Source organism: Kribbella sp. NPDC056861 (genome assembly GCF_040687575.1).
In the GTDB taxonomy this organism is placed as follows: Bacteria; Actinomycetota; Actinomycetes; order Propionibacteriales; family Kribbellaceae; genus Kribbella.
The window spans coordinates 111,801-227,143 of sequence record NZ_JBFBNQ010000001.1; the positions used below are offsets into that span (position 1 = coordinate 111,801).

Here is a 115,343-nt window from a genome sequence, read left to right on the forward strand (position 1 = left end):
CGGACCCGGCGGCGTACAGCTCACCGGTGACGCCGATCGGTACCGGCCGGAGGCGCTCGTCGAGGACGTACACCTTCTTGTTGGCGACCGGGTTCCCGATCGGGATCGCCGTCACGCCGTTCTCGTCCCGGCTGATCTGGTGGGCGGTGGTCAGGCCCATGCTCTCGGCCGGGCCGTAGCCGTTGAGGACGCGCAGGTTCGGGTGGTCGGCCAAGGCCCGCTGGACGTGGCTGGGTGAGGCCGCCTCGCCTGCTGTCATGGCCCGGCGCAGTCCCTCGAAGACCTTCGGGTGGTCGTCCAGCATCACGTTGAAGAGGCTGGCCGACATCTGCAGCATGGTGACCCCGTGCTCGGCGGCCAGCTCGGCGATCGCGTGCGGCTCCGGGTTCTGCCCCGGCTGCAACACGCAGGTGCCGCCGTTCAGCAGCGAGCCGAACAGCTCCAGGACGAACGCGTCCCACGACACGGGAGCGCACTGGAGGAACACCTCGTCCGGGCCGAAGTCGACGTACTCCTGGCCGCAGACGGTGGCCACGACGGCCCGGTGCGGTGCCAGTACGCCCTTCGGTCGTCCGGTCGAGCCGGACGTGAACATCACGCAGGCAAGGTCGTCCGGCGCGATCGGCAGCCCGAGGTCGGAGATGTCGTGCTCCTCAGTGGCCGGCAAGATCACTCGCTCCGGCGGCAGCCCGACGGTGGCCGCGTGGCTGTCAGTCGTGACCACGGCGACAGTGCCTTCGGCAGCGCGCCGCAGCCGCTCGGCCGGGAACGCAGGGTCCAGCAGCGTGTAGCCGGCGCCGGTCTTGAGTACTGCGAGCAGTGCGGTGACCAGGTCGGTGCCGCGGTCCAGCAGTACGCCGACCAGGCCGCCCGGCTGGATGCCGTGGTTTCGCAGGTGCCGGGCCAGCTGGTTCGCCGAGGCGTTGAGTTCGGCGTACCGGATCCGGCGGTCGCCGTCGACCAGTGCGATCGCGTCCGGCGTCTCGCGGGCCCGCTGCTCGAACACCTCATGGGCCGGCAGTTCGGGGACGTCGACGGCGGTGTCGTTCCATCCGCGCAGGACCTGGTCCCGCTCGGTCTCGGACATCACCGGGATGCTCGCGATCGGCGTCTTCGGGTCGGCCGCGACAGCGGTCAGGACCGCGGTGAGCCGGCCGGCCAGCTGCTCGATCGTCGCCACGTCGAACAGATCCTCGGCGTACTCGAGCCAGACGTTGATCCCGCCCGGCTTGCCGTCGGCCGTCTGCTCCTCCTCCAGAGTGACGGTGAGGTCGAACTTCGCCACGTTGAGGTCGACCGGCTCGTCGGTGACCTGCAGCCGGGGGAGCTCCATGCTCGCCGCGGCGTTGTTCTGCAGCACGAGCATGACCTGGAACAACGGCTGGCGGGACGACGAGCGGACCGGGTTCAGGATCTCGACCAGTCGCTCGAACGGCATGTCCTGGTGCGCGTACGCCGCCAGGTCGCTGTCCCGGACCCGGAGCAGCAGCTCGGTGAAGGTCGGGTCACCGGAGGTGTCGGTACGCAGTACGAGGGTGTTGACGAAGAAGCCGACCAGATCGTCGAGTGCCTCGTCGGTGCGGCCTGCGACCGGAGTACCGAGTGGGATGTCGTTGCCGACGCCGGAGCGGTTCAGCATCACCGCGAGAGCGGCCTGGGCGACCATGAACAGCGTGGCCCGGTTGTGCCGAGCGATACCGGCCAGGTCGGCATGCACGGTCGCCGGGACCCGCGCCTCGACCAGACCGCCGCGGTAGCTCGATACCGACGGACGCGGCCGGTCGTAGGGCAGCCGGAGCTCTTCGGGTACTCCGGCCAGCGCCTCCTTCCAGTACGTCAGTTGGCCGGCAGCGAGGCTGTTCGGGTCGGTCTCGTCGCTGAGCAGCTCGTGCTGCCAGGCGGCGTAGTCGGCGTACTGGACCGGCAGCGGTTCCCAGTCCGGCCCGTTGCCACCAAGCCTCGCCCGGTACGCCGTGGACAGGTCGCGCATCAACGGTCCAAGCGACCAGCCGTCGCTGACGATGTGGTGCAGGACCAGCGCGAACACGTGCTCGGTCGGGCTGATCCGCAGCAGCGTGATCCGGACCGGCAGCTCGCCGGTCAGGCTGAACCGGTAGCGAGCCGCCTCGGCCAGTGCCGCCGGCACCTCGTCGGCCGAGCAGTCCTGCAGCCGGAAGTCCACCTCGGCGTCAGCCGCGTCGACGATGTGCTGGTACGGCACGCCGTCGACCGACGGGAACATGGTGCGCAGCGCCTCGTGCCGGGTGACGACGTCGGCGACAGCGGTCCGCAGCGCGGTGTGGTCCAGGTCGCCGTTCAGCCGCAGGACGAGCGGTGCGTTGTAGGTGTAGGTGGCCCCTTCGAGCTGGTCCAGGAACCACAGGCGTTGTTGGGCGTACGAGAGCGGAATCATCGGATCTCCTCCGGAGCGGAGCGGGGACGCAGGGCCGGGCGCGCCTGCTGCGCGTCGGCCAGTTGTCGGGTCAGATCGGCCACCGTGGGGGCCTCGAACAAGGTGGCCATGTCGATCTCGACGCCCAGCGCCGAGCGGACCTGGCTGATCAGCCGGGTGGCGAGCAGTGAGTGCCCGCCGAGGTCGAAGAAACTGTCGTTGTCGCCGACCGTGGTCACCCCCAGCACGTTGGCGAAGATCCGGCGGAGGACCTTCTGCTGGCGGCTGGTGCCGGACGACCGGTTCTGCCACGGGGCGGAACCGCCGACCGCGAACGGATGCGCGGTGGTCGGCTGTGGCCGGAGCGCGTCGAGCCGGATGCTTGGATCGGCGACGATGGTGCTGAGCACCTTCGCGAACTGGTCGGCCAGCCGCCGCGCGGTGGCGGCGTCGTACCGGTCAGCGGCGTACTCGAGCCAGCCGGTGAGTCCGCCGGGTACACCGGCCGGGTCGAGCGTTTCGGTGAGGTCGACCGTCAGGTCGAACTGCGCGGTGTCGATGTGCAAGCGCTCGACCGACGCGTCTTGACCGGCGTGCACAGCGAGCATCACCTGGAACAGTGGGTGGCGGCCGGCCCGGCGCTCCGGGTTGAGAGCGGCTACCACCCGGTCGAACGGCACTGTCTGGTGGTCGAAAGCCGCCAAGTCGGCGGCCCGGGCACGAGTCAGGAGTTCGTCGAAGGTCGGGTCACCCGAGGTATCCAGGCGGAGTACGACGGTGTTGACGAAGAACCCGATCACCTCGTCCAGTGCCTCGTCCGGCCGGTTGGCGACCGGCGTACCGAGGGCTAGGTCTGTCGTGGTCCCCGACAGCAGTGCGGCGAGAGCAGCGTGCAACACCATGAAGACCGTGCTGTCCGCCTTGCGCGCCAGGTCGGCCAGTCCCCGGTACAGGTCGGCGTCGACAGTCAGCGGCACGATCCCGCCGGTGGGCGAGCGTCGAGCCGGGTAGGGACGAGCCCCGGGCAGCTCTGTCTCGCCGGGTAGGCCGGCCAGGGCCTCGGTCCAGTACTGAAGGCCGTCCTGGTCCGAGAGTTGCTCGCGCCAGAGCGTGTAGTCCGCGTACTGCACGGCAAGCGGCGGCAGATCTGCCGGGCGCCCGTTCCGGCGCGCGGCGTACGCGGTCGAGAGGTCGTGCAGCAACGGTGTCATCGACCAGCCGTCGAAGGCGATGTGGTGCAGTACGAGGACCAGCACGGCCTCGCCCGCGGACGGGACCAGCAGCTTGGCGTACAGCGGCGGCTCGACAGTCAGGTCGATGGTCCACCGGGCCGCCTCCGCCACCGCCCGGTCCAGCTCATCTGGCTGTACGGCGACGACAGGCAGCGGTACCTGCACCGAGTCGAGCACCTGCTGGATCGGCTCGTCGTCCGCCCCGGCAGGGAACACCGTACGGAGGATCTCGTGCCGGGCGACCACGTCGCCCATTGCCGCCTGCAGTGCCTGCTGGTCCAGCTCACCAGGCAGCCGGACCGCCAGCGCCACGTGGTACGCCGGTCCGCCGCCGGTGGTCCGATCCAGGAACCACAGCCGTTGCTGGCCTGCGGACAACGGGAGCGGGTCCGGTCGGTCGGTCACTCGTCGCAGCGCGGGAGTGGCGGCCGGCGCCGCGTCGATCCGCTCGTCGAGCCGGCGAACGGTTCGGGCGTCGAGCAGCGTGGCCAGATCCACCTCGCGACCGAGGGTGGTGCGGATCCGGTTGGCCAACCGCGCGGCCAGCAAGGAGTGTCCGCCGAGTGCGAGGAACTCGTCGTCCAGGCGGATCCGGTCGGTGCTGGTGCCGAGGACTTCGGCGAAGAGTCCGCGGAGCAGCTCCTGCCGGGGCGTTCCGGTGCCGTCGGCAACTACTTCGGCCGGGGCCGGGGCGGGGAGCGCAGTACGGTCGAGTTTGCCGTGGTCGTTGAGTGGCAGCTCGGTCAGCAGTACGACGGCCGCCGGGATCGCGTGCCGGGGGAGTACCTCCTCCGCGTGCTGCCGGACGGTTGCCACATCGAGGTGACTGCCAGCAGCCGGTACGACGTAGGCCACCAGCCCCTTGCCGCCAGGCGCGTCGTCGCGGAGCACCACGATGGCGTGGGCGATCGCGGGATGACGCTCCAGTGCGAACTGGAGCTCGCCGGGCTCGAGCCGGAAGCCGCGAACCTTGACCTGGTGGTCTGCGCGGCCGCCGTACTCCAGCAGGCCGTCCGGCCGCCACCGGCCGAGGTCGCCGGTGCGGTACATGCGATCGCCGGGCGGCCCGTACGGGTTGGCGACGAACCGGCCGGCGGTGGTGCCCGGCTGGTTCAGGTAGCCGTGGGCCAGGCCGATGCCGGCGATGTAGATCTCGCCGGTCGCTCCCGGCGCTACTGGCTGCAGGGTGGCGTCGAGGACATGCACCTGCTTGCCCTCGATCGGTGCGCCGATCGGCACCACCGGCTCGGCGGTGTCCTGGGTGGTCAGGATCTGTGCGGTGGCGACGATCATCGTCTCGACCGGGCCGTAGCCGTGCACGATGCGCAGCGACGGGTGTCGCCGCTGCAGCTCGGCCAGGTGAGTCGAGGACGCGGTCTCGCCGCCGGTCAGGATCTGCTGGAGACCGGTGAAGGTCTCCGGGTGCTCGTCGATGAGGTGGTCGAGTAGCCGGGCGGAGGCGAACAGTGCGGTGACCCGGTGCGTTGTGACCAGCCTGGCGATCGCTGCCGGCTCCGGGGAGGAGCCGGGCTGGAGGACCGCCGTACCTCCGAGCAGGAGGGCGCCGAGGAGCTCCAGGACGAAGCCGTCCCAGGAGACGGGTGCTGACTGCAGCACGACCTCGCCTGGTCCGAAGCCGCCGAACTGCTGTCCTAGCAGGGATCCGATGATCGCCCGGTGGGAGGCGAGTACTCCTTTGGGTCGGCCGGTCGAGCCGGAGGTGAACATCACGCACGCGATGTCATCGGTCCCGCCGGGAGCTTGCGCTTGGCGCAGTGCGCCAGCCGCCGGCTGTGCGGCGCTGGGCAGCTCCGGCCGGGAGGCCAGCGGCGCCCCCGGGCGGAGTGCGGCTGCAGGAACAGTTGGGCTCTGGAGGTTGAGGGTGGGCCAGTTGCCTACCGCTGGGACGGTGGCGACCACCAGGGCCGGCCGGACCTCGGCCAGCTCGGCATCCCGGCGGGCGGCCGGGTAGGCCGGGTCGAGTACGAAGTACCCGGCGCCGGTCTTCAGGACCCCGAGGAGCGCGGCCACCAGCTCGACCGAGCGCTCCAGGTGCAGTCCGACCAGCTGACCCGGCTGGACCCCGCTGTCCCGCAGCCGACCGGCGATCCGGTCGGCCTGGGCGTCGAGGTCGGCGTAGCTGAGCCGCCGGTCACCGGCGACCACCGCCGGTGACTCGGGCTGCTCGGCGACCCGGAGCTCGAACAACTCGTGCACGCTCAGCGAGGCGAGGTCCGGCCGGGTCGTCGTGGCTTCGACGGTCATCCCGCACCGCCGGTCGCGTCCCGGCTCGCCAGGGCGGGCCGCAGGTCGGTCCAGTTCGCCTCGACGTGGTCCAGGCAGCTCTGCCGGGACGCCGGGCCGTGTGCCGCCGACCAGCCGGCCGGTACGGCGATCGACGACGGCCACAGGCTGTGCTGGCCGAGCTCGTTCACCACCACCAGGTAGGTCGCGTCGGTGTCCTCGAAGGGGTTCGTGACTTGGTCGCTCATCGGTCGGCTCCATCGGTCTTGGTGATGGTGTCGGACTTCGCCTCGAGCTCTGCCGTGGCGGCGGAGTCGGAGTCGGCGACGGAATCAGAGGTGGCGTCGGCCTCGGGCGTGGCCGGGTAGTCGGGGTGCTCGGTGGGCAGGTCGCGGGTGCTCTTGAGCGGGCCGATCAGCAGGATCAGCTTGCCGACGCAGCCGAGCAGCAAGACGATGAACAGGGCCTCGCGGACCCCGATCGCCTGGCCGAGGAAACCGCCGCCCAGCGCGCCGAGCGGGATCAGGCTGAAGCTGACGAAGCTGCCGCTGGTGGCGACCCGGCCGAGCATGTCCGGCGGGCAGTAGGCCTGGCGGAACGAGCCGCCGATGACGTTGTTGGCGACGATGCCGATCGACGGGATCAGCAGGCCGAGGGCGAACAGGGCCACGCCGGGACCCTCGGTGGCCAGCGGGATGAGCAGGCCGAACGGGGTGGTGACCAGGGACCAGGTCAGCAGCGCCCTCGCAGTACCGATCTTCTTGGACAGCTTGTTGGCGACCGTCGCGCCGAGCACACCGCCGAGGCAGTCGAAGGCCATCAGGATGCCGACCACGGTCGGGTGCAGGTCCAGGGTGCGGACCAGGAAGACGACCAGCAGCGCGTGACCGGCGGCCAGCAGCAGGTTGTCGACCGCGGCGCCACCGGTGAGGACGCGGAGGTACGGGTCACGCACGACGAACTTGAATCCCTGGGCGATCTCCTGCCGCAGCGTCGTGGTGCGCGGCTCCGGCTTGGTGGTCTCGCGCGGCTCGCGCTTCTTGATCCCCAGCAGGCAGACGAAGGACACCACGAAGGTGGCGGCGTCGAGAACCATTCCGATGATCGGCCCGAAGACCTGGATCAGCCCACCACCGGCGCTGCTGCCGGCCACCACAGCGGCCTGCGAGCTGCCCTGCAGTTTGGCGTTGCCCTCGGGCAGGTCCTCCTTCTTGAGCAGCGACGGCAGGTACGCGCCGTACGCCGGGGCGAAGAACACGCTGACCACGCCGCCGAGCAGGCAGACCACGATCAGCTGGGTGAGCGTGAGCACCCCGAGCCAGGCGGCCAGCGGCACACTCGCGACCAGTACGAAGAAGGCGATGTCGCAAGCGAGCAAGGTGCGGCGGCGCGGCAGCCGGTCGATCCAGGCGCCGGCCGGCAGGCCGACCAGCAGCCAGGGCAGCCAGGACGCGGCGTTGATCAGTCCGACCGAGGCCGAACTGGCGCCGAGCACCGTCAGCGCGATCACCGGGACCGCGATCCCGCTCATGGCGTTTCCGAAGGTGCTGGTGGTCTCCCCGAGCCACAGCCGGCGGAAGTCGCCGTCCTTGAGCAGTCCCCAGCGGGACTTCGGCGCCGGGTCGGACGACTGGCCGGTCGGCGGCTCGGACGGTGGCTCGGTCGGCGGGGGAGTGTCGGTGAGTACTTCGTTCAGCGGAGCGGTGTCGGTGCGCTCCGATGCGATTTCTGCGGTCATGCCGATGTCGCCTTCCGTGTGGTTCCAGTGGTGAGGTGCTGTTGGGCCGGTGCGACCGGCATGGTGAAGTCGGTGGGCGCCCAGACGTCGTCGCGGTCCAGGGCGGCCGGGTGGTAGCGGCCGAGCGCGCTGATCAACAGCTCCAGCTCGGCGGTCAGGCAGGCGACCAGTCGAAGCAGGCCGTGGTCACGGTCCTCGTCGACTGCGAGCAGTGCGGCCCGGCCGAGACCGGCGGCCGTCGCGCCGAGGGCGAGGCACTTGACCACTCGGGTGCCTTCCCAGATCCGTCCGGTGGCGAGCAGACAACCGTCGGGCCGGCCATACGCCTGGTCTGCGTCAGCGTGGTACTGCCCGATCCGGTCCAGGCACTCGCCCAGCGGCAGGCCGACCTGCTGAAGCAGGGGGAGCGGCGCCCAGCCGGTACCGCCCTCGGCGCCGTCGACGGTCACCGCATCGGCGCCGGCGGCCCAGGCGACAGCAGCCGCGTGCGCGACGTCGCGACCCGGGTGCAGCTTCACCCAGACCCTGGCCCGCGGGTAGTTGTTCCGCATCAGCCGGATCTGCTGCCGCAGGATCTCGTCGGTGAACGTGCCCGGGCTGGCGCTGCGCAGCCGGTGATCGGGATCGCCCATCACGTCGGAGATGTTGAACCGGTCGGCCAGTGCCTCGGCCGCGGCGGTCGCCAGCACCGTCATCCCGCCGACACCGGGCTTGGCGCCCTGCCCGACCTTGAGCTCGAAGGCGAGGCGCCCCGAGTCGAGCAGTGGCTGCGCGGCCAGGTCGCTGTAGGCGAGGTTCCAGACCTCGGCGTCGGCGTCCTCGGTGCTCTGCTGGACGGCGACCCCACCGAGACCGTCAGGGACGTGTTCGGCGTACGCCGAGATCCGGGACAGCAAGGAACGCTGGGCAGGAGTGGCCGAGTCGCGGCCGTAGCCACTGACCGGTACGACGTTCTCGCCGATCACCATCGGCAGACCGAGCCGGCCGGCCTGCCGGCTGAGCGCGGCACCGAGTTCGCCGCCGGTGTCGGTCGAGCCGAGCGCCGAGCAGAACACGGGGACCGGCGAGCGGAAGCCGCCGATCGTGGTGGCGAGCTCGACGTCACCGGGCATCGGCTCGCGGCCGAGGTCGATCAGCTTCTCGAGTCGCTCGGGCATGAACACCGGCTGCGCGATCCGCATCCGGTCCAGCGGATCGGCGCTGTCGCCGCGCGTCGGGTCGGCGCCGAAGACGGCCCGGCCGTACGACGCGACGGGCGGGAACAGTTCCGCAGTACCGGTGCGGGCGCGGGCTCGGACCGCTTCCGCGGGGAACCCGTCGGCAGTCAGTTTCTCGGCATCGCCGGTCATGCTGAGAACACCCCTGGCAGCTTGGGGAAGGCACTGGCCTGCCAGACGCTGTCCAGGCCGGCGATGTACCGGGTGAGGCGCTGCAACCCGAGGCCGAAGCCGGCGCTCGGCGGGATGCCGTCCTTGGCCATCTGCAGGTACCACTCGTACTTCGCCGGGTTCTCGCCGGTCTCGCGGATCCGGGACACGATCCGCCGGTAGTCGTGTTCGCGCTCGCTGCCGCTGGCCAGTTCGCCGTACCCGTTGGGGGCGAGCAGGTCGAAGTTCCGCAGCGTGCCGGGGGTGGTCCGGCTCTCCCTGTCGTAGAAGCCGCGCGATCCCTTCGGGTAGTTGGTCACGAAGAACGGGCGGTCGGTGGCGCTCGACAGGACCTTCTCGGCCTCCCAGTCGATCTCCGCGTCCGGGCTCTGCGTGTGTCCGGCGACAGCAAGTCGCTCGACGGCGTCGGCGTGGCTCATCTGGTCGAACGGACCGTCGAGCAGCGCGTCGAACGCGGCCGGGTCGCGCTCGAGCGTGGCCAGGTCGGCCGGCAGGTCGGTGAGCACCCGGCGGACGGCTGCCTTCACGACGCTCTGCAGGACCTCCATCGCGTCCTCGCGGGTGGAGTTGGCCAGCTCGATGTCGAGCTGGTGGAACTCGGCCAGGTGCCGGCCGGTCCAGCGGGTCTCCGGCGGCTCGAGGCGGACGTTCGGCGCGACGCAGAAGATCTTGTCGAACGCGGTCACCGCTGCCTGCTTGTAGAGGATCGCGCTCGTCATCAGCTTGTAGCGGTGGCCGTAGTAGTCGATGTCGACCTGCTTCGAGCCGCGGCCGCCCGGGTCGGTGACCGGCCCGATCATCGGCGGCAGCAGCTCGACGAAGCCCAGCTCGCGCAGCTGCTGCCGGGCGGCGTCGAGGATCCGGTCCTGGATCCGGATGGCGGCCTGGGTGGCCGGGGCGGCGAGGTGGACGGGCAACGCGGGTGGCAACGCATCGGCGGTCTGCGATGGGGCCGGCATGGTCTGGGTCATCGGTGCTCCTGGTGGTCGGCGACCTTGGCGAGCTGCGGGCGGTCGTAGGTGCGACGGACGTAGGTGAGTGAGTCGAGGAGGTCGGGCGCAGTGGTCCGGCGCTGGGCCGGGCCAGTGGTCTTGATCGGCATCGAGCCGGCGCGCGTCCAGCGCAACCGCCCGTCGCTGTCCACTTGGCCGGTGGACCGGCCGGCGTTGTCGGGGTGCAGGCAGTACGGCACGTCCAGATAGCCGCGCTGGAACGCGCTGATCAGGGCGGTGCCGAGGTCGTCGTCGAGGTCGAGTACCGCGTCGACCAGCGCCCGCGCTTCGGCGTACGTCTCCGAGTCGACCAGCGGGTCCGGCGTCAGGACAGGTCCTGCCGCGGCCGCCGCGGTCTCCAGGGCGATCACGTTCTCGGCGATGGTCGGGATCCGGAAGGCCTCGGCGGTGGTCTTGACGATCAGCCGGGCAGCGCCGGTCCGGGCGGTCAACCGGGCTGACTCCTGCAGCAGCCTGGTCGCGCCGTCATCGGTCAGCGGGTAGACGCCCATGTAGCTGTAGACCACGACATGCGACTCGACCTCGGGCAGCAGCTCCGCGATCAGCCGGCGCATCGCCAGGACGGCCTCGGTGTCCTGGTCGGCGTCCGTCTGCTGGGCGTAGCTGAGCGAGATCGACCGCAGTCCGTGCTGCCGGAAGAACAGCGCCTCCAGGGTGCTGATGGCGACCAGCAGACTGGGCGGACAGAGCTGGCCCATCATGCAGCCGCCGAACGTTTCCAGGTGCGCCTCCTGCCCGTTCTCCCGGCAGAGCTCGACCAGCAGCTCGGAGCTGCGTGCCCACTCGTGCACGGAGTCCCGGACCGGGACGCGCCCGTAGGGGAGGCAGTACGAGATCGGACCGCCCTCGGTGGCGTGCAGCCCGGCCGCGGTGAGCGCCCGGATGATGTGCTCCGGCCGGGCCGATCCGTGCCGGACCTGCACCGGTACTCCGACCGCGACGGTCTCCGCAACCAGGTCACGGGTGGTGCCGGCGGGGTAGGTGGCGATCGGGTAGCCGTTCAGGGCGACTCCGGCGGCCAGCGCCTTGTCTGCTGCCGGGAGGTCGTTGACTCGGGTGTAGCTGTCGACCGTGATCGTTGCGATGGTGGTCGCGTCGGCCTGCCGGACAGCGGTCAGCCCCGCGTGCATGGTCTGCGGATCGGAGAAACCCATCCGCGGCTGCACCACGATCTGCCCCGCCGCCCGTGCCTGCGCGACGACCTCACCGAACGACCCCGGAGGCCGGGTGGTCACCCCACGACCGCGAGGGCGCGTGACGCGTCCTCGGCGGCCTCGGCTGCGCGCTTCTGCTCGACGGACTCGACGTACCGCAGGAACCGGTCCAGGTCGGAGTCGTCGTCGAACACGGCGTCGAACCCAGCGGCCAGCAGGTCGTCCGCGGCGGCGGTGGAGTTCCCGGCGATACCGAGCTTGCCCCCGATGACGATCGGCGTGCCGGCCAGCTCCGGCTGCTCGCGCAGCAGCCTGACTACGCGGGCGCCGTCCTGGGCGCCGTGCCCGTTGACGGTGCTGATCACGACGAGGTCCGGCCGGTCGGTGCGGCAGCGGTCCACGAGCAGCTGGTCGGGCACGCACGCGCCGAGATTGCCGACCTGGTGCCCGTGGTCCTCGAGCAGGAGTTGCAGGTACACCAGGTTCCAGGTGTGCGCGTCGGACGAGACGGTGCTCAGCAGGACGTTCAGGCCGGACGAGGCGGCGTTGAACACAAGTATCCCCCCAAATTGTCAGTGACAATGGCAGCGTTCAGCCATTGCGTCCGGGCATGCCAAAGTTGCCCGAGATGGGATGGCTGAATGCGGTGCTTGATGCCGTAATGTGCTCTGGACAAACAATCCGAAATTCAATGGAAAGTAATCCCGAGTGACCCTGTCGGTGTGTCTTAATGCGGCTAGGGCTGACGGCCGAGAAACAGTAAACCCCCGGCTGAGCTGCGAAGTCAACGACTGACCGCGATCAATTTGTTACCGGAACCAATTACCTATAATTACAATGATGGTCACCCATGTTTGTGTTCGGGGTTACCTATGTTCCAATCCCGTAGGCATTGTTCGGGGCCTGGGAAAGCGGTTGAGAAATGTCCGAACAACTGTCGGATTGATTCAAGCGCTCTATCGCGGCGGGGCGGAACGGCAAAGGCGGCGGCCCCCGGAGTGGGGGCCGCCGCCTTTTTTCGTTGCGGTAGGGGTGGGCGCGAGCCGGCTACCAGCCGCGGGCGCGCCATTCGGCGAGGTGGGGGCGCTCGGCGCCGAGGGTGGTGTCGCCGCCGTGGCCGGGGTAGACCCAGGTCTCGTCGGGGAGGCGGGCGAAGAGCTTGGTCTCGACGTCGTTGATCAGCGACTCGAAGTTCGCCTTGTCGCCCCAGGTGTTGCCGACGCCGCCGGGGAAGAGGGAGTCACCGGTGAACAGGTGCGGCGGGCCGGTCGGGTCGTCGTACAGGAGGGCGATCGAACCGGGGGTGTGACCGACCAGTTGGATCACCTCGAGGCTGAGACCGCCGAACTCGACCCTGTCGCCGTCGCCGACGAGCTCGTCGATCGGTACTGGGATGCCGTCGGCGTCGTCGCGGCCGGCGACCGTCACCGCGTTCGTCCGGGCGACCACCTCGGCCAGTGCCTGCCAGTGGTCGCCGTGCTGGTGGGTGGTGATGACGCGGCTGATGCCGCCCTCGCCGATCACCTTGAGCAGGGTGGCGGCTTCGTTGGCCGCGTCGATCAGCACCTGCTCGTCGGTGCTCCTGCTGCGCAGCAGATAGGCGTTGTTGTTGCCCGGCCCCACGGCGACCTTGGTGATCATCAGTTTGGCCAGCTCGTGCGTCTGCGCCGGCCCACCGACGTGGACGTTGCCGTGGTACTCCGTCATGCGTGCTCCCTTGATCCTGTGGTCATCCCCACGGCGGCGCCTGGGGCAGGTCGTCGCCCAGTTCGGCTCCGTCGGTCCTGCCGAGCACCCAGCCCAGCAGCGTGGCACTGTCGCCAGTGACGATCCTCGCACCGGCGGGCCGGGCAGGCGACGTCCAGGTGGTGTCCGAGCTCTGCAGTACTACGGGAAACTCGCTGGGCCACCTGCTGGTCGTGTAGGAGAGCAGAACACCCCTGGAAGCAGCCGGTACGTCGGTGAGCGCGTACCCCAGGCCCAGATCGACGTGGTGCACCTCCAGTTCCAGCAGCCGGGCTGTCACCACGTTGGTCGCAGTACGGACTGCGCCGTTCGGCCAGCTGACCTCTGCGTCCCAGGCAGTTGCCGGGAGGTCCTCGAAACGCTCCAGCAGCCGCGCCTCGGCGGCGGCGATGTCCCGGACCTGCTCGTCGACCGGGCGGGCGGCACCCTCGGCGATGTCGGCCTCGCGGGCCTCCATCGACACGTACATCGGCTTGCGGACGCCGGTGAGAGCCCAGTCACACAGGTTGACCAGGGCGTCGGCGTTGCGGGCGACGTGGCTGAGCACGTGGCCCAGGCTCCAGCCGGGCAGCAGCGACGGGCGCAGTACTGCGATGTCCGGTAGGTGGGTAACGGTGTCGAGCAGACGCCGGTTCGCGGACGGTAACTCCGCGATCAGGCGGCTCGTTGGCTCCGGTGCGACCATCTGTCGATGCTATCGAATATGCTTTCGAAAGCGACCGTGGAACCGGTCGCCGACCGACCTGGAAGTTTTTGTCGGTGGGCCTGGTTAGCATCCGCAGTGCCCCTGAAATCCCTCGAGAACGGCTGAGAGTGCGCTTGTGTCTGACCGTCTGATCGTGCGTGGAGCGCGTGAGCACAACCTGAAGGACGTCTCGCTCGACCTGCCGCGCGACGCCATGATCGTCTTCACCGGGCTGTCCGGGTCCGGCAAGTCCAGCCTGGCCTTCGACACGATCTTCGCCGAGGGCCAGCGGCGTTACGTCGAGTCGCTGTCCGCCTACGCGCGGCAGTTCCTCGGCCAGATGGACAAACCCGACGTCGACTTCATCGAGGGGCTGTCGCCGGCCGTCTCGATCGATCAGAAGTCCACCTCGAAGAACCCGCGCTCGACCGTCGGCACCATCACCGAGGTCTACGACTACCTGCGGCTGCTGTTCGCCCGCGCCGGCCGACCTCACTGCCCCGAGTGCGGCGAGCCGATCGCGAAGCAGACCCCGCAGCAGATCGTCGACCGGGTGCTGGAGCTCGACGAGGGCACCCGGTTCCAGGTGCTCGCGCCGGTGATCCGCGGCCGCAAGGGCGAGTACCTCGACCTGTTCCGCCAGCTCACCGGCCAGGGCTTCTCCCGGGCCAGGGTGGACGGCGAGACGATCCAGCTGACCGAGCCGCCGAAGCTGGACAAGCAGAAGAAGCACACCATCGACGTGGTGGTCGACCGGCTGGCGGTGAAGGGCAGCGCGAAGCAGCGGCTGACCGACTCGGTCGAGACCGCGCTCGGGCTGTCCGGCGGGATCGTCACGCTGGACTTCGTCGACCTGCCGGAGAAGGACCCGGGCCGGGAGCGCCGGTTCTCCGAGAAGCTCGCCTGCCCGAACGACCACCCGCTGGCGATCGACGAGCTGGAGCCGCGCTCGTTCTCGTTCAACTCGCCGTACGGCGCCTGCCCGGTCTGCTCCGGGCTCGGCACCCGGATGGAGGTGGACCCCGAGCTGCTCGTCCCGGACCCGTCGAAGTCGCTCGACGAGGGCGCCATCCAGCCCTGGGCCGGGGCGAACGTCACGCAGTACTTCGAGCGGTTGCTGGGCGCGCTGGCCAAGGACCTCGGGATCAAGACCAGCACACCGTTCGCCGAGTTGCCGGCGAAGGCGAAGAAGTCGCTGCTGACCGGTCACGAGACCCAGGTGCACGTCTCGTACAAGAACCGCTACGGCCGCGAGAGGTCGTACAACACCACCTTCGAAGGCGTCATCCCGTACGTCGAGCGCCGGCACGCGGAGGCGTCCAGCGACACCAGCCGGGACCGGTTCGAGGGCTACATGCGCGAGGTGCCCTGTCTGGCCTGCAACGGCGCCCGGCTGAAGCCGATCTCGCTCGCGGTCACGATGGGCGGCAAGAACATCGCCGAGATCGGCGCGATGGCGATCGACGAGGTGCACGAGTTCCTGGCCGGCATGGTGCTGTCGCCGCGGGAGATGCAGATCGCCGAGCGGGTGGTGAAGGAGATCGGCGAGCGGCTGCAGTTCCTGCTCGACGTCGGCCTGGACTACCTGGCGCTGAACCGGCCGGCCGGCTCGCTGTCCGGCGGCGAGGCGCAACGGATCCGGCTCGCCACCCAGATCGGCTCCGGCCTGGTCGGCGTGCTCTACGTGCTGGACGAGCCGTCCATCGGCCTGCACCAGCGCGACAACCGGCGGCTGATCGACACCCTGGTCCGGCTGAAGAACCTCGGCAACACGCTGATCGTCGTCGAGCACGACGAGGACACCATCGACCACGCCGACTGGGTGGTCGACATCGGCCCGGGCGCGGGGGAGCACGGTGGCCAGGTCGTCGTGTCCGGCACGGTGGAGGAGCTGCGCAACCACCCGGACTCGATCACCGGCGCCTACCTGTCGGGTCGCCGCGAGATCCCGATCCCGGCCGTCCGGCGGCCGCTGACCGAGGGTCGCGAGCTGAAGGTCTTCGGCGCCCGCGAGCACAACCTGAAGGACATCGACGTCGCGATCCCGCTCGGGGTCTTCGTCGCGGTCACCGGGGTGTCCGGCTCGGGCAAGTCGACGCTGGTCAACGACATCCTCTACACGTCGCTGGCGCGGCAGATCTACGGCGCCAAGACGATCCCCGGCCGGCACACCAAGATCTCCGGGCTCGAGCTGGTCGACAAGGTGATCCACGTCGACCAGTCGCCGATCGGCCGCACGCCGCGCTCCAACCCGGCGACGTACACCGGGGTGTGGGACCACGTCCGCAAGCTGTTCGCGGAGACGCCGGAGGCGAAGGTCCGCGGCTACCAGCAGGGCCGGTTCTCGTTCAACGTCAAGGGCGGCCGCTGTGAAGCCTGCTCGGGTGACGGCACGTTGAAGATCGAGATGAACTTCCTGCCCGACGTCTACGTGCCGTGCGAGGTCTGCCACGGCGCGCGGTACAACCGCGAGACGCTCGAGGTGCACTACAAGAACAAGACGGTCGCCGACATCCTGGACATGCCGATCGAGGAGGCCGCGGAGTTCTTCGCCGCGATCCCGGCGATCGCCCGGCACCTCACCACGCTGAACGAGGTGGGTCTCGGGTATGTCCGGCTCGGGCAGCCCGCGCCGACGCTGTCCGGTGGTGAGGCGCAGCGGGTGAAGCTGGCCTCCGAGCTGCAGAAGCGTTCCACCGGGCGCACGGTCTACGTGCTGGACGAGCCGACCACGGGTCTGCACTTCGAGGACATCCGCAAGCTGCTCGGCGTGCTCGGCAGCTTGGTCGACAAGGGCAACTCGGTGCTGGTGATCGAGCACAACCTCGACGTGATCAAGACCGCCGACTGGATCGTCGACCTCGGTCCGGACGGCGGCCGCCGCGGCGGCACGCTGGTGGCCGAGGGGACTCCGGAGGAGGTCGCGGCCAACCCGGGCTCGTACACCGGGGAGTTCCTGGCCGAGATCCTCGCGGGTCGCGCGGCCAAGCCGAGCGCGAGGAAGGCGGCCGAGTCGGCGCCGAAGACCGCTCAGCTGGCCAGGAAGTCGGTAGCCAAGAAGGCCGCCGCCAAGAAGGCCGTGGCGGCCGCGCCGGTCGCCAAGCAGACCGCGGTGAAGAAGACGGCGGTGAAGAGCACGGCGGCGAAGAAGAGCGCAGCGAAGAAGGCGCCGGCCAAGAAGGTGACCGCAGGCAAGCGCGCCGGCTGACAACCGCTCCGGCTGGCCCGAATACCCTCAGAAACCCCTGCCATGGTTGATGTGGCAGGGGTTCTGTCGGGCTGGACAAACTTTGGAGCCCAGCCGGCAGCGCTCCCTCCTGGTCCAGGGAGCTCTGCGACCGGCGAGTCGCCGGACGCGGCCGGAGTCGGCTGCCAGGGTGGTCGAGCGCGCCATCGGAAGAATCTTGCCGCCGATTGAACCGGGTGTGCGTTCGATCCGTGTAAGGAAGGTGCTGACCGGTCGCGTGATTTGGACCGGTCGGCTAGAACAGACGAACAAGCAAAGCGTTCAACTACTTTTGCCAGCTAGCTCTGGAGGTCCAGATTCATGAGCGACGAAAAAACGGCAGAACTCGCCCGGGCGATCGACACGTTGCGTGACCGACGGGCGGTGCTCCGCGGCGCGGCAGTGGCCGGTCTCGCGGGTGTCAGCGTGCCGTTGCTCGCCGCGTGCGGTGGCAGCGACAGCGCGGGTGACACCCCGTCCAGCGGTGGCACCACCTCCGCTCCCAGTTCGGCGCCGACGTCCGCCCCGAGCTCGGCGCCGTCCTCGGCCGGTACGCCGTCCAGCGGTGGCGGGGGAGCAGTGCTCGGCCCGGTCAGCGACATCCCGGTGGGTGGCGGCAAGATCTTCGACCAGAAGATCGTGGTCACCCAGCCGACGGCCGGCGTCTACAAGGGCTTCACGGCGATCTGCACGCACGCGGGCTGCCCGGTGCGGACCGTCGAGAACGACGCCATCAACTGCCTGTGCCACGGCAGCAAGTTCAGCATCACCGACGGCAGCGTCAAGGGCGGTCCGGCGTCGTCGGCGCTCGCGCCGATCGCGGTGACCGTCCAGGGCGGCAACATCGTCGGCCCGGCCTGACGCCAGCGGGTAGACAGAGTAGGTAGACACAGCAGAAGGGCCCGGCCGCAGCGGCCGGGCCCTTCTACATCAGCTGGCTACCTCTGGCTGTATCAACTGGCTACTTCTGGGCCGGGTCAACCTTGCCGACGAACAGCAGCTTGTTCGGCGAGCCGGTGCCCGGGTCGCTCACCTTGTCCGGCGTGCTCGCACCGAGCAGCGCGGTCGTCACCTCGGCCGGCGTGGCCTCCGGGTGCTCGCTCAGGTAGAGCGCGATGCCACCGGCGACGTGCGGGGTCGCCATCGAGGTACCACTCATCTTGGCGGTCGAGTCCGGTGCGGTGATGCCGACCGACTCGATGTCGACGCCCGGCCCGAACAGGTCGACGCAGGTGCCCCAGTTGGAGAAGCTCGCCTTCACGTCCTTGTCGTCGGTCGCGCCGACGGTGATCGCCGACGGCTCCTTGGCCGGCGAGTTGTTGCAGGCGTCCGCGGAATCGTTGCCTGCAGCAACGGCGTAGGTGACCCCGGAGGCGACCGAGGCCTTCAGTGCCGCGTCCAGCGCCTCGTCGGCGCCGCCGCCGAGACTCATGTTGGCCACCGCGGGCTTCTTGGCGTTCGCCGTCACCCATTCGATCCCGGCCACGACGCTCTCGGTCGAGCCCGAGCCGCTGCAGTCGAGCACCCGGACGCCGAAGATCTTCGCGCCCTTGGCCAGCCCGAAGTTCGTGCCGGCGATGGTGCCGGCCACGTGGCTGCCGTGACCCATGCAATCGACGCCGTTCTGCCCGTCGCCGATGGTGTCGGTGCCGACCGAGGCCCGGCCGCCGAAGTCCTTGTGGGTGGCGTAGATCCCGGTGTCGATCACGTAGACGTTCACGTTCTCGGCCGTTGCCGACGGCTCGTACTTCTTGTCCAGCGGCAGGTCGCGCTGGTCGGTCCGGTCCAGGCCCCACGGCGGGTTGTCCTGGCTGGCGGTGAACTTCTGGTTCTGCTGCACGAACGCGACCCGCGCGTCACCGGCCATCTTCTGCGCCTGCTCGGCTGACATGGTCGCCGAGAAACCCTTGATCGACGCGCTGAACTGCTTGCGCACGTCCGCGTCGTACGCCGACGCCAGGCTCTGCGTCGTCGCCCTGGTCTGCGCGGCCGACCGCTGGCCCTGGAGTACGACGACGTAGCTACCGGCGATCGCGCCGGGGCTGCCGGCCCCGCGGATCGAGACCGTCGACGACTCCGGCGCGGCCTCACTCGCGCTGCTGGTGGGTGCGGTGGCGGCCAGACCGGCGACCGCGATCGCGGCTGCGGCCGTCGTACCGACGACAGTCCTCAACCGGCGGGATGGTGTCACTGGGGACATGGGCGGAACTCCCTCGAGTTTGCGCGGGCCCGGTTGCCTCACGCTTCGGATCTCGCAGGACAACCCTGGGTGACAAGTTACGGAGCTGGCTCATCCCAGTTGGGGATCAAACGGGCAGTATGGGACAAGCCGCAACACGATCTCCGCCCGATCGTTAGGTGCGTCATTTCCTGTCGGTGGCGCGAACTAGGCTGGGTCGGTGGCTGATCCCTCCTCCTACCGTCCCGCCCCCGGGTCGATCCCCGACTCACCTGGTGTGTACCGCTTCAGCGACGCCGCCGGGCGGGTGATCTACGTCGGCAAGGCGAAGAACCTGCGGTCCCGGCTGTCGTCGTACTTCCAGGACCTGGTGAACCTGCATCCGCGGACCCAGACGATGGTGACCACCGCGGCGAAGGTCGACTGGACCGTGGTGGCCAACGAGGTCGAGTCGCTGCAACTGGAGTACTCCTGGATCAAGGAGTACGACCCGCGCTTCAACGTGAAGTACCGCGACGACAAGTCGTACCCGTGGCTCGCGATCACCCTGAACGAGGAATACCCGCGGGTGATGGTCGGCCGCGGCCCGAAGAAGAAGGGCGTCCGCTACTTCGGTCCGTACAGCCACGCCTGGGCGATCCGCGAGACGGTCGACCTGCTGCTGCGGGTCTTCCCGATGCGGTCCTGCAGCAAGGGCGTCTTCAACCGGCACCGCCAGATGGGCCGGCCCTGCCTGCTCGGCTACATCGGCAAGTGCGCGGCGCCCTGCACCGGTCAGGTGACGCAGGAGGAGCACCGCAAGATCGTCGACGACTTCTCGGCGTTCCTGTCCGGCCAGACCGCGACGTACGTGCGCCGGCTGGAGAAGGAGATGAAGGCGGCGGCGGCCGAGCTGGAGTACGAGCGGGCCGCGAAGATCCGCGACGACCTGAGCGCGCTCGACAAGGCGCTGGCCAAGAACGCGGTGGTGCTCGGCGACGGCACCGACACCGACGTGATTGCGTTGTCGGAGGACCCGCTGGAGGTCGCGGTGCAGATCTTCTACGTGCGGGGCGGCCGGATCCGCGGTCAACGTGGCTGGATCGCCGACAAGGCCGACGGCGATGCGTCCACCGCCGACCTGGTCGAGCGGTTCATCCAGCAGACGTACGCCGGGGAAGGCCCGGATGCGATCCCGCGCGAGATCCTGGTGCCGACCCTGCCGTCCGGGGAGGACGCGCTGGTCGAGTGGCTGTCCGAGTTCCGCGGCTCGCGGGTCGCGATCCGGGTGCCGCAGCGCGGTGACAAGAAGGACCTGATGGCCACCGTCGAACGCAACGCGCTGCAGACGCTGACCATGCACAAGACCAAGCGGGCCAGCGATCTGACCACCCGGAACCTTGCCCTGGAAGAGATCCAGGTCGCTCTCGACCTGCCCGAGGTGCCGCTGCGGATGGAGTGCTACGACGTCTCCAACCTGCAGGGCACCGAGGTGGTCGCCTCGATGGTGGTGTTCGAGGACGGGCTGCCGCGCAAGAGCGAGTACCGGCGGTTCGTGATCAAGGGCGTCGAGGGCCAGAACGACGTCGCCTCGATCGCCGAGGTGCTGACCCGGCGGTTCAAGCGGATGATCGAGGACCGGGCCGGGATCCCCGACGGGGAGGACCCGACGGCGTACCTGGTCGATCCGGAGACCGGCCGGGCGAAGAAGTTCGCCTACACGCCGAGCCTGGTCGTGGTCGACGGTGGTCCGCCGCAGGTGGCGGCGGCCCGGCAGGCGATGGACGAGCTGGGTCTCGGCGACATCCCGGTCTGCGGTCTGGCCAAGCGGCTGGAAGAGGTCTGGCTGCCCGACGACGAGGACCCGGTGATCTTCTCCCGTACGTCGGAAGGCCTGTACCTGCTGCAGCGGCTGCGCGACGAGGCGCACCGGTTCGCGATCACCCACCACCGCAACCGGCGGTCGAAGTCGATGGTCGAGAGCGTGCTCGACGAGGTCTCCGGGCTGGGGGAGGTGCGCCGCAAGACGCTGCTGAAGCACTTCGGCTCGCTGAAGAAGCTGCGCCAGGCCAGTGTCGACGAGGTCGCCGAGCTGCCCGGCTTCGGCCGGCGGACGGCGGAGTCGGTGGTCCTGGCGGTGAACTCGGCGGCAACGTCGGCCGACACGTCCCGCGCACCGTCGGTCAACACCGCGACGGGCGAGATACTGGACGACGACGGACCGGAGCTCTCCGGTGCGGCTGACGGGGACCGAACGGGGAGAACAGAGAACTGATGGACGATTCGAGCGCCAACCTCATCATCGTGTCCGGAATGTCCGGCGCGGGACGGAGTTCGGTCGCGGACGTGCTGGAGGACCTCGGCTGGTTCGTGGTCGACAACCTGCCGCCGATGTTCCTGACCACGATCGTCGAGCAGGTGGTCGGCACCGGCGCCTCGCCGCGGCTGGCGATCGTGGTGGACGTCCGGACCGGGATGTTCTTCGACGAGCTGGGCGCCGCGATCCAGGACCTGAAGACCAAGGGCTACCGGCCGGTGACGCTGTTCCTGGAGGCCTCCGACGACGTGATCGTGCGCCGGCAGGAGAGCGTCCGGCGGCCGCACCCGCTGCAGGGCGAGGGCCGGCTGCTGACCGGGATCCAGCGCGAGCGCGAGCTGCTCGGCGACATCCGGGCCGGCGCCGACATGGTGATCGACACCTCGAACCTGAACATCCACCAGCTGGCCGCGAAGATCGTGAACGGCTTCGGTGACGAGGAGAACGCCGAGCTGCGGGCCACCGTGGTGTCGTTCGGCTTCAAGTACGGCATCCCGGTCGACGCCGACGTGGTGGCCGACATGCGGTTCGTGCCGAACCCGTACTGGCAGCCCGACCTGCGCCCGATGACGGGCCAGGACAAGCCTGTGTCAGACTTCGTGCTCGGTCATCCGCTGGCCCAGCAGTTCCTGCAGAACTATGTGGACGTGCTGGACACGCTGCGGACCGGCTATCTGAACGAGGGCAAACGATTCGTCACGGTCGCGATCGGCTGCACCGGTGGGAAACACCGGAGCGTCGCGATGGCCGAGGAGATCGGCCGGCGGCTGCGCGAGAAGGGTTCACCGACCTTGGTGGTTCACAGGGATCTGGGGCGGGAGTGACACGAGCTCCACGCGTCGTCGCACTGGGTGGCGGGCACGGGCTCGCCGCTTCGCTGTCCGCGCTGCGGCAGGTCACCGACCAGCTGACCGCCGTCGTGACGGTCGCCGACAACGGCGGCTCGTCGGGCCGGCTGCGCAAGGAGCTCGGCGTCCTGCCGCCGGGCGATCTGCGGATGGCGCTGGCCGCGTTGTGCCGTGACGACGAGTGGGGCCGGACCTGGGCCGACGTCCTGCAGCACCGGTTCCGCAGTGACGGCGAGCTGCACGACCACGCGGTCGGCAACCTGCTGATCGTTGCGCTGTGGGAGCTGCTGGGCGAGGCCGTCGACGGCCTGGACTGGGTGGCTCGCCTGCTCGGCGCGCAGGGCCGGGTGTTGCCGATGTCCGCAGTACCGCTCGATATCACCGCGCGGGTGCTGGGGCTCGATCCCCTGCACCCGGAGGCGATCACCGAGATCCGCGGCCAGGCCGAGGTCGCCACCACCGAGGGCCAAGTGGTGGACGTCTCCCTCGACCCGGCCGACCCGCCGGCCTGCCCCGAAGCGCTGGTCGCGATCGCGGAGGCCGACTGGGTAGTCGTCGGGCCGGGCTCGTGGTTCACCTCTGTGATCCCGAACCTGCTGGTGCCGGCGTTGTCGCGTGGTCTCCAGGAGACCACCGCCCGGCGGTTGCTCACCCTCAACCTCGGTGAGCAGAAGGGCGAGACCGACGGGTTCTCGCCGGAGACGCACCTCGAAGTACTGGCTGCGCATGCTCCGAACCTGCGGATCGACGTGGTGCTGGCCGACGAGGGTCATGTCCCGGACCCTGCCTCGCTGGCCAGGACGGCGGAGTCTCTCGGTGCGACCCTGGTCGTCGCCGACATCGCCGACGACGACCGTCACCTCCATCACGCCCCGGACAAACTCGCCAAGGTGTACCGCGAGATCTTCGGCTAGCGCCCGCTGGGATCGGCGTCGACGGCGTGCTTGGCGTCGTACACCTTCTTGCCCTTGGCGTCGTAGCCGCGGACCCGGACGTTCTCGAGGTCGGAGTTGCCGCCGGTCAGGCCCCAGATGAAGTAGCCGTTGGAGATCAGCGCCTTGACGGGGCCGGTCTCCGGCAGATCCACGATGATCTGCGCGACCTCGGCCGGGACCTGTCCCCACTCCGCACCGACGCCGAACTTCCCGGTGGCCGGGACGCCGACGCGGCTGTAGTCGTAGTGGTCGGCCTTGTCGTACATGTGGCACCAGACGACGACGTTGTCGCCGGGGGAGACGAGCAACGAGCTGAAGTCGATGCCGGTCCCGGTCTTCAGCACCACCTTCCAGCCGGGGGTCAGCTTCCCTGCTGCGACCGTCCGGGGATCGCTGGCCTGGCCGTTGGCCGTGCTCGCGAGGTAGGCGTCGTCGGGCTTCTTGCACCTGGTCCGGATCCGGTCGTCGCTCTCCGGGCTGACCGGCGGGGTCGCCGCCAGCGCCTTCCCGGTCTCCGGGTCCTTGGTCAGCACGACCGTGGGGGTGATCGGCGTCTGGAGCTTGATCTTCACGTTCGACGGGATCGGGTTGGGCGGCGACTTCGGCGGGTCGGCCTTCTGGTACTTCCAGTCGTACACCTGCCGGCCGGCGGCGTCGTACGCCCGGACCCGCTGGACGGTCGGCTGCCACTGGGTCGGGGGAGTGTTCGGGGCCGGAATGGAGTATTCCTGCCAGGTCGGATAGCCGAGGGTGAAGAAGCCGTCGGGACCGAGCAGGGCCAGTCGCGGCGCGGGCTCGCCGGCCAGGTTCACCAGTACCTTGGCGGCGTCGGAGACGGGGACCCGGACGTTCGCCCGCACTGCCTGTGGCCGCGGGTCCTGAGGACCACCCTCGCCGCCGTTGAGGCTCTCAGTGGTGCTGAAACGCCCGTTGGTCTTCGGCCGGTTCGCCTTATCCATCGTGCAGGTGGCGACGATCGACTTGTCGGGTGCGAGGAAGAGCGCTTGCAGGCGGTTCTGGTCACCGCTCTTGACCAGCACCTTCCACCGGGCGTTGATCACCCCGGCCTTGTCGAAGGCGTTGACGCCGTTCTCCTTGTTGAACTGGACGCTCTCGCCGTCGTACTGCTTGCAGCGGTTGAGCACCTCGGCGTCGGACAACGGGCTGGCCGGTGGCGGTGGTTTGGCCGTCGTGCCGGACTCGTTGTCGACGACGCGGCCGTTGTCGGCGTCGACGGTGATGGTCTGGTTGTTCGGCGTACCGGCCGGGCCGTCGCTCTGGTTCAGAGTGTTCGACCAGACGGTGAGGCCGCCGATGACGGCGACCGTGGTGAGGGTGGCGGTCGAGGCGGCGGCGATCCGGCGGTGCCGGACCGAGCGGCGGCCCCGGCGGACGATGTCGTCGACGGATCCGGTCAACGGCCGGCCACTGTCGTCCGCGGCGGTGGTCAGCAGGTCTTCGATTTCGCGGCTCATGAGGGTGTCCTTTCGCCGAGTAGCGCGCGGAGTTGGAGCAGGCCACGGGAGGTCTGGCTCTTGACCGTGCCGGTCGAGATGCCGAGCACCTGGGCGGTCTCCTCGATGCTCAGGTCGGCGTAGTGCCGGAGTACCACGCAGGCTCGCTGGCCGGCCGGAATGCCTTCCAGGGCAGCGATCACCAGGTGCCGGTCGTCGATGATTCCGATCGCGTCCGGGCGTGGCAGTTCCCCTGGCTCGGCGGTCGACTGCTCCCGCCGCCAGGGTCGTTTGGCCTGGTCGAGCACGACCGTCACGACGGCCTTGTGCGCATAGGTATTGAGGCCTTGGGTCCGGTTGAGCTTGTCCCAGCGCCGGTAGATCCGGACCAGGGCATCCTGGGCTGCGTCCTCGGCCCGGTGCCAGTCGCCGCACATCAGGTACGCCGTTCTTCGCAGCCTGCCGATGGCGGCGGTGGCGAACTCGGTGAAGTCCGCTTCGTCGCGTCTTCGCATCAACGCGCTCCTCTCGTTCGGGTCAGTAACGAGGCGAAAGACGCGAAAGGTTGCCGGATCGCGTAACACCAGCCACTTCTGGCAGTTGGACACCAAGGAACGCGAGGGTCTTTGACAGTGGTGGGAGGATTCCTTTTATGGCGATGACAGCACAGGTGAAGTCCGAACTGACCAGCATCCAGGTCACGAAACCCTGTTGCCGCAAGGCCGAGGTGTCCTCCGTCCTGCGGTTCGCCGGCGGTCTGCACATCGTGTCCGGCCGGATCGTGGTGGAGGCGGAGCTCGACAGCGGCGCGGCCGCGCGGCGACTGCGCAAGGACATCGCGGAGATCTTCGGGCACCCCTCGGACGTCGTGGTGATCTCACCCTCCGGCATCCGCAAGCAGACGAAGTACGTCGTGCGCGTGGTTCGCGACGGCGACGCGCTGGCGCGGCAGACTGGCCTGGTGGACAACCGCGGCCGTCCGGTCCGGGGTCTGCCCCCTGCAGTGGTCTCCGGGGCGTCCTGTGACGCCGTGGCGGCCTGGCGGGGCGCCTTCCTGGCACACGGCTCACTGACCGAGCCCGGACGCTCCTCGTCGCTCGAGGTGACCTGCCCCGGTCCGGAGGCCGCGCTCGCCCTGGTGGGCGCAGCCCGCCGGCTCGGGATCGGCTCGAAGGCCCGTGAGGTCCGCAACGTGGACCGCGTGGTGATCCGCGACGGCGACGCGATCGGCGCCCTGCTGACCCGGCTCGGCGCGCACGAGTCGGTGCTGGCCTGGGAGGAGCGGCGGATGCGGCGCGAGGTGCGCGCTACCGCGAACAGGCTGGCCAACTTCGACGACGCGAATCTGCGCCGTTCCGCGCGGGCCGCGGTGGCCGCCGGAGCGCGGGTCGAGCGGGCGCTGGAGATCCTCGGCGACGACGTGCCGGACCACCTGCAGGTGGCGGGCAAGCTGCGGCTGGAGCACAAGCAGGCCAGCCTCGAGGAGCTCGGCCAGTTGCACGAGCCGGCCCTGACCAAGGACGCGGTCGCGGGCCGGATCCGCCGGTTGCTGGCGATGGCCGACAAGCGCGCCTCCGACCTCGGCATCCCGAACACCGAGGCCAACCTCACCCCGGACATGCTCGACCCGGCCTGACCCGCCGTAACACCTGATCTTCGGCGGCTCGCTTGCATCGAAGGACGCTGAAAACCCTTACCTGCTGATGGCCTCCGGGGAAACTCCCGGGGGCCATCACGTGTTCTCAGTGGTCTGCTGAGTGGGCTACCGGCGGGTCACGGTGGTCTGATGTGGACGGTACCAGTGAGTCAAGTGGGCTGTTGGGCTAGTGTTTCGGGCATAGCGGCAGTGCTCAAAAGCTAGTTCTGAGGAGACGTAGTCCCGTGACCGTACGCGTAGGTATCAACGGCTTCGGCCGCATCGGCCGTAACTTCTTCCGCGCCGTGCAGGCGTCCGGTGCCGACATCGAGGTCGTCGCCGTCAACGACTTGACCGACAACCAGACCCTGGCCCACCTGCTGAAGTACGACTCGATCCTGGGCCGCTTCCCCGGTGACGTGTCCGCCACCGACACCGACATCTCGGTCGGCGACCACAGCTTCAAGGCGTTCGCCGAGCGCGACCCCGCGAACCTGAAGTGGTCTGATGTGGGCGCCGACGTCGTGATCGAGTCGACCGGCTTCTTCACCGACGCCACCAAGGCCAAGACGCACGCCGACAACGGCGCCAAGAAGGTCATCATCTCCGCCCCGGCGAAGAACGAGGACCTGACCGTCGTGATGGGTGTGAACCACGAGCTGTACGACGCGGACCAGCACACCGTCATCTCGAACGCGTCCTGCACCACGAACTGCCTCGCCCCGATGGCCAAGGCCATCCACGACGAGTTCGTCATCCAGCAGGGCCTGATGACCACGATCCACGCCTACACCCAGGACCAGAACCTGCAGGACGGTCCGCACTCCGACCTGCGTCGCGCCCGCGCCGCGGCGATCAACATCGTGCCGACCTCGACCGGCGCCGCCAAGGCGATCGGCCTGGTCCTGCCGGAGCTCAAGGGCAAGCTGGACGGCTACGCGCTGCGCGTCCCGGTCCCCACAGGCTCCGCCACGGACCTGACCATCACGGTCGGTCGCGAGACCTCCGTCGAAGAGGTCAACGCCGCCGTCAAGGCCGCTGCCGAGGGTGCGCTCAAGGGCTACCTGCGGTACACCGAGGACCCGATCGTGTCGAGCGACATCGTCACCGACCCGGCCTCCTGCATCTTCGACGCCGGCCTGACCAAGGTGCTCGGCAACCAGGTCAAGGTCGTCGGCTGGTACGACAACGAGTGGGGCTACTCCAACCGCCTCGTCGACCTGGTCAACTACGTCGGCGCCTCGCTCTGACGTTCCTTTCCACAGCTTGCGTCCGAAGGTGACCCTGGTGTCGCTTCGGGCGCAAGCCTGTTTCCAGACAGGACAGCTAGAACGATGAAGACCATCGAAGACCTCGGGGACGTCACCGGCCTGCGGGTGCTGGTGCGCTCCGACCTGAACGTGCCGATCAAGGGCGACGAGATCGGCGACGACGGCCGGATCCGGGCCAGCGTGCCGACCCTGCTGAAGCTGGCCAAGGCCGGCGCCAAGGTGATCGTGACCGCCCACCTCGGCCGCCCCAAGGGCAAGCCGAACCCCGAGTTCACGCTGGCCCCGGTGGCCAAGCGGCTCGGCGAGCTGCTGGAGCCCGAGGGCGTCAAGGTGCACTTCGCCACCGACGTCACCGGTGAGAGCGCCCAGGCCGCCGTCCAGGAGCTCGACGAGGGCGAGGTGCTGCTGCTCGAGAACGTCCGGTACGACGCCCGCGAGGAGAGCAAGGACGAGGCCGAGCGCGGCGCGCTGGCCGAGGAGCTCGCCGGTCTCGCCGACGTGTTCGTCAGCGACGGGTTCGGGGTCGTGCACCGCAAGCAGGCCAGCGTGTACGACGTGGCCGGCAAGCTGCCGCACGCGGCCGGCGGCCTGGTGCTGGCCGAGGTCGAGGTGCTGAAGAAGCTGACCGAGGAGCCGGCCCGCCCGTACGTCGTCGTACTGGGTGGCGCGAAGGTCTCCGACAAGCTCGCCGTGATCGACAACCTGCTGGCCAAGGCCGACAAGCTGCTGATCGGCGGCGGGATGGTCTTCACCTTCCTGAAGGCGCAGGGCCACGAGGTCGGCAAGAGCCTGCTCGAGGACGACCAGCTGGACGTCGTCAAGGGCTACCTGGAGACCGCCAAGGCCAAGGGCGTCGAGATCGTGCTGCCGACCGACATCGTGGTCGCGCCCGAGTTCAAGGCAGACAGCCCGGCGACAGTCGTCGCCGCGGACGCGATCCCGGCCGACCAGCTCGGCCTGGACATCGGTCCGGACTCCGGCAAGGCGTTCGCTGCCGAGATCGCCGCGGCCAGGACGGTGTTCTGGAACGGCCCGATGGGCGTCTTCGAGATGGAGGCGTTCGCCGGTGGAACCAAGGCCGTGGCGCAGGCGTTGACCGAGGTGGATGGGCTGAGTGTGGTCGGTGGCGGTGACTCGGCGGCCGCGGTACGGCAGCTGGGCTTCGCCGACGACCAGTTCGGTCACATCTCGACCGGTGGCGGTGCGTCGCTGGAATACCTGGAGGGCAAAGAGCTCCCGGGTCTCGCTGTGCTGGAAGAGGAGTAACAAGGAATGGCTGGCTCTGAGGTTTCGGCTGCCCGTACGCCTTTGATGGCGGGCAACTGGAAGATGAACGTCAACCACGTCGAGGCCGTGCACCTGCTGCAGAAGCTGAGCTGGACGCTGCAGGACAAGAAGCACGACTTCGAGCGGGTCGAGGTGGCCGTGCTGCCGCCGTTCACCGACATCCGCAGCGTGCAGACGCTCGTCGACGGTGACCGGATGAAGATCGTCTACGGCGCCCAGGACATCTCGGTGCACGACGACGGCGCGTACACCGGCGAGATCTCGGCGGCGATGCTGACCAAGCTCGGCGTCACCTACGTGCTCGCGGGTCACTCCGAGCGCCGCCAGTACCACGCCGAGGACGACGCGGTGGTCAACGCGAAGGCCACCAAGGCGCTGGCGGCCGGGATCACCCCGATCGTCTGCGTCGGCGAGGGTCTCGAGGTCCGCAAGGCCGGCGAGCAGGTCGAGTACACGCTGGCCCAACTGGACGGCGCGCTGGCCGGGCTGAAGCCGGACGACGTCCGCAAGGTCGTCATCGCCTACGAGCCGGTCTGGGCGATCGGCACCGGCGAGGTCGCCACCCCCGAGGACGCGCAGGAAGTGTGCGCGGCGATCCGGGGCCGGCTGGAGGAGATTTCACCGGCAGTGGCCGACTCGGTACGGATTCTTTACGGGGGATCGGTGAAGATGGCCAGCGCAGGTGGCATCATGGCCCAGCCGGATGTCGACGGCTGCCTGGTGGGCGGTGCAAGCCTCAAGGTGGACGAGTTCGCCGGTATCTGCCGTTACCTGGACCTTCAGTTAGGCTACTCCTCGTGATTCTCGCTTTCTCGATCGTCGTCATCCTCTGCAGCCTGATCCTCACGGGCCTGGTGCTGCTGCACAAAGGCCGCGGTGGCGGCCTTTCCGACCTCTTCGGCGGCGGTGTCTCGTCCAACCTGGGCGGGTCGTCGGTGGCCGAGCGCAACCTGGACCGGATCACGATCGGCGTCGGCCTGATCTGGTTCGCCGCCATCGTCGGGCTCGGCCTGCTGTACAAGCTCGGCTGAGAGGGGAGTAGCTCCCGTGGCTGGTGGTGGCAGTGCTATTCGTGGCAGCCGGGTAGGCGCCGGACCGATGGGCGAGGCGGAGCGCGGCGACACCGCGCCCCGTCAACGCGTCGTCTTCTTCTGTGGCAACGGCCACGAGACCGCGACGGTGTTCGCGGTGGAGGCGGCGGTACCGGAGGCCTGGGATTGTCCGAGGTGCGGTCTGCCGACCAGCACCGACGTCAACAACCCCCCGCCACCCACCAAGATCGAGCCGTACAAGACGCACCTGGCCTACGTGAAGGAGCGCCGCAGCGAGCAAGAGGCCGCGGAGATCCTGGACGAGGCCCTGCAGAAGCTCCGCGCCCGCCGCGCCCGCGGCGACGTCATCTTCTGATCCAGCTGTGGTCAGCGCCCGGCCGGTCCTCTCGGGGACCGACCGGGCGCTGCTGGCTGTCCGCTAGCGTCGTACCGCGGCGAAGAGCTCGTTCAGCTCGCCTTGCGGTATCTGGTTGTCCGCGAAGCTGATGGTGCCGTGCTGCTGAAGCTCGGCCGCGGCGGCACGGACGAACCCCAGGGCTGCTCGCGCGATGCTGCCACCGAGGCTGATGCGCTGCACGCCAGCATCCAGTAGCTGGTGAGTGGTGAGGCTGCTCGTGCCGAGACCGAGTACGACGTTGAGCGGCCCGTCGATCTCCTTGACCAGCGTCGTGATCGCGCTCAGCTCGGTCACGCCCGGGACGTACAGGCAGTCGGCGCCTGCTTCGCGGTACAGATTGGCGCGGTGGATCGAATCGCCCAGCGAGGTTGGCGTTGTGAGGAGCTGGCCATCGGTGCGCGCGGTCAGCACGAAGTCGGAGCCGGCTGCCTCGCGAGCGGCGACGATGCGCTCGACGGACAGCGTTTCGGCGTACAGGGTGTGGCCGTCGTAGTCCTCGATGTTGCCACCCGCGAGACCTGCTGCGCGGGCGAGTTCGATGGTGGAGGCCACCTGAGAGGGGCTTTCGCCGTACCCGTCCTCGAGATCCCCGTTCACCGGTACGCCGACCGCCTCGGCGATCTGCTGCATCCGCTCGAACATCTGCTCCCGCGACACCGCGGGCGCTCCGTCAGGCAGCGTGTGATCGCCCTTGCCGAGCGAGAAGGCGATCCCCGCGCTGGTGGTCGCGATCGCAGGAAAGCCGGCCTCGGCCAGCAGCACCGCGCTGCCCGCGTCCCAGGCGTTCGGCATCACGAATCCGGTGCTCGCGTCGTGCAGCTCTTGGAAGGTCGTCATGCTCGCCATCGTGCCACCCGGACAGTTCGGCGTCCGGGTGGCACCAGGCGATGAATCAGCTCCGCGGGAGCTTCGAAGCCGCAGCCTCGTCGAGCAGCCAGAGCGTGCGCTCGGTGCCCTTGGGGATCGAGGCTGGGAGGTCGCTGGTGCCGGACAGGGCGTCGGCGACCGCGTCGGCCTTGTCGTCACCGGAGACCACGAACCACGTCTCCTTGGCATCCGCGAGTGCCGGGAACGTCAATGACACCCGGGTCGGCGGCGGCTTGGGGGAGTCGTGCACGGCAACGGTCGACGAGTCCACCACGATCCGCGCCGGGTTCTCCGGGAAGAGCGACGCGACATGCCCGTCCGGCCCGACCCCCAGCATCAACACATCGAACGCCGGTACGCCGTCACCGTCGTCCGGACCTGCCGTCGCCGCCAACGTCTCGGCGTACGCCGCGGCCGCAGCCTCGGCGCCTTGACCGGTGTCGGCCGGCATCGCGTGCACCAGCGCAGGGTCGACGTCCACGTGGGACAGCAGCGCGTCCCATGCCTGCGTGTCGTTGCGCTCGGCGTCGCCCTCGGCCAGGAACCGCTCGTCGCCCCACCAGAACTCGACCCGGCGCCAGTCGATCGCGCTCCGGGCCGGGGACTCCGCCACGGCCCGGTAGACGACCGCAGCGACGCGGCCGCCGGTCAGCACGACCTGCGCGACCCCGCCACTGCTCTGGACGTCGACCAGCTTGGTGATGAGCCTGGCCGCGACGGCGTGGGCCAGGCCCTCGGCGTCGCGGTTGATCAGGACCAACGGCTCAGTCATGAGCGGCCAGCCACCCTCTTGCTGGTGCTCTTCTTGGCCGTCTTCTTGGCAACAGCCCTGGTGGCCGCCGCCTTCTTGGCCGGAGCGGCTGACGACTCTGCCTTCTTGACGGCGACCGCCTTGCGCGCCGACTTCGCCGCCGCGCTCGCCTTCTTCGCGCCCGACGGCTTCGTCGCAGCCTTCTTGGCTGCTGCACCCTTCCGGCCGGTGCCCGCTGCCTTGGCCTCGAGCGAAGGCGATGCAGCCTTGCCCGGGACTCGCGCAGTACGGTGGGCCGCCTTCTCCGCGGCGGTCTGCGCGGAACGCCGGTCCACCTCGCTGACGACCTTTTCCGCCTCCGGCATGGCGTCCCGCTTGACCATGCACGCCAGCGTCTGCGCGTACACGTCATCCGGGTCGAGTCGCCGCAGCTCCTCGCTCAGCAGTTCCGACGTGTTCCGCCGCTTCAGCGCCACCGGCCGGTCAGGCTGACCAGGGATGCTGAACGTCGCCACTGACCCATCCGGCCGCGTCAACGCGATCGGACCAGCCGGCGTGAACATCCGTACTGCGGTGATGCCCGGCCCCCGCGAGTTCCGCTGCTCCACCGGTACGCCGAGCCGGCACTGCAGCCAAGCGGCCATCAGATCCGCACTCGCATTGCCCTTCGCGGACACCACCTCGGCACCGCTGACATTCGTCGGGTACTGGTCGAGCGCAGCGGCCATCAAGGCCCGCCACGGCGTCAACCGTGCCCATGCGAAGTCCGTGTCGCCCGGCGCATAACCGGCAGCACGCGCAGGGAAGTCGACAGCGGCGCGACGAGTCGCAGCCGCGTCAGTCACCCGGCGACGGCCCAGTGCACCCAGCGGGTCCTCGTGCGGCACCTTCGGCCCGCCACCCGGCCACCAGACAATGACGGGGGAGTCGGGCAGCAGCAGGGGAGTGATGACGGATTCGGGCACCTTGGCGAGATCGCCGTGCAGCCGCAGCAGCACCGCCTCGCCCGGGATCCCTTCACCAACACGTACTTCGGCGTCCAGACCGCCTGTACCCCGGCCGGGACGCAGGATGGCCACGAGCACCCGGGAGGGGTGTTCGCGTCCGGCCTCGTTGGCCGCCTTCATCGCGTCGTGGTGGGACGACTCGTCGACGACCACCACGATGGTGCCGACCATGCCCATCGCCGGCGAACCGGCGTTGCGGCGGGCCCGCAGCAACGCGGAGGCGATCTCGCTGGACGTCGTACCGGTGAGGTCGATGATCATGGCCGCCTCCAGGCGCGTCCGTCACGGGCGAGCATCTCGTGCGCGGAGTCCGGGCCCCAGGCGCCGGAGTCGTACTGCTCCGGGGTGCCGTGCTCGGCCCAGTAGTTGATCACCGGGTCGAGGATCTTCCAGCCCAGCTCCACCTCGGTGTGCTGCGGGAACAGCGGCGGATCGCCGAGCAGCACGTCCAGGATCAGCCGCTCGTAGGCCTCCGGCGACGACTCGGTGAACGAGCCGCCGTAGGCGAAGTCCATGTTGACGTCGCGGATCTCCATCATGGTGCCGGGCACCTTGGCGCCGAACCGCATCGTGATGCCCTCGTCGGGCTGGATCCGCATCACCAGGGCGTTCTGGCCCAGCTCCTCGGTCTCCGTCGCGGTGAACGGCAAGTGCGGCGCGCGCTTGAACATCACGGCCACCTCGGTGACCCGGCGGCCGAGGCGCTTGCCGGTCCGCAGGTAGAACGGGACACCGGCCCAGCGGCGGGTGTCGACGTCCACGCGCAGCGCGGCGAAGGTCTCCGTCGACGAGTCGGCAGGGATGCCGTCCTCCTGCAGGTAGCCCTTGACCTTGGTGCCACCGGCCCAGCCGGCCGCGTACTGACCGCGGGCGGTGTGCAGGCTGAGGTCCTCGGGCAGCCGGACGGCCGCGAGCACCTTCTTCTTCTCCTGCCGCAGCGACCACGCGTCGAAGCTGACCGGCTCCTCCATCGCGATCAGGGCGAGGAGTTGCAGCAGGTGGTTCTGGATCACGTCACGGGCGGCGCCGATGCCGTCGTAGTACCCGGCGCGGCCGCCGATGCCGATGTCCTCGGCCATCGTGATCTGCACGTGGTCGACGTAGTGGCTGTTCCAGACCGGCTCGAACATGGCGTTGGCGAACCGCAGCGCCAGCATGTTCTGGACGGTCTCCTTGCCCAGGTAGTGGTCGATCCGGAAGACCGCCTCGGGCGGGAAGACCGACTCGACCACGCGGTTCAGTTCGCGCGCGCTCTGCAGGTTGTGCCCGAACGGCTTCTCGATCACCACCCGGCGCCACGATCCCGGCGCCTCCTTGGTCAGGCCGTGCTCGTTCAGCTGCTGCACGACCTGCGGGAACAGGCCCGGCGGGATGGACAGGTAGAACGCGTGGTTGCCACCCGTGCCGCGGTTGACGTCGAGCTCGTCGACCGTCTCCTTGAGCCGCTTGAACGCCTCGTCGTCGGTCAGGTCGCCGGGGACGAACCGGAAGCCCTCGGCGAGCTGCTGCCAGACCTCCTCGCGGAACGGCGTCCGGGCGTGCTCCTTGACCGAGTCGTGCACGATCTGGGCGAAGTCCTGGTTGCTGAAGTCACGCCGGGCGAAGCCGACCAGGGCGAAACCGGGCGGCAACAGGCCCCGGTTGGCCAGGTCGTACACCGCCGGCATCAGCTTCTTGCGGGCCAGGTCACCGGTGACGCCGAAGATCACCAGGCTGCACGGCCCGGCGATCCTCGGGAGCCGACGGTCCTGGGGATCCCGCAGCGGGTTCACCGGACCGGTCGAGTCCTCGTCGAACTCTGAGGTCATGCGCCGCCGTCCTCCGATTTGTCAGTTGCGTTGAGAAGCGAGATCAGCTGCTCGACACCGGTGGCGGGGTCGGTGAGGTGCAGCCGCAGTACGGGCCGGCCACGCTCGGCCAGTACGCCGGCGTCGCCCGCGGCCTGGGCCGAGATGAGCGTGCCGAAGGTGAACGGGCGGTCCGGGATCTCGACGTCGGCCGACTCGGATCCGGTGATCTGCAGGAAGACGCCCTGCGGGTGGCCGCCCTTGTGGTACTGACCGGTCGAGTGCAGGAAACGCGGTCCCCAGCCGAAGGTGACCGGGCGCTGCGTGCGGCTGGCCAGCGCGGGCCGGATCGCGACCAGGTTCTCGTCGCGCTCGGAGTCCAGGTAGGCCATCACGGCGACGTAGCCGTCCTCGCCCAGCTGGCCGAGCAGGGAGTTGAGCGCGCCCTCGACGGTGTCGACACCGTCGAGCAGGCCGTCGGTCCCACGGACCTCGATCGCGCCGTCGGTGAAGGCCGCGGCCTCCGGCTCGGGCTGCTTGTCCAGCAGACCGCGAGCCGCGTTCTTGGCGCTCTCGACGTCCGGCTGGTCGAACGGGTTGATCCCGAGCAGGTAGCCGGCCACCGCGGTCGCCGTCTCCCAGAGCAGGAACTGCGCGCCGAGCGAACCCGACGTGAGCGCGGTCGGTACGCCGCTGGTCGCCTTGTCGGCGAGCAGGGTGTGGACGATGTCGGCCCAGTCGCTGTTCAGCTCGGGAGCGTGGACGCCCTTCACGGCGACCGGCAGCACGCCCTTGCCGTTCTTGCCCGTGCTCTCGGCGATCAGCTGCTCGGCCCAGTCCGGGAAGCCGACGATGTCGGATCCGTTCGCGGCCACGATCGCCTTGTCCCGGCCCGCGCTGGCAGCCAGTACTGCGCCAAGCACGAGCGCAGGGTTGTCGGCGGAGTCGGCCTGGAGCGCAGGAGCCGCGGCAGCGGCCTGGTCCAGCAGCTCGGCGATGTCGGCCCCGGCAAGTGCCGAGGGGACGAGACCGAAGGCGGTCAGCGCGCTGTAGCGGCCGCCCACCTTCGGGTCGGCGAAGAAGGTCTTGCGGTACCCCTCGTCGGCCGACAGCTTCTCGAACGGCGATCCCGGGTCGGTCACGACGACCACCCGCGAGGAGGCGTCGATGCCGGCGTCGGTGAACGCCTTGACGAAGACGCGCCGCTGGCTGTCGGTCTCGACGGTGCCGCCGGACTTGCTCGACACCACGATCACGGTGCGCTGCAGGTCGCCGGCCAGGGCCCGGGCGATCACGCTCGGGTTGGTCGAGTCGAGGACCACGAGGTCGACTCCCGCGGTACGAGTGATCACCTCGGGGGCCAGTGACGATCCACCCATGCCCGCGAGCACGATCCGGTCCAGGCCCTCGGACCGCAGATCGGCCTGCAGGGCCTCGATCTCGGCCAGCAGCGGCCGCGAGGTGTCGTGCAGGTCGACCCAGTTCAGCCGGATCGCCGACTCGGACTCGGCCTCCGGACCCCAGATGGTGGCGTCCTTGGCGGCGATCCGTGACGCGATCTTCTCCGACACCAGCCGGTCGATCGTCTCGGCCCACTCGCCGTTGGCAGTGGCGACAGCGGGTTCGGTCACTTCGCGGCCGCCTTCAGCGCCGCCGTGACGGTGTCCTGCAGCTCGGTCCAGGAGACGTCGAACTTGCTCAGGCCCTCGTCCTCCAGGATCTGGACGACCTCGTCGTAGGAGATGCCGAGCTGCTCCAGGTCGGCGATCACCTTCCGGTCCGCGTCGTAGTCGCCGCGGACGGTGTCGCCGCGCACCTCGCCGCTCTCGGCGACCGCCTCGATGGTTGCCGCAGGCATCGTGTTGACGACGCCGGCGGTGATCAGCTCGTCGACGTACAAGGTCTTCTTGTACGCCGGGTCCTTGACCCCGGTGGACGCCCACAGCGGGCGCTGCGGCTTGGCGCCGGCGGTCTCGATCTCGCGCCAGCGGTCGGAGGAGAAGATCTCCTCGTACGCCTCGAAGGCGAGCCGCGCGTTGGCGATCGCGGCCTTGCCCTTCAGGGTCTTCGCCTCGTCGGTGCCGATGGCATCGAGCCGCTTGTCGATCTCGGAGTCGACCCGGCTGACGAAGAACGACGCCACGCTGCCGAGCTTGGTCACGTCGTGACCGTTCTCGATCGCCTTCTCCAGGCCGGTTAGGAACGCGTCCGCGACCGCCTTGTAGCGGTCCAGCGAGAAGATCAGCGTCACGTTCACGCTGATCCCGGCGGCCAGCGTCTCGGCGATCGCCGGGATGCCTTCCTTGGTGGCCGGGATCTTGATGTAGACGTTCTCCCGGCCGACGATCTCCCACAGCTCCTTGGCCTGGGCGATGGTCTTCTCGGTCTCCCGGGCCAGGCCCGGCTCGACCTCGATCGAGACCCGGCCGTCGACACCCTCGGTGTCGTCGTACACGGGCTTGAACAGGTCGGCGGCGTTGCGCACGTCGTCCGTGGTGATCACCCGGATCGCCTCGTCGGTGGAGACGCCCTCGGCGGCCAGCCGCTCGACCTGCTCGGCGTAGGCGCCGGCGTCCGAGATCGCCTTGGCGAAGATCGTCGGGTTGGTGGTCACCCCGCTGACGTGCTGGTCGTGGATCAGGGTCGCCAGGCTGCCGCTGGTCAGCCGCTGCCGGGACAGGTCGTCGAGCCAGATGGAAACGCCGGCGTCGGCGAGGTCTTTCAAACGATCGGTCATGTCCGAAGCCCTCCGAAAGGTGCTGTGGTTGTTCAGTGGTTGGCGGCGGCTGTGTCGGCCGGTCCGACCGGCCCTGCTGCGGCGCGTCCTGCTGGTACCCCGCTGCCACCGAGCTCAGCGGCCGCGGCGATGCTGTCCTTCGCGGCCTGCACGACGGCCTCGGCGGTGATGCCGAACTCCGTGTAGAGCTTCTTGTAGTCGGCCGAAGCGCCGTAGTGCTCCAGGCTCACGCTGCGCCCGGCGTCACCGATCAGCTCACGCCAGCCGAGCTTGATGCCGGCCTCGACCGACACCCGGGCCCGCACGCCGACGGGGATGACCGAGTTGCGGTAGTCGTCGTCCTGCTCGTCGAACCACTCGCGCGACACCAGCGAGACGACCCGGGCCTTGATGCCCTCGGCGGCCAGCGTCTTGCTCGCCTCGACCGCCAGCTGCAGCTCGGAGCCGGTGGCGATCAGCACCACGTCCGGAGTGCCGTCGGTGTCGAGCAGCGTGTAGCCGCCCTTGTGCACGTTTTCCGTGGTCGCGTAGCCGTCGGTACCGCGCGGGTAGGTCGGCACGTTCTGCCGGGTCAGGATCAGGCCGGCCGGGCGGTCGGTGTGCTCGAGGATCGTCGCCCACGCGGCGGCGGTCTCGTTGGCGTCGGCCGGGCGGACCACGTCGAGGCCCGGAATCGCGCGCAGGGCCGCGATGTGCTCGACCGGCTGGTGCGTCGGACCGTCCTCGCCGAGGCCGATCGAGTCGTGCGTCCAGACGTAGGTGACCGGCAGCTTCATCAACGCGGCCAGCCGGACCGACGGGCGCATGTAGTCGCTGAAGGTGAGGAACGTTCCGCCGTACGGCCGGGTGCCGCCGTGCAGGGCGATTCCGTTCAGGATCGCGCCCATGGCGTGCTCGCGGATGCCGAAGTGCAGGACGCGGCCGTACTCGTTGCCTTGGAACTCCTTGGTGGCGTGCTCGGCCGGGATGAACGACGGCTGGCCCTTGGGGGTGGTGTTGTTCGAGCCGGCCAGGTCGGCCGAGCCGCCCCAGAGCTCGGGCAGCGCGGGCGCGATCTTGGTCAGCACCTCGCCGGAGGCCGCCCGGGTGGCGACACCCTTCTCGTCGGCGTCCCAGCTCGGCAGCGCGTCCTTCCAGCCCGGCGACAGCTCGTGCTTGTCCAGCCGGTCGAACAGCGCGGCCTGGTCGGGGGAGGCCTGCCGCCACGCGTCGTACTGCGTGGTCCACTCGGCCTGCAGTGCCTTGCCGCGGTCGACCGCCTCGCGGGTGTGCGCGATCACGTCGTCGGTGACCTCGAAGCTCTGCTCCGGGTCGAAGCCCAGCACGGTCTTGGTCGCGGCCACCTCGGCGGCGCCCGCCGCGGAACCGTGGATCTTGCCGGTGTTCTGCGCGTTCGGGGCCGGCCAACCGATGATCGTGTGCAGCCGGATGAAGGTCGGCTTGTCGGTGACGGCGCGACCGGCCTCGATTGCGTCGTACAGGGCCTGGACGTTCTCCTCGTACCCGGTGCCGCCATTGGTCCAGTCGACGTCGTGCACGTCCCAGCCGTACGCCGCGTAGCGGGCCGCGACGTCCTCGGAGAACGCGATGTCGGTGTCGTCCTCGATCGAGATCTTGTTGGCGTCGTAGATCACCGTCAGGTTGCCGAGCTTCTGGTGCCCGGCCAGCGACGACGCCTCCGCGGAGACGCCCTCCTCCAGGTCGCCGTCCGAGGCGATCACGTAGATGTCGTGGTCGAACAGGCTCTCGCCCTTGGCCGTGTCCGGGTCCAGCAGGCCACGCTCGCGACGAGCGGCCATCGCCATCCCGACCGCGTTGCCGACACCCTGACCCAGCGGACCGGTGGTGGTCTCGACGCCGGGGGTGTGGCTGTACTCCGGGTGGCCCGGGGTCGCGCTGCCCCAGGTGCGCAGCGCCTTCAGGTCGTCGAGCTCGAGACCGAAGCCGGCCAGGTAGAGCTGGATGTAGAGCGTCAGGCTGGAGTGCCCGGCCGACAGGACGAAACGGTCGCGCCCGGCCCAGTGCGGGTCGGCGGGGTTGTGCCGCATCACCTTCTGGAACAGCAGGTACGCGGCCGGGGCGAGGCTCATCGCAGTACCGGGGTGGCCGTTGCCGACCTTCTCCACGGCGTCCAGCGCGAGGACCCGCACGGTGTCGACCGCGCGCTTGTCGAGCTCGGTCCAGTCAAGCTTGGGGCTGGTCTTCTCCGTCACGCCGGCGGCGCTCCTCTCGATGGCTGCGAACACTGCGGTAAAGGGCGCTGGGAGAGCCCGGCCGGACGCGTGCGTCCACAGGCCGAAGCGCCCCGTGCGTCACCGTGAGCGAGCCTACTCGCCCAGCCGCCCAGTGCCCTTCATACCTCCGCAACTGGAACCGGCCTGTCGTTGTTCCCGGCCTGCCCCAGGCGTCTCACAGATCACATCCGGCGCCCCATCCGACACCCCGGCACGGGTGGGTGCAAAGGACTCCTACGGGCCGTCGTAGACTGTCGAACCGTCAGCGCCGGTCCCCGGCGTCAACCATGAGTTTTCGAGGTGTTCGTGACGGCCGTCGACCCGCGTCCAGCCGCGACGACGTCGTACCCGGCGCCGCTTCCGATGGACCCATCCCTGGAGATGACCCGTCCGTCGGTGCGCGACGTGATCAAGGCGTACGTCGGTCTGACCAAGCCGCGCATCATCGAGTTGCTGCTGATCACCACGGTGCCGGTGATGTTCCTGGCCGCCGGGGGAGTCCCCGGCCTGGGCATCGTCGCCGCCACCCTGCTCGGCGGCATCCTGGCCGCCGGCTCGGCGAACACGATCAACTGCGTGCTCGACCGCGACATCGACGAGCAGATGCGCCGCACCCGCCGCCGCCCGCTGCCCCGGCACGCGGTCAGCCCTCGCTCGGCGATGGTCTTCGGCATCGTGCTCGGCGTCCTCGCGACCATCGAGCTCGGCCTGCTGGTCAACTGGCTGTCGTCAGTACTGGCCCTGGCCGCGAACGCGTTCTACGTCTTCGGCTACACCATGTGGCTCAAGCGACGCACGGTCCAGAACATCGTCTGGGGCGGCATCGCCGGCTGCTTCCCGACCCTGATCGGCTGGACCTCGGTCACCGGCGAGCTCGCCTGGACGCCGCTGGTCCTGTTCGGTGTCGTCTTCTTCTGGACGCCCCCGCACACCTGGGCGCTCGCGATGCGCTACCGCGAGGACTACGCGTCGGTCGATGTCCCGATGCTCCCGGTGGTCGCCACGCCGGTCGCGGTGGCCCGCCAGATCCTCGCGTACTCGATCGTCATGGTGATCACCTCGATCGCCCTGTGGCCGGTCGGCGACACAGGCTGGGTCTACCCGCTCGCTGCCGTCGTCCTCGGTGTCGTCTTCCTCCGCGAGGCCTTCGCCCTGCTCGCCCGCGCCAACACCGGCGCCGAGGGTCCGGCACTGCGTCCGATGCGGCTGTTCCACTTCTCGAACATCTATCTGGCACTCCTCTTCATCGCCGCCGCCATCGACCCGCTCCTGAGGTAGCAGCGCCAGGCTTGTCATTGGTTGGCAAGTCGGCTGCTCAGCGGGCGATCGGCGCCGATAGTCGGCTCACGCGCCGATCGAAGGAGCCCGCCCGTGCTGATCAGACGCATGACGTCTGCGTTGACCGTTGCCTGTGCCGTCGCCGTGCTGATGCCGACGAGCGCGCCGGCTGTTCCGCAGCGCGCCGTGGTGGTGAGTGAACGGCTGACCACCGGAAACGACTTCTTCGTGTACGTGCCGAAGGGCGACACGGGCTATCGGGCGGCGTCCACCCCGATCCTGCTGGTGCTCGGTGATAGGACGTTCACCTCGGACAGCGCACGACGTACTGCGGAGTCGTCCGGTCTGGCCAGGATCGCTGCCGACCAGCAGGGCGTGGTCGCGTTCGTGAACCCGGCCGGCCCACGCTGGCAGGCAGGCGACACCGCGGGAGTGGCCGCGGCACTGGCTCGCTTCGGCGACTCGACCGGTACGCCGTACGACCACGAGGGCAAGCTGTGTTCAACCGGCGCCGACGGTCAACTCCGCTGCCTCTATCCGGGGACCAAGGCCAGGGTGTACCTGTTCGCCGACGGCGCGGGTGCCGACTTCGTCAGCCGCCGGGTGGTGCCAGGTATCGACATCCCGGCCGCATTTCCCCGGTACGACGGCACGCCGGTGGTCCAGTCCTGGACACCGACCGCCGTCACCCTGTTCAACCCGCACGACGCCGCGACGCGTCCGGTCCAGGGCGCCGAGGTGCCGGCGTACGTGGTCAATGGATCGAGGCGGGTCGACGACTCCTACCGACGCCTGAACAACCGGCACGGGTTGTTCGGCGAGCAGGATCGCGCGGCGCGGCACGGGTTCGACAGCGCCGCGTTGCGCCGTGGCTACGAGCGGGTGGTCCGCTACGCGATCCACCGCACAGCAGAGACCAACACAGCACTGCAGGTGTACCGGATCCCCGACTACGCCGACGAGGGCATCTCGGTCCGCCGAGCCGTCGCGCAGATCAACGGCCGGGCACAGGAGTACACGACCTACGTGCCCCGCTCGGCATCGCATCGGCGAGTGCCGCTGGTGCTCACCTTCCACGGTGGCGGCAGCGATGCGGACTACCACACCATCGCCACCGGGTGGCCGCTGCTGGCCAAGCAGCACGGGTTCATGGTGGTGTCGGTGAACCGCCACGTCGAACGCACCGGCGCCGACATCGTCGCCTTGCTCGACCGGCTGCAACGCGAGTACCCGGCGATCGACAGCACCCGCGTGTACGCCACCGGGTTCTCGATGGGCTCGGTGAAGACCTGGGAGCTCGGGACCCAGTTCGCCGGTCGCTTCGCCGCCATCGCGCCGTCCAACGGTTCCTTCGGACCGGTCGCCGCCATCCCGCCACTGGTGATGCCGACGATCTACTTCGCCGGCGAGAACTCCCCGCTGCCTGAGTCCCCGCACCAGCGGTTCCAGTTCTTCCAGCCCAACGACAAGGCGAACGACATCGACGCCAGGCTGGCCGCGCTGTTCGCCCAGAACCACGTCACGCCGAACTACGTGTACAACGCCGCGGCCGACCTGCAGTGGGGGATCGCGGCGCGACGCACCTCCACGGTCCACGACCGCGAGTTCGCCGACGTGACGGTCACCATCAAGGAGTACCCAAGCGTCGACGGCAGACGCCTGACTGCCTTGGCCAGCATCGGCAACGCCAGCCACGAGCCGCTCCCATCGGCCGCCACCGCGGCGTGGACGTTCATGTCCAGCTTCGCCAGACTGCCGAACGGCTCGGTGGTCACGACCGGGCTGTAGTCCGCGATTGCTTGCCATAAGCACCTATGTGCCCTCGGTGAACGCTCGGTGGCGGGGAGTTTTCCCGTTGACCTGAAGAGATCGGGGTGTTGCCATGAAGGGTCCGTGGAGGGCGGCTCCACCTGGGGGGACGGAGACCTAGGGGGCGGTAGTGGGGGTCAGGAAAGCACGTATAGCGGCGGTTTCGGCGGTGGCGTTGGTCGGCACGATGCTGGTCGCGGCGCCGGCGGATGCCACTGGTGGTGGGCAGGGGCTCAAGCCGGTGGTCAGCGGGCTCAACGGTCCGCGGGGTGTGGCGACGCACGGGGCCAAGGTCGTCTACAGCTTGGGTGACGGGTCGGTCTACGAGGCGTGGGCCTACGGCACCAACAAGGGGATCAAGAAGCTCGGCACGTTGCCGGGTGGGTTCGCGCCGGCGATCGACACCGACCGGTGGGGTACGACGTACGCGCTCACCGGTGCGGGTGGTGAGCCGGGTCAGCCGCTCCCGCCAGGAGGCGCGACCTTGTTCAAGTTGCGGCCGGGCAAGGCGCCGGTGGCGATCGCGGACATCGGCAAGTACCAGCTGAAGGACCCGGATCCGTTCAACCTGGAGGGTCCGGCGACCGAGTCGAATCCGTTCGGGGTGGCGGCGCTCAGGGACGGCACGATCCTGGTCGCCGATGCGGCGGGCAACGATCTGCTGAGGGTCTGGCCGAACGGCAGGATCAAGACGGTCGCGAGGCTCAAGCCCCGGGTCGTCAAGGCGCCGCCTGAGTTCGGTGGGCAGTTGGCGCCGGCCGAAGCGGTCGCGACCTCGGTGACGGTCGGGTCCGACGGGTACTACTACGTGGGCGAGCTGCGCGGCTTCCCTGGTACTGCGGGGACCTCGCAGGTCTGGCGGATCAAGCCGGGCTCGGTCGGCGCGGTGTGTGACCCGGTGAAGCCTGCCAAGGGCAACTGTCAGCGGTACGCCGACGGCTACACGTCGATCGTCGACCTGGCCGGCGGACCGCGGGGCACGATCGCGGTCGTCGAGTTCGCCAAGGCCACCTGGCTGGCGGCCGAGGACCCGACCGCGCCGCCGCCGATCGGCTCACTGTTCCTGCAGTACCCCGGCAAGCACCACAAGGCCGGCGTCAAGAAGGAACTTGCCAAGGGCAAGCTGGTGCTCCCGTCGGGAGCGGCCATCAACCAGTACGGCGATGTGTTCGTCTCATCGCCGCTGTTCGGTCCAGGCGCCGTCTACCGGATCAAGTAGCAGGCGTACCGCGTTCGCCGTACACCGCTGTGACCAGAGCGATCAGCAGTGCGGCGAAGAACATGTGAATCAGCACCAGCACCCACGGCAAGCCCGTGAAGTACTGCGTGAAGCCGACCGTGCCCTGCAACAGCTCGGCCGCCAGCAACCAGGCGGCGAGCTTGCGCAGGGTGCGGGAGGTTGCGGTGACCCGGGTGGCGATCACCAGCGCCACAGTGACGCCCAGCAAGCCGAACACGACGTCGGCGTGCAGTTGGCTGATCACCGTCTCGTCCAGGCCGTTGCGACCGGTGTCGGGATCGCCCGAGTGCGGTCCCGCGCCGGTGACAACGGTGCCCAGGGCAACAGCCAGCCAGACCGTCACCACCGAAGCGGTGGCCAGCGCGCGGACCACTGGGGGAGTGTGCGGATAGGGGCTGGTGCGAGAGCGTCTCATCATGGCGACGGTCAACGCGATGATCAGGCACGAGACCAGGAAGTGCAGGGACACGATCCAGGGGTTCAACCCGGTCAGGACGCTGACGCCGCCGATGCCGGCCTGCAGCGGTACGCCGAGGGCGGCGCCGGTCGCCAGTCGCCGCAGGTCGGTGCGGCGCGGCCGGTAACGCATCACGACCAGCCAGGTACAGATCGCCACCACGGCCACCACGAACCCGAGCATCCGGTTGCCGAACTCGATCGCGCCGTGGATCCCCAACGCGCTGTGCGGCACGTAGGACTCGTCGGTGCACTGCGGCCAGGTGGGGCAGCCGAGCCCCGACCCGGTGAGCCGTACCAGCCCGCCGGTCACCACGATGCCGATGTTGACGACGACAGAGGCCCAGCCCCAGCGTCGTACGACGTCCAGGCTGGGCTCTGGCACCAGTCGCCAGAAGCCGGTCACGGGCTCGGTCGGGTGGGTGGGCGCGTCCGTGGTCACCGGCACACTCTAGAGAAGGCTCTTGCTAGTCCCATCGGAAGGTCCGGGACACCAGGTAACCCAGCACTGCCGCCCACAACGCCAGAGACAGCGCTGCTGCCCACGGCACGACGCCTTCCAGAGTGGAGTTCGCCAGCCCGTTTGCCAGGGCAGCACTGGGCAGTAGCCGTACTACGCCCTGCATCCCCTCGGGGTACTCCTCGACCGGAGTCATGATCGCGCCGCCGACCAGCAGCAGCAGGTACAGCAGGTTCGCGGCGGCCAGAGTCGCCTCGGCACGCAGTACGCCGGCCATCAGCAGCCCGAGCGACGCGAAGGCCGCAGTACCGGTCAGGACCATCAGAAGGACGCCGAACACGGCAGCTACTCCACCAACCGGCTTCCAGCCCAACGCGAAGCCAGTGGCCACCAGCACGACAAGCTGGATCACCTGGATCGCCAGCACCGCGCCGATCTTCCCGGCCAGCAGACCGGTCCGGGACAGGGGAGAGGCGCCCAGCCGCTTGATAACGCCGTACCGGCGCTCGAAGCCGGTCGCGATCGCCAGCGAGGTGAAGGCGGTCGACAGCACGGCCAACGCGAGCACCCGCGGTACTGCGAGGTCGACAGCAGGCCCGTCGCCTAGCGGGAGCCGGTCACCCAGCCCGGTGCCGCCCAGGAGCAGCAGCAGGCCCAGCGGGATCACCAGGGCCAGCAGCAACTGCTCCCCGTTGCGCAGCAGCAGCCGGAACTCCATCACTGCGTGCGAGTAGACCTTGCGGGGCCAGGGAGCTGAGCCAGGGCGCGGTACGTAGGTAGTAGTCACTTGATCCGTACTCACTTGCTCTCCCGAGCCGTCAGCGCCAGGTAGACATCTTCGAGCGACTTGGCGCCGTGCTCGGTCAGTACGTCGGGACTGCCGGAGGCGATCACCTTGCCGGCCGACACCACGTGCACCTGGTCGGACAGCTGCTCTGCCTCGTCCATCGCATGGGTGGTCAGCACGACCGTCACACCGTCGTCGCGCAGGTCCCGGATCAGCTGCCAGATCTCCCGGCGGCCGTGCGGGTCGAGCCCGGTGGTCGGTTCGTCCAGGAAGACGATCTCCGGCCGCCCGACGATCGCCATCGCCAGTGACAGCCGCTGCTTCTGGCCGCCCGACAGCCGCCGGTACGGCGTACGCCCGCACGTCCCGAGGTCGAGCCGGTCGACCAGCCCGGGCAGGTCCAGCGGATGGCTGTGCAGCGAGGCGACGTACCGGAGCATCTCCAGCGCGCGGACGCCGGACCAGGCGCCACCCTCCTGCAGCATCACGCCGATCCGCGGCATCAGGGCGTCGTGGTCGGCGATCGGGTCCAGCCCGAGCACCCGGACCGTCCCCGAGTCGGGGCGGCGGAAGCCTTCACAGCTCTCCACCGTGGTCGTCTTGCCGGCGCCGTTGGGGCCGAGCACGGACGTCACTGTTGCGCCGGTTACGGTGAGACTGAGCCCGTCCACAGCAGCCTTCTCGCCGTACCGGACGACGAGGTTGTCGATCTCCACCGCGACTGGCACAAGTGCAGGGTAGTCAACGCCCCGACGTGACCCTGCTCACGGTCACCCTCCGAGCCCAGCGGGGAGCCGTGAACCGGTTAGGGCAGCCTTATTTGAAGGGCTCCCCGAATTAGGTGACACTGATGTTGTGAAAACTCCCGCACAGACCAGCACCGTGCCCTCGGGCACCGCTGTGGCGCGGGACGAGTCGACCCGGGACCGGGTCGCCCGGTCGATCCTGACCAACGGGCCGTCCAGCGCCGCGGTGCTGGCCGAGCGACTCCAGCTGACCCCGGCGGCGGTCCGCCGGCACCTCGACCACCTGCTCGAAGCGGGCCTGGTCGAGAGCCGTGAGGAGCGTGTCTACGGCCCCCGTGGCCGTGGCCGTCCCGCCAAGGTCTTCGTGCTGACCGACACCGGCCGGCACGACTTCCACCAGGCCTACGACGACCTGGCCGCGACCGCCCTCCGCTTCATCGCGGAGTCCGGTGGCGACGAGGCCGTCGTGGCGTTCGCCCGCCGCCGGGTGGTCGAGGTGGAAGAGCGGTACCGGGAGCTGCTGGCAGCGGTTCCCGAGAGCGAGAAGGCGCAGACCCTGGCCAAGGCGCTCTCCGCGGACGGCTACGCCGCGTCCGCCCAGCAAGCCGGTGCCGGCGAGCAGTTGTGCCAGCACCACTGCCCGGTCGCCCATGTGGCCGAGCAGTTCCCCCAGCTGTGCGAGGCCGAGACCGAGGTGTTCTCGAGACTCCTCGGCAGGCACGTCCAGCGCCTGGCCACCATCGCCCACGGCGACGGTGTCTGCACAACACACATTCCCGGTGCCCCGGCATCGGTATCTCCTGTATCCGACAGCGAATCTGCGAGGACTGCAAGATGACGCAAACCGCTCACCCCGAGCTCGATGGGCTCGGCACGTACAAGTTCGGCTGGTCCGACAGTGACGCTGCCGGCTCCATCGCCAAGCGTGGCATCAGCGCCGACGTGGTGCGGGGCATCTCCACGCTGAAGAACGAGCCGGAGTGGATGCTGGACCTGCGGATGAAGGGCCTGAAGCTCTTCGACCGCAAGCCGATGCCGTCCTGGGGTGCCGACCTGTCCGGCATCGACTTCGACAACATCAAGTACTTCGTCCGCTCGACGGAGAAGCAGGCCACCAGCTGGGAAGAGCTGCCCGAGGACATCAAGAACACCTACGACAAGCTCGGCATCCCGGAGGCGGAGAAGCAGCGCCTGGTCGCCGGCGTCGCCGCGCAGTACGAGTCCGAGGTCGTCTACCACCAGATCCGTGAGGACCTGGAGGAGCAGGGCGTCATCTTCGTCGACACCGACACCGGCCTGCGGGACTACCCGGAGCTGTTCCAGGAGTACTTCGGCTCCGTCATCCCGGTCGGCGACAACAAGTTCGCCGCGCTGAACACGGCCGTCTGGTCCGGCGGCTCGTTCATCTACGTGCCCAAGGGCGTCAAGGTGGACATCCCGCTGCAGGCCTACTTCCGGATCAACACCGAGAACATGGGCCAGTTCGAGCGGACCCTGATCATCGTCGACGAGGACGCCTACGTGCACTACGTCGAGGGCTGCACGGCGCCGATCTACAAGTCGGACTCGCTGCACTCCGCCGTGGTCGAGATCATCGTGAAGAAGGGCGCCCGCTGCCGCTACACGACGATCCAGAACTGGTCGAACAACGTCTACAACCTGGTCACCAAGCGCGCCACCTGCGAGGCCGGCGCGACGATGGAGTGGATCGACGGCAACATCGGCTCCAAGGTGACGATGAAGTACCCGGCCGTCTACCTGATGGGCGAGCACGCCAAGGGCGAGACCCTGTCGGTCGCGTTCGCGGGCGAGGGCCAGCACCAGGACGCCGGCTCCAAGATGGTGCACAACGCGCCGTACACGTCCAGCTCGATCGTCTCGAAGTCGGTGGCCCGCGGTGGCGGCCGGACGTCGTACCGCGGTCTGGTCGAGGTCGCGCCGGGCGCGCACCACAGCAAGTCCACGGTGCGCTGTGACGCGCTGCTGGTCGACACCATCAGCCGCTCCGACACCTACCCGTACGTCGACGTCCGCGAGGACGACGTCGCGATGGGGCACGAGGCGACCGTCTCCAAGGTCAGTGACGACCAGCTCTTCTACCTGATGAGCCGCGGGATGGCCGAGGACGAGGCGATGGCGATGATCGTCCGCGGCTTCATCGAGCCGATCGCCCGCGAGCTCCCGATGGAGTACGCGCTGGAACTGAACCGACTGATCGAGCTGCAGATGGAAGGGGCCGTCGGCTGATGTCAGCCACCGAAACCCTGGTCGCCACCGGCAACCAGGCGCACTCCCACGGACCGGGTTCCCCGGTGCCGTTGCAGGCCCGGAGCGAGCGGACCACGTCGTACGACGTGGCCGACTTCCCGGTGCCGAACGGCCGTGAAGAGGAGTGGCGCTTCACCCCGATCAAGGCCCTGAAGGCACTGTTCGCCGACGAGGCCGGCACCGAGACCGTCAAGGTCGACGCGCACGGTCCCGACGGTGTCGTGATCGAGACCGTCGCCGCGGACGCCGTCAAGGCGCTCACCCCGCAGGACCGGATCGCCGCCGTCGCCTGGAGCCAGGCCGGCGACGCGCTCGCCGTCCGGATCCCGAACGACGCCGAGCTGTCCGAGCCGGTGCACGTGAACATCGCCGGGCTGGGCGGCCGGAGCTTCGGCCACCTGGTGATCGAGGCCGGCCGGCACAGCCGCGCGACCGTGATCATCGACCACACCGGCAGCGGCGAGTACGGCGCCAACGTCGAGATCGCCGTCGGCGACGGCGCCGAGCTGCGGGTCGTCTCGATCCAGCAGGGCGACAGCGAGTCGATCCACGTCGGTCAGCACGACGCCGTGGTCGGCCGCGACGCCAAGCTCAACCACGTCGCGGTCACCCTGGGCGGCAAGATCGTCCGGCTCTCCACCAACATCCGGTACGCCGGTCCCGGCGGCGACGCCGAGCTGCTCGGCGTGTACTTCGCCGAGTCGGGCCAGCACCACGAGAACCGGCTGTTCGTCGACCACGAGGCGATCAACTGCAAGAGCAACGTGCTCTACAAGGGCGCGCTGGCCGGCGCCGACGCCCGCTCGGTCTGGATCGGCGACGTGCTGATCCGGGCGGCGGCCGAAGGCACCAACACCTACGAGCTGAACCGCAACCTGGTGCTCACCGACGGCGCCCGCGCCGACTCGGTGCCGAACCTGGAGATCGAGACCGGCGAGATCGAGGGGGCCGGCCACGCGTCGGCGACCGGCCGGTTCGACGACGAGCAGCTGTTCTACCTGCAGGCCCGCGGCATCCCCGAGGACGTGGCCCGGCGACTGGTGGTGTCCGGCTTCTTCAACGACATCATCGGCCGGATCGGCGTCACCGAGGTGGTCGAGCACCTGCACGAGGTGATCGAGCAGAAGCTGGCCCGGACGGCCGAGCTGACCGCGGCGGCCAAGGCCTGAGTATGAGTGACTCGTTCGAACGCGCCTGCGCCGTCGCCGACCTCCCCGACGAGGGAGTGCTGGCGACGGAGGTGGGTGGCGTCGAGGTGGCGGTCGTGAAGAGCGAAGGCCGGTACTTCGCCATCCGCGACGAGTGCTCGCACGCGCAGATCCAGCTGTCCGAAGGCGACGTCGGGAACTGCGAGATCGAGTGCTGGCTGCACGGCTCGCGTTTCAGCCTGACTACCGGCGAGCCGCTCAGCCTGCCGGCGTACGACCCGGTGCCGGTCTACCCGGTCCGCGTCGACGGCGACGATCTGCTGGTCGACGTCAAAAACCCCTTGAACCAGGCTTCCTAGTAAAGACGGAGATAGAAATTCTGATGGCGACACTCGAGATCCGCGACCTGCACGTGTCGGTCGACACCGAGAACGGCCCGAAGGAGATCCTGCGCGGCGTCGACCTGACCATCGCCGGTGGCCAGACGCACGCGATCATGGGCCCGAACGGTTCCGGCAAGTCCACGCTGGCGTACTCGATCGCCGGCCACCCGAAGTACAACGTCACCAGCGGCACCGTGACGCTGGACGGCGAGGACGTCCTCGACATGGCCGTCGACGAGCGCGCCCGGGCCGGCCTGTTCCTGGCCATGCAGTACCCGGTCGAGGTCCCCGGCGTGTCGGTGTCGAACTTCCTCCGCACCGCCAAGACCGCGATCGACGGCGAGGCGCCGAAGCTGCGCACCTGGGTCAAGGACGTCAACAAGGCGCTGGCCGACCTGGACATGGACGCCGACTTCGGCACCCGGAACGTGAACGAGGGCTTCTCCGGCGGTGAGAAGAAGCGGCACGAGATCGTCCAGCTGGAGCTGCTCGACCCGAAGATCGCGATCCTCGACGAGACCGACTCCGGCCTCGACATCGACGCGCTGAAGATCGTCTCCACCGGCGTCAACCGGTTCGCGGAGAAGGGTGACAAGGGCGTGCTGCTGATCACCCACTACACCCGGATCCTGCGCTACATCAAGCCGGACTTCGTGCACGTGTTCGTCGACGGCAAGGTCGCCGAAGAGGGTGGCCCGGAGCTCGCCGACGAGCTCGAGGCCAACGGCTACGAGCGGTTCCTGAAGACAGGCGCCAAGGCATGACCGACGCCCGGACCTTCAGCAGTCCGCTTGACCTGCAAACGGTCCGGGCGGACTTCCCGATCCTCGCGCGGGAGCTGGCCAATGGCTTCCCGCTGACCTACCTGGACTCGGCGAACTCGTCGCAGAAGCCGGTCCAGGTGGTCAAGGCGATCGAGGAGCACTACCTGCAGCACAACGCGAACGTCGCCCGTGCCATGCACCAGCTCGGCGCGGAGGCGACCGCGGCGTACGAGGGCGGCCGGGACAAGGTGGCGGCCTTCATCGGCGCGACCAACCGCGACGAGATCGTCTTCACCAAGAACGCCTCCGAGGCGCTCAACCTGGCCGCGCACACCCTCGGCGCCGCGCTCGAGCCGGGGGACGAGGTGCTCATCACCGAGATGGAGCACCACAGCAACATCGTCCCGTGGCAGATGGCGTGCGAGCGGACCGGCGCGACGCTGAAGTGGTTCGGCGTCACCGACGAGGGCCGCCTCGACCTGAGCACCATCGACGAGCTGATCAACGAGCGCACCAAGGTGGTCTCGCTGACCTGGGTGTCGAACGCGCTCGGCACGATCAACCCGATCACCGAGATCGCCGCCAAGGCCCACGCGGTCGGCGCGACGGTCGTGGTCGACGCCTCCCAGGCGGTGCCGCAGTTCCCGGTCGACGTCAGCACGCTCGGCGCCGACCTGCTCGCCTTCACCGGTCACAAGGCCGTTGGCCCGACCGGTATCGGGGTGCTCTGGGGGCGCTACGAGCTGCTCGCTCAGCTGCCGCCGTTCCTGGGTGGTGGCGAGATGATCGAGGTCGTCCGGATGACGGGTTCGACCTACGCCCCGCCGCCGGCCCGGTTCGAGGCCGGTACGCCGCCGATCGCGCAGGCGGTCGGTCTCGGTGCGGCGCTGGACTACCTGAGCGGCATCGGGATGGACAAGGTCGCCGCGCACGAGCAGGCCATCACGGCGTACGCGCTGGAAGGGCTGCAGACCGTGCCGGGGCTGAAGATCCTCGGGCCGACCGACATCGCCGACCGCGGCGGAGCGATCAGCTTCGAGCTGGCCGGGGTGCACCCGCACGACGTGTCGACGGTGCTGGACACCCGGGGCATCGCGGTTCGCGCCGGGCACCACTGCGCGCGGCCGGTGCACGAGCGGTTCGGAATGCAATCGTCGACCAGAGCGTCTTTCTACCTGTACACGACACCCGAGGAGATCGACGCGCTGGTCGAGGGCCTCGGATTCGTCCGGTCATTCTTCAAGGTGGACTGAACATGCAGCTCGACAGCCTGTACCAAGAGATCATCCTGGATCACTACCGCACCCCGCACCACGCGGGACTGGCGGACCCGTACGACGTGGAGGTGCACCACGTGAACCCGTCCTGCGGGGACGAGGTCACGTTGCGCGTCGAGCTCGACGGGGACAAGGTGACGAGCGTGACGCACCACAGCGTCGGCTGCTCGATCAGCCAGGCCGCCACCTCGGTGATGAGCGACCTGGTGATCGGCAAGCCGGTCGCCGAGGGGATGGCGACGTACGAGAAGTTCCTGGAGCTGATGCAGGGTCGCGGCAACGTCGAACCCGACGAAGAAGTTCTGGAAGACGGCGTCGCCTTCGCGGGTGTCGCGCAGTTCCCGGCAAGAGTGAAGTGCGCGCTGCTGGGCTGGTCGGCCTGGCGCGACGCCACCGCCCAGGCGCTGGCCAAGGCCGAGGCGAACACAGGAGGAGTCACCAATGTCTGACCAGACCGACGAGAAGATCGAGCTGCCCGAGGTGGATCTCGACGCGGCGAACAAGCCGGCCGGTGCTGGTACCACCCCGGTCGCCGTCGAGGACGTCACCGAGGCGCTCAAGGACGTCGTCGACCCCGAACTCGGGATCAACGTCGTCGACCTCGGCCTGATCTACGGCGTCACCGTCGACGACTCGAACACGGCGATCATCGACATGACGCTGACGTCCGCGGCCTGCCCGCTGACCGACGTGATCGAGGACCAGACCCGGATGTCGCTGGAGGGCCTGGTCAACGACTTCCGGATCAACTGGGTCTGGATGCCGCCGTGGGGCCCGGAGAAGATCACCGACGACGGTCGCGAGCAGCTGCGCGCCCTCGGCTTCAACGTCTGAGGCCGGTCGAGCTGTGGAAGCCCGGGTCAGGTGGCCCGGGCTTTCGCATGTCCGGATGCGCTAGCGTCCGCACGTGACCCGAATCGTCTCCATCGGCCCCGAGCGGCTCGAACGCTGGCTGGCGGGCTTCACGGAGCGCCACGGCGACACGTCGTACGCCGTGACGCCGGACCAGGTGACCGCCACGGCCGACGACGGCTCGCGTGCCGAGATCGAGGTGCCGTTCGGGCCGCTGGCCGACCTGACCCCTGGGGGGCTGGTCGCGCATGTGCTCGCCGATCGCCGGATCGGGCTGCTGCTGGTACGCCGCGGCGGCTACGGCGCGGGTGTCTTCGAGGGCGGCAAGCTGGTGGACTCCAAGGTCGGCTCGCGGCACGTCCAGGGCACCACCAAGGCGGGTGGCTGGTCGCAGCAGCGGTTCGCCCGGCGGCGGGACAATCAGGCCCGAGAGGCGTTCAACGCGGCGACCGAGGTCGCAGTACGGATTCTCGGGTCGGCCAAGCTCGACGTGCTGGTGTGCGGGGGAGACCGCAAGGCGATCGACACCGTGCTGGAAGACCCACGACTGAAGGCGATCCGGCCGCTGGTCCGGCCGCCGTTCCTGGGCGTGGCCGATCCGCGGCAGAAGGTCCTGGAGCAGGCCGGTGTGGACGCTCGTGCGATCCGGATCGAGCTCACCGACCCGCCGGGCTCAGACTGAAGGACCGTACAGCGCGCGGAAGTCCTCGAGCGTGCCGCGGTAATACTCCAGATCGTCGACCAGCTTCGCCCGCGTCACCATCGCCGGGTTCTGCTCGAGCGCCTTCACTCCGAGCTCGGACCAGACGCCGGCCGCCGGCACCTGGTCGGCACCCTCCGGCACGAACTTCAATGCCTCGCCGACCGCGTCGGCGGCGAACTCCCAATTGAGCTCGACACTGGTCCGGTCCTGATCCGGTTCGCCGGTGTAGGCCATGTCGGCCGCCAGCGCCCGGCGTGCGAACGTCTCGGCCAGCAACACCCACTGCGCGGCGTCGACCAGCGGAGACACACCCAGGCCGAAGCGGGCGCCGGCCTTCCGGGCCGCGTCCTCCGACGCGTACGGCACTGCGATCTCGCCGGCCGTTGTGGTCAACGTCCACGCATCCGGGCCCTCGGCCACGTTCGGGCCGGGCTCGATCGGCGCGGGCGCGGTGGCCGGCGCGGTCTCGTCGGCCGCGATCAGCAGGCTCACGTAGGTCTGCGCCTCGGTCAGCGTCCTTGCGGTCAGCATCGGTTAGCTAGCTCCTGTTTCTCGGCTGAGTTCGTCGTACGTGTCACGCGTCACCAGCAGGCGGTCCAGCCGGAACCTACCCGGTTCGGCGGCTCTGACACGGCTGCCTTCCGGCGTCCAGAACTCATCATCCGGTACGGCGTCCTGCCCCGGCGGGATGAACTTGATGACCTCGTCGACCGCAGCCCGGGCCACCGCCAGCACCCGCCCGGCCTCCGCAGGATCAGCCGGTACTGCGCCCGCCGCGCGATCAGCGACGTCGAGCCACTGACCCGCGTCGAGCAGCTCGGACGGCTCCGGCCCACCGAAGGTCGGCCAGGACCCCGCTCTGGTCTCCTTGGCCGGCATCCCGAACAGGTACTCGCGTTCCGCGCCACACCCAGGGCAGACCCCGGCATAGCTGATCGCCAGCTCGCCATCCACCTCGGCGATGCCGTGCTCCCAGGGCGCGTCGATCGAACCGCAGTCCTGGCAGGGGTTCAGCTCCAGGTAGAGGTGAGCCTCATCCCTGGTGCGAGCCACCGCGAACGCCATACCGTCCCTCTCGTCGTCTACGACCATCATGCCGGGCATGGCGCTCAGGACCCCGCTATCGAAGGCCCGTGTTCGCTAGCAGTGATCGTCCTGGCAGCAGCAACGTGTCGGCCGCCCTGCCCGGCTGTCGGCGCCAACTGCCGCGCAGTGGTGCTGTAGTCGAGCCCCTTGAGCATGCTCGCCGGTACGCCGCTCTGCACCAGCGCATCGGCCACCTTGCTGCTGAACTCGCCCTGCTGCGCACCGGTGTTGTACAGCTCGCGCAGGTCGACCCGCCCCTCGGCCATCAGCGCCATGGTCGGGTGCAGGGTCGCGAACGCCGAGCCGTAGCCGCCGTCGTTCACACCGGCCATCGTCCCGTTGGGGAACGCCTGGTAGAGCCGCTCATGCCCGTCAGCCTCGCGCACCGACAACACCACCGGCTCCTTGGAGCTCTTGGCCTTGGCCAGCGCGTCCAGCAGCGGCCGGTAGGGCTGGTGCACCTGCTGGCCCGACTTGTCCTGCCCGTACTCCGTCGCGCGGATGTCGGGCGAGCCCAGACGCTCCGGCACGGCCTGGAGACGTGCACCGGCGACCACTGCGTCCACCGAGGCGCCGGACTCCAGTTGCCGGAGGCCGTCGAGGTACTCGTGCTTGAGCATCGCCACGTAGTACTCGGCTCTCGCGACGTTCGGCAGGTGCTCCGGCCGCTTGGCCGCGGGGGTGCCGCGGCCCTTGTCCGTCGACTTGGTGACAGTCACGTCATAGGCCACTGGGATCCGGACGACGACCAGCTCGCCTTCCTCGAACTTGCTGGTCTCCAGCCGGGTCCCGTGCGCGTCGGACTGTTGCTGCTTGACCTGCTCGCCGACCGAGCCGCCGACCGAGACGATGCCGCCACTGGCGCCGCCTGACCCGGCGACTGGCAGCAGGCGGTTGCCGGCGGTCGTAGTACGAGTGGTCAGCTGGTGTCGGCGTACCTTGCCGGTCTGGCCTTCGGGCTGCACGTCGCCTTCAAGCTCCCAGCCGAGCGGACGGGCTTTGACCACTACCGAGATGGTTGTCCGGCCGTTGCCCGGCGTCGCCATCGGTACCAGTGCGAGGCCGTCGGCGCTGGTCAGCTGCTCGAACTTCGCCTTCATCGCGGTCGGCGCGAGCTGCGACTCGACTGCTGCCTGGTATTCCAGCAGACCGCCGTCATTCAGCATGTCCGAGCGGCCCAGCCTTGCGCTGACCTCGTCGTACAGCTGATCGGTGACGTCACCGCCGCGCGGGTACGGGACCATCGTCTGCACGATCGCGCTCTCCGGCAGGTGGAACTCGCGATGCTCGGGCAGCCGCTCGTCGGGCGCGGCCTGGGCCGCGGTGAGCGGCGCGGTGATCAACCGACGGGGGACCAGCGCGGTCAGCTGGGCGCGCAGCTCCGCGGGTGTCGAGACCGTGATCCGCTCGGCGGGGTTCACCTGGTTGAGCCGCCAGCGCAGGCTGGCCATCGTCGCGGCGCCCGCGTTGTGCACGCGGGTCACCTCGGTGGTGAACAGGACGGTCCGCTGGACCTTGGCCAGCTCCGGCGACAGTGCCCGGTCGATCGTGGTGTTCTCGCTGCCGGACTCGGCCGACACCGAACGAGTCCGGTCGGTGCCCACGCCGACGTTCAGCGCGGTCCCGTCAGCGTCGGCGTCCTTGCCACCGACGCTGGCCGAGTACGTCGTCGAGTGGCCGACCGACTTGCTCTGCCGGTTGTAGTCGTAGGCCTGGATGATGCCGATCAGGTCTTCCTTGCTGATCTCCGGGTTGCCGTCGACCGTGATGTCGCCCTCGTACCTGGCCTTCACCCGGACCAGCAGCAGATCAGGACTCTCCCGGCCCTCGACCGGTACTTCGATCGGCGCGACGTACCCGCGCGGACCGAACATGTTCTCCAACGCTCCCTGATAGCTGTCCTCGCCCAGGTCGACCTTCAGCGCCGCGCCGAGCAACGCGCTCTCGGCCTGCAGACCGGGTGCGACCTCCTCGATCTGTGGCCGGACCAACGGCAGCAGATCAACCTTCTTGTCCGGTTGGCCTTCCACAGTGATCGACTCGAGCTGGCTCGACCCCAGGCTGGCCAGGTACTGCGGAGGCAAGCCGACCGCCCTGGGCTGGTTGGCCTGTAGCTCGGTGTCCTCCACGGCGGCGTCCAGGCGCTCCGCGGCCGTCGGGGCGTTCGACTGCTGGACCCCGCTCTTCTCCAGGACCTTCTGGGTCAGTCGCTCGTCGGTGTGGGACTCGGCAAGCCCGGTGGCGCCGGCCTTCTCCAGCCGGTAGCGCCGGACGAACCCGGCCGCAGTACGGGGGGACAGGTCGAGCTTGCCGTTCAGGTAGCGCTCGGCGGCGTCGGTGACCATCGGCAGTGGCAGGTCGAGCTTGCCGGTGCCGTAGAGCTCCAGCGCGCGGCGTTCGGCCATTGCCTTCTGGGCGATCGCGTCCTCCAGCGGGACGCTCTGTACGACGCGGTCGCCGTCCATCACGTCGGCCACCATCCGGTACCGCTCGATCAGCTCGTAGTGGGTGCCGACGTTGACCAGCAACCGCTCCTCGCCGGTCGTCTGGCTGCTGCTGGTCGACTGGGAGCTACCGGCATTCCGGCCGGCACCGAGGCTGCCGGACAGCGAGGAGCCGTCAGCGCCGTTCTGGCCGCCGCCGCCGTCGACGCCGACGCCGCCCGAGGTCGACGTACCGGAGCCGGCGCCGACGGTGTTCATGGTGAAGTTGATGTCACCGGTGTTCTGCGCGCTGGTCGCGACGACTGTCTGCGCGATCGCCTCGCCACGGATGACGATCCGGTGCTGCTGTGGCAGCAGGCCGCGTTGCTGTACTGCCTGGACCGGGTTGGCCGGCGCCGGCGTGATGACGAGCGGCAACTCGTACTTGCCGTTCATCCACTCCGGGTGGGCGATCAGGCTGTCGGGAGAGAGCGCGGTGTGGAGCTGCAGGTAGGCGCTGGAGTCGGCACGGATGGCCGGCACCGCCGTCACCAGGCGATCGGCGGGGTTGCCTGCGTCGACCGCCACCGGGATGCCGCGCTGGACGGCAGCTGGGTGCGGTTGCTTCGGCTGGGCCTCGAACGCAGGCTGCTCGGCCCGGGTGAGCGCGCTGTCGATCGCCAGCGTCATGGTGCCCCGGACGTCGGCCAGCGGCTTCGAGCCGCCCTGGTCGGTCATCTCGGTGAAGGTGATCCGGATGTCCTGCTTGAGCTTGTCGAGGGGCGCGGTGCTCTCGTTGAGCGTCACCCGGTTGACTCGCCGGTTCACCGACCAGTTGAAGCTGCGGCCGACCGCGTTGCGGCTCAGCTTGGCGCCCAGTCGGCCCGCCAGGCCACGGACTCCATCGGTCGGGCCGTTGCTGACACCGACCCCGGCGGACAGCGGCAGCGACTTGCTGCGGCCGGAACTCCGTCCGGTGGCGTCAGAGCCGATCCCGAGCCGGACCACGTTCTCCGTGTTCGTCGTACCGCGACCCTCGACCGCGGTGAAGTCCTGCTCGACGGCCAGCCGGAACTGGCGGAAGTGCGGGGCACGGCCGAGCCGGTGCTCGACCAGGACGACCGGTAGTCCGCCCTGGCAGGCCTGGTTGATCCCGGCCTCCATGCGCGGCGCGGTGATCTGCTGGACGACCCGGTCGTAGTTCATCAACTGGGCGGCGCGCTGCCGTTCGTCCGATGGCAGCGCGTCCAGGCGGGGCCGGAAGTCGGCGTCCAGCGGCGGTACCAGCTTCATTTGGCTGAGGCTGGTCAGGGCCTGCCGCTGGGCCTCGTCGGCGCCTTGCAGCGACTGGGTGAGTGCCTTGCCCGGGCCGCGCAACTGGTTCTCGCCTGTGCCGTACCAAGGTGGCAGCGTCTGCGGGCCGGTCGGCGGCTCGGGGTCGCCGTGCAGGAGCGCGTGACCGTCCTGGTCCTGGCGGATCGTCGTACCGTCGGGCTCGGTCTGGATGGCTCGCTTGTCGGCCCGTCCGCCGGCCCGGAGCAAGTCGTTGTCCGGCAGCCGGACCAGGGCCTCGCAGGTCTTGGTGACGACCACCGGCTGGGCCTTGCGATCGGAGATCTTCGTCAGCGTGGCGGTCAACTTCCAGTCGACCACGACGGCCTGGGTCGGCCCCTGGTTGCGGTGCACCGCTGGGGTGATGGAGGTCGCGCTGACGTCCTGACCGCCCTGCCGGGACACGTTGCGCCCGACGCCGATGCTGGGGGAGAGATCCGCGCTCGTACTGCCAAGGTTCTGCAGGGTGGTCGGGCCGACCGAGACCGAGCCCGACAGCGACCGGTTGAAGGTCTGACTCGCGTTGATCCCGGCGAAGTCGACCACCACCTCTTCCTGCCACACCTCGCGACTGGACTCGCCGACCAGCCGCGCAGTACTCCAGACCGGGGTCGCCGTGAGGTTGAGCTCGTACTCCGGTTCGCCGCCGTTCGGGACCGGGCGGCTCACCCCTCCGGGTTTCGATGCCTCGCGCAACAATCTCTGCGCGTCCTGGGTGATCAGCCCGCTGATGTGGTCGTAGCCGTTGCGGTCGATCCGGCCGTGCTGGTCCCTGGCCTTCGCCACCAGTTCGTCGTTGAGGCCTTGCAGACCGGTGACCCGGTTGACCGTGTAGCGCGGAAACTCGGTACTGAGCTCGTTCGCGCGGCCAACCTCTTCGAGGCTGACGGTTTCGGCCGGCGCCTGCACCGTGTAGGCGCTGGACATCCAGGTCAGCTGCCGGCCGGCCTCGACGGTCTCGACCGGCGACCAGGGCTTGGTGACCGAGTTCCTGACCTCGATCTCCCAGTCTCCGGTCCACTCGTACAGCAGCGACTCACCGCGGTTGTCGTCGACCATCGAGTGCTGGTACGCCGCCTGCGCGCCGCTGGCCTCCTCCAGACTCCGGCCGGAAGACCCGTCGATCCGCGGCGCCACCACATGGGAGGCGGCCCGGACAGCAGTCCCGTCAGGCGCCAACGCCATGAACGGCTGCAGATCCACACCCGCGTTGACGCTCGCCGAGTGAGCCGCGATGGTGGCGATGCTCTGGCCGCCGTCACCCATCGTGCCGGTCATCTGCTCGGCCAAGTCGTAGTCGCGACCGATCACCTCGGTCAGGTCCCGGGCCTTCATCCGCAGCCGGACCTGGGTCAGCTTCGTGACGTCGTCGTCGGCACTGCCACCCACGGTGAAGACCATGCCGTCGGGGGACAGCAACCGCCGGTACTCCGCCCCAGGCACCGGAATCGGCGCACCGGGAGCGATCTGCTCCTTGCTGCCCTGACTGGCCAACACCTGGTTGATCTCGTCGACCGGCATGGCCAGCGGCTGCCCGGTCGGCACACCGGTGCCCAGCAGATCCTTGACCGGCATCGCCTGATCAACGCTTGCCTGGTAGGCATCTGCCCGCTCTGCCGCCTGCCGTGCCAACTCAGGGATCTGGTCCTGCGACCTGTTGGTATCAGCAACGGCCGCGTCCAGTTCGCCAAGCAGAGCCTGGTACCCATCCAGCGTCTTGGCGGCTTCGCCCGCCGCGTGCTGATAGGCGGCCGCGATCTCCGTGTGCCGCCGCGCCTTGGCGGTCGACGCATCAGCCGCGACCTCCAGTTGGCGGGCACGCTCGGGGGCGCCGTTGTCCTTCAGCAGCTTCTCGGCCTCGGCGTCGGCCTTGCTCTTGCCGGCTGCCTCAGTGGCGGCGGTGGCAGTGGTGACCTTGTCCGCAGCCCGTACCTCGAGGTCGAAGACCGCAGATTGCAGCGTCGTCATCTCGGCCAGCACCCGCTCACGCAACAGGCCAGGACTGTTGGGCGCAGGCCGGGCCGCGACCGCGTCCCGCTCGGCGGCAGCAGCGGCGACACCTGCGATCGATGCGCCCGGTGCGTAGATGGACCCCTCGGCCCACGGAAGCGTGGGAGTTGCTCCGCCACGCTTGCCGATCGAGGTGGCCAGGCCTTCGAGGTCGCGCTCCAGGTCAGCCACACTCCGCGGCCCACTGGGACGGCCGTAGGCGGCAGTCTCGGCTCGCGCTTCGTGCCAGTCGTTCGCCAGGAGTTGATAGCTGGCGTAGTCGGCGTTCAGCCTGCGGTCACGCTTCTCGTGGCTGAACACCGCGCGGACCCGGGCGAGGATTCCCTTCGGCCTGCCTGCCTTGGCCGCTTCGAGTTCCTGGGTCAGTTGGCTGAGCTGGTGCACCCAGACCTGGCGCAGTTGCGCGTCGGCCAGGCGCGGCGAGATCCGTAGTACGTGGGGGTCGTTCTGGGTGCCGGAACGGAGTCGGCCTTCGGCTGCCAGGCCGCGGCCCGGCTGGAGGATCTCGACCCGGAAGTGTTGTGGCGCTTCGCTGGCGGTGGTGTCGAGTACGGCGAGACGCGGCCGACCGAGCACGGTCGGCTGGCTCGTGACAGAAGAGCCGAGATCGGCCTCGCCGAGCCGCTGCAGCGCTGCGAGTGCGGAGTCCTCCTGCAGGTCGGGGTCGAGAGCAGGACGGCCGCCGATCCCGGAGACCAGGGAAGTACCGCGTACTTCGGGGGTCTGCGTGCGGGCCTCCGCACGGCGATGACTGCCACCCACTTGGGCGCGGTGACGCCCGGAGACGCGGGGCTGGCCAGGCGGCGGTAACGCAGTACCGGGGTTGCTCTGGAGGGTGCGGGCCTCGCGGCTGATCTGGTGGGCGGCCGAGACGATCTCGGACGTCACCGGTGGCCTCGGCTCGGTCGGCATGGTCGTCAGCCGTACTGCGGCCGCCTCGGACTCCGGCGCTGCGCTCTGCAGCGCGACCCGGAGCATCGCCTGGGCCTCATCGCGGCGGGGTTGGTCCAAGCCGGGCACGTGGAGCAGACGGTCGAGTGCGGCAGTCGCGCCCTCGGCGGGAGAGTTGCCTCGGGTGCGGGCGATTTCGGCGCCGAGCATGGCTACTGCCTCTGCCAGCAGGCGCTGGTCGCTGACGTGGTCGGCGGCCCGGCGGCTGAGTTGCGAGTCGGCCGCCTCGACGATCGCGGCCGGCAGGTAGTCGCGGGAACCGGTCAGCCGCACCCTGCCGTCGCGCAGCGGAACGGCGGTGGGGGAGACGATGCCCAATGCCGCGCCGATCGCCTGCCGGGCCCGCTGCTGCGCGGTCACGGTCTGGCCGGAGGGCGGCTGACTGACCGTCGTCGTCATCGACCGGCTCCCTTCGAGTTGTGCCGGCGCAGCCTGGGAAGCAAGCTGCCGAGAACTTCGTCCGCAAGGTAACTTCTTGACCAGCGAGCGGCAACCATCGAAAGATCACGATCGGTGCTGCACCCACTGTGACCCGGAACAGGGTCTTTACACCTATCTAGACCAGTTCCCGGAGTCCGGTCGAACAACCTTTGCGCAATTCGCTCAGCGCGCACCGAAGAGGTAACGGCGTGTGTATTCGGTCCAAATGGTCCCTGCCGACCATTACGGTAGGCGCGTGAGTTTCTCGTCCCCCACGCGTCCCTCGCCCGCCGGTGCCCGCGGTTCCAAGGCTCCGGTCGGCGGCTCGAACCGACTTCCCTCCAGCCGCGAACGCCGCCCAGCGCTCGCCGCTCTGGCGGTGATCCTGATTCTGCTCGGCGCCGCCGGGTCGGCCCTGATCGCCTTGCGCAGCGGCGATCGGCAGGACTACGTAGCGGTCGGCAAGCAGATCGCCCCCGGCCAGAAGATCACCAAGGACCTGCTGGCCAGAGGAGACCTGGCCGGTAAGACCGCCGGCCTGGTCAAGTGGTCCGATCTGAAGACGCTGGAAGGCAAGTACTCGACCGGCTATCTGTACCCGGGTCAGTACCTCCACAAGGACAGCGGCACGACTGACCGCATCCCGGCCGGTGGCGCCCTGGTCGGCGTCACCCTCGAAGGCGGTCGCGCGCCGGCCTCGGGCGTCGGCAGGGGCGACATCGTGCAGGTGATCCAGGTACCGGCCGCCAACCAGCCCGGCGGGGTGTCCTCCACGCTGGTCACCGCGGCCAAGGTGATCGAGGTGTCTGGCGGGATCTCCGACAAGACGACGAACGCGAACACGACGCTGAACGTCACCATCGAGGTGCCCACCGCGAAGTCGGTCGCGGTCGCCTCGGCCGCTGCGGCCAAGACGCTGGTGCTGGTGCAACTGTCGGCCGATACGCCGTCCGAAGTACCGGCTGACGGAGCCCGCTGATGGCACTGGTCGCATTGGCGAACGCCAAGGGTTCGCCCGGGGTGACGACGGCCAGCCTGGTGCTCGGCGCGCTCTGGCCACGGCCGGTGCTGCTGGCCGAGTGCGACCCGTCGGGCAGCGACGTGGCGATCCGGATGACGGCGCCTGGTGGCCAGCCGCTGAACTCCGACCGCGGGCTGGTCAGCCTGGCCGCGGCCGGCCGCAAGGGTCTCGACGACGACGTGATCATGGCCCACAGCCAGCAGCTCAACGGCGGGCTGGACGTGATGGTCGGAGTGCGGTCGCCCGAGCAGATCGGCGGCATGGGCGGGCTCTGGGAGCCGCTCGGCATCACCTTCAACCAGATGTTCAGCGCGGACGTGATCGCCGACTGCGGCCGGATCGGACCGTCCTCGCCGCAGCTGCCGGTGGTCCAGGCCGCCCGGCTGGTCGTGATGGTCTGTACCGCGACCGGCTCGTCGGTGGCCCACCTGCGCGAGCGGCTCGGCCAGCTGGTGCACCACGTGGACGCCAAGCTCGGCGTGATCGTCGTCGCCGACCCGAAGAAGCGCGACGGCGTGAAGCAGGTCTGGTCCGTGCTCGACGCGATGGCCGTGCCGGTGCAGTACCGCTGGCACCTGGCCCACGACCCGGCCGGCGCCGCGTTCTTCGACGGTCGCGGCCACGGCCGGCTGGACCGTACCGCGCTGATCCGGACGGCCGGCGACATCGCGGCCGAGATGGCCGCCGCGGTCGCGATGCCGACCCAGCACGACTTCGACATGGCCCAAGCGGCGTTCCCGCCGGACGGCGCCTGGGAGGGCCGATGAGCGCCGACCAAGAGCTGGTCCGCAAGCTCCGGGTCCAGGTGGCCGAGCGGCTGAACGAACAGCGCCGCCGCGACCAGGCCAACGGTGTGCCGCCGATGAGCGCGGAGGACGAGCGCGAGTACGCCCGGTCCCTGATCGTCCAGGTGCTCGAGGACCACGCGCGGTACGAGCTGGCCGAAGGGCGCACGCCGCCCACCCCCGAGGACGACGCGCAGATCGCCGGCGCGATCCACTCGGCGCTGTTCGGCGTCGGCCGGCTGCAGCCGCTGATCGACGACCCGGACGTCGAGAACATCGACATCAACGGCTGTGACCAGGTCTTCATCCAGTACGGCGACGGTCGCGAGGAGCGGCCCGGGCCGGTCGCCGACAACGACGAGGAACTGGTCGAGCTGATCCAGGTGCTGGCCGCCCACGCCGGTCTGACCAGCCGCCCGTTCGACTCGGCCAACCCGCAGCTCGACCTCCGGCTGCCCGACGGCTCCCGGTTGTCGGCCGTGATGGGCGTGACATCTCGGCCCGCCATCTCGATCCGGCGGTCCCGGCTCGGCAAGGTGTTCCTCCAGGACCTGGTTGCCAACGGCACCATGTCCGCCGACATCGCGTCCTTCCTGAAAGCGGCGGTCGCGGCCCGCAAGAACGTGATGATCGCGGGCGCCACCAACTCCGGCAAGACCACCCTGCTGCGCGCGCTGGCCAACGAGATCCAGCCGCACGAGCGGCTCGTCACGGTCGAGCGCTCGCTCGAGCTGGGGCTGGGCGAGTTCAAGGAGCTGCACCCGAACGTGGTCGCGTTCGAGGAGCGGCTGCCGAACTCCGAGGGCGTCGGCGAGGTCAGCATGGCCGACCTGGTCCGCCGCTCGCTGCGGATGAACCCCAGCCGGGTGATCGTCGGCGAGGTGCTCGGCGACGAGATCGTCACGATGCTGAACGCGATGAGCCAGGGCAACGACGGCTCGCTGTCGACGATCCACTCGAACAGCTCGATGGAGGTGTTCAACCGGATCAGCACCTACGCCATCCAGGCGTCCGAGCGGCTGCCGATGGAGGCCACCCAGATGCTGATCTCGGGCGCGCTCGACTTCGTGGTGTTCGTCCGCAAGCACAACGACTACCAGCACGGCGGCACCATGACGCGGTACATCGAGAGCATCCGGGAGGTGACCGGCTGGGACGGCCGGGTGCTGTCCGGCGAGGTGTTCGCTCCGGGTGCCGACGGCCGGGCCGCGGCGCACGCGCCGATCGCCTGTATGGACGAGCTCGAGCACTTCGGCTACCAGCCGCTCGTGCACGGTCGGTGGGCCTGATGAGCCTGGAGACCCTGCTGGCGCTGCTGTGCGGCGCCATGGTCGGCGGCGCGATCCTGCTGCTGGTGGTCGCGATCCGCGGTACGGAGCCGCGCGAGTCCACCCCGTCGCTGTTCCAGCGGGGCGGCAGCGTCGAGGGCCGTAAGCAACTGATCCGGCTCGGCACCGGTGTCGCGGTCGGGCTGATCGTGCTGCTGGTCACCCGCTGGCTGGTGCTGGCGGCGGCGCTCGGGCTGCTGGCTGCTCTGGCTGACCGGTTCTTCGGCGGTACCGGCGAGGAACGGCGCGCGATCGAGCGGCTGGAGGCACTGGCCACCTGGACCGAGGCGCTGCGCGACACGATCGCCGGCGCGGTCGGTCTGGAGCAGGCCATCCCGGCCACCGCGGTCAACGCGGCGCCCGCGATCAAGCCGAGCCTGAACCTGCTGGTCGACCGGTTGCGGATCCGCGAACCGTTGCCCTCGGCACTGATGCGGTTCGCCGACGACCTGAACGACCCGTCCGCCGACCTGATCGTCGCCGCGCTGGTGCTGAACGCGCGGCTGCGCGGGCCAGGTCTGCGCGAGGTACTGAGCGCGCTGGCCGACTCGGCCCGCGAGGAGCTCGACGTACGGCGCAAGGTAGCGGCCGAGCGCCGGTCCACCCGGCGCAGCGTCCAGGTGGTGGTCGCGATCACGCTGCTGGTGGCGGCCGCGCTGATCCTGTTCAACCCGGCGTACGTCTCGCCGTACACGAGTTTCATCGGCCAGTTCGTGCTGTTCATCGTCATCGCGCTGTACGCGATCGGCCTGGTCTGGCTGCGCCGGCTGGCGAAGATCGAGGTACCGGAGCGGTTCCTGATCCGCAGCAGCGACCCACGGGCACAAGGCAGTACTGGTGACCAGCGGATGGAGGTGGTGGGCGGATGACCGGCGCTTTCATTGCGGGTGGTCTGGTCGGCCTGGGGGTCTACCTGCTCGTCCGGCTGCTGATCCGGCCACGGGCCAACGTGCTCTCGACCATCGCGCGGATCGATGCGGGCCGCTCGGGGTACGTCAGCGCCGCCACCGCCAGCGCGGCGGGGGAGCGGGTGCTCGGCGGGATCGACCGGGCCCGTTCGACCCTGGGCCAGCGGCTGGAGGCCGAGGCGAACGCGCGCGGCTGGGCGTTCGGCCGGCTGCGCCGCGACCTCGCGGTGATGAACCAGCCGTTCGCGGCGATGCTGGCCACCAAGGTGTTCTTCGCCCTGGGCGCGCTGATCTTCATCCCGTTCGTGCTGGTGATGTTCGCGTTCCTCGGCTTCACGCCGCCGGGGGCGACCCCGGCGGTCGTCACGCTCGGCGCGATGGCGTTCGCGTTCTTCCTGCCGGACCTGGCGCTGCGCCAGGAGGCCGAGGCACGGCGACGCGACTTCCGGCACGTGGTCGGCAGCTTCCTGGACCTGGTCGCGATGAACCTGGCCGGCGGCCGAGGGCTGCCGGAGGCGCTGATGACGGCCTCCACGATCGGCGACCACTGGGCGATGGCGAGGATCCGGCAGGCGCTGGCCAACGCGCGGCTGATCGGCATCACGCCGTGGGACGCGATGGCCCGGCTCGGCGAGGACCTCGGCGTGGAGGAGATGCGGGACCTGGCCTCCGCGCTCGCGCTGGCCGGCGACGAGGGCGCCAAGATCCGCTCCTCGCTGCTGGCCCGGGCCGCGTCGCTGCGACGCAAGGAGCTGGCCGACGTCGAAGGTAAGGCCGGTGAACGGTCGCAGTCGATGCTGGTCGCGCAGCTGGTGATGTGCGCGGCTTTCATGCTGTTCCTCGGATATCCCGCGGGGGCGGCGATTCTGGGCAGTTAGCGGTGGCGGTGACGGGGGAACAAGGATCCGTCAGGGATTTCCGTCCGTCGTACAGGGCATACTGAGGCTCGAATCGGGCCCAGGACTGAAGTAACGAGTTTCGGAGGGTTAACCGGATGAACGTGGAAACGCAGTTCCTGCGCGCGATGGTCGGCTACGCGCTGGCTCGCGCCCACACCCAGCGGGCCAGGGGCCGGGACGCCCGCGCCCGCGGCGCCCGCACCGAGCTCGGCGCGTCCGCGCTGGAGTGGGCGATCATCTCGGCCATCCTGGTGGCCGCCGCGCTGGCGATCGGTGTCGTGGTCAAGAACGTGATCACCAAGCGCACCGGTGAGATCCAGAACGGCTGACGCGTTGCCGCGGTCACGCACTCGTCACCGGCGCAGGACCCGGTCGGAGCGAGGGGCCTCCTCACTCGAGCTGGCCATCCTCGCGCCGACGATCCTGGCGCTGATCTTCGTCTCGATCCAGACCGCGCTGTGGCTGTACGGCCGGTCGGTCGCGCTGAACGCGGCCCAGGAAGGAGTCTCCCGCCTGAGACTCGTCCAGCCGCCGCTCTACACCGGCGCGATCGGGGAGAAGGTCCGCACCGACATCGAGGCGTACGCGCAGCAACTCGGCGGCAACACCCTCGGCAAGGCCGTGGTCGAGTCGCCGACATACAACAACCCCGAAGGGATGGTCTCCTTCACCGTCACCGGCGAGACCATCTCGCTGGTCCCCGGCCTGAAACTGACCGTCAGCCGAACCGCCACCGGCCCGATCGAAGTCTTCGAAGCAGACGACAAGTGAGTGAGGCATGAAAATCCTGGGGACCCGCCACCACCGCGCCGCCCGGCGCCCTGCAGGCGACCCCGCTTCTCACCACTCCGCGGGTGCCCCTGCTTCGCACCACCCCGCCGGTCGGCAGACCGCGGGAGACTCCGCGCCCCACGACCGCGCCGGTCTGCGGTCCGCTAGCGACCTGCCCTCCCGCCACCGCGCTCGCCGCGCGCAGCGTGGTGAGCGCGGGACGATGGCTTTGGAGATGGTGATCCTCGCCCCTCTGCTGTTGATCCTGTTCATGTTCCTGCTCGCCTGCGGCCGGTACTTCCAGACCTCCTCCCTGCTCGAGAACGCCGCCCGCGACGGCGCCCGATCGGCCAGCCAGTCCCGCTCGATGGGCGACGCGCAGGGCCAGGTCGACTCCGCCGTCACCCGCACGATGGCGCAGGCGGTCAAGTCCTGCCAGGACACCGCAGGCGGCACCATCACCACCGGCTTCACCGCCGGCGCCGCACTGTCGGTCGAGGTGACCTGCACGATCGACTACCGCGACCTCGGGCTGCTCGGAATCGCCGGCAACACCACCATCACCAAGCGGTTCAGCTCCTCCGTCGACCCGTATCGAGGTGTCCGCGATGGCACGCCCTGACCACGGCGCGGCCGACCCCGCCGCCCACCGCCCCGAAGCTCGCCGTACGACGCCCTGGCGCCGCCTGGTCGCCTTCGTCCAGGTCGACGCCCCCGGCGACCACCGCGGCGCGCTCAGCCCCGCGGTCGCGATCCTCGCGGTGATGATCTTCACCCTGGCCGGACTCGTCATCGACGGCGGCCGCCAGCTCGGCGCCAAGTCCCGCGCCGTCGGCTACGCCCAGGAAGCTGCCCGTGTCGGCGCCGCCACCATCATCTTCAACAGCGCCGAAGCCAAGATCGACACCCTCAAGGCCGGTACCGCGGTCTCCGACTTCTGCGCTCAGGTCACCTCCAACGACAAGGCCGTGCAGAAGTGCGGCACCACCGAGCTCACCGACGAGGGACTGACGGTCGAGGTTGTCATCGGTAACAAGACCACCTTCCTCGGCATGATCGGGATCGGAAACCTGAACGCCAGCGGCACCGGCGAAGCGCACGCCGAGCAGGGTGTCACCAAGGCCGACGACAGCCCGAAGATCCCGCCGATCGTGGTCGGCACCCGGAGCCCGGACGGCCCGGGCAACATCCCGACCACCAACACCGCGGTACCGCCGACCCTCGACATCCCGTGCCCGTCGAACTGGACGATCGGCGCCCCGACGCCGATCTGGACGCTTCCGCTCCCGCTCCCGGGCAGCTGTACGCCGAGCATCACCCCGAAGCCCAGCGAGAGCCCGTCGTCGACCCCGCCGACCGATTCGCCGTCACCGACCTCGACGTCGACCAAGACCACGCCGACGCCGACCAAGCCGCCCGCCGGTGGCGCGCCGCGGGTCGCAGTACCGCAGAACTCCCAACCGCCGGGAGCCAACTGATGATCCGCCCCGACCATCAAGGAGTCCCCGTCGTGCGACGTTCGGTCGTCCCAGCCGCCCTGCTGGCCGCAACCCTGCTGCTGTCCGCGTGCGGCGGCAGCTCGGACGACGGCGGGATGCCCGTGCCGGTCGAGGGAGGCGACGCGCCCACCATGACGCTCACCCCGCTGCCGACCGCCGAGCCCACCCCGGCGCCGACCGGAAAACAGTCCGGCAAGCCGTCCGTCCCCGCGACCACGGCGGCATCCGTGCCCCCGGTCGGGCAGGTGACCGTCGTTCCGGGGAACTTCGCGAACAACCCCGCCGTCCAAGGCCTCGTGAAGAGCTACCCGGTGTATTTCAGCGCATTGGTTGCCGGGGACTCCAATATCGTCAAGAACAACTTCCCGGCGTATTTCTACGCCGACGTCCAGCAGGGCATCGACGAGGCCAAACGCAACGGCTGGGTGATGAAGCCGCCGGGCAGCGTGGTGGTGATGGGCACCTCCACGCAGCCGCTTGACGTGATCCGGGTGAAGCTGTGCCGCTCCCAGACCACGCAGTACTGGAATCCCAAGACCAAGGGCTGGACGGTGACAGCGAAGGGCGCACCCCAGGTGATCGACATGATCCGCACCGGTCTCGGCTGGCTGCCTTATCAACTCGCGCCGTCGACCGGGGTGAATTGCACCAAGGTGCGCTTTCCGGCCTAGTCCGAAATCAAATCGTTTTGCGCAATGACGTGACTGGACACAATCCACCGGGCATGATGCCCCTGGCTGAAGATAACCTGCGAGTAGTCGGACAAGACTCTGGAGTGAGGATGCGCAACCGAGTGAGCCGAGGGCTGATCGCCCTGACCACGGTGGTCGCACTGCTGGCGGTCTATCCGACCTCCACCGCGTCGGCGGACACGATCACCGCAGGGGACAGCGTCTGCAGCATGTACGTGAACTCGATCGGCTTCGGCGCGGTCTGCAGTTCCTCCGTTCCCTACATCCCAGGCGTGAACAGCCCGCCGCCGCCGACCTGGCGCGAGCGACTCAACGGCAATGTCTTCATCCCCTGCCGGGACTTTCCGATCCCGGAGGGCATCAAGCTCGGCAAGGCACCGGACGGCAAGAGCTGGGTGCTCCGGGTGCGGATCGAGGACTACAACCTGGACAAGTTCAACGGTGGCGACAGCGTCCACCTGGAGCGCATGTTCGTGCCGGTGTCCGGCGCGGAGCGGGACCAGTGTCGCGACATGGAGTACATGGACCAGTTCTGGCGCGAGTTCGGCAGCATCTATCCGCCGCCTGCACTGCAGATCAAGCCGACCTACACCCCGCGGGTGAACGTGCCGGCCTACTTCTCGCTGACTCGCGAGAGCTCGATGGTGCTGCAGAACACGGGTGACCCCGGAGCCATGGACAGCGCGTACTACGACGCGACCCACAACCTGACGATGCGCGGACTGGTCACCGAACTGCTGGTGGATCCAGGAGACGGGACGGCGCCGTTCACCTGCGCGCTGGGGGTGGGCAAGATGGACGACGGCTTCGACGGGTACGACGAGAAGGCCGATCCGTTCCACCAGATGAGCACCTGCTCGCACAAGTACCAGAAGTCCAGCGCGAGCCAGCCGGACGGGATGTACACGGTGAAGCTGAAGCTCACCTGGACCGTGTCCTACTGGAAGGGCGGGCCGGACTGGGTGAAGGTCGGTACCGCCACTATTGACGCAGTACAACGCCTGCCTGTGCAGGAAGTGCAGTCCATCGGTGGGTAAGGGAGGCACGACGATGGTGAAGACGGGTGAGCAGGTGCGCAACGCGCGGCTGCCGCAGCGGTCTGACGGTGGGGCCGGCGAACGGCTGAAGGGGCTGGGGTCGCTGCTGGCGATCGTGGCGATCGTGGGCGGCGTTCCGTACGTGCTGCTGCGGTTCTTCGGCAAGCCGTGGCCGGACCAGATGCCGAACCGGGACGTGCTGGTCAACCAGCTGAGTGCCGAGACGCTGATCGGCATCATCACGGTCGTGATCTGGCTGGCCTGGCTGCACTTCGTCGTCTGCCTGCTGACAGAGGCGGTCGCGGAGATCAAGGGCCACGGTCTGTCGCCGCGGATCCCGCTCGGCGGCGGGTCGCAGACCCTCGCCCGGCGGCTGATCTCGGGGGTGGTGCTGATCGCGGGCGCCGCCAGTGTGACGCTGCCGGTCGCCAGTGCGGTCACCACCGCGCCGCTCGGCAGCCCGTCGTCGGTGAGTGTTGCCCAGGGCAATGACAACAGCACGCAGGACACCTTCCGGCAGAACGAGCCGCGGAGCACGGTGCAGGTCGGCGCGGCCACGGTCAAGCGCACCCACACCGGCGTCCGGACGAACAACGACCACACCGGTCAGGTCGTCAAGTACACCGAGGTCCGTCCGCCGGAGGGCCGTAACTACGACTGCCTGTGGGACATCGCCGAGCGGTACCTGGGCGAGGGCCGGCGCTACAACGAGATCTACAACCTGAACAAGAACAAGCTGCAGCCCGACGGCCGCCGGCTGACTAACCCGGACCTGATCATGCCGGGCTGGCAGGTTCGCCTGCCCGCTGACGCCAAGGGCGCCGGTGTGCACACGGTGCTCGTCAACGTGGACCACAAGGGCACCACGACAACGACGACCACGCCCACGACGTCGACGGCCAAGCCGACCGCGAAGGCCAACGCCTCGAACGAGACGCGCACTGCCGAGCAGCAGGGCACGAACGCCGTCGGCAGCCGCTGGTTCGAGCAGCAGGAGGCCGAGGCCGGCTCTGCGATCGGGATCGGCAGCGCCGCGAACGACCCGGCAGCGGCCCGAGCTGGTCTGCCCGGCGTTGCAGCCGGTGCCGACAAGGGCGGCGCCGAGCAGGGTGAGCCGGTCGAGGCCGGTACTCCGGTCGACACCGGGTTCGACACCACGAAGGCCGGGATCTACGGCTTCGGCGCCACGCTGCTCGCAGCGGGCATCGCGATCGCGTTGAAGCGCCGTCGCGGCTGGGCCCAGGGTCCTGGTCCGAAGGCAGCTGGACACCGCCAGACGGAGATCGACCTGCGCCTGGCGTCCGACGTACCGACTGCTCGGTTCGTCGACAACTCGCTGCGGTCGCTGGCCAAGACCTTGACCGACGACAACCGGGTGATGCCGATCGTCATTGCCGCGCTGGTCACCGACCGGGCGCTGACGTTGGTGCTGGAGCCGGGTGAGTCCCCGGCGGCGCCTCCTGGTCCGTGGCAGGCCATTGCCGACGGCACCCGTTGGGTACTGCGTCGCGCCTACGCGCCGGAGGGCGATGTGGACGGCCCCGCGCCGTACCCGACGCTGGTCACTCTCGGCCGCAACGCCGACGGAGCGACCGTGCTGGTCGACCTCGACACCGCGGACGGCATCGTCAGCTTCGGTGGCGTCACGGACGCCTCCCGCGACGTCGTCGGTTCGCTGGCGGCCGAGCTGGCCACGAACCTGTGGTCCGAAGGCGCACATGTCAGCATGATCGGCTTCGGTGACGACCTGTCGACGCTGGCGCCGAGCCGGTTGAGCTACTGGGTGCGGCTGGACGACGCGCTGCGCGAGGTGACTCGTCGGACCGACGCCCAGGTGCAGGCCTGCGACCGGCGTGAGGCCGCGAGCGTGGCCGACGCGCGGATGGCGTTCCCCGACCCGATGCTGTGGGGTCCGGAGATCATCTTCATGTCCGCGCCGCCGTCGCCGGACGAGGAGCGGCAGCTTGCCCGGCTGGCGAACGACCCGAAGCGCTGTGTCGCGGTGGTCGTCGTCGGTGACGTGATGAGCTCGCCGTGGCGGTTCGTGGTGGACGAGAAGAACCAGGCGGTCTGCCGGTTGCTCGGGCTCGAGGTCGATGCGCACAGCATCAACCCGTCCCAGTTCGCGGACCTGGTCGCGCTGTTCGGGGTGGCCGAGTCCGAGGCGCTGGACAAGCGTCGCGGCGACCAGGACCTGCCGGCGTACGAGTTCTCCCAGGCGGATCTGAGCCAGCCCGCGCCGGTCGAGGTCGACCTGCTCGGACCGGTCGAGGTGGATGCCCGCGGCGTGCTCGACCCGGGCCGGGTGTCGCTGTCGACGGAGATCGTCGCGTTCCTGGCCAGCCAGGACTACGGCGTCCACCCGAACGTGCTGGCCGGGGCGATCTGGCCCCGCGGCATCAGCGAGGAGCTGCGCAACGCCGCGCTGGAGCACACCCGCAACTGGGTCGGCCTGGACGCCATGTACGCCGACGAGTCCGGCCGCTGGCTGCTGAACCGCAGCATCGTCCGGGTCGACTGGGACGTCTTCCGCACGCTGGCCAAACAGGCGTCGCTGATGGACGACCCGCGGGCGCCGTTGTCGACGGCCCTGAGCCTGGTGCACGGCCAGTCCTGGTCGAACCTGCCCGCCGGCCGCTACTCGTGGCTCGCTGCCTCCGGCATCGAGCGCAAGATGGCCGAGGCAGTGGTCGACGCGGCCCTGAAGCTCGCCGAAGCCAGCCTCCGCCACAATGACGGCAACCTGGCCCGCACGGCCCTGCAGACCGGCCTGAGCTTCTCACCGGCCTCCGAGGACCTGTGGCGAGCCACTCTGCGCCTGGCATCGCACTTCGGTACGACGGACGACGTCTCCGCGGTCGCCAGCCAGATGTACTCCGCTCTCGCCAAGCACGGCGGCCCCCGCGGCGCCGAGCCCGAGACGGATGCCCTGGTCGACGAGCTGCTCCCCGGCTATCACCGGTCGGCCGCAGTCGCGTAGTACCGGCTTCACAGAGAACCGCCCCCGAGAGAGTCTCTTGGGGGCGGTTCTGCGTTCGGGGGATCAGAGCGGGTTGGCGGTCCAGGTGTCGCAGCGGGTCATGTCGCCGGAGTCCATCCCGACCTTGAACCACTTCATCCGCTGCTCGGCGGTACCGTGGCTGAAGCTCTCCGGGTTGACCTGGCCCTGGGTCTTCTCCTGGATCCGGTCGTCACCGACGGCCGCCGCCGCGTCGAGACCGCGAGCGATGTCGTCCTCGTTCAGCTCGGTGATGAGCGGCTTCCCGCTGCTGGTAGGCACCTTCACCGCGTGGTTGGTCCAGATACCGGCCAGGCAGTCGGCCTGCAGCTCGGAGCGGACCGAGTCGGAGTTCGCGCCCTCGCGGGACTTGATCCGGCCGAGGATGCCATAGAGGTTCTGGATGTGGTGGCCGTACTCGTGCGCCACGACGTACGCCTCGGCGAAGTCGCCGCCGCGGGCGCCCAGGTCGGTCTGCAGCGTCTCGAAGAAGCCCAGCTCCAGGTAGACGCGCTTGTCCGGCGGGCAGTAGAACGGGCCGACCGCTGCCGTGGCAGGGCCGCAGCCGGTGTTCACCGAGCTCTCGAAGACCCGCATCGGGGCCTTGGTGTAGGTCTTGCCGCGGCGGGGCAGTTCGGCGGCCCAGAAGTTCTCGATCGAGTTCTGGTAGAAGACGAACCGGCACTCCTTGTTGGCGGTGAGGTCCTTGCCCGTCTTGCACGCGTCGAGATTGCCGGCGGCGGTGTTGCGGACCGTCGGCTCCTCGGCACCTCCTCCGCCGCCTGGCAGGCCCCCGTTCAGGAGCAGCACGATGATCAGCAGGACGATGCCGCCGATGCCACCGCCGACGGGAATACCCATCCCGCCGGGGAGCCGACCGCCTCCGCCACCGCTGCCGCGGGTGTCTTCCACGCCGCTGGTGTCCAAGTCGGCGTCAGGGTTGAATTTCACCTGTGTTGTCGCGGGGAGGCTCCGTCGTTCAGGGCGGGGCAGTACCGCGACTCCCTCCCTTCAGAAGCCGGGGACTGTCGGTCCCAGCTGATTGGATCTGTTCCATGGCCCGGTTCAGGATGTACCCGACTCCTATGCAGCATGATGCGCTGTTGGAGCAGTGTGGGCAGGCCCGGTATGTGTGGAATCTTGCCCTTGAGCAGTGGTCGATGTGGACTCGTGACAACGGCGCGACGCCGGGTTTCGCCGAGCAGTGCCGGCAGTTGACAAAGGCAAGGGCTGTGTTCGGCTGGCTGCGGGCAGGATCGCAGACCGTCCAGCAGCAGGCGCTGCGGGACTTCGACCAGGCCGTCAGGAGCTTCCAGCGAGGTACCCATCGGCGACCGAGTTGGCGCAAGGCCGGTCTGCGCGAGGGATTCCGGATTGTCGGCTCTCAGGCGTCCAAAACGGTCAAGTTGAACCGCAAATGGGCCGTGGTCAACATTCCGAAGGTCGGTTGGGTGCGGCTCCGGGTGTCCCGTGCGATTCCCGCTGCGAAGTCTTACCGGGTCACCCTCGACCATGCGGGGCGCTGGCACCTTGCGTTCGCCGTCGTTCCGGATCCGCTGCCTCCACCCGGTACGGGCCAGGTCGTCGGCGTGGACCGTGGCATCACAGTCTCGGCCGCGCTGTCCACCGGAGAACTTCTGACCTGCCCTGGACCGTCGGAGATCGAACAGAGGCGGCTGAGGCAACTGCACCGTCGACTGTCCAGGAGTTGTCAGGGCTCTGGCCGCGGTCAGCGGGTCAAGGCCGCAATCGCCAGGCTGTACGCCCGCTCCAGCGATCGTCGGAAGAACTGGGTGGAGAGGACCAGTACCGACTTGGCGCGCCGGTTCGACATCATTCGCGTCGAAGACCTGCGCATCGCCCAGATGACGGCCCGGCCCAAGCCGAAAGCTGATCCAGGCCGGCCGGGTAGGTACCTGCCGAATCGACAACGTGCCAAAGCCGGTCTGAACCGAGGGGTTCTGTCCAACGGCTGGGGGCTGCTCGTCCAGCGTCTGGAGCACAAGGCGCCAGGACGGGTCGAGAAGGTCAACCCGGCGTACACGTCGCGGACCTGTAGCGTCTGCGGGCACTGCGCACGGGAGAACCGCAAGAGCCAAGCGGTCTTCCGGTGCGTATCCTGCGGGCATCAGGCGAACGCCGACGTGAACGCGGCGGTGAACATCGCGGCCGGACGGGCCGTCAGCGCACGCGGAGAGACGCCTGAACGGGTCTCGTCGAAGCGTGAACCTCAGCACGCTACCTCCGCGTAGTGGCTGGAATCCCCATCCGTCAGGAGGGGAGGACGTCAAAGCACATACACTAGTCCTGTCGCTGCAAGAGGCCGCCTTAAGACGCGTCCCTGCCGACCCGCTTCCGTTCAGCCGACTCAACGCGCTGACACCCGACTTGAGGACACCTGCGCCGCCATGATCACTGTCACCAACCTCGAGGTACGCGTCGGGGCCAGGCAACTTCTCTCGCCTGCCTCTTTCCGCGTCGGTCCGGGGGACAAGGTCGGCCTGGTCGGTCGGAACGGCGCCGGCAAGACGACGCTGACCAAAATCCTGGCCGGCGAGGGCCTGCCCGCCTCCGGTTCGGTGTCGTCGTCGGGTGAGATCGGCTACCTGCCGCAGGACCCGCGGACCGGCGACCTGGAGATGCTGGCCCGGGACCGGATCCTGGCCGCGCGTGGTCTGGACGAGGTGGTCCGCCGGATGCGCAACGCCGAGAAGGCGATGGCCAGCGCGGACGAGAAGACCCGCGAGAAGGGCATGCGGCGCTACACGCGCGCCGAGCAGGACCTGCAGTCCGCCGGTGGGTACGCCGCGGAGTCCGAGGCAGCCCGGATCGCGGCCAACCTGGGCCTGCCGGATCGGGTGCTGGGGCAACCACTCGGCACCTTGTCGGGTGGTCAGCGGCGCCGGGTCGAGCTGGCCCGGATCCTGTTCGCGCAGGCAGAGACGCTGCTGCTGGACGAGCCCACCAACCACCTGGACGCCGACTCGGTGGTCTGGCTGCGCGACTTCCTGAAGACCTATCCCGGTGGCGTGATCATGATCAGCCACGACGTGAACCTGCTGGAGGACACCGTCACCCGGGTCTTCCACCTGGACGCGAACCGGGCCGAGATCGACGTCTACAACGTCGGCTGGAAGGTCTACCTGGCGCAACGCGAGACCGACGAGCGGCGGCGCAAGCGCGAGCGCGCGAACGCCGAGAAGCAGGCCTCGATCCTGGTCGCCCAGGCGAACAAGATGCGTGCCAAGGCGACCAAGGCGACCGCGGCTCAGCAGATGCTGAAGCGGGCCGAGAAGCTGGTCTCCTCGCTCGAGGACGAGCGCGCGTCGGACCGGGTCGCGAAGATCTCGTTCCCGACCCCGGCGGCCTGCGGCAAGACGCCGCTGATGGCCAAGGACCTGTCGAAGTCGTACGGGTCGCTGGAGATCTTCACCGCCGTCGACCTGGCGATCGACCGCGGCTCGCGGGTCGTCGTGCTGGGGCTGAACGGCGCCGGCAAGACCACGCTGCTGCGGGTGCTGTCCGGGATCGAGAAGATGGACACCGGCGAGGTGATCGACGGTCACGGTCTCAAGCTCGGGTACTACGCCCAGGAGCACGAGACGCTCGACGTGAACCGGACCGTGCTGGAGAACATGAAGTCCGCGGCGCCGGACCTGAACGAGACCCAGGCCCGCTCGGTGCTCGGCTCGTTCCTGTTCAGCGGGGACGACGCGGACAAGCCGGCCAAGGTGCTGTCGGGTGGCGAGAAGACCCGGCTCGCGCTGGCCACGCTGGTCGTCTCGGCGGCGAACGTGCTGCTGCTCGACGAGCCCACCAACAACCTGGACCCCGCGTCGCGCACCGAAGTACTGAACGCGATCCGGTCCTACACCGGCGCGATCGTGCTGGTCACCCACGACGAGGGCGCCGTCGAGGCGCTCGAGCCGGAGCGCGTTCTGCTGCTCCCCGACGGCGTCGAGGACCTCTGGACCAACGACTACGCCGACCTGGTGTCGCTCGCCTGAGTGGTTTTCCACAGGTGATCAGGACCGCACGAAAAGTGCGGTGAGGTGCCGTATGTTCACTGGCATGAGCGATCTCGGACTGCGGTTGACGGTGGACGGGCCAGTGGCCCGGGTGGTGCTGGACCGGCCGGAGGTGCGCAACGCGCAGACTCCGGCGATGTGGGCGGCGCTGTCGGACTTCGGCAGCTCGCTGCCCGACGACGTGCGGGTGGTGGTGGTGTCGGGGGAGGGCCAGTCGTTCTCGGCCGGGCTCGATCGCAACCTGATGATGGGCGAGCCGGTCGACGGGCAGGAGCCGCTGCTCACCCTCGGGAAGAAGCCGGATCCTGAGCTGCAGGAGCTGATCAAGCACTTCCAGGCGGGCTTCTCCTGGCTGCGCAGGCCGGAGATCGTCAGCATCGCGGCGGTGCAGGGGCACGCGGTCGGGGCCGGCTTCCAGCTGGCGCTGGCGTGCGACCTGCGGGTGATCACGCCGGACGCGAAGTTCAGCATGCGTGAGCCTGCGCTGGGGCTGGTGCCTGATCTGGGTGGGACGCAGCCACTGGTGCAACTCGTGGGGTACGCGCGAGCGCTGGAGATCTGCGTGACGTCGCGCTGGGTCGAGGCTGACGAGGCGCTGCAACTCGGGCTGGCCAACATCGTCGTACCGGCCGATGAGCTGGCGGGGACGGTGAAGGATCTGTCGGAGGCGGTGTTGTCGCCGTTGGTGGGCGCGGTGCGGGAGACCAAGGCGTTGCTGCTCGGCGCGGCCGACCGTTCGTACGACGAGCAGTTGGCGGCCGAGCGCGAGGCTCAGACGCGGCGGCTGAAGGAGCTCAACACGGCGTTCGGCTGAGCGACACCGGGCGGCGGGAGTTTCGGCGGGACGGGGCGCGGGGACCGGCGCTACCGGGCGAGGAAGTTTCGGCTGGTCCGAGGTGTTGTCGACGGTGACGAGTTGAGTGCAGGGGAGGGACCGGATGTCTTCGGGGATGCGAATGGGTGGCGGCACCGGCGGCGCGATGGGCTGGCGGCGGCAGGACGCGTCGGTGGTGGATCGCAAGCTGGCCAAGGGCACGCTGCGGCGCATCCTGCGGTTCGCCAAACCGTTCAAACTGCACATCAGCGTCTTCCTGGTACTGGTGGTGGTCTCCGCGGTGCTGGTGATCGCCTCGCCACTGCTGTTCAAGAAGATCGTCGACGATGGCATCATCAAGGGCGACGGCGGTCTGGTCACCGCGCTCGCCCTGGTGGTCGCGTTGCTGGCGATCTTCGAGGCGACGCTCGGGTTGATGCAGCGCTGGTTCTCGGCCCGGATCGGCGAGGGTCTGATCTACGACCTGCGCACGCAGGTCTTCGCGCACGTACAGCGGATGCCGGTCGCGTTCTTCACCCGGACGCAGACCGGCGCCCTGGTCTCCCGGCTCAACAACGACGTGATCGGCGCTCAACAGGCCTTCACCTCGACGCTGTCGGGCGTGGTGTCGAACGTGATCAGCCTGATCCTGGTGGTCGGCGCGATGCTGCTGCTGAGCTGGCAGTTGACGGTGGTCGCGATCCTGCTGCTGCCGGTCTTCCTGCTGCCCGCCCGGTACCTCGGGCGCCGGCTGGCAGCGATGACGCGCGAGCAGATGCAGCTGAACGCGGACATGTCGACGGCGATGACCGAGCGGTTCTCGGTCGGCGGCGCGCTGCTGGTGACGCTGTTCGGCAAGCCGGAGCTGGAGAACGAGCAGTTCGGCGAGAAGTCGGGTCGGGTTCGTGACCTGGGCATCCGGATCGCGATGCTCGGCCGGGTGTTCTTCACGGCGCTGACATTGGTCGCCGCCCTGGCGACGGCTCTCGTGTACGGCGTGGGCGGCAACCTCGCGGTCCGGGAGACGCTGACGGTCGGCACCCTGCTCGCACTGGTCGCGCTGCTCGGCCGGCTCTACGGTCCGCTCACCGCCTTGTCCAACGTGCGCGTCGACGTGATGACCGCGCTGGTCTCCTTCGAGCGCGTCTTCGAAGTGCTCGATCTGGAGCCGATGATCCAGGATGCGCCCGACGCGCGGGCGTTGCCGGATGATGCGGCTTCGGTGGAGTTCGACCAGGTGTCGTTCGGCTACCCGACCGCCGAGCAGGTCTCCCTGGCGAGCCTGGAGTCGGTCGCGGTGCTCGACAAGCGAGCGTCGGCGCAGGTGCTCGAGGACATCACCTTCACGGTCGAGCCGGGTCAGCTGGTCGCGCTGGTCGGACCGTCCGGCGCGGGCAAGACGACCATCACCAACCTGGTCGCCCGGCTGTACGACGTGACCGGCGGCTCGGTGCGGATCGGCGGTCAGGACGTTCGCGAGGTGACGCTGCAGTCGTTGCACGACACGATCGGCTATGTCACCCAGGACGCGCACATGTTCCACGACACCATCCGGGCCAACCTGGCGTATGCGAAGCCGGGCGCGACCGACGAGGAGATGGCGGATGCGCTCCGCTCGGCGCAGGTCTGGGACCTGGTGTCGTCTCTGCCTGACGGCCTGGACACGGTGGTAGGCGACCGCGGGCACCGACTCTCCGGCGGCGAGCGGCAGCGGCTGGCCATCGCCAGGTTGTTGCTGAAGGCACCGCACATCGTCGTACTGGACGAGGCGACGGCGCACCTCGACTCCGAGTCGGAGGTCGCGGTGCAGCAAGCACTCGACACCGCGCTCGAAGGCCGCACATCGCTGGTGATCGCGCACCGGCTCTCGACCGTGCGCAACGCGGACCAGATTCTGGTTGTTGACCACGGCAACATCGTCGAGCGCGGCACCCACGAGGAGCTGCTCGCCCTGGACGGCGAGTACGCCGATCTGTACCACACACAATTCGCGGAAACAGGCTCAGCGGCAGGCGTCTGAGGGGGAGACTCGCTCGCCGCTCGCCGCTCGCCGCTCGCCGCTCGCCGCTCGCCGCACGTCGCCGGGCCGCCTGCTAGAGCGCAGGTAGCCAGGTGGCCCGCACAGTGCGCGTCGCCGTCCGCCGCCCGTAGGCCGCCGCCCGCCGCCCGCCGCCCACCGCCCGCCGCCCGCCGCGTGCCACCCGCCGGCCGTCCGGACAGCCCGCAGCGCCGCCCGCCCCGCCGTCTGCTCGCCGCTACCCTGGCCGCGCGGCCCCGGCGCTTGCTGCGAGCTTGCTCGCGTACCCAGCCAGGCAGTGCGTTCAGTGTGAGCGCAACCTCAGCCTCAGCCCGGCTGGCAGCCGCCGCTCGCCGCTCGCCGCTCGCGCGCTCGTCGCACACCGCACGTCGCCGGGCCGCCTGCCAGCGCAGATCGCCGGGCGGCCCTCAGAGTGCACGTCGCCGCACGTCGCCGCACGTTGCCGAGCCGCCTGCCAGAGCGCAGGTGGCCAGGTGGCCCGCACAGTGCGCGTCGCCCGCTCGTCGCTTGCACGCCGCCCGCCGGACCTCAGCACCTGCTGCGAGCTTGCTCGCGTACCCAGCCAGGCAGGGCGTTCAGCCTGAGCGCAACCTCAGCCAGGCTGTGCGTACGTAGTACTGGTTCCTACTTCTTCTTCTCGTCCTGTTCGAGGAGGTGGAGGACTGGGACGCCGAGGTGCCTGCGGGCCGAGTTGGTCCAGTCGAGGTGGAAGAACTCGGCGACGATGTGCGGCCGCGTGAGGATGATCACCTCGCGACCGCCGACCTTGTTCACCGTCGCGGTGAGCGCCTCGATCGGCCGGTCATGCGAGATCCCGCCCTCGGCCTGCTGACCGAGATCGCGCAATCGCTGGATGCTGCGCCCGGTGCAGTCCGTCGCCTCGCTGTCGATCGCCTTCTGCGCCTCGGCGAGATCCTGCCGTTGGTTGGCCAGCCCGGGACCGTACAGGTCGGTGGTGCCGAGCGCGGTGATCGACGCTTCCACGCCTGCCTCGGCGTTGTGACACGGCACCAGCACGTAGTACTTCACCGGCTCCGGCAACTCCTGGTGGAGCTCGACCACGCGGCGGGCATCGGGTTCGGTCAGTTCCTGTTCAACGAGCAGCACGACGTCGTACATCTCGGTACCTCCGGTTCGAACCAGTCGGTACACCCCATCATGCACCCGGAGCAAGCATCCGTGACGAACACCTCGTCCCGTGTCCCCGACTAGTCCGGAACTGCCCGGATGCCCTTGTTTGGAACGGTTAGGGCAGGGCACAGGTGACCCGACCGATCAGTACAGTCCCGGGACGTGACGACGGATCCTCAAACCCAGCAGCTACCCAGCGTTGACCTTCGCGCACAGCGGGTTCTGTACCTACCGGAAGTGATCCGCACCACGAATCACCTGGCCCGTCAGCGGCTACTGTTCCGGGGCGATCGCGTGGACTCCGCCAGAAGTCCGCGCTGACATCGGCTGCAGCAGAGTCAGGAGCGGTTCGGCCGCCTTCCTGTGGCCGGTACCGGCGAAGGGTGCCGGGCAAGAGGACAGAACAGATCGGTGGGGGGATCTTTCATGCTTGAAACACGCAGCGGGAACGAGCACGGCCTGATCGCTCCCGCGTCGTCCGCGCAACGGCGGATGTACTTCGCGTGGGTGATGAAGCCCGAGAGCACCACCGACAACTGGACGGCGCTGCTGTCGGTCGACGGAGACCTCGATGTGGATCGGCTCGGGCGCGCGCTTGAGGTGCTGCGCCGGCGCCATGACGCCTTCCGGACGACGTTCCTGGAGCGCGACGGCGACATCGTCCAGGTGGTTCGCCCCGCGGAGGACGGTGCCGAGGTGTTGCGCCACGCGGAGGACGGTGCTGAGGTTCTGCGCCCCGCGGAGGACGGTGCCGAGGTGTTGCGCCACGCGGAGGATGGTGCCGGGGTGGCGCGCCCCGTGGCGGATGTTGCCGAGCGCACCGGACTGCTTGCTGTCGTCGAGGCCGAGGGCGACTCGCCCGACGTACGGCGTGACTGGGCGCTCGCCGAAGCCCGGCGACTGGCGAACCTTCCGTTCGACCTCACCTCGGGACCCCTCTGGCGGACGACCCTGATCCGGATCGGTGCTGAGCAGCAGTTGGTGCTGTTTGCTTTCCACCACATCGTTCAGGACGAGATCTCCGCGCAGATCTTCGCCGAGGAGCTCCGCCTGGCGTACGCGGATCCTGAAGCGCCTGCCCTCGCGGCGCCGGTCACGCAGTACGCGGACTTCTGCGTGGCTGAGCAGAGCCGTGGGGTGGATCGCGAGGGTCTGGATTACTGGCGTGGTCAGTTGGAGGGTGTCGAGCCGCCGCGGCTTCCTGAGGACGGCGAGCCGGAGTTGGCTGGGATTGTCGGTGGCCGGCTGGCGGTGCCGTTGGCGGACGACCTGGCGGGTGACTTGGAGGCGTTCTGTCAGGAGCGGCGGATCACGCCGTTCACCGGGCTGCTCGCGGCGTACTTCGTACTGCTCGGGCGCTGGGCAGGGACGAGTGACGTGACGGTCGGCGCGCAGATGCTGGGGCGGCCGCACTCGGACTTCTTCCGGACGATCGGGTTCTTCGCCAACACGGTGGTGTTGCGGTCGCAGGTGCTGCCGGCGCCGAGCTTCGCGGAGTTCCTGGGTGGGGTCGAGGACTCGGTGCACGAGGCGCTGGAGTACCAGGACGTGCCGTTCGAGGTGGTCGTCAACACGCTGGCGCCGCAGCGGGACGCTGACCGGAATCCGCTGTTCCAGGCGAACATCGAGTACGACACACTCGATCCGAACCAGGTGTGGGTGCTGGACGGTCTGCGGGTGACGCCGGTCCTGGATCACGCTGACGAACCGCGGCTGCACTTTGATCTCAACCTGCGGGTCCAGCGGCTGGCCGGGCAGCTCGGGATCACCGTCGAGTACGCCCGGCGGAGGTTCTCCGATGCGGTGATGCAGGCGTTCGCGGCGGCGTACGGGACGCTGCTGCGGTCGCTGATCCGGACACCGGAGGTGCCGCTCGGGAGCATCTCGCTGCTCGACGAGGTGGGACGGGCGCAGATGCTGGCCCTCGGCGCAGGCGACGCAGTGCGCGCCACTGACGCGCGGAGCGCACAGCGTGACGCGGACGCTCGTGGCGCGGTGCGTGACGCGGACGCTCGTGGCGCGGTGCGTGACGCGGACGCTCGTGGCGCGGTGCGTGACGCGGACGCTCGTGACGCGGTGCGTGACGCGGTCGCTCGTGACGCGGACGCTCGTGACGCACAGCGCGACGCCGATGCTCTTGGCGCAGCGCGCACCGCCCGCGATGCGGCGGTCGGCGCGTGGGGCGAGGTCGCCGAGCAGCGTCTGCCCGGCACCTCGAGCGTTGCCGGTGATGCGGTGGGCAGCGGGGTCGGCGCGGAGTGCACCTCCGCCTGGGAGCTTTTTGAACTCACGGTGGCGGCCACTCCAGACCTGGAGGCTGTGCGGGCGGGGGAGGAGCGCCTCACCTTCGCCGAGTTGGCTGACCGGGCACGTTCGATAGCTGCGGGCTTGCGGGCTCGTGGGGTGCGGACCGGCACGTTGGCGGGCATCTGTTTGCCGAGGCAGACCGATCTGCTTGTTGCGATGCTCGGCGTTTGGTGTGCGGGTGGGGCCTTTCTGTTGCTCGATTCCCAGCAGTCGGTGGAACGTCGCCGGATGCTGCTCGAGGAGGCAAGCGCCGAGCTGTTGATCTCGGACGAGTCCTTCGCGGAGACCGAAACGGTCCCGGTGTCCGCGCTCATGGGCAGCGCCGACTCCACCGTCGACACAACACGTCGGCCGGCGGCTGCTCCGGCGTACGTGGTTTTCACCTCCGGCTCCACCGGGAAGCCGAAGTGTGTAGTCGTGGACCAGGCGGGTCTGGTCGCGCACGCCACCACCCAGCTCGCGCCGCTCTACGCGCGGCTGCCGGAGGGTCGGCAGGCGACCGTCGCGGGCGTCAGCACGGTGACGTTCGACGCGTTCATCAGCCAGTGCATGGCGATGGCGGCACTCGGCCACACGCTGGTGCTGATCGACGACGACGAACGGATGGACCCGTCCAGGATCCTTGCCCGAGGCAATGATTCCGAGAACGCGCTCGACGTGCTCGATGTCAGTTGCAGCCAGTTGGAGATCCTGATCGACGGTGGGTTGCTGAAGCTGCCGCACCGGCCGAAGATCCTGGTGACCGGTTACGAGAAGGCGTCCGACCGGTTGTGGCAGAGCCTGCGGGACGAGCCCGATCTGCTCGCCTTCACCTCGTACGGCGTGACCGAGTGCACCATCGAGTCGACGCTGACAGAGATCCGCGATCATCCGCGAGAGGTGGCCGGCCGCGCCGCCGGAGCGTCCCGGCTCTACATCCTCGACGACCAGCTCCAGTTGCTGCCGCCGTTGTTCGCCGGCGAGGTCTTCATCGGCGGTCCCGGGGTCGGCCACGGCTATCGCGGCAGGCCTGAGCAAACCAGCGTCCGGTTCATCGCCGACCCGTTGACGAACATTCCGGGTCAGCGCATGTACCGCACCGGCGACAAGGGACGGCTGCGTCCGGACGGGCAGCTGGAGATCCTCGGCCGGGTCGATGACCAGATCCAGATCGGCGGCGTGCGCATCGAGCCCGGCGAGGTGGAGTCCGCACTGGCGGAGCACCCCGGCATCGTCGGCGCTGCCGTCGTCGCAACCGACGAGAACACTTTGAGGTCAAAGCTGATCGCGTACGTCGTACCAGTGGCTGGTCACGAGGCAGGCTTGACGACGGCTGCCGTCCGCGATTTCCTGCGGGCCAGCCTGTCTTCGGTGATGCTGCCCGACCGCGTCGTGCTGCTCGACAAGTTCCCGCTCTCGGCCAGTGGCAAGCTGGACCGCAAGGCGCTGGCGGCCCGCAAACCACCGCAGGTCGAGCCGTCGGAAGCTGACGCAAGGAGAGAGACCGCGACGCCCGCGGATCCTCGCGAGCAGCAGCTGTGCGAGGTCGTTGCCGAGGTGCTCGGCATTCCGCAGGCACGCCCGGACGACGGGTTCCTCTCGCTGGGTGGGACCTCGCTTCTCGCCATGCAGGTGACCAATCGGGTCCGCGCCGTGATGGCGTGCGATCTCAGCGTCCGCGCGGTCTTCGACGCGGAGACGATCCGCGAACTGGCGGCGCAGCTCACTGTCGCCGAGACCAACCCGCGGCCCACGCTGCGCGGACGAAGGAACGCATGACGGCGGCTGGTGCTGTGCCCCGGATCGGGTTCCTGTTCCCCGGCCAGAGCTCCGAGTACGCCGGTATGGCGGTCGAGCTCTATCGCGACCAACCAGTGTTCCGCGCCGCGATCGACCGGCACACCGACACCTTCCGGCGCCTCACCGGAGTCGGTCCGCTCGACGTGTTTGCCGACGCCGACGCCCAGACCCGGGCCGAGCTGCTTCAGCCTGCCGTCTTCCTGTTGCAGGTCTCGCTGGCGGAGTTCTGGATCTCCTGCGGAGTGACGCCGGCCGCGGTGATCGGCCACAGCCTCGGCGAGTACGCCGCCGCCTGCGTGGCCGGGGTGTTCGACGTCGAGCAAGGGCTCGAACTGGTCAGTGCTCGAGGCAACTCTTTCGCAGCTGTCCCCAGTGCAGGTCGGATGGTCGCGGTCGCCTGTCCCGACCTGGCTGAGCTGGAGCAACTGGTTGCGACCCAGGGAGACGCGGCAGCAGTTGCCGCGTACAACGGACCGGAGCGTGCCACGGTCTCAGGCACGGATGACGCGATTGCCGAACTGGAGAGCGTGTTCGGACAGCGGGGCTGGGCAACCATCCCGCTGCAGACCACGCATGCGTTCCACTCGACGCTGGTCGCCCCGGCGGTTCCGGCGCTCGCAGCGGCAGCCGGTGGGATCACTCACCAGCCTCCGACCGTGCCGATGGTTCTCAACCTGACCGGTGCGTGGGCAACCAGCGCGGATCTCGGCGCGGAGTACTGGAGTCGTCAGCTCACTTCGCCGGTCCGTTTCGTCTCCGGCCTGCGTCGGCTGCTCGACAGCGGCTGCACTGTTTTCGTCGAGGTGGGAGCAGGCCGGGCACTCACTGCCGCAGGCCGGACCCAGGCCAGTGGCGCCGAGGTGTGGCTGCCGGGTCTGTCGGCCCGGAACCCAGATCAGGACACAGTTCTCGATCACCTGGACCGACTGGAAGAGGCCGGCGTTCCGATCGTTCCGCCGGTAGACGGCAGCGAGACAGCAGAGCCGGCGCAGACCGAGTACCCGCTCTCGTACGCGCAGCGCTCGCTGGTGATGCTGCACCAGATGAACCCGGACAGCGCCTCCTACAACGTTGCGTTCACCGCCCGATTCACCGACGGGTTCGACTCCGCGACGTTGCACCGGGCAGTTCAGTCGCTGGTCGCCCGGCACTCGGCGCTGCGCACCACCTTCAGCCGAGTAGGCACCGGCGGCTCCGACGGTCGCCAGATCGTGCACGGCCACCTTGAGCCCGACTTCGCCGACGTGGACGCCCGGCACTGGACCGAGGAGCAGCTCGATGAGGCCGTGCGGACCGCGCACCGCGAGCCGTTCGACCTCGCGTCCGGGCCGCTGGTCCGGGTGCGGGTGTATCAGGTGGCACCGGGAGAGGCCGTCGTCCTCCTGACCCTGCACCACGTGGTCTGTGACTTCTGGTCGCTCGGCATCCTCGTGGCCGAGCTCGAACAGCTCTACCTCGCAGACACCGAAGGCCGCTCGGCAGAACTGTCAGAACGCAACGTCCCGTACAGCGACTTCGTCACACAGCAGACCGAGCAGCTCGCCAGCCGTCGAGGTGTCAGAGCGCGCACCTACTGGCACGAGCAGTTGTCCGGGCGGCTGGAGCCGACCGAGTGGCCGCGGTTCGACCTGGACCCGGCGCCTGCCGACGAGGGCGGATCGATCGTGTTCGCCATCCCCGACGAGCTTGCCGAGGGTGTCGTCGCACTGGCCAAGGCAGAGGGCGTCACGCCGTACGTGGTGCTGCTGACCGCGTACCAGCTCCTCGTCAGCCGGTACTCCGGACAGCGGGACGTGCTGGTCGGTGCCCCGGTCGCGGGCCGGACCGGTCGCGCGATGGCCGACAGCGTCGGCAACTTCGTGAACCCCGTCGTAATCCGCGCCGACCTCACTGCAGCCGAGTCGTTCCGCGAGCAGCTCGGCCACAACCGCCGGACCGTCCTGGAAGCCCTCGAACACCAGAGCTACCCGTTCGAGCTGCTCGTCAGCGAACTGGCCCCGCAGCGGGTGGACAACCGGAACCCGGTCTTCCAGGCGATGTTCAACTACTTGAAATCCAGCAAGTACCCAGCACACGCCGGCCTGTACGTCGCTGACGAGGGCGCCGCCGCAGTCGACTGGGCAGGGCTGACCGCGTCGCCGTATCGCCTAGTGCAGCAGGAGGACCAGCTCGAACTCGGGCTGGAGATCGTCCACGACGGCGACCGGCTCGTCGGGCTGCTCAAGCACCGCACGTCCGTCTTCTCCGCCGCGGCGGCCCAGCGGATGACCGAGCACTACCTGACCCTGCTGCGAGCTGCAGTCGATGGGCCGGGTCGCAGTGTGGCGGAGCTGCCGCTCCTCGCCGGCGTCGACGATGACCTCAATCGGCATGCCACGACCGTGCCGGTGGAGCCGGACGACAGCCTGGCGATCCGCTTCCGCCGGACTGCTGAGCAGCACCCAGATCGCGTAGCTGTGCGCTGCGCCGGGGACCAGCTCACCTACGCCGAGCTGGATGAACTGGCCGGACGTTGGACGGCCCGGCTGCGGGCAGAGGGCGTCGGGCCGGGCAGCCGCGTCGCGCTGCTGCTCGAACCGAGTATCGACACAGTGGTCGCCATCGTCGCGACCCAGCGGGCGGGTGCGGCGTACGTCGTACTGGATGCGTCCTATCCCGCGGCCCGGTGCCAGATGGTGCTGGAGGACAGCGAATCCCGGGTGGTGCTGACCCAGCCGGAGCTGGTCGGGGTGCTGGGCGACGCCGCAGTACCGGTGCTGGTTATGCCGGAGACTGACTTGCCGCCAGCTGGCGAGCCTGGCGACCTGCCGAGTGCCGGCGATGTGGCCTACACCGTCTACACCTCCGGGTCGACCGGGACGCCCAAGGGCATCGACGTCGAGCACGGCAACGTCCTGAGCCTGATCGAGGCGATGCGCGAGTACGTCGTGATGGACGAGACCGCGGTCGGGGCGCTGTTCCACTCGACCGGCTTCGACCTGTCGGTCTGGGAGCTGTGGGGCACGCTGCTCGCGGGCGGACGCCTGGTCGTCGTTCCGTCGGGCTCGGCGCGATCGCCCGATCTCTTCCACGCGTTGCTGGTCGAGGAACAGGTCACGCACATCGTGCAGACTCCGTCGGCGCTGCATGGCCTCGCCGCTGTGGTGGGGCAGAACGGTCCGGCCGGCCTGGCGCTGCAGCACGTGTTCTCTTGCGGTGAGCAACTGCCCGCGCCGCTGGCCCGGGTCGCCCGCGAGTGGTGCGGCACGTTGTGGAACATGTACGGCCCGGCCGAGACAACGGTCTGGGTGACAGCGCAGGCGATCCGGGCGGAGGACTGCGCGGGCACCGGCGTACCGGTTGGGTTGCCGTTGGCAAACAGCCGGACCTATGTGCTCGACGAGCAGGGACGGCAGGTGCCGCCGGAGTTCAGCGGTGAGCTGTATGTCGGTGGGCAGTGCGTTGCGCGCGGGTACGTCAACCGGCCGGAGCTGACCAAGGAACGCTTCCTGGACAGCCCGTTCGAGCCCGACGGCCGGCTGTACCGGACCGGTGATCTGGCGCGGGTGAACTCCCAAGGGATCCTGGAGGTGCTCGGCCGCGTTGACAACCAGGTGAAGATCAACGGGTTCCGGATCGAGCTGGAGGAAGTCGAGGCCCAGCTGGACAAGGTGCCCGGGGTTCGGCGGTCGACGGCGCTGGTCGTCGGAGCCGGCGTCGCGGACCGCCGACTGGTCGCTTGCGTGATTCCCGAAGCCGGTCAGCAGCCCGTCGAGAACGAGCTGAAGGCAACCTTGCGTACGTCGTTGCCGCCCTACATGGTGCCGACCGCGATCGGGTTCTTCGACGCGTTCCCGCTCAACGCCAGCCAGAAGGTCGATCGCCAACAGCTCGCCGAGCAGTTCGCGAAGACCGTCACGCGGACCGACTCGGGTCCGGTGGTGACGCTGAGCGCGCAGGAGCGACGGGTCGCCGCGCTGTGGCAGGAAGTCCTGCTGCGGCGAGGGATCGGACGTGACGACAACTTCTTCGACCTCGGCGGCACCTCCATGTTGCTGATGCAGGTTCACCAGCAATTGGTGGCCGGCGAGCCATCGCTGAAGGTGTCCGAGTTGTTCCGGTATCCGACGGTGGCCAGTCTGGCCGCGCGTCTCACCCGGGTGCCGGCCGAACCTGTTGCTGATGGCACCGGTGTTGTCCGGACGGCGAGCCGACCGGCCCCGGTGGCTGACGACACGGTCCGCGGTGCGCGACTGCGCGCGCGGGGACGGGGAGGGAAAAATGTCTGACAACGACGTGGCCGTGATCGGGATGTCCGGCCGGTTCCCCGGTGCGCCTGACCTGGAGCAGTTCTGGAGTCGGCTGCTGGCCGGCGACGACCTGCTGACGACGTTCACGGATGCTGAGCTGACAGCGGCCGGAGTACCGGAGCGGGTACTGCATGACTCGCGGTACGTCCGGCGATCCGCTGTGCTGCCGGACGCGTTCGACTTCGACGCCGAGTTCTTCGGCTACACCCGTCGTGAGGGCAAGCTGCTCGATCCGCAGCAGCGGATCCTGCTGGAGGTCGCGTGGGAGCTGCTCGAGACGATCGGCTACTCGGGCGCTGCGGATGAGCAGTCGGTCGGGGTGTTCGCCGGCGCATCGATGAACACGTATCTGACGAATGTGGTGGCCCGAGCCTGCGATCCGCTGAGCTTCGACGGCACCGAGATGATGATTGCCAACGACAAGGATTATCTGACCACCCGGATCTCCTACAAGCTCGGGCTGACCGGGCCGAGCGTGAACGTGCAGTCCGGGTGTTCGACGTCGCTGGTCGCGGTCCACACGGCAGTGCAGAGCCTGGTCGCGGGGGAGTGCGACATCGCGTTGGCGGGCGGCGTCTCGGTGATCGCGAACAGCTTGCCGGGGTACGTGTTCAGCGAGGGGATGATGTTCTCGCCGGACGGTCGATGTCGGCCGTTCGATGCGGATGCTTCGGGCACGATGTTCGGCGATGGAGTTGGTCTGGTCGCGCTGAAGCGGCTGGCCGAGGCAGTCGAGGACGGCGATCAGATCCTGGCTGTGGTGAAGGGGTCGGCGGTCAACAACGACGGTTCCGACAAGATCGGCTTCACGGCCCCTGGGTTCGCGGGGCAGCGCGCGGTGATCACCGAGGCGCATGCGGTGGCCGGCGTGGACGCCGACACCATCACGTTGGTCGAGGCGCATGGGACGGCGACTGTGCTGGGCGATCCGATCGAGTTCGCCGCGCTGAGCGAGGTGTTCGCCGAAGGTGGGGCTCGGCCGGGGGAGTGTTCGCTGGGATCGGTGAAGGCGAATGTCGGGCATCTTGCCGGGGCAGCGGGGATCGCGGGGTTCATCAAGGCGTTGCTTGCGCTGCAGCATCGGGAGATTCCGGGGCACCCGAACTTCAGCCGGCCCAATGCGCAGATCGAGCTGGCTGGGAGCCCGTTCCGGATCGACACGGTGACGACCGCTTGGAAGCCGGGGGCGACGCCGCGGCGTGCTGGTGTGAGCTCGTTCGGTATCGGTGGGACCAACGCGCACGTCGTACTCGAGGAGGCGCCGGTGCTTCCCGGTCGGGCGGTGCCGATTGCTGGTCCGCGGGTGCTGGCGGTGAGTGCCAAGAATGTTGATGCGTTGCGTGAGTTGGCTGGTGGTTTGGCTGATGTGCTGGAGGGGGCGGACGCTCCTGACCTTGCGGCGGTTGCTTATACGTTGAGGGCTGGGCGGCGTGGGTTTGGGCAGCGGCATGCTGTTGTCGCTGACAACCATGCGGCAGCCGTCGCTGGGCTGCGTGCACTCGCGGCTGGTAAGGCTGCGGGTCCTTCGACGGCGGTTGGAGCCGACGCGGCGGCCGAGGTGTCCACGGTGCCGGCGGTGTCGTTCGTGTTCGGTGAGGTCTCGGTGGTGGACTTCCGGGCGTTGGCCGGGCAGTTGCCGGCGGTCGCCGAGATCGCGCAGCGGTCCATCGACGATGCGCTGATCTGCGCCGAGGACCCGCTGGCTGCTCGGGTGACTGCCGGCCAGGTGCTCGCGACGCTGTGGGCTGAATCCGGCGCTCGGCCGGAGAGCGTTGGCGGGACAGGTGTCGGCGAGGTGCTCGCGGCGTGCTTCAGCGGGGTGCTGGACGAGGCCGACGTACTGGGGCTGCTGTCCTGGAAGGCGGGGCTGCGTGAAGAGCCGCCCGTACTGCGGCCGCGAGTCCCGCGGATTCCGATCCTGTCGGCTGTTGTCGGTGGTGAGCTGCCGGAGTCTCGGGCACTTGATCCGCTGCACTGGACGCGGGACGTGTGGGAGGGAGACCGGAGCTTCACGTCGGACGGCGCCGTGGTGCTCACCATCGGCGATATGCCTGCGGTTGATGCTGCGCTGACGCCCGTGGAGCGGTTGCTGCACGACGCGGCGCGACTGTGGACCGTTGGTGTGCCGGTGGACTGGTCCGGGTGGTTCGGAGACGAGCCTCGGCGGGTTCCGCTGCCGACACATCCGCTGAACAGCGTGCGGCTGCGGATCGATGAGCCTGATCCGGGTTCGGACGCCGATGCTGTGATCAACCGCGAGGAGAAGACCGTGGAGCCGTTACTCAAGGACGTCGTTGCCATGGTCGGCGAGTACTTCGATCTCCAGCCGGACGAGTTGGATCCGAACCTTTCGTTCGCCGAGCTCGGCGTGGACTCGATGGCGCTGCTCGGGATGCTGCGGAAGGTGGAGGACCGGTTCGGCTGCAAGGTCGCGCTGCGGCAGCTGTTCGGCGACGTGCCGACACCGGCCCGGCTGGCGGCGTACGTCGCTGACCACGCGCCGGCCGATCGGTTGCCTAAGGCAACGCAGTCAGAGGCGGTAGCAGTTCCCTCGCCGGTGGTGGTCGAGCAGCCAACTGGTACTTCGTCGGCCGTCGAGCGGTTGATCGCCGAGCAGCTACTTGTGATGCGGCGTCAGCTGGATGTGCTGGCTGGCAGTACCTCGAGTGAAGCAGCGCCTACCCCACAGCCAGTCACTGAACCTGTTGTCCCAGCTCGGTCGACTGTCCCGTTGGCACCGGGCGCGCGGAGTGGCGCGAGCTTGGTGGAGACCGAGCAGCGGGCCGCCTATCTCAAGCTTCTCGCCGATCGGTTCGGGACCAGGACGAAGGGGTCCAAGGAGTTCGCGCAGCGGTTCAGGCTGTTGGTCGCCGACAGCCGGTCGTCGATCGGATTCCGGCCGACCACCAAGGAGATGCTGTACCCGATCGTCGCCGACCGGGGCGAGGGTGCGCGGCTGTGGGACGTCGACGGGAACGAGTACGTCGACCTGACCATGGGCTGGGGCGTTCATCTGCTCGGGCACAACCCGCCGATGGTGATGTCGGCGCTGCGCGAACGCCTCGACCTCGGGTTCGTACTCGCGCCGCGCACCGAGTTGGTCGAGGAGGTCGCGGCCGGGCTGCTCGAACTCACCGGCATGGAGCGGGTCGCCTTCCTCAACACCGGCACGGAAGCCGTGATGACGGCACTGCGGATCGCCCGGGTGTCAACCGGTCGCGACGACGTGGTGATGTTCTCCACGGCGTACCACGGACACGCCGACAGCGTGCTCGCGGCAGCCTCGTACGAGAACGGCGAGCTGGGCACCAGACCCAGTACTGCGGGGATCCCGACTGCGGCCGTGCAGAACCTCAAGGTGCTCGAGTTCGGGAGCGACGAGGCGCTGGAGTACATCGACAAGCACGGTTCGCGGCTCGCGGCGGTGCTGACCGAGCCGGTGGCGCTGCGCAACCCGGGCGTGCAGAATCCCGAGTTCCTGCGCCGGGTGCGGGAGATCACTCAGCGGCACGGCACGAAGCTCGTCTTCGACGAGATGGTGACGGGCTTCCGCTGTCACCCGGCGGGGGTGCAGGGCCTCTACGGCATCGAGGCGGATCTGGCGACCTACGGGAAGATCATCGGCGGCGGGATGCCGCTCGGGGTGATCGCCGGCCGGGGCGGGATCATGGACGCGATCGACGGTGGGGTCTGGAGCTTCGGCGACGACTCCGGGCCGTCGGCCGACTCCACCTTCTTCGCGGGGACCTTCAATCAGCACCCGCTGTCGATGGTGGCGGCGAAGGCGGTGCTGGATCATCTGCGCGCTGAAGGCCCTGCTCTGCAACGCGATCTCGACCGCAAGACCGAGTTGTTCACGGCTCAGCTGGCCGCGGACTTCCGTGAGCTCGAGGTGCCGATCGAGGTGCGGCGGTTCTCGTCGATGTTCCGGTTCGAGCACGAGCAGAACCTGGATCCGTTGTACTTCAATCTGCTCGACCGGGGTGTCTTTGTCTGGGAGATGCGGAACTTCTTCCTGTCCACGGCGCACGAGCAGGCCGATCTCGATCACATCCGGGCCGCCGTGCGCGATTCCGTCGGCGAGCTGCGGGAACACGGTGTACTCGGCAAAAGCCGATCGAGTGCGGTGGCTTTAAAACCGGCCAAGTCGGTCAGCACCCTGGCGCAGCGGCAGCTGGTGGCGCTCGACGAAGCCGGCGATTCGGCGTACCAGATGTCGGTCGGGTTCTGGCTCGACGGACCGCTGGATCGCGACGCGCTGCGCGGCGCGGTGCTGGGTGTGGTCTCGCGGCACGAGGCGCTGCGAAGCACACTCGGCGTCGACGGCCGGACGCTCACCGTGCACCCGGCAGCAGACCTGGCACCAGCCGACGTGCTGCTGGAGGCGAACTGCCAAACGGACAACGAACTCGAAGCCTTCCGCAACAGCTGGGCAGACCTGCAGTTCGACCTGACCAACGGACCCGTGTTCCGCGCCGCGGTGGTGAGCACCGCGCCGGAGCGGCACCTGCTGTTGCTGTCGGCCCACAACGCGGCAGTCGACGGCTGGTCGTTCAGTGTGGTCGTCAACGACCTCGCGGAGCTCTACAACGCAAGCTCCCGGGGGACCAGCGCCGACCTGCGACCACCAGTGCAGTTCCGCGATTACGTCGCCTGGCACGACCGGGTGGCTACCGGCCCAGTAGCAGCCGAGGACCGCGAGTACTGGCACGGTCTGCTGAAGGACGCCCCAACCCCGAAGCTGCCGCTGTCGGGCAAACAGGCGGCGTTCCCGTACCGCGCAGTGCGGCACAGCTTCCTGCTCGATTCAGCCTTCTGCGACCAGATGCGCGACTCTGCACGCGAACAGGGCGTCACGGCGTTCGCCTACCTGGTCGCAGCATGGGGAGCCGTGCTGCACCAGGTGACGGGACAGGACGACCTGGTTGTCCCAGTCGCTTCTGCTCGCCGTCCACCAGAGCTGGATGACGTGGTCGGCTATTGCTCGAACCTCCTGCCACTGCGCCTGCGGATGCCGGCCGGCGTCCTGGCTGCGGACTATGTGGCCGAGGTACTGGAGCAGTTGGTGACCGGGCTCGAAAGCCAGGAGTACCCGTTCGCCAACCTGATCGCGGAACTCGCGCCGGTCGGCGCCGGCCTGCGCAGCGACCTGTTCACCACCTCGATCTCGTTCTACCGCCAGGTGGAGGTGCCGCCGCTGGAGGGCTTGGCGGTGTCCGAGGCCGGCCCGTTGCCGAGTCGGCGTACCGGTCATCCGCTCGCGCTGAATATCGTCGAGGGCGCAGACGGCTACCGCTGCGATGTCGAGTTGGCTGCCGACCTGCTGACCGAGGAGCTTGCCGCGAACCTTCCGCAGTACTACCGGAGCCTGCTGAGCGCACTGGTCACCGACTCCGACCGACCGCTGAACGAATTGACCCACGACCGGAACCACCTAACGGGAGACGCGCCATCATGATCACTGCAGGCTTGAAGCTCACCCAGAGCGGCGGCATCGCGCTGCTCGACGAGAACCGCCTCGTGTGCAACATCGAGATGCAGAAGATCGCCAACGGTCCGCGGTACAGCAACGTGGACGAGCTCGACGACCTGGTCACGATCATGGCCAAGTTCGGGCTCGCCCCCGGCGACATCGGCCACTGGGCCCTGGACGGCTGGGACGGCGCCGGGAACAGCGTGGTCCCGGTGCTCTCCAGCGGCGCCCGGACCGAGATCATCGTCGCGCCGTACCGCGAGACGGACCTGGTGCCCGACCCGGGACAGCCCGGCTATCGCGGCCGCATCTCGATCGGCGGCGAGGAGCTGGACTACGACAGCTACGTGCATGTGGCCGGCCACCTAGCCTCGGCGTACTGCACCAGCCCGTTCGCCGTCCGCGGCGAGCCGGCCATGGTCCTGGTCTGGGACGGCGGCTGCTTCCCGCGCCTGTACTGCGTGGACGCCGACGGCCGGATCGAGCCGGGCGGCGAGGCGTTCCCGCTGATCGGCCACACCTACTCGATGACCTCGCAGTACTGGGGTCCGTTCAAGCGGACCAACAAGTCGCAGAACGTCGATGACCTGTCGGTGGCCGGCAAGATGATGGCCTACATCGCGCTGGGCAAGTCGCGCGAAGACATCAAGCAGGTCTTCCGCGAGGAGTTCCACGAGTACTTCGACGCCGACTCGCCGCGGGTCCGGAAGTTCCGCGAGACCATCATCGGCTGCGGCAGCACCGGTGAGCCCTCGCACGCCTACGTGCACCAGTTCCTCTCGTCCGTCCAGCAGCGCACGACCGGCATCGGGTTCTCCGACGAGGACGTGCTGGCCAGCGTGCACACCTTCATCGAGGAGCTGCTGATCGACCGGGTGACCCGGAAGATCCAGCAGTGGAAGGGCGGCGGCGCCTGGAACCTCGCCTTCGCCGGCGGCTGCGCGCTGAACATCAAGTGGAACAGCGCGCTGCGGGCGCACCCGACGATCAAGGAGATGTACGTACCGCCGTTCCCCGACGACTCCGGCGTCGCGATCGGTACGGCGTGCCTCGCCGCCGCCGGCGGCAAGGGTCTGCGGCCGATCGAGTGGAACACCCGCCTCGGTCCGGCGCTCGAGCCGACGCCCGAGGTGCCTGCCGGTTGGAGCGCCTCGCCCTGTACGCCGGAGGAGCTGGCCCGGATGCTGCACGCGACGGGCAAGCCGGTGGTCGTCCTGCACGGCAACGCGGAGCTGGGACCGCGAGCGCTCGGCGGCCGGAGCATCATCGCCCCGGCGGTCGAAGAGTCGATGAAGAAGTTGCTCAACGACGTCAAGAACCGCGAGCACTACCGGCCGGTCGCGCCGATCTGTCTCGAGGAGCACGCCCCGACGATCTTCGATCCCGGAACTCCGGACCCGCACATGCTGTTCGAGCACGACGTCCGGCCGGACTGGGTCAGCCGGATCCCCGCCATCATGCACCTGGACGGCACCGCGCGGCTGCAGACCGTCAACGAGTCCGACGACGCGAACCTGCACACGATCCTGCGCGAGTACCACCGGGTCAGCGGGATCCCGGTGCTGTGCAACACCAGCGCCAACTACAACGGCCGCAGCTTCTTCCCCGACGTGACGTCGGCGATCGAGTGGGGTCACCTCGACCAGGTCTGGAGCGAGGGGCTGCTCTACCGGAAGGGCTCTGCATGATCCCGTTGTCCTTCGCGCAACGGCGGTTGTGGCTGACCGGTCAGGTGCAGGGGCCGAGCGCGGTCTACAACGTACCGTGGGTACTGCGGATCTCGGGCGCGCTGGACCGGCCGGCGCTCCAGCAGGCAGTGCTCGACGTCGTACGGCGGCACGAGAGTCTGCGGACGCTTTTCCCGGCCGCCAACGGCGAGCCGGTCCAGCGGATCCTGCCGGTCGACGAGGTGGTGCTGCCGATCGCGTGGGCCGAGGCCGACGCGGCGGAGGTGACCGCGCTGGCAGTCGAGGCGAGTCGGTACGTGTTCGACCTGGCCTCCGAGCTGCCCGTGCGGGTGTGGGGGTTCTCGGTGACGCCGGACGAGCACGTGCTGGTCCTGCTGGTGCACCACATCGCTTGTGACGGCGGGTCCGCCGGCCCGTTGGGTCGCGATCTCGAAGCGGCCTATGCGGCCCGGTTGACCAGGACGGCGCCGGACTGGGAGGAGCTGCCGGTCCAGTACGCCGACTACACGCTCTGGCAGCTCGAGTTGCTGGGGGCCGAGGACGACTCACGCAGCATCCAGGCCAAGCAGTCGGCGTACTGGCGGGAAGCGCTGGCCGGCCTGCCGGACGAGCTGGCTCTGCCGTTCGACCGGCCGCGTCCGCTGAGTCCGGACCACGGCGGCGCTCAGGTTCCGCTGGCGATCGGGGCTTCGGTGCACGCGGGGATCGAAGAGCTTGCCCGAGAGACCGGCGTGACGCCGTTCATGGTTGTGCACGCCGCAGTCGCGGTGTTGCTGTCCCGGCTGGGCGCGGGCACCGACATCCCTTTGGGTACGCCGGTCTCCGGGCGAACCGACGAGGCGCTGAACGACCTGGTCGGGCTCTTCGTCAACACCCTGGTACTACGGACCGACCTCTCCGGGAACCCGACCTTCCGCGACCTGCTGGCCCAGGTCCGCAACACCGACCTGTCCGCCCTGGAGAACCAGGACCTGCCGTTCGACCGGGTGGTGGAGCTTCTCGATCCGCCCAGGTCGTTGACCCGCCATCCGTTGTTCCAGGTGATGGTGGCGTTCGAGACGGACAGCAGGATCGCCTTCGACCTGCCTGGTCTGCGGGTCGAGGAGCTGGATCTGCCGGCCTGGGACACGGCCAAGTTCGACCTGAACTTCGAGTTCCGCGAGCAGCGCGGACCGGCGGGGGAGCCGGCCGGGATCGCGGCCATGGTCGAGTACGCCACCAGTTTGTTCGACCAGGAGACCATCGAGGTGCTGACCGCCCGGCTGGTCCGGTTGATCGCGCAACTGGTCGCCGATCCGGATTGCGAGGTCGGCCTGGTGAACGTCTTGACCGACCCGGAACGCGCCCTGCTCAGCCGCCCGGCCGACGACTCCTGGCAGGTCCCGGACGTCACCTTGCCTGCTTGGTTCGAGACGCAGGCCCGTGCCACCCCGGACGCCGTGGCAGTTGCCTGCGGCACCGATTCCCTGTCGTACGGCGAACTGAACGCTCGCGCCAACCGGCTCGCCCGCGTACTCGTCGGGCACGGCGCCGGTCCCGAGCAGTACGTCGCTGTGCTCACGCCTCGGTCCGTGGATATGATCGTCGCGGTGCTCGCCGTCCTGAAGTCCGGCGCGGCCTACCTCCCCATCGACCTCGGTCTCCCGCCGCAGCGGATCGAGCGGATGCTGGCCGACGTCGCGCCGGTAGCCCTGATCACCACGACCGGGGTAGACGTACCGGCCAACGACCGCCCAGTTGTCGTCATGGACACAGCGGACGCAGCCCTGACGGCGCAGCCGGCGCACGACCTCGCCGACGGTGAACGGAACGCGCCGCTGCGACCCGAGCACCCGGCGTACGTCATCTTCACCTCCGGATCGACCGGCGACCCCAAGGGCGTGATGGTCCCGCACCGCAACGTCGTGAGCCTGCTGACCGCCACCCAGGACGAGTTCGCGTTCGGCGCCGACGACGTCTGGGTGATGCTGCATTCGCTGGCCTTCGACTTCTCGGTGTGGGAACTCTGGGGCCCGCTGCTGTACGGCGGCAAGCTGATTGTGGTCCCGTCGGAGATCACTCGATCCCCATCAGACCTGCTGGAACTGCTGGCCACCGAGCGGGTCACGGTGCTGAACCAGACCCCGTCGGCGTTCTACGAACTGCTCCGCGTTGAGCCGCGGGAGCTGGCGTTGCGCGCCATCGTCTTCGGTGGTGAGGCGCTGTCCCTCGAGCGCGCCCAGGAGTGGTACCGCCGCTACCCGGACAGCCACGCGCGGCTGGTGAACATGTACGGCATCACCGAAACCACTGTGCACACGACCTTCCTGGCGCTGGACCGCGAACTGGTGGCTAGTTCTCCTACCCGCAGCCTGATCGGTACTGCGCTGCCGAGCCTCGCGGTCTTCGTTCTGGACGACCACCTGCAGCCGGTGCCACCTGGCGTTGCCGGAGAGATCTACGTAGCCGGTCCGCAGGTCGCGCGCGGCTATCTGAACCGTCCCGAGCTGACCGCCCAGCGCTTCGTGGCCTGCCCGTTCGGCGCGCCCGGCGAGGTGATGTACCGGTCCGGCGACCTTGGGCGGCAGCGTGCCGATGGGAGCCTGGAGTATCTGGCGCGCGCCGATGCGCAGGTGAAGATCCGTGGTTTCCGGATCGAGTTGGGCGAGATCGAGACGGCTCTTGCCGGGCATCCGGCCGTGGCGCGAGCCGCGCTCCTGACTCGCGAGGACCTCCCTGGCGACAAGCGGCTGGTCGGCTACGTGGTGCCGGCCGCTGGTCAGGACGAGGCCGACTTGCCGAGCCTGCTGCGGCGGTACGTCGCCACCTTGCTGCCGGAGTACATGGTGCCGTCGGCGGTTGTCGTCATGGACGCCTTCCCGTTGACCAGCAACGGCAAGCTCGACCGCCGCGCCTTGCCTGCGCCTGACTATGCGGCCGCTTCCACCCGCCGGGCGCCGTCCACCGCTGATGAGACGGCGCTGTGTCTCGCCTTCGCCGAGGTGCTGGGTCTGGTCGAGGTCGGGGTCGACGACGACTTCTTCGAGCTCGGCGGCCACTCACTGTTGGCTGTCCGATTGGTTGCCTACATCCGGGCGGTCCTCGGGTTCGAGCCGACGATCCGCACGGTCTTCGAGACTCGGACGGTCGCGGCTCTGGCCGCGGCGCTGGTCGGCGCCGAGCCGTCGCGGCCGGCTCTGGTCGCCGCGGAACGTCCCGACCCGATGCCGCTGTCGTCCGCACAGCAGCGGCTGTGGTTCCTGGGCGAGATGGAAGGGCCGAGCGCGACCTACAACGTGCCGGCGGTGATCGGACTGTCCGGCGACCTCGACCAGGACGCGCTGGCCGCGGCGTTCCGGGATGTTGCCGAGCGCCACGAAGTACTGCGTACTGTCTTCCCGTCGGTTGATGGTGAGCCCTGCCAGCGCGTGTTGCCGGTTGGCGAGGTGCTGACGGTGGTTCGGGCCGACCAGGTTGCCGCGTCCGGAGTTGATGCATTAGTAGCCGATGCCGTGGGCCACGGCTTCGACCTGCAGACCGAGACGCCGTTCCGGGCTTGGTTGTACGAGACCGGCTCAGCGGAGTACACGTTGGTGCTGCTGGTGCACCACATTGCCGGCGACGGCTGGTCGATGCTTCCGCTGGCGCAGGATTTATCGGCGGCGTACGCGGCACGGCGTACGGGCCGGGGGCCGGAGTGGTCGCCGCTGCCCGTGCAGTACGCCGACTACACGCTTTGGCAGCGAGAGTTGCTCGGCTCGGCGGAGGATCCCGAGAGCCTGCTGAGCCGGCAGTTGGCGCACTGGAGTGAGGTGCTGGCAGGGGCGCCGGAGGAGTTGGCATTGCCGGTCGACCGGCTCCGTCCTGCGGTGGCGACTCATCAGGGCGCGAGTGTGCGGCTCGACGTCCCCGCTGCGATTCACGCGCAGGTTGCCGAGCTGGCGCAGCGGGAGGGGACGACACCGTTCATGGTGCTGCACGGCGCATTGGCCGTGCTGCTGTCCCGGCTCGGCGCCGGGCCGGACATCCCGATCGGCGTACCGACCGCGGGGCGCGCCGACACCGCGCTCGACGACCTGGTCGGGTTCTTCGTCAACACCCTGGTACTGCGGACCGATCTGTCCGGCGGACCGTCGTTCCGCGACCTGCTCGGCCGGGTCCGCGACACGACGCTGGACGCGCTGACGCATCAGGATGTGCCGTTCGAGCGCGTGGTCGCGGAGCTGGCCCCGGTCCGTTCGATGGCCCGCCACCCGTTGTTCCAGGTGATGCTCGCCCTGCAGAACAACGCAGATCCGGTGCTCGACCTGCCCGGCGTGGCCACCCGGCTGCTGCCGGACGGTGAACCGGCAGCGAAGTTCGACCTGGCCTTCGATCTGGCCGAGCGCTTCGACATGGACGGCCGACCCGCCGGGATGACCGGTGACCTCACGTACGCCATCGACCTGTTCGACAGCGAGAGCGTCGAGCGGATCGCCGAGCGCTTCACGCGCGTTCTCGACTCGGTGACCGCCGACGCCGACCAGCGGGTCGACCGGATCCCGGTGCTGTCCGAGGTGGAGCGCAAGCAGGTCTTGCAGACCTGGAACGAGCCGAGTGGCCCGGTCGAGGCGACCACCTTGACGGCGTTGTTCGAGGCCCAGGTCGGCCGGCTTCCGGCGGCGACCGCAGTTGTTGCTGATGGCAATGTGCTCACCTACGCCGAGCTCAACGCCCGGGCCAACCAGCTCGCTCACCATCTGATCGAGCACGGCGTCGGCCCGGAGTCGGTCGTCGCCCTGAGCCTGCCCCGCTCGGCTGACCTGATCGTCGCCCTGATCGGGGTGGCGAAGGCCGGAGCGGCGTACCTGCCGATCGATGTCGAGTATCCGGTGGACCGGATGCGGTTCATGGTGGAGGACGCGCGGCCGTCGTACGTGGTGACCAGGCGGGACACCGTCGACCGGCTACCGGCTGATGCGCCGCTGTTGGTCCTCGACGAGCCGGTATTCCGTGCCGAGCTCGCCGCGAAGCCGGTCACCGACCCGTCCGACGCCGACCGCACCGCCCCGCTGCACCCGGACCATCCCGCCTACGTCATCTACACCTCCGGCTCGACGGGCACCCCGAAGGGCGTGGCGATGCCGCACCATGGCATCACGAGCTTCCTGGCGGTTCACCGCAAGGCGGTCTTCGGCGCTGCTGAAGTCGCGCAGAGCAGGCCGCTGCGGGTAGCACTCACCACCTCCATCTCGTTCGACGCTGTCTGGGACCAACTGTCGGCTCTGACCGAGGGCCACGAGTTGCACATCGTCGGCCGGGAGACGCTCGCCGACGTGGGTCTGCTGGGCAGTTGGCTGGACGAGCACACGGTCGACTTCCTGGAACTGACCCCCTCGCACATGGCATCCGCGGTTGCAGGCGGCTTATTCGACGGCGGGCGACCGCTCCCGTCGCTACTGGCGGTCGGTGGCGAGGCAGTGCCGCAACCGTTGTGGGAATGGCTCGGCGCGGCCGGCGATGGCGTCCAGGGCTTCAGCTTCTACGGGCCAACCGAGTGCACGGTCTACCAGGTCTTCGCCGACCCCCGGACCGCGCCGCAGCCGATCCTCGGCCGCCCGACCTTCACGATGCGGGTCTTCGTTCTCGACGACGCGTTGGAGCCGGTGCCGCCGGGCGTGACAGGGGAGGCGTACATCAGTGGTCCTGGGCTGGCCCGGGGTTACCTGAACAGGCCAGGCTTGACCGCCGAGCGATTTGTCGCCTGTCCGTTCGGCGAGCCCGGCGAACGGATGTACCGGACCGGCGACCTGACTCGCTGGCGCGCTGACGGGACGCTCGAGTTCATTGGCCGGGCCGACGACCAGGTGAAGATCCGGGGTTTCCGGATCGAGGTCGGTGAGGTGGAAGCTGTGCTGGCCGGGTATTCCGGAGTTGCGCACGCCGCTGCCCACGCCCGCGAGGACACTCCGGGCGACAAGCGGCTGGTCGGCTACGTGGTGCCTGCGCCGGATCTCGATCCGGACGATGTCGCGCGGTTGCCGGGGCTGCTGCGCCGGCATGCCGGGACGCTGCTGCCGGAGTACATGGTGCCGGCCGCGGTCGTCGTGCTCGATCGGTTGCCGTTGACAAACAACGGGAAGCTGGACCGGAAGGCGCTCCCGGCGCCGGACTACGCCGTTGTCTCGACCCGCCGGGCGCCGGCGACGGTGACCGAAGAGCTGTTGTGCGTCGCGTTCGCGGAAATCCTGGAGCTGCCCGAAGTGGGCGTCGACGACGACTTCTTCGAGCTCGGTGGACACTCCCTGCTGGCGACCAGGCTGGTTGCGCGGGTCAGGGTGTTGCTCGGGGTCGAGCTCAGCATCCGGGCGCTGTTCGAGGCGCCGACTGTGGCAGCTCTGGCTGGAGTCCTGGGCGCTGCTGGTACTTCGCGTCCGACGCTCGAGGCGGGGGTCCGGCCGGAGCCGACGCCGTTGTCGTTCGCCCAGCAGCGGATCTGGATCGTGGGGCAGTTGGCGGGGGAGAGTACGGCGTACAACATGCCGTTGGTGCTCCGTCTCTCCGGACCGTTGAACCGGTCCGTCCTGGCGGCTGCGCTGCACGATGTGGTGCGGCGGCACCAGATCCTGCGCACCGTCTACCCGGCGGTGGATGGTGCGCCGCTGCAACGCATCGTGCCCGCCGACGAGGTCAAGCTGCCACTGGTCTGGACAGAGGTGGATGCCGGGCAGGTAGAAGCCCGGGCCGCCGCGACAGCGGGGTACGTGTTCGATCTGGCCTCCGAGATCCCCGTCCGCTTGCACGGCTTCACTACCGGACCCGATGAGCACGTGCTGGTGATGCTCCTGCATCACATCGCCTGCGACGGTTGGTCGGTCGGCCCGCTCGGCCGGGATCTCGCTGCTGCTTATGAATCGCGGCTGGCCGGTCTGGAGCCCGAATGGGACGACCTGACGATCCAGTACGCCGACTACGGCCTCTGGCAGCGCGAGTTGCTGGGAGCGGAGAACGACCCGGGCAGCCTGATGGCCCGGCAGTCGGCGTACTGGCACGAAGCGTTGGCCGGCCTGCCGGAGGAGCTGCCTTGGACGTTCGGCCGGCCCCGACCGGCCGTCTCGAGCCATCGCGGCGACGAGGTGGCTGTCCTGATCGGCGCGGAGGTGCATGCGCGGATCGAGAAGGTCGCACGCCAGTCGGGCGTGACGCCGTTCATGGTGGTGCAGGCTGCGCTGGCGGTGCTGCTGTCCCGGTCAGGTGCCGGGACGGACATCCCGCTGGGCACGGCGGTGGCCGGGCGTACCGACCAGACGCTGGACGACCTGGTCGGCTTCTTCATCAACGCCTTGGTACTGCGTACCGACGTCTCCGGGGAGCCGACGTTCCGGGAATTGCTGACCCGGATCCGCGAGACGGACCTGGGCGCCTTCGAGCACCAGGACCTGCCGTTCGAGCGGCTGGTGGAGATCCTCGATCCGCCTCGGTCCTCGGCGCGGCATCCGTTGTTCCAGGTGATGTTGTCCTTCAACACCAATGCCGGTGCCGCCTTCGATCTTCCTGGCCTGCAGGTCGAGCAGGTCGAGATCCCGGGCCGGATCTCGGCGAAGTTCGACCTCAACTTCCTGCTCGGCGGGCAGTACGGACCGGACGGGGCGCCGGCCGGGATCGACGGCGTGATCGAGTACGCCACCGATCTGTTCGACCACGACCTGGTCCAGGCGTTGGCGGACCGGTTCGGCCTGTTGCTCGGGCAACTGACCGCGGATCCTGACCAGCCGATCAGCGTCGGCCAGGTCCCGGAGAGCAGCGGCAAGGACCCGGGCAGCCCACCGGCGCTTCCCAAGCCCGGCGCGAGGATGCGGCGAGTAGTCACCGGGCCGACCAATGAATGAACCGATGGAATCACCGAAAGTTGGGCAATCGTGAACACAGGCACCGCGACCACAGGGGCGAAACCGCCGTCCCTGTTCCGGCAGCGCGACTTCTTGTTGCTGTTCACCGGTCAGACGAGTTCGCTGTTCGGCAGCCAGATCACCTACGTGGCGGTGCCGCTGACCGCGGTACTGCTGCTGCAGGCGACGCCGTTCGAGGCGGGCGTGCTCGGCGCACTCGGGATGCTGCCGTTCCTGCTGTTCGGCCTGTTCGTCGGAGTGTGGCTGGACCGCCGCGCGCGTCGGCCGGTGATGATCGTCGCCGATGTCGTGCGGGCCGTGGCGCTGGCCTGGATCCCGATCGCCCACGTGCTCGGCATCCTGAACATCGCCCAGCTGTTCGCGGTCGTCTTCGTGGTCGGCACCATGACGGTGTTCTTCGACATCGCGATCCAGTCGTACGCGCCGGGGCTGATCGGCCGCGACCGGCTGCCGGAGGCGAACGGCAAGCTGCAGATCTCGGACTCCGCGGCCCAGGTCGCCGGGCCGGGCGCGGCCGGCGTACTGATCAGCGCGCTCGGCGCACCGGCGGCGATCGTGGTGGACGTCGCGACCTACGTGCTGTCCTCGATCACGGTGATCGGCCTGCCGGCCGACAAAGCGCCGGAGTCAGAGGCTGCCGCGGAGTCGCGCTCGATCCGGGCCTCGATCCGTGAAGGGTTCGCCGTGATCGGAAAGAACCCGATGCTGCGCTGGACCACCGCGGCAGCGGTGACCATCAACCTGTTCTCCGGCGGCCTGATGGCGGTGTTCTTCCTCTATCTGGTGCACGTCGGCATGGGGGCCGCGCAGGTCGGCCTGATCGTCGCGATCGGCAGCGCCGGCGCGCTGGCCGGTGCGCTGCTGACCGAGCGGCTGACCGGACGGTTCGGCGTCGGCTCGATGCTGATCCTGTCGATGGTGCTGCCGGGCCTGGGTTACCTCGTCCTGGCAGCCGTGAAAGGGAACTCGGCCGCGGCGGTCGCCGCGGTGGCGGCCGGCTCGTTCATCGTGCAGTTCGGCGTCCCGATCTACAACGTGAACGTGATGAGCTTCCGGCAGGTCTACACCCCGGACGGGCTGCTCGGCCGAGTCACCGCCACAGCGCGGACCGGCATCCTGGGCTCGTACGCCGTCGGCTCGCTGCTCGGCGGCGCGCTGGGATCGGCGGCCGGGCTGCGGCCGACCGTGCTGGTGGCCGCTGCCGGGACGTTCGCGGCCGCGCTGATCCTGCTGGTCTCGCCGGTGCGAGCGGTCCGCCGGCTGAACGATCCTTCCCCTGAAGCCGAGCCGGACACCGCAGTTCAGGACCAGACCTCATGACCACGACACTCCGGAGAGAGGGACGATGACGAGCATCGAAGCCTGGCAGGAAGAGGGCTACCAGCTCGCCCCGCAGCAGATCGCCCGGGTGAGTCAGGCGCAGGCCGTGGCGGTACGCACGGTGCTTACTGCCCAGCCGATCGCGGCGGCGGAGCTGGAGTCCCGGATCGCGGCGGCGGTCTCGACGTACGAGATTCTGCGGACGCAGTACACGCGACCCGCCGGGCTGGACACGCTCGTTCAGGTGGTGGCGCCGGTGGGGCCGGTCGAGGTCGACAAGGTGGGGCCGGATCGCACGGTGTTCCGGGCCGGCGAGCTGGTTGTCGAGCACGAGCTCGGTCCGGACGGCACGCGGCTGGTTGTCACGTTGCCCTGGCTGAGCGTCGATGACGCTTCTTGGAGTCGGCTGGTCGGGCTCTTGCTGGAGGACGCGGTCGTTGCGACGGACGGCGACGGTGAGCTGCAGTACGCCGATGCCGCGGCCTGGCTTGCCGAGGTCCTGGAACAGTCGCCGCTGCCTGCGGCTGATCAGCCGCCTTCGGTGTTGCCGTTTCTTCATCCCGTTGCTGTCGGCAACGATGTGACTGCCTCGATCGTGGTTGAGGACGCGGAGCTGAAGCAGCTGGGTGAGCTCGCCGCGCGGCACGAGATGAGTGAATCTGCGGCCCTCCTCGCTCTGTGGCGTGGGCTCTACGGACGCTTCTCGCGCGATGCCGACGACCGGGTGGTGGTGCTGGCCGACGGTCGGTCCACCGAGGGTCTGGAGGGTGTGCTGGGGCTGCTCGAGCGTCCGGTGCCGGCGTCGCTGTCGGTGACCGCCGAGACGTCGGTTGCCGAGGCGATGGCTGCGGCCGAGGCTGCGCTTCGCTCTGTCGCTGCGACCGAGAACCAGGTGGACCCTGCGAAGGCAGGCGGCCAGCTGTCGTACCGGTACCGCGAGGATCGGTGGGCTGACGAGCTGTCTGTCGAGGATCCTGCGGCTGAGCTTCGAGGTGTGTTGCACCTCGACTGCCTGCGTGGGCCGCGGAGTCTCCGCTTGACCTTGGTCGGCGGCGGGCGCGTTGCCCAGGACGACCTCGACGTCGTGGCAGCTGCGTACGAGTGTCAGCTGGCCGACTTGCTGGCCGGGGGAGCGGAGCGTGTTGTCAGCACTCTGCGACTCACTGCGGAGAAAGACTCTGCTGTGGATCTAGGGGTGCAGTACGCCTCTGTGGTTGAGCGGTTCCTCGGACAGGCGGACCGCGTTCCCGGGCAGCCGGCCCTGCGCTGCGGAGAGACCGTCCTGTCCTACCGAGACGTTGCCCTGCGCGCGGACGCAGTAGCTCAACTGCTGCGCGACAACGGAGTACTGACCGGGCAGCGAGTGGTACTGCTCGCGCCGGCCTCCGCCGAGACCGTCGTTTCGATGCTCGGGATCTGGCTGGCCGGCGCGGCCTTCGTCCCCGTGGACCCTGCTTGGCCGCTGCAGCGCATCAAGACAATCCTCGACCAGGCCGACCCGACGCTGATGCTCACGCCAGGCGCGAACACCGACCCGGCTCTACTGCTCAAGCCCGAGGCGCAGGCTGAGCTCGCCACCCTCGTCCGCACGGTCTCGACGGCCGACGTGGTGGTCGACGCGCAGCGTCCGGTGCCGACCGGCGTCGAGGCTGCGGGTGCGGCGTACGTGATCTTCACCTCGGGTACTTCGGGTGTGCCGAAGGGCGTGGTGATCGGGCACGAGCAGGTGGCGCATTACGCCGCAGCCGTTGGCGACTTGCTCGACCTGTCCGAGGGGGCCGAGTTCGCAGCTGTTTCGACCCTTGCGGCGGACCTCGCGTACACCGCGATCTTCCCGAGCCTGGCAGGCGGCGGCTGCGTCCAGCTCGTACCGGCGGAGACCGCCACCAGTCCGGCTGCGTTGACCGAGTGGTTCCGCGCGAACCCTGCCGCGGCGATGAAGCTGGTGCCCTCGCACCTGACCGTGTTGCTGGCCGAGGCCGAGGATCCGCTCGCGCTGCTTCCGCGGGAAGCGCTGGTGCTGGGTGGTGAACTGCTGCCGCGCCCGTTGTACGAGCGGCTGCGGGAGGTCGCGCCGGAGCTGCGAGTGTTCAACCACTACGGACCGACCGAGACGACCGTCGGCGCTTCGTGCTTCGCGCTGGATGCGATCGACGAACGCTGCTCCTCGATCCCGGTGGGCGACGGCTTGGGCGCCAACGCTTTGACTGTGGTCGACGAAGCGGACATCCCGCTGCCGGCTTGGTGTCCCGGCGAGGTAGTGATCAGCGGACCCGGTGTCGGCCTCGGCTATCTCGCGCAGTTGCGTGATGGGCTGCCAGGCTTCGGTGACAGGTACCGCACCGGCGACCTCGGACGGCTCGTACCGGGCGCAGGTATCGAGATCCTCGGTCGCATCGACGACCAGGTGAAGCTGCGGGGACACCGCGTCCAGCTCGGCGAGATCGAGACGCTGCTCACCGGTCAGCCGGGCGTCACCGCCGCGGCGATCGTGGCCCGCTCGGACGACAGCGGGCTGGTCACTCACCTCGACGCCTACCTCGTCGTTGCGGGTGAGTCTGCGCCTTCGGTCGAGGAAGCGCGAGCGGCAGTCGGCGGCTGGCTCCCGCCTGCTCTGGTACCGACCGGGTGGCAGTTGCTGGACCGGCTTCCGTTGACCGGCAACGGCAAACTCGACCGGCAGGCGCTCGCGCCGATCACACCGCCGAAGGCGCGAGCCGGCCGGCCGCGTGACTCGGTGGAGCAGCGGTTGCTGGCGATCTGGTCCTCGATCCTCGAGCAGGACGTCTCGTCCCCGGACGCCGACTTCTTCGAGCTCGGCGGGCAGTCGCTGCGGGCGATCAAGCTGATGGCCCGGATCAACAAGGACTTCGGCTGCCGGTTGCCGATGTCGGCGGTGTTCAGCGCGCCGACGGTCGCCACGATGGCGGTGCTGGTGCGCCAGAGCGACGTACAGGATTCGAACCTGGTCCCGATGCGTGCCGCGCTCGAGCCGGAGGCCGCGGCCCCGATCTACTGCATCCACCCGGGCGGCGGCAACACGCTGAGCTACTGGGAGCTGTCCCGAGTGCTGCCGGCGAACCGACCGGTCTTCGGTGTGGAGGCGTGGGGTTTGCACGGCAAGGAGCCGGAGCAGGACTTCGAGGCGATGGCCGAGGGCTATGCGGCGGCCATCGCTGCTGCTGATGACGCGCCGCCGGTGATCATCGGCTGGTGCTTTGGCGGGATCATGGCCTACGCGACCGCCCAGGCCCTGCGCCGCTCCGGCCGCGAGGTGGCGCAGCTGATCCTGGTCAACGGCGCCGTGCCCGATGACGACGGTGGCCTGGCGCAGCAGCCCGACGATCACCTCGCCCGCCGCTTCGCCTTCCACTACCAGCTGGATCTGCCTGCGGGACAGGTGGGCCATGCGGAGCTGCTGGAAGCCATGCAGAACGTCGGGCGGCTGCCTCCGAACGCTGGCGGGGCGGAGCTGCGGAGTCTGTTGGACGTCTTCACGGCGAACATGACGGCGTTGGACCGCCATTTCGTCCAGCAGCACAAGACCTTCGACCGACCGGACTTCCCCGTCCTGTTGGTGCGTGCGGAGCCGGCGGACGAACCACAGGAGCCGGATCGCACGTGGGGTTGGGCGGAGGTGGTCGGCCCGGAGCTCGGGTTCGCCTCGCTGCCGACCACCCACCACGGCATCATGCGGCAGCCCGAGGTCGCGCGACTCGCCGAGCTGATCGGGCGGGAACTCAATGCCTGAGGCAACGAGCGGACGGCGTACCGGAAACCAGATGAGGACGGACAGATGATGGAAGAGACTTCGGCACTGGCGGCTGGACCGCGTTCGCTGCGCGGCGCGACCCGTCGCTCGGTAGTGGCCCCCGGCGCGACCGCGGTGACCTTCGGTTCGTTGCCGGAGGCACCGGCGATGCCGGCCGTCATCACCCCGGCCGGTCCCGGCGTCGACCTGCCCGGCTGGCTGCGCGCGAACCGCGACGAGGTCGAGACCCGGCTGCTGCGGCACGGCGCCGTCCTGCTCCGCGGCTTCCACGGCGGCTCGGTGGAGAAGTTCGACCAGGCCGCCGCGGCGCTGTGCAGCGACCTCTTCCGCGAGTACGGCGACCTGCCGCGGGAGGGCGAATCGGATCGCGTCTACAAGTCCACGCCGTACCCCGAAGAGCTGACGATCGGCTTCCACAACGAGAGCTCGCACCTGCCGCAGTGGCCGATGCGCCAGTTCTTCTCGTGTGTCATCGCTGCCCAGACCGGCGGCCAGACCCCGATCGTCGACTGCCGGACCGTGCTCGGCCGGTTGCGGCCGGAACTGGCCGAGGAGTTCGCCACCAAGGGCCTGCGCTATGTCCGCAACTTCATCGAAGGCGTGGACGTGAGTTGGGCGCGGTTCTTCGGGACCGAGGACCGGGCCGAGGTCGAGCGCAAGTGCGCCGAGGAGGGGACGACCTTCGAGTGGACGGAGGCAGGCGGCCTGCGGACCGTACGTCAGGCCGACGCGGTCCTGCGCCACCCGAAGACCGGCGAGTCCGTGTTCTTCAACCAGCTGGCGCTGCACCACCCGTCGGCACTGGACCACGAGACCCGGTCCTCGCTGATCGAGCTGTGCGGCGAGGACGAGCTGCCTCGCAACGTCTACTGGGGCGACGGGAGCGTGATCGACGACGCCGTGGTGACCGAGGTCCGGGAGCTGATGGATCGGGAGTCGGTCGCGTTCAGCTGGCAGGAGGGCGACATTCTCGTTATCGACAACATGCTGGTCGCGCACTCGCGCAGCCCGTTCAGTGGGCCGCGCAAGATCGTGGTGGCGCTGGGCGAGATGACCGGTGGCGCAGATGTCCGCTGACGAGGAGGTCCGGGTGAAGTTCCAGCCCGACATCGACAAGATCCTGGCCAAGCACGCGGTCGAGCGGGAGAAGCGCAAGCGGCCGGACGGCGCAGCGCAGTACGTGCTGCTCAGCGAGGAGCACACCGAACTCGCCGAGGATCCGTTCACCGACCGGGTCGAGCGCGAGCCGGTGCGCGACCACGTCACGGTGGCAGTGATCGGCATGGGCTTCGCCGGTCTGATGACGAGCGCGTACCTGAAGGAGGCCGGTGTCACCGACGTCCGGTGCGTCGAGTCCGGCGGGGACGTCGGCGGGACCTGGTACTGGAACCGGTACCCCGGAGTGCGGTGCGACGTCGCGTCGCTGATCTACCTGCCGCTGCTGGAGGAGACCGGCTACCAGCCGACCGAGTGGTACGCGTCCGGCGCGGAGATCTTCGAGCACTGTCAGCGGATCGCGAAGCAGTACGACCTGTACGACAACGGGCTCTTCCACACTCGGGTCACCGACCTGGAGTGGGACGAGGCGGCGAAGCGTTGGACGGTGCGGACCGATCGCGGTGACGAGTTCACCGCGCAGTACGTGAGTTATGGGCTTGGCCATCTGTCGGTGCCGAAGCTGCCGGGAGTGCCTGGCGTCGAGAAGTTCGAGGGGCCGCTGTTCCACACCAGCCGCTGGGACTACTCGTACACCAGCGATGGCGAGGGTGGTCCGCTCGGCAATCTGCGGGATAAGCGGGTCGCGATCGTGGGGACCGGGGCTACCGCAGTACAGGCCGTGCCGGAGTTGGCGACCGCGTGTCAGGAGCTGCTCGTCGTCCAGCGCACGCCGTCGGTGGTCGAGGTCCGCAACAACCGGCCGATCGATCCGGAGTGGTTCGCCGAGATCGCCACACCGGGCTGGCAGCGGCGCTGGCTGGAGAACTACGCGGACACCATGACCGCCGCGGAGCCGCCACCGGAGAACCTGGTCGACGACAGCTGGACCTCGCTGGCGAGGATGAACCGCGACTCAGGAGGCGAGGGGCCGAGCACGGATCCCGACGCGCCTGAGGGCGTCAGCGGCGAGCTGTTCGCCGACCTGCGGAAGATGGACGAGATCCACTCCCGGGTGGACGCGGCGGTGCGGGACCCGCGTACGGCGGAGCTGCTCAAGCCCTGGTACCACATCCCGTGCAAGCGGATCACCTTCCACGACGAGTTCCTGGACGCCTTCAACGAGCCGGCCGTCCGGTTGGTCGACACCGACGGCAAGGGTCCGGAGCGGATCACCGAGAAGGGCATCGTTGTCGCAGGCAACGAGTACGAGGTGGACTGCATCATCTTCGCCTCTGGCTTCGAGGTGAACTCCGCGCCGACCCGGCGGGTCGGCTTCGACGCGGTCGGACGGGACGGGGCGCGGCTGTCGGAGTACTGGGCCGACGGGATGCGGACCATGCACAGCATCCACGTGCACGGCTTCCCGAACGCGTTCCTGGTCCAGCCGGCCACCGGCGCGATGCGGTTCTCCAACGTGATGCACATCCTGATGGAGTCCGCCCGGAACGTCGCGACCGTGATCGCGCACGCGGTCGACGAAGGCGCCGAGGTGGTCGAGGTCACCCAGGCGGCCGAGGACGAGTGGATGACGCACGTGGGAGTCGATCAGGGCTGGGCCGAGTTCCTCGCCTCCGACTGCACGCCCGGCTACGTCAACAACGAGGGCGGGGGACTCGGCAACTTCTCGCTGTACCACGAACACCTGGGGCCGGACGTGATGACGTTCTTCCGGATCCTGCAGGACTGGCGGGACACGAAGGAGTTCGCCGGGCTGGAGTTCCGCTGACCGGTCTCAGTGGCCGAAGTACTCGGTCTCGTGCAGCGGGCCCTCGGTCAGAAACGCTGTGACAGCGCGGTGGTGGTCCTTGGTCCGGGCCACCCCCTCGCTGATTCGTGGCTGTACTGCGTCCGCCGCCGCGACCCCGCCGTCACGGACCGCGGCCAGCACCTTCTTCGTCGCGGCATGCGCCGCGGTGGGACCGAGAGCCAGCCGCATCGCATAAGCGCGCGCCTGGTCGGCGAACCCGGCGCCATCGAACAGCGAGTCGACCACGCCCCACTCGGCCAGCACCCTCGCGCGATAGAACTCACCGGTCATCACCAGCTGCGCGGCGCGATTCCGCCCAGCCCGGGCAGCCAGGCGCTGCACCCCGCCCATGGACGGGATGAACGCGACCCGGCGCTCGACCAGCCCGAACCGGGCGGTTTTCGCGGCGAGGATGAAGTCGCAGGCCAGCGAGATCTCGAAAGCAGCGGTGAGGGTGAGTCCGTGCGCGGCGAAGACCGTCGGGCACGGCAGATCCTCCAGCGCCTTGATCATCGTGAGCTGCTCCGCCCAGAACTTCTCCGCGCCGTACTGCGAGAGCTCGTCGAGAATCGTCACGTCGAGCCCGGTGCTGACCACCCTGCCGATGGCGTTGATCAGCAACGCCCGCGGCGGGTTCTGAGTCAGCCACTCCAGCGCGTGACCCCAGCACTCGAGCATGCTGCGATCGAAGACGTTCTCCGGGGCCCGGTCGATGGTCAGCACCGCCAGCGGGCCGTCGAAGGTCAGCCGCAGCGGGGGAGTGTCGCCGAACGGCGGATCGGTCACGGTCATGGCTGGACGGACCGGAAGATGCTGATCGCGTTGTTGCCGCCGAAACCGAAGGCGTTGTTCTGGACGTGCCTGATGTCGGCCTTGCGCGGCGTACCGGTGACGAGGTCCACGCCGAACTCGACCTGGTCCGCGTCTGTGGCTGTCGGCGGAACCATGCCGTGCCGCAGGGTGAGGCAGGACGCGATCGCTCCGGCCGCGCCGGCTGCGCCCATCAGGTGGCCGACCGTGCCCTTGATCGCGGTGACCGCTGCCTGCGGGTAGCGGGAGGCGAAGAGCTTGCCCTCCACCTCGTCGTTGATGACGCTGCCGGTCCCGTGCGCGAAGATCACATCGATGTCCTCGGCAACTACTCCGGCCTGGGCCAGGGCGGTTTCGTGGCAGGCAGCGACGCCTTCGGGGTTGAGCGCGGTCGGGTGGCTGGCGTCGTTGCCGACGGTCACCGACAGCAGTTCCGCCCACGGAGTCACGCCTTCGCGCAGTGAACGCTCGCTCTGCAGCACCAGGACCCCCGCACCCTCGGACGGGGTGACGAAGCGACGCCCGGCGGCGAACGGGTGGCACGGCTCGGGGCCGATCGCCTGCAGGCTGTTGAACCCGATGATGTTCTTCATCGAGTAGGCGTCGGCGCCGCCCACCACGGCGATGTCGCAGACGCCGGCCCGGATCATGTCGACCCCGCAGGACAACGCGACGTTGGCCGAGGCACAGGTGTTCTGTACGACGAAGGCCGGCCCGGAGGTCCGTACTGCGAGGGCCACCGATTCGGCGACCGAGTAGCTGGAGATCCGGGCGCCTTCCTGGTCCCCTTCCCCGGCGACGGCAGCCTCGAACTGATCGGCCTGACCGTCGCTCGTGCCGATGCACACCATCGCGGTACTCAGCAGCGGGTCGCCCAGTTCGAGGCCCGCGTCGGCGAGCGCGTCCAGCGCGCAGGACACGGCGTACGCCGAGGCTGCGCCGGCGAGGTGTACACCGGCCGCCTGGGTCTTGGTCCGGGCTGTCTCGACTGCCTCGGCCGGGACGCGACCGCCGAGTGCGCCTGGCTTCATCCCGTCGTAGTGCGGGGTGAGCTCGGTGAAGAGCGGGTCGGCAGTGCACAGCGCCTGCCAGAACGCGTCCAGTCCCAGGCCGCTCGGTGCGATCACGCTCATCCCGGTGACGAAGACGCGGGGGGTGGAGGGGCTCACCGTTCACTCCGTTCCGGTTCGGCCACGCGGGTGACTCGCACTGTTGCTCGTTGGGACGGCGACTT

General features: G+C 69.1%; 79 protein-coding genes (2 of these 79 cut by a window edge). 48 read left to right on the forward strand and 31 right to left on the reverse strand.

The window, feature by feature from the left end:
- From AB0P21_RS00550 to AB0P21_RS00595, 10 genes are all read right to left on the reverse strand, one after another.
- Positions 1-2,413, reverse strand: partial view of an amino acid adenylation domain-containing protein gene (locus AB0P21_RS00550; protein WP_363692674.1) — the 5' portion only. Its footprint begins 749 nt before the window's first position; the window shows 2,413 of its 3,162 coding nt (coding positions 1-2,413); the start codon lies at positions 2,411-2,413; the stop codon falls past the left edge of the window.
- Positions 2,410-5,889: an amino acid adenylation domain-containing protein gene (locus tag AB0P21_RS00555; protein ID WP_363692676.1), complete on the reverse strand. Its 3,480-nt coding sequence runs from the start codon at positions 5,887-5,889 to the stop codon at positions 2,410-2,412. Before AB0P21_RS00555 ends, AB0P21_RS00550 begins: the two co-directional genes overlap by 4 nt.
- Positions 5,886-6,116 carry an MbtH family protein gene (locus AB0P21_RS00560; protein WP_363692677.1) on the reverse strand — a complete coding sequence of 77 codons (231 nt, stop codon included), beginning with the start codon at positions 6,114-6,116 and terminating at the stop codon, positions 5,886-5,888. The genes AB0P21_RS00555 and AB0P21_RS00560 overlap by 4 nt, the downstream gene beginning before the upstream one ends.
- Positions 6,113-7,606 carry an MFS transporter gene (locus AB0P21_RS00565; protein WP_363692678.1) on the reverse strand — a complete coding sequence of 498 codons (1,494 nt, stop codon included), beginning with the start codon at positions 7,604-7,606 and terminating at the stop codon, positions 6,113-6,115. Before AB0P21_RS00565 ends, AB0P21_RS00560 begins: the two co-directional genes overlap by 4 nt.
- Complete coding sequence (locus AB0P21_RS00570; protein ID WP_363692679.1) at positions 7,603-8,955, reverse strand: glutamate synthase-related protein; 1,353 nt, start codon at positions 8,953-8,955, stop codon at positions 7,603-7,605. Before AB0P21_RS00570 ends, AB0P21_RS00565 begins: the two co-directional genes overlap by 4 nt.
- Positions 8,952-9,965 (reverse strand): asparagine synthetase A, encoded by a 1,014-nt coding sequence (locus AB0P21_RS00575; protein WP_363692680.1) that lies wholly within the window; start codon positions 9,963-9,965, stop codon positions 8,952-8,954. The genes AB0P21_RS00570 and AB0P21_RS00575 overlap by 4 nt, the downstream gene beginning before the upstream one ends.
- Positions 9,962-11,242, reverse strand: coding sequence for a methylaspartate mutase (locus AB0P21_RS00580; RefSeq protein ID WP_363692681.1), 1,281 nt, complete (start codon positions 11,240-11,242; stop codon positions 9,962-9,964). Before AB0P21_RS00580 ends, AB0P21_RS00575 begins: the two co-directional genes overlap by 4 nt.
- Positions 11,239-11,715: a cobalamin-dependent protein gene (locus AB0P21_RS00585; protein ID WP_363692682.1), complete on the reverse strand. Its 477-nt coding sequence runs from the start codon at positions 11,713-11,715 to the stop codon at positions 11,239-11,241. The genes AB0P21_RS00580 and AB0P21_RS00585 overlap by 4 nt, the downstream gene beginning before the upstream one ends.
- Before the next feature lie 493 nt (positions 11,716-12,208).
- Complete coding sequence (locus tag AB0P21_RS00590) at positions 12,209-12,868, reverse strand: MBL fold metallo-hydrolase (RefSeq protein WP_363692683.1); 660 nt, start codon at positions 12,866-12,868, stop codon at positions 12,209-12,211.
- Between the two features lie 22 nt (positions 12,869-12,890).
- Positions 12,891-13,592, reverse strand: coding sequence for a maleylpyruvate isomerase family mycothiol-dependent enzyme (locus tag AB0P21_RS00595; RefSeq protein ID WP_363692684.1), 702 nt, complete (start codon positions 13,590-13,592; stop codon positions 12,891-12,893).
- Positions 13,593-13,728: 136 nt separating this feature from the next.
- On the opposite strand from AB0P21_RS00595, the gene uvrA reads away from it, so the two are divergent.
- Together uvrA and AB0P21_RS00605 are read left to right on the forward strand one after the other, a co-directional pair.
- Positions 13,729-16,800: an excinuclease ABC subunit UvrA gene (gene uvrA, locus AB0P21_RS00600; RefSeq protein ID WP_363692685.1), complete on the forward strand. Its 3,072-nt coding sequence runs from the start codon at positions 13,729-13,731 to the stop codon at positions 16,798-16,800.
- A gap of 339 nt (positions 16,801-17,139) precedes the next feature.
- A complete protein-coding gene (locus AB0P21_RS00605; protein WP_363692686.1) occupies positions 17,140-17,679 on the forward strand; it encodes a Rieske (2Fe-2S) protein in 540 nt (179 codons plus the stop codon).
- A 100-nt stretch (positions 17,680-17,779) separates the two neighbouring features.
- Here the strand turns inward: AB0P21_RS00605 and AB0P21_RS00610 are convergent, their stop codons facing one another.
- The gene (locus tag AB0P21_RS00610; protein ID WP_363692687.1) at positions 17,780-19,018 is read right to left on the reverse strand and encodes a S8 family serine peptidase; all 1,239 of its coding nucleotides are present in this window, start codon (positions 19,016-19,018) and stop codon (positions 17,780-17,782) included.
- Positions 19,019-19,217: 199 nt separating this feature from the next.
- Here AB0P21_RS00610 and uvrC point away from each other — a divergent pair, with 199 nt between their 5' ends.
- The 3 genes from uvrC to yvcK are packed head-to-tail and all read left to right on the forward strand — an operon-like array spanning position 19,218 to position 23,055.
- Entirely contained in the window at positions 19,218-21,251 is a 2,034-nt protein-coding gene (gene uvrC, locus AB0P21_RS00615) for an excinuclease ABC subunit UvrC (protein WP_363692688.1), read from the forward strand.
- Positions 21,251-22,117: an RNase adapter RapZ gene (gene rapZ, locus AB0P21_RS00620; RefSeq protein ID WP_363692689.1), complete on the forward strand. Its 867-nt coding sequence runs from the start codon at positions 21,251-21,253 to the stop codon at positions 22,115-22,117. The genes uvrC and rapZ overlap by 1 nt, the downstream gene beginning before the upstream one ends.
- Entirely contained in the window at positions 22,114-23,055 is a 942-nt protein-coding gene (gene yvcK / locus AB0P21_RS00625; protein ID WP_363692691.1) for a uridine diphosphate-N-acetylglucosamine-binding protein YvcK, read from the forward strand. The genes rapZ and yvcK overlap by 4 nt, the downstream gene beginning before the upstream one ends.
- Here yvcK and AB0P21_RS00630 read toward each other — a convergent pair.
- Complete coding sequence (locus AB0P21_RS00630) at positions 23,052-24,551, reverse strand: hypothetical protein (protein WP_363692692.1); 1,500 nt, start codon at positions 24,549-24,551, stop codon at positions 23,052-23,054. The two genes, yvcK and AB0P21_RS00630, sit on opposite strands and share 4 nt — an antisense overlap.
- On the reverse strand, positions 24,548-25,045 hold the full coding sequence (locus tag AB0P21_RS00635; RefSeq protein ID WP_363692693.1) for a SigE family RNA polymerase sigma factor: 498 nt from the start codon (positions 25,043-25,045) through the stop codon (positions 24,548-24,550). The genes AB0P21_RS00630 and AB0P21_RS00635 overlap by 4 nt, the downstream gene beginning before the upstream one ends.
- A 137-nt stretch (positions 25,046-25,182) precedes the next feature.
- Here AB0P21_RS00635 and whiA point away from each other — a divergent pair, with 137 nt between their 5' ends.
- The 6 genes from whiA (at position 25,183) to AB0P21_RS00665 (ending at position 30,131) form a co-directional block, all read left to right on the forward strand.
- Entirely contained in the window at positions 25,183-26,166 is a 984-nt protein-coding gene (whiA, locus tag AB0P21_RS00640; RefSeq protein WP_270138945.1) for a DNA-binding protein WhiA, read from the forward strand.
- Between the two features lie 245 nt (positions 26,167-26,411).
- Entirely contained in the window at positions 26,412-27,416 is a 1,005-nt protein-coding gene (gap, locus tag AB0P21_RS00645) for a type I glyceraldehyde-3-phosphate dehydrogenase (protein WP_363692694.1), read from the forward strand.
- A gap of 84 nt (positions 27,417-27,500) precedes the next feature.
- On the forward strand, positions 27,501-28,703 hold the full coding sequence (locus tag AB0P21_RS00650) for a phosphoglycerate kinase (RefSeq protein WP_363692695.1): 1,203 nt from the start codon (positions 27,501-27,503) through the stop codon (positions 28,701-28,703).
- A 6-nt stretch (positions 28,704-28,709) separates the two neighbouring features.
- Entirely contained in the window at positions 28,710-29,525 is an 816-nt protein-coding gene (tpiA, locus tag AB0P21_RS00655) for a triose-phosphate isomerase (protein WP_363692696.1), read from the forward strand.
- Positions 29,522-29,755 carry a preprotein translocase subunit SecG gene (secG, locus tag AB0P21_RS00660; protein ID WP_363692697.1) on the forward strand — a complete coding sequence of 78 codons (234 nt, stop codon included), beginning with the start codon at positions 29,522-29,524 and terminating at the stop codon, positions 29,753-29,755. The genes tpiA and secG overlap by 4 nt, the downstream gene beginning before the upstream one ends.
- Before the next feature lie 16 nt (positions 29,756-29,771).
- Complete coding sequence (locus AB0P21_RS00665) at positions 29,772-30,131, forward strand: RNA polymerase-binding protein RbpA (RefSeq protein WP_363692698.1); 360 nt, start codon at positions 29,772-29,774, stop codon at positions 30,129-30,131.
- A 63-nt stretch (positions 30,132-30,194) separates the two neighbouring features.
- On the opposite strand, the gene AB0P21_RS00670 is transcribed toward AB0P21_RS00665, so the two are convergent.
- The 7 genes from AB0P21_RS00670 to tkt are packed head-to-tail and all read right to left on the reverse strand — an operon-like array spanning position 30,195 to position 39,535.
- Entirely contained in the window at positions 30,195-31,010 is an 816-nt protein-coding gene (locus AB0P21_RS00670; RefSeq protein ID WP_363692699.1) for an isocitrate lyase/phosphoenolpyruvate mutase family protein, read from the reverse strand.
- 55 nt (positions 31,011-31,065) lie between these two features.
- Positions 31,066-31,812 (reverse strand): 6-phosphogluconolactonase, encoded by a 747-nt coding sequence (gene pgl, locus AB0P21_RS00675; RefSeq protein WP_363692700.1) that lies wholly within the window; start codon positions 31,810-31,812, stop codon positions 31,066-31,068.
- Entirely contained in the window at positions 31,809-33,059 is a 1,251-nt protein-coding gene (locus AB0P21_RS00680; RefSeq protein WP_363692701.1) for a glucose-6-phosphate dehydrogenase assembly protein OpcA, read from the reverse strand. The genes pgl and AB0P21_RS00680 overlap by 4 nt, the downstream gene beginning before the upstream one ends.
- Positions 33,056-34,606, reverse strand: coding sequence for a glucose-6-phosphate dehydrogenase (zwf, locus tag AB0P21_RS00685; protein ID WP_363692703.1), 1,551 nt, complete (start codon positions 34,604-34,606; stop codon positions 33,056-33,058). Before zwf ends, AB0P21_RS00680 begins: the two co-directional genes overlap by 4 nt.
- Positions 34,603-36,216, reverse strand: a complete 1,614-nt coding sequence (locus AB0P21_RS00690; RefSeq protein ID WP_363692704.1) for a glucose-6-phosphate isomerase — start codon at positions 36,214-36,216, stop codon at positions 34,603-34,605. The genes zwf and AB0P21_RS00690 overlap by 4 nt, the downstream gene beginning before the upstream one ends.
- Complete coding sequence (tal, locus tag AB0P21_RS00695) at positions 36,213-37,322, reverse strand: transaldolase (protein ID WP_363692705.1); 1,110 nt, start codon at positions 37,320-37,322, stop codon at positions 36,213-36,215. The genes AB0P21_RS00690 and tal overlap by 4 nt, the downstream gene beginning before the upstream one ends.
- 32 nt (positions 37,323-37,354) lie before the next feature.
- On the reverse strand, positions 37,355-39,535 hold the full coding sequence (tkt, locus tag AB0P21_RS00700) for a transketolase (RefSeq protein ID WP_363692706.1): 2,181 nt from the start codon (positions 39,533-39,535) through the stop codon (positions 37,355-37,357).
- A 384-nt stretch (positions 39,536-39,919) separates the two neighbouring features.
- On the opposite strand from tkt, the gene AB0P21_RS00705 reads away from it, so the two are divergent.
- The 3 genes from AB0P21_RS00705 to AB0P21_RS00715 all read left to right on the forward strand — a co-directional run bounded on the left by AB0P21_RS00705 (position 39,920) and on the right by AB0P21_RS00715 (position 43,862).
- Entirely contained in the window at positions 39,920-40,834 is a 915-nt protein-coding gene (locus AB0P21_RS00705) for a heme o synthase (RefSeq protein WP_363694394.1), read from the forward strand.
- Between the two features lie 93 nt (positions 40,835-40,927).
- Positions 40,928-42,622, forward strand: a complete 1,695-nt coding sequence (locus AB0P21_RS00710; RefSeq protein ID WP_363692707.1) for a hypothetical protein — start codon at positions 40,928-40,930, stop codon at positions 42,620-42,622.
- 190 nt (positions 42,623-42,812) lie between these two features.
- Positions 42,813-43,862, forward strand: a complete 1,050-nt coding sequence (locus tag AB0P21_RS00715) for a ScyD/ScyE family protein (protein ID WP_363692708.1) — start codon at positions 42,813-42,815, stop codon at positions 43,860-43,862.
- Here AB0P21_RS00715 and AB0P21_RS00720 read toward each other — a convergent pair.
- The 3 genes from AB0P21_RS00720 to AB0P21_RS00730 are packed head-to-tail and all read right to left on the reverse strand — an operon-like array spanning position 43,855 to position 46,314.
- Complete coding sequence (locus tag AB0P21_RS00720) at positions 43,855-44,781, reverse strand: COX15/CtaA family protein (protein WP_363692710.1); 927 nt, start codon at positions 44,779-44,781, stop codon at positions 43,855-43,857. The genes AB0P21_RS00715 and AB0P21_RS00720 overlap by 8 nt on opposite strands.
- Positions 44,782-44,806: 25 nt before the next feature.
- Positions 44,807-45,601 carry an ABC transporter permease gene (locus tag AB0P21_RS00725; RefSeq protein WP_363692711.1) on the reverse strand — a complete coding sequence of 265 codons (795 nt, stop codon included), beginning with the start codon at positions 45,599-45,601 and terminating at the stop codon, positions 44,807-44,809.
- On the reverse strand, positions 45,598-46,314 hold the full coding sequence (locus tag AB0P21_RS00730) for an ABC transporter ATP-binding protein (protein ID WP_363692712.1): 717 nt from the start codon (positions 46,312-46,314) through the stop codon (positions 45,598-45,600). Before AB0P21_RS00730 ends, AB0P21_RS00725 begins: the two co-directional genes overlap by 4 nt.
- Before the next feature lie 154 nt (positions 46,315-46,468).
- On the opposite strand from AB0P21_RS00730, the gene AB0P21_RS00735 reads away from it, so the two are divergent.
- From AB0P21_RS00735 to AB0P21_RS00775, 9 genes are all read left to right on the forward strand, one after another.
- The gene (locus AB0P21_RS00735) at positions 46,469-47,170 is read left to right on the forward strand and encodes a helix-turn-helix domain-containing protein (RefSeq protein WP_363694395.1); all 702 of its coding nucleotides are present in this window, start codon (positions 46,469-46,471) and stop codon (positions 47,168-47,170) included.
- Positions 47,167-48,579: a Fe-S cluster assembly protein SufB gene (gene sufB / locus AB0P21_RS00740; protein ID WP_363692713.1), complete on the forward strand. Its 1,413-nt coding sequence runs from the start codon at positions 47,167-47,169 to the stop codon at positions 48,577-48,579. Before AB0P21_RS00735 ends, sufB begins: the two co-directional genes overlap by 4 nt.
- Positions 48,579-49,769, forward strand: a complete 1,191-nt coding sequence (gene sufD / locus AB0P21_RS00745; RefSeq protein ID WP_363692715.1) for a Fe-S cluster assembly protein SufD — start codon at positions 48,579-48,581, stop codon at positions 49,767-49,769. The genes sufB and sufD overlap by 1 nt, the downstream gene beginning before the upstream one ends.
- Positions 49,770-49,771: 2 nt before the next feature.
- Positions 49,772-50,107 (forward strand): non-heme iron oxygenase ferredoxin subunit, encoded by a 336-nt coding sequence (locus tag AB0P21_RS00750; RefSeq protein WP_363692716.1) that lies wholly within the window; start codon positions 49,772-49,774, stop codon positions 50,105-50,107.
- A gap of 23 nt (positions 50,108-50,130) precedes the next feature.
- The gene (gene sufC / locus AB0P21_RS00755) at positions 50,131-50,895 is read left to right on the forward strand and encodes a Fe-S cluster assembly ATPase SufC (RefSeq protein WP_363692717.1); all 765 of its coding nucleotides are present in this window, start codon (positions 50,131-50,133) and stop codon (positions 50,893-50,895) included.
- Positions 50,892-52,148 carry a cysteine desulfurase gene (locus AB0P21_RS00760; RefSeq protein ID WP_363692718.1) on the forward strand — a complete coding sequence of 419 codons (1,257 nt, stop codon included), beginning with the start codon at positions 50,892-50,894 and terminating at the stop codon, positions 52,146-52,148. Before sufC ends, AB0P21_RS00760 begins: the two co-directional genes overlap by 4 nt.
- Positions 52,149-52,150: 2 nt before the next feature.
- Positions 52,151-52,621 carry a Fe-S cluster assembly sulfur transfer protein SufU gene (sufU, locus tag AB0P21_RS00765; RefSeq protein ID WP_363692719.1) on the forward strand — a complete coding sequence of 157 codons (471 nt, stop codon included), beginning with the start codon at positions 52,151-52,153 and terminating at the stop codon, positions 52,619-52,621.
- Positions 52,614-53,006, forward strand: a complete 393-nt coding sequence (locus tag AB0P21_RS00770) for a metal-sulfur cluster assembly factor (protein WP_363692720.1) — start codon at positions 52,614-52,616, stop codon at positions 53,004-53,006. The genes sufU and AB0P21_RS00770 overlap by 8 nt, the downstream gene beginning before the upstream one ends.
- A gap of 73 nt (positions 53,007-53,079) precedes the next feature.
- Positions 53,080-53,706, forward strand: a complete 627-nt coding sequence (locus tag AB0P21_RS00775; protein WP_363692721.1) for an acVLRF1 family peptidyl-tRNA hydrolase — start codon at positions 53,080-53,082, stop codon at positions 53,704-53,706.
- Here AB0P21_RS00775 and AB0P21_RS00780 read toward each other — a convergent pair.
- From AB0P21_RS00780 to AB0P21_RS00790, 3 genes are read right to left on the reverse strand one after another with little or no spacing between them, the layout of a single operon-like run.
- Positions 53,698-54,258 carry a hypothetical protein gene (locus AB0P21_RS00780; RefSeq protein ID WP_363692723.1) on the reverse strand — a complete coding sequence of 187 codons (561 nt, stop codon included), beginning with the start codon at positions 54,256-54,258 and terminating at the stop codon, positions 53,698-53,700. The two genes, AB0P21_RS00775 and AB0P21_RS00780, sit on opposite strands and share 9 nt — an antisense overlap.
- A 3-nt stretch (positions 54,259-54,261) precedes the next feature.
- Positions 54,262-54,822: a hypothetical protein gene (locus AB0P21_RS00785; RefSeq protein WP_363692724.1), complete on the reverse strand. Its 561-nt coding sequence runs from the start codon at positions 54,820-54,822 to the stop codon at positions 54,262-54,264.
- A 14-nt stretch (positions 54,823-54,836) separates the two neighbouring features.
- On the reverse strand, positions 54,837-61,928 hold the full coding sequence (locus tag AB0P21_RS00790) for a hypothetical protein (RefSeq protein ID WP_363692726.1): 7,092 nt from the start codon (positions 61,926-61,928) through the stop codon (positions 54,837-54,839).
- A 277-nt stretch (positions 61,929-62,205) separates the two neighbouring features.
- Between AB0P21_RS00790 and AB0P21_RS00795 the strand changes: the two genes are divergently transcribed.
- From AB0P21_RS00795 to AB0P21_RS00850, 12 genes are all read left to right on the forward strand, one after another.
- Positions 62,206-62,928, forward strand: a complete 723-nt coding sequence (locus tag AB0P21_RS00795) for a hypothetical protein (protein WP_363692728.1) — start codon at positions 62,206-62,208, stop codon at positions 62,926-62,928.
- Positions 62,928-63,737 (forward strand): hypothetical protein, encoded by an 810-nt coding sequence (locus tag AB0P21_RS00800; RefSeq protein WP_363692729.1) that lies wholly within the window; start codon positions 62,928-62,930, stop codon positions 63,735-63,737. The genes AB0P21_RS00795 and AB0P21_RS00800 overlap by 1 nt, the downstream gene beginning before the upstream one ends.
- Positions 63,734-65,044: an ATPase, T2SS/T4P/T4SS family gene (locus tag AB0P21_RS00805; protein ID WP_363692730.1), complete on the forward strand. Its 1,311-nt coding sequence runs from the start codon at positions 63,734-63,736 to the stop codon at positions 65,042-65,044. Before AB0P21_RS00800 ends, AB0P21_RS00805 begins: the two co-directional genes overlap by 4 nt.
- Positions 65,044-65,952 carry a type II secretion system F family protein gene (locus AB0P21_RS00810; RefSeq protein ID WP_363692732.1) on the forward strand — a complete coding sequence of 303 codons (909 nt, stop codon included), beginning with the start codon at positions 65,044-65,046 and terminating at the stop codon, positions 65,950-65,952. The genes AB0P21_RS00805 and AB0P21_RS00810 overlap by 1 nt, the downstream gene beginning before the upstream one ends.
- A complete protein-coding gene (locus AB0P21_RS00815) occupies positions 65,949-66,869 on the forward strand; it encodes a type II secretion system F family protein (protein WP_363692734.1) in 921 nt (306 codons plus the stop codon). Before AB0P21_RS00810 ends, AB0P21_RS00815 begins: the two co-directional genes overlap by 4 nt.
- A gap of 116 nt (positions 66,870-66,985) precedes the next feature.
- A complete protein-coding gene (locus tag AB0P21_RS00820) occupies positions 66,986-67,219 on the forward strand; it encodes a hypothetical protein (protein WP_270129803.1) in 234 nt (77 codons plus the stop codon).
- Positions 67,200-67,661, forward strand: a complete 462-nt coding sequence (locus AB0P21_RS00825; RefSeq protein WP_363692736.1) for a TadE family protein — start codon at positions 67,200-67,202, stop codon at positions 67,659-67,661. The genes AB0P21_RS00820 and AB0P21_RS00825 overlap by 20 nt, the downstream gene beginning before the upstream one ends.
- Before the next feature lie 223 nt (positions 67,662-67,884).
- Complete coding sequence (locus AB0P21_RS00830; RefSeq protein ID WP_363692738.1) at positions 67,885-68,283, forward strand: TadE/TadG family type IV pilus assembly protein; 399 nt, start codon at positions 67,885-67,887, stop codon at positions 68,281-68,283.
- Complete coding sequence (locus AB0P21_RS00835) at positions 68,270-69,139, forward strand: pilus assembly protein TadG-related protein (RefSeq protein ID WP_363692739.1); 870 nt, start codon at positions 68,270-68,272, stop codon at positions 69,137-69,139. The genes AB0P21_RS00830 and AB0P21_RS00835 overlap by 14 nt, the downstream gene beginning before the upstream one ends.
- Positions 69,139-69,831 carry a hypothetical protein gene (locus AB0P21_RS00840; RefSeq protein ID WP_363692740.1) on the forward strand — a complete coding sequence of 231 codons (693 nt, stop codon included), beginning with the start codon at positions 69,139-69,141 and terminating at the stop codon, positions 69,829-69,831. The genes AB0P21_RS00835 and AB0P21_RS00840 overlap by 1 nt, the downstream gene beginning before the upstream one ends.
- 110 nt (positions 69,832-69,941) lie before the next feature.
- Positions 69,942-70,889: a hypothetical protein gene (locus AB0P21_RS00845; RefSeq protein WP_363692741.1), complete on the forward strand. Its 948-nt coding sequence runs from the start codon at positions 69,942-69,944 to the stop codon at positions 70,887-70,889.
- A 13-nt stretch (positions 70,890-70,902) separates the two neighbouring features.
- The gene (locus AB0P21_RS00850) at positions 70,903-73,869 is read left to right on the forward strand and encodes a hypothetical protein (RefSeq protein ID WP_363692742.1); all 2,967 of its coding nucleotides are present in this window, start codon (positions 70,903-70,905) and stop codon (positions 73,867-73,869) included.
- Between the two features lie 63 nt (positions 73,870-73,932).
- Here AB0P21_RS00850 and AB0P21_RS00855 read toward each other — a convergent pair whose 3' ends face one another.
- The gene (locus AB0P21_RS00855) at positions 73,933-74,838 is read right to left on the reverse strand and encodes a neutral zinc metallopeptidase (RefSeq protein ID WP_363692743.1); all 906 of its coding nucleotides are present in this window, start codon (positions 74,836-74,838) and stop codon (positions 73,933-73,935) included.
- 119 nt (positions 74,839-74,957) lie between these two features.
- Here AB0P21_RS00855 and AB0P21_RS00860 point away from each other — a divergent pair, with 119 nt between their 5' ends.
- The 4 genes from AB0P21_RS00860 to AB0P21_RS00875 all read left to right on the forward strand — a co-directional run bounded on the left by AB0P21_RS00860 (position 74,958) and on the right by AB0P21_RS00875 (position 80,749).
- Entirely contained in the window at positions 74,958-76,139 is a 1,182-nt protein-coding gene (locus AB0P21_RS00860; RefSeq protein ID WP_363694397.1) for a transposase, read from the forward strand.
- Positions 76,140-76,295: 156 nt separating this feature from the next.
- Positions 76,296-77,894, forward strand: a complete 1,599-nt coding sequence (abc-f, locus tag AB0P21_RS00865; RefSeq protein WP_363692744.1) for a ribosomal protection-like ABC-F family protein — start codon at positions 76,296-76,298, stop codon at positions 77,892-77,894.
- 64 nt (positions 77,895-77,958) lie between these two features.
- Positions 77,959-78,729, forward strand: a complete 771-nt coding sequence (locus tag AB0P21_RS00870) for an enoyl-CoA hydratase/isomerase family protein (protein WP_363692745.1) — start codon at positions 77,959-77,961, stop codon at positions 78,727-78,729.
- A 124-nt stretch (positions 78,730-78,853) separates the two neighbouring features.
- Positions 78,854-80,749 (forward strand): ABC transporter ATP-binding protein, encoded by a 1,896-nt coding sequence (locus AB0P21_RS00875; protein ID WP_363692746.1) that lies wholly within the window; start codon positions 78,854-78,856, stop codon positions 80,747-80,749.
- A gap of 642 nt (positions 80,750-81,391) precedes the next feature.
- Here the strand turns inward: AB0P21_RS00875 and AB0P21_RS00880 are convergent.
- Complete coding sequence (locus AB0P21_RS00880; RefSeq protein WP_363692747.1) at positions 81,392-81,886, reverse strand: hypothetical protein; 495 nt, start codon at positions 81,884-81,886, stop codon at positions 81,392-81,394.
- 438 nt (positions 81,887-82,324) lie between these two features.
- On the opposite strand from AB0P21_RS00880, the gene AB0P21_RS00885 reads away from it, so the two are divergent.
- Genes AB0P21_RS00885 through AB0P21_RS00925 form a run of 9 tightly spaced genes read left to right on the forward strand, consistent with a single transcriptional unit; the run spans position 82,325 to position 113,278 of the window.
- Positions 82,325-85,963, forward strand: coding sequence for a condensation domain-containing protein (locus tag AB0P21_RS00885; protein WP_363692748.1), 3,639 nt, complete (start codon positions 82,325-82,327; stop codon positions 85,961-85,963).
- Positions 85,960-90,252, forward strand: coding sequence for an amino acid adenylation domain-containing protein (locus tag AB0P21_RS00890; RefSeq protein WP_363692750.1), 4,293 nt, complete (start codon positions 85,960-85,962; stop codon positions 90,250-90,252). Before AB0P21_RS00885 ends, AB0P21_RS00890 begins: the two co-directional genes overlap by 4 nt.
- Positions 90,245-95,731, forward strand: coding sequence for an aminotransferase class III-fold pyridoxal phosphate-dependent enzyme (locus tag AB0P21_RS00895; RefSeq protein WP_363692752.1), 5,487 nt, complete (start codon positions 90,245-90,247; stop codon positions 95,729-95,731). The genes AB0P21_RS00890 and AB0P21_RS00895 overlap by 8 nt, the downstream gene beginning before the upstream one ends.
- Positions 95,728-97,434, forward strand: coding sequence for a carbamoyltransferase N-terminal domain-containing protein (locus AB0P21_RS00900; protein WP_363692753.1), 1,707 nt, complete (start codon positions 95,728-95,730; stop codon positions 97,432-97,434). The genes AB0P21_RS00895 and AB0P21_RS00900 overlap by 4 nt, the downstream gene beginning before the upstream one ends.
- Positions 97,431-105,281 (forward strand): amino acid adenylation domain-containing protein, encoded by a 7,851-nt coding sequence (locus AB0P21_RS00905; protein ID WP_363692754.1) that lies wholly within the window; start codon positions 97,431-97,433, stop codon positions 105,279-105,281. The genes AB0P21_RS00900 and AB0P21_RS00905 overlap by 4 nt, the downstream gene beginning before the upstream one ends.
- 30 nt (positions 105,282-105,311) lie before the next feature.
- Positions 105,312-106,622 carry an MFS transporter gene (locus tag AB0P21_RS00910; protein WP_363692755.1) on the forward strand — a complete coding sequence of 437 codons (1,311 nt, stop codon included), beginning with the start codon at positions 105,312-105,314 and terminating at the stop codon, positions 106,620-106,622.
- Between the two features lie 25 nt (positions 106,623-106,647).
- Positions 106,648-110,373, forward strand: a complete 3,726-nt coding sequence (locus tag AB0P21_RS00915) for an AMP-binding protein (RefSeq protein ID WP_363692756.1) — start codon at positions 106,648-106,650, stop codon at positions 110,371-110,373.
- Between the two features lie 45 nt (positions 110,374-110,418).
- The gene (locus tag AB0P21_RS00920; RefSeq protein ID WP_363692757.1) at positions 110,419-111,471 is read left to right on the forward strand and encodes a TauD/TfdA family dioxygenase; all 1,053 of its coding nucleotides are present in this window, start codon (positions 110,419-110,421) and stop codon (positions 111,469-111,471) included.
- Complete coding sequence (locus tag AB0P21_RS00925; protein ID WP_363692758.1) at positions 111,461-113,278, forward strand: NAD(P)/FAD-dependent oxidoreductase; 1,818 nt, start codon at positions 111,461-111,463, stop codon at positions 113,276-113,278. The genes AB0P21_RS00920 and AB0P21_RS00925 overlap by 11 nt, the downstream gene beginning before the upstream one ends.
- A 6-nt stretch (positions 113,279-113,284) precedes the next feature.
- Here the strand turns inward: AB0P21_RS00925 and AB0P21_RS00930 are convergent, their stop codons facing one another.
- The 3 genes in view from AB0P21_RS00930 to AB0P21_RS00940 are tightly spaced (each overlapping or abutting the next) and all read right to left on the reverse strand, a layout consistent with a single transcriptional unit that may run on beyond the window.
- Entirely contained in the window at positions 113,285-114,091 is an 807-nt protein-coding gene (locus AB0P21_RS00930) for an enoyl-CoA hydratase/isomerase family protein (protein ID WP_363692759.1), read from the reverse strand.
- Positions 114,088-115,278, reverse strand: a complete 1,191-nt coding sequence (locus tag AB0P21_RS00935) for a beta-ketoacyl synthase N-terminal-like domain-containing protein (RefSeq protein ID WP_363692760.1) — start codon at positions 115,276-115,278, stop codon at positions 114,088-114,090. Before AB0P21_RS00935 ends, AB0P21_RS00930 begins: the two co-directional genes overlap by 4 nt.
- A protein-coding gene (locus AB0P21_RS00940) for a hypothetical protein (protein ID WP_363692761.1) crosses the window boundary here: on the reverse strand, positions 115,275-115,343 show its 3' portion. 768 nt of this gene lie beyond the right edge of the window; the window shows 69 of its 837 coding nt (coding positions 769-837); its start codon lies beyond the right edge, outside the window — the gene reads right to left on this strand; its stop codon occupies positions 115,275-115,277. Before AB0P21_RS00940 ends, AB0P21_RS00935 begins: the two co-directional genes overlap by 4 nt.

Excerpts from the sequence above, each read along its gene's own strand:
- AB0P21_RS00555 (WP_363692676.1), bottom strand. The coding sequence starts at position 5,889 with ATGACCGTCGAAGCCACGACGACCCGGCCGGACCTCGCCTCGCTGAGC.
- AB0P21_RS00560 (WP_363692677.1), bottom strand. The coding sequence starts at position 6,116 with ATGAGCGACCAAGTCACGAACCCCTTCGAGGACACCGACGCGACCTAC.
- AB0P21_RS00565 (WP_363692678.1), bottom strand. The coding sequence starts at position 7,606 with ATGACCGCAGAAATCGCATCGGAGCGCACCGACACCGCTCCGCTGAAC.
- AB0P21_RS00570 (WP_363692679.1), bottom strand. The coding sequence starts at position 8,955 with ATGACCGGCGATGCCGAGAAACTGACTGCCGACGGGTTCCCCGCGGAA.
- AB0P21_RS00575 (WP_363692680.1), bottom strand. The coding sequence starts at position 9,965 with ATGACCCAGACCATGCCGGCCCCATCGCAGACCGCCGATGCGTTGCCA.
- AB0P21_RS00590 (WP_363692683.1), bottom strand. The coding sequence starts at position 12,868 with ATGACGGAGTACCACGGCAACGTCCACGTCGGTGGGCCGGCGCAGACG.
- AB0P21_RS00595 (WP_363692684.1), bottom strand. The coding sequence starts at position 13,592 with ATGGTCGCACCGGAGCCAACGAGCCGCCTGATCGCGGAGTTACCGTCC.
- AB0P21_RS00605 (WP_363692686.1), top strand. The coding sequence starts at position 17,140 with ATGAGCGACGAAAAAACGGCAGAACTCGCCCGGGCGATCGACACGTTG.
- AB0P21_RS00610 (WP_363692687.1), bottom strand. The coding sequence starts at position 19,018 with ATGTCCCCAGTGACACCATCCCGCCGGTTGAGGACTGTCGTCGGTACG.
- rapZ (WP_363692689.1), top strand. The coding sequence starts at position 21,251 with ATGGACGATTCGAGCGCCAACCTCATCATCGTGTCCGGAATGTCCGGC.
- AB0P21_RS00630 (WP_363692692.1), bottom strand. The coding sequence starts at position 24,551 with ATGAGCCGCGAAATCGAAGACCTGCTGACCACCGCCGCGGACGACAGT.
- AB0P21_RS00635 (WP_363692693.1), bottom strand. The coding sequence starts at position 25,045 with ATGCGAAGACGCGACGAAGCGGACTTCACCGAGTTCGCCACCGCCGCC.
- whiA (WP_270138945.1), top strand. The coding sequence starts at position 25,183 with ATGGCGATGACAGCACAGGTGAAGTCCGAACTGACCAGCATCCAGGTC.
- AB0P21_RS00650 (WP_363692695.1), top strand. The coding sequence starts at position 27,501 with ATGAAGACCATCGAAGACCTCGGGGACGTCACCGGCCTGCGGGTGCTG.
- tpiA (WP_363692696.1), top strand. The coding sequence starts at position 28,710 with ATGGCTGGCTCTGAGGTTTCGGCTGCCCGTACGCCTTTGATGGCGGGC.
- AB0P21_RS00670 (WP_363692699.1), bottom strand. The coding sequence starts at position 31,010 with ATGACGACCTTCCAAGAGCTGCACGACGCGAGCACCGGATTCGTGATG.
- pgl (WP_363692700.1), bottom strand. The coding sequence starts at position 31,812 with ATGACTGAGCCGTTGGTCCTGATCAACCGCGACGCCGAGGGCCTGGCC.
- AB0P21_RS00680 (WP_363692701.1), bottom strand. The coding sequence starts at position 33,059 with ATGATCATCGACCTCACCGGTACGACGTCCAGCGAGATCGCCTCCGCG.
- zwf (WP_363692703.1), bottom strand. The coding sequence starts at position 34,606 with ATGACCTCAGAGTTCGACGAGGACTCGACCGGTCCGGTGAACCCGCTG.
- tal (WP_363692705.1), bottom strand. The coding sequence starts at position 37,322 with ATGACCGATCGTTTGAAAGACCTCGCCGACGCCGGCGTTTCCATCTGG.
- AB0P21_RS00705 (WP_363694394.1), top strand. The coding sequence starts at position 39,920 with ATGGACCCATCCCTGGAGATGACCCGTCCGTCGGTGCGCGACGTGATC.
- sufB (WP_363692713.1), top strand. The coding sequence starts at position 47,167 with ATGACGCAAACCGCTCACCCCGAGCTCGATGGGCTCGGCACGTACAAG.
- sufD (WP_363692715.1), top strand. The coding sequence starts at position 48,579 with ATGTCAGCCACCGAAACCCTGGTCGCCACCGGCAACCAGGCGCACTCC.
- AB0P21_RS00750 (WP_363692716.1), top strand. The coding sequence starts at position 49,772 with ATGAGTGACTCGTTCGAACGCGCCTGCGCCGTCGCCGACCTCCCCGAC.
- sufC (WP_363692717.1), top strand. The coding sequence starts at position 50,131 with ATGGCGACACTCGAGATCCGCGACCTGCACGTGTCGGTCGACACCGAG.
- AB0P21_RS00760 (WP_363692718.1), top strand. The coding sequence starts at position 50,892 with ATGACCGACGCCCGGACCTTCAGCAGTCCGCTTGACCTGCAAACGGTC.
- sufU (WP_363692719.1), top strand. The coding sequence starts at position 52,151 with ATGCAGCTCGACAGCCTGTACCAAGAGATCATCCTGGATCACTACCGC.
- AB0P21_RS00770 (WP_363692720.1), top strand. The coding sequence starts at position 52,614 with ATGTCTGACCAGACCGACGAGAAGATCGAGCTGCCCGAGGTGGATCTC.
- AB0P21_RS00780 (WP_363692723.1), bottom strand. The coding sequence starts at position 54,258 with ATGCTGACCGCAAGGACGCTGACCGAGGCGCAGACCTACGTGAGCCTG.
- AB0P21_RS00785 (WP_363692724.1), bottom strand. The coding sequence starts at position 54,822 with ATGATGGTCGTAGACGACGAGAGGGACGGTATGGCGTTCGCGGTGGCT.
- AB0P21_RS00790 (WP_363692726.1), bottom strand. The coding sequence starts at position 61,928 with ATGACGACGACGGTCAGTCAGCCGCCCTCCGGCCAGACCGTGACCGCG.
- AB0P21_RS00800 (WP_363692729.1), top strand. The coding sequence starts at position 62,928 with ATGGCACTGGTCGCATTGGCGAACGCCAAGGGTTCGCCCGGGGTGACG.
- AB0P21_RS00805 (WP_363692730.1), top strand. The coding sequence starts at position 63,734 with ATGAGCGCCGACCAAGAGCTGGTCCGCAAGCTCCGGGTCCAGGTGGCC.
- AB0P21_RS00810 (WP_363692732.1), top strand. The coding sequence starts at position 65,044 with ATGAGCCTGGAGACCCTGCTGGCGCTGCTGTGCGGCGCCATGGTCGGC.
- AB0P21_RS00815 (WP_363692734.1), top strand. The coding sequence starts at position 65,949 with ATGACCGGCGCTTTCATTGCGGGTGGTCTGGTCGGCCTGGGGGTCTAC.
- AB0P21_RS00820 (WP_270129803.1), top strand. The coding sequence starts at position 66,986 with ATGAACGTGGAAACGCAGTTCCTGCGCGCGATGGTCGGCTACGCGCTG.
- AB0P21_RS00830 (WP_363692738.1), top strand. The coding sequence starts at position 67,885 with ATGGCTTTGGAGATGGTGATCCTCGCCCCTCTGCTGTTGATCCTGTTC.
- AB0P21_RS00835 (WP_363692739.1), top strand. The coding sequence starts at position 68,270 with ATGGCACGCCCTGACCACGGCGCGGCCGACCCCGCCGCCCACCGCCCC.
- AB0P21_RS00840 (WP_363692740.1), top strand. The coding sequence starts at position 69,139 with ATGATCCGCCCCGACCATCAAGGAGTCCCCGTCGTGCGACGTTCGGTC.
- AB0P21_RS00845 (WP_363692741.1), top strand. The coding sequence starts at position 69,942 with ATGCGCAACCGAGTGAGCCGAGGGCTGATCGCCCTGACCACGGTGGTC.
- AB0P21_RS00850 (WP_363692742.1), top strand. The coding sequence starts at position 70,903 with ATGGTGAAGACGGGTGAGCAGGTGCGCAACGCGCGGCTGCCGCAGCGG.
- AB0P21_RS00860 (WP_363694397.1), top strand. The coding sequence starts at position 74,958 with ATGTACCCGACTCCTATGCAGCATGATGCGCTGTTGGAGCAGTGTGGG.
- abc-f (WP_363692744.1), top strand. The coding sequence starts at position 76,296 with ATGATCACTGTCACCAACCTCGAGGTACGCGTCGGGGCCAGGCAACTT.
- AB0P21_RS00870 (WP_363692745.1), top strand. The coding sequence starts at position 77,959 with ATGAGCGATCTCGGACTGCGGTTGACGGTGGACGGGCCAGTGGCCCGG.
- AB0P21_RS00875 (WP_363692746.1), top strand. The coding sequence starts at position 78,854 with ATGTCTTCGGGGATGCGAATGGGTGGCGGCACCGGCGGCGCGATGGGC.
- AB0P21_RS00880 (WP_363692747.1), bottom strand. The coding sequence starts at position 81,886 with ATGTACGACGTCGTGCTGCTCGTTGAACAGGAACTGACCGAACCCGAT.
- AB0P21_RS00885 (WP_363692748.1), top strand. The coding sequence starts at position 82,325 with ATGCTTGAAACACGCAGCGGGAACGAGCACGGCCTGATCGCTCCCGCG.
- AB0P21_RS00890 (WP_363692750.1), top strand. The coding sequence starts at position 85,960 with ATGACGGCGGCTGGTGCTGTGCCCCGGATCGGGTTCCTGTTCCCCGGC.
- AB0P21_RS00895 (WP_363692752.1), top strand. The coding sequence starts at position 90,245 with ATGTCTGACAACGACGTGGCCGTGATCGGGATGTCCGGCCGGTTCCCC.
- AB0P21_RS00900 (WP_363692753.1), top strand. The coding sequence starts at position 95,728 with ATGATCACTGCAGGCTTGAAGCTCACCCAGAGCGGCGGCATCGCGCTG.
- AB0P21_RS00905 (WP_363692754.1), top strand. The coding sequence starts at position 97,431 with ATGATCCCGTTGTCCTTCGCGCAACGGCGGTTGTGGCTGACCGGTCAG.
- AB0P21_RS00915 (WP_363692756.1), top strand. The coding sequence starts at position 106,648 with ATGACGAGCATCGAAGCCTGGCAGGAAGAGGGCTACCAGCTCGCCCCG.
- AB0P21_RS00920 (WP_363692757.1), top strand. The coding sequence starts at position 110,419 with ATGATGGAAGAGACTTCGGCACTGGCGGCTGGACCGCGTTCGCTGCGC.
- AB0P21_RS00925 (WP_363692758.1), top strand. The coding sequence starts at position 111,461 with ATGTCCGCTGACGAGGAGGTCCGGGTGAAGTTCCAGCCCGACATCGAC.
- AB0P21_RS00930 (WP_363692759.1), bottom strand. The coding sequence starts at position 114,091 with ATGACCGTGACCGATCCGCCGTTCGGCGACACTCCCCCGCTGCGGCTG.